Consider the following 111,713-nt stretch of genomic DNA (forward strand, 5'->3'; position numbering starts at 1 on the left):
CCTCTCCCCTCTCTCGCTGCGCTCGGGGGGCGAGGGACTTTCGCGAAGGCTCAGGCTGCTGGGGAAAGACGCTCACGCCCCATCATAAGGGTCTTCAGGATCGAACTCAGCACCGAAGGGATATCCTTGCGCTGGACGACCTGGTCGACCATGCCGTGCTCGACCAGGAACTCCGAGCGCTGGAAGGCCGCCGGCAGGGTCTCGCGGATGGTCTGCTCGATCACGCGGCGGCCCGAGAAGCCGATGGTGGCGTTGGGCTCGGCCAGCTGGACGTCGCCCAGCATGGCGTAGGAGGCCGTCACCCCGCCGGTCGTGGGATCGGTCATCACCACCACATAGGGCAGGCCCGCGGCCTTCACCTCGTTCACGGCCAGGGTGGTGCGCGCCATCTGCATGAGGCTGAGGGTGCCCTCCTGCATGCGGGCGCCGCCCGAGGCGGTGAACACCACCAGCGGGATCTGCCGCTTCACGGCCTCCCGCGCGGCGGCCACGAAGGTTTCGCCCGCGGCCATGCCCAGGCTGCCGCCCATGAAGGCGAAGTCCTGCACGATCACCACCGCCGGCTGGCCCTGGATGGTCCCACAGCCCGCGGCCATGGAATCACGCTCGCCGGTGGCCTCGCGCGCGGCCTTCAGGCGCTGGGGATAGGGCTTGTCATCCGGGAAGTTGAGCGGGTCCTCGACGACGACGGGCGTGGCGATGCGCTCGCACTTGCCGTCGTCGAAGGTGATCGCCAGGCGCGCCTTGGCGCCGATGCGCATGTGGTTGCCCGACGGCGTCACCCACAGGGCGGCCTCCAGGTCGGGCCGGTAGAGCATCTCGCCCGTGTCGGGGCACTTGACCCAGAGGTTCTCGGGCGTGTCCTTCTTGGTGAAGCCACGGACGCCGGGCGCGATCCGCGAGAGCCAGCCGCGGCGCTCGCGTGGCCCCGCAGGACGGCCCGGTTTGTCGTTCCGCTGTTCAGCCATAGCCATGAATTTCAGACCGCAACCCGACGCGCGAGGCGGACAGCCTTAGCAAGAGATTCGGCTTTGGAAAGAACGCGGGCGGTCACGTCTTCGTTCAATTCCCCGGCCGCCGCCACTTCATCCACAAGCGCCGAGCCGACGACCACCGCATCGGCCACCTCGGCCACGGCGGCGGCCCGTTCGGGCGTCTTGATGCCGAAGCCGACGGCCACCGGCAGGCCCGAGGCCTTGCGCACGCGTTCGACGTTGGGGGCCACGGCGGCCGCGTCGGCCTCCTTCACCCCGGTCACCCCGGCCACCGAGACGTAGTAGACAAAGCCCGAGGTGCGGCGGACCACCACCGGCAGGCGCTTGTCGTCGGTGGTGGGCGTCGCCAGGCGGATCAGGGCGATCCCGGCGGCGTCCAGGGCGTCGGCCAGGGGATCGGCCTCCTCGGGCGGGCAGTCGACGATGATCAGCCCGTCCACGCCCGCGGCGGCGGCGTCCTGGGCGAAGGCCTCGAAGCCCCAGGTCACCAGCGGGTTGAGATAGCCCATCAGGATCAGCGGGGTGTCGGCGTCGCCCTTGCGGAAGGCGGCCACCGTCTCCAGCGTCGCCTTGAGCGTCATGCCCTTGGCGAGCGCCCGCTGGGCCGCGCGCTGGATGGGCGGGCCCTCGGCCATCGGGTCCGAGAACGGGAAGCCCAGCTCGATGATGTCGGCGCCGGCCGCCGGCAGGCCCTGGAGGATCTTCAGCGCCGTGGCCTTGTCCGGGTCGCCGGCCATCACATAGGCGACGAAGCCCGCGCGCCCTTCGGCCTTCAGGGCCGCGAAGCGCCTGTCGATGCGCGAAACGGTCAAATCGTGCGTCCCAGATGCTCGGCCACGGTGGCGACGTCCTTGTCGCCGCGGCCCGACAGGTTCAGCACCACGATGCCGTCCTTGCCCGCCATATCGACGCATTCCGGCAGGCGGGCGAGCGCATGGCTGCTCTCGAGCGCCGGGATGATGCCCTCGAGTTCGGCGCAGAGCTGGAAGGCGGCCAGCGCCTCCTTGTCGGTGCAGGTGAGGTATTGCGCGCGGCCCACGTCGTGCAGCCACGAGTGCTCGGGCCCGATGCCGGGATAGTCGAGGCCGGCCGAAATGGAGTGCGCCTCCTCGATCTGCCCTTCCGGGTCCTGGATCAGGTAGGTCTTGTTGCCGTGGAGCACGCCGGGCCGGCCGCCGTTGATCGCCGCGGCGTGGCGGTGGGTGCTCATGCCGTCGCCGGACGCCTCGACGCCGACGATCTTCACGTGCTCGTCGTTCAGGAACGGATGGAACAGGCCGATGGCGTTGGAGCCGCCGCCCACGCAGGCCACGACCACGTCGGGCAGGCGCCCCTCCAGCTCCCAGAGCTGCTGGCGCGTCTCATTGCCGATCACCGCCTGGAAGTCGCGCACCATGGCCGGATAGGGGTGCGGGCCGGCGGCCGAGCCGATGATGTAGAAGGTGTCGTGGACGTTGGTGACCCAGTCGCGCAGGGCCTCGTTCATGGCGTCCTTCAGGGTCGCCGAACCGCTCGTCACCGGCCGCACCTCGGCGCCCAGCAGGTTCATGCGGAACACGTTGGGCTTCTGCCGCTCCACATCGACGGCGCCCATATAGACCACGCAGGGCAGGCCGAAGCGCGCGCAGACCGTGGCGGTGGCCACGCCGTGCTGGCCGGCGCCCGTCTCGGCGATGATCCGGGTCTTGCCCATCCGCATGGCCAGCAGGATCTGGCCCATGCAGTTGTTGATCTTGTGCGCGCCGGTGTGATTCAGCTCCTCGCGCTTCAGATAGATCTTCGCCCCGCCATAGTGCTGGGTCAGCCGCTCGGCGAAATAGAGCGGGCTGGGGCGGCCGACGTAGTGCTTGAGGTAGCCGGACAGCTCGGCCTGGAACTCCGGATCGACCTTGGCGGCGGCGTAGGCCTCGCCCAGGTCGAGCACCAGGGGCATCAGCGTCTCGGCGACATAGCGGCCGCCGTAGTCGCCGAAACGCCCGTTGGCGTCGGGATAGGCGGTGTAGTCGTTGGGGCGAGCCCCGATGGATGAGGTTGGCGCGTTCATCGTCTCAGGCGCGGCGGACAGCGTCGAGAAACGCCGTGATCAAGGCCGGGTCCTTTAGTCCGGGACCGCGCTCGACACCAGAGGAAACGTCCACCAGCGGGGCGCCGGAGGCGGCGACGGCGGCTTCCACGTTCCAGGGATCGAGCCCGCCGGCCAGCAGCCAGGGCCGCGAAAACCGGCGTCCGGCCAGCAGGGTCCAGTCGAAGGTTTTGCCCAGGCCGCCCGGACGGTCGGCGTCCTTGGCCGGCTTGGTCTCGAACATCAGGTGTTCGACGAGCGGCTCGTAGGCGCGGGCGGCGTCGACGTCGGCCGCCTCGGCGACGTGCAGCACCTTGATGACGGACCGGCCGCTGCGCTGGGCGATTTCGCGCACGCGGGCGGGGCTCTCCTGGCCGTGAAGCTGGATCAGGTCGGGCGACAGGCCGGCGGCGATGGCGTCCACCTCGGCGTCGGCGGGATCGACCGTCACGGCCACCACCTTGACGCCCTTCGCCCGGGCCGGCGGCGCCAGGCGCGCGGCCGCCTCGGGCGCGATGTTCCGCGGACTTTTCGGGAAGAACATGAAGCCCACGAAGGCCGCGCCGCCATCGACGGCGGCGCGCACGCCCTCGGGCGTGGTCAGCCCACAGATCTTCGCCTTGGCGGTCATGTCGGGGGACATAGTGCATCGCCGCGCCGATGGGGAGGGCGGCGGGAAACATCTGGCCTGTCGCTTCCTGGCAGGAAGGGCTTGCCTTTCCGAACAATTGTTCTCTCTATGTTCGCATTCAAATTTCCTTTCCCGCGGCACGCGGGAGAGGGGGACCGCCCGCCGAAGCCGGCGCCAGCCGGCTGAAGAGCGGGGGGTGGAGAGGGCAAGCGGCCGCATGGCGCCTCGAACAGCAACCCGCATCGCCACGCGAGCCCGCGCCCTGCGAAAGTCGATGACCGAGCCTGAGATCATGCTGTGGTCGCGGCTCAAGGGCCGCGGTACGGACAGGCCGGTCTTTCGCCGTCAGGTCGCGTTCGGGAGCTTCATCCTCGATTTCTACTGTCCGTCGGCGACGCTGGCCGTGGAGATCGACGGCGCGACGCACTGGGACGAAGCGGCGCAGGCGAAGGACGCCGCCCGAGACGCCTGGCTGAAGCGGCGGGGCGTCGAGGTGCTGCGGGTCGCGGCAAGCGAGGTCTACCGCGACCTCGGACGGGTGGCCGACGCAGTGCTTCTGGCCGCGCGAGCGCGGATCGGCGGCTGACACTCCGCGCCGGCGGCTCGCCCTCTCCACCATCGGCTCTACGGCCTTCGGCCTCGGCCGACGGTCCCCCTCTCCCGCGTGCCGCGGGAAAGGAAGAGGCGCCTACTTCGCCTGGGCCTTGATGGCGTCGCGGATTTCCATGAGCAGCGCCTCCTGCGGCGGCGGGGCGGGCGGCGGCGCATCGGCGGCCGGCGGCTGGCGGCGCATGGCGTTCACGGCCTTGACGATCAGGAACACCACCCAGGCCACGATCAGGAACTTCACGCCCGCGTTGATCAGCGCGCCGTACTTGATCGCCACCAGTTCGCTGGCCTCGGTCAGCGGATCGTCGGGCTTCAGGACCCATTCCAGCTTCGAGAAATCGACCCCGGAGGTCAGCAGGCCGATCGGCGGCATCACCACCTGGTCGACCAGCACCTTGACGATGTCGTTGAACGCCGCGCCGATGATCACGCCGACCGCCAGGTCGACCACGTTGCCGCGCGCGATGAACTCGCGGAATTCCGAGAACATGCCCATGAAGCGCTCCCTCCCAACCTCGGGCCGCGGCGCGACGGGCGTGCGGCCTCGCAGGCCTCAGAAGGAGCCGCGTTCGTCCGGGGCGTCAACCACGGGAAAGGCCTTCGGCGGGACCCTAGTCCTCGTCGTCGGCGTTCAGGCGCTCTCGCAGTTCCTTGCCGCTCTTGAAGAAGGGGACATGCTTGGCCCGCACGTCGACCGGCTCGCCGGTGCGCGGGTTACGGCCGGCGCGGGCGTCGCGCGAGCGCACCGACAGGGCGCCGAAGCCGCGCAGCTCGACGCGGCCGCCCTCCTCCAGCGCCTGGATCATCCGCTCCAGGATCACGCCGACGACGCGTTCGACGTCGCGCTGCGTGAGGTGCGGGTTCTCCTCCGCGAGTTTCGCGATGAGCTCTGACTTGATCATTATCCCCTCGAACCGGCGCGACCATGGGATAACCGGACACGCGGATCAAGGCGCAAAAGCGGGTTAGCCGGACCCTGCCGACCAACTTTCCGCAGACGGCGTCACAACCCAGGCGCGCGTGTTACGAAACGCGGCGCCTGGCACACGAAAAACGGCCGAACAGCCGCCGATCCAGCCCCATCGCCGAGGGCGGCATGGGGGGAATCGCAAAGGGGGCCCCGCCGGTCACGGCGGAGCCCCCTCCACGAATTGCGCAACGCTCCCCTGGAAGGGGAACCCTGCTATTCCTTCTGGGCCTTCTCGCGCAGCGCGGCGCCCAGGATATCGCCAAGCGAGGCGCCGGAGTCCGACGAGCCGAACTGCTCGATGGCTTCCTTCTCCTCGGCCATTTCCAGCGACTTGATCGACAGGGACACCCGGCGGGCGGCCTTGTCGACGTTGGTGACCTGGGCGTCCACGCGGTCGCCGACGGCGAAGCGCTCGGGGCGCTGGTCGGCGCGATCGCGGCTGAGGTCCGACTTGCGGATGAAGGCCGTCATCGGGGCTTCCTCGTCGCCGAACTTCACCTCGATGCCGCCCGAGGTGACCTCGGTGACGGTCGTGGTGACGGTCTGGCCCTTGCGGAAGGTGTCGCCTTGCAGCGGGTCGCCGGCCAGTTGCTTGATGCCGAGCGAGATGCGCTCCTTCTCGACATCGACGTCCAGGACGCGCGCCTTGACGGTCTCGCCCTTCTGGTACTTGGCGATGGCTTCCTCACCCGGCGCCGACCAGTCGAGGTCGGACAGGTGGACCATGCCGTCGATGTCGTTCTCCAGGCCGATGAACAGGCCGAACTCGGTGGCGTTCTTGACCTCGCCCTCGACGACCGTGCCGATCGGGTGATCCGCGACGAACTTCTCCCAGGGGTTGGCCAGGGCCTGCTTGAGGCCCAGCGAGACGCGGCGCTTGGACGGATCGACGTCCAGCACCACCACGTCGACTTCCTGCGAGGTCGACACGATCTTGCCGGGGTGGACGTTCTTCTTGGTCCACGACATCTCCGACACGTGCACCAGGCCTTCCACGCCCGCTTCCAGCTCCACGAAGGCGCCGTAGTCGGTGATGTTGGTGATGCGGCCGGTGAACTTGGCGCCCACCGGGTACTTGGCTTCCACGCCGTCCCACGGGTCGGACTGGAGCTGCTTCATGCCGAGCGAGATGCGCTGGGTGTCGGGGTTGATCTTGACGATCTGCACCTTGACGGTGTCGCCCACGGCCAGGACCTGGCTCGGGTGGTTGACGCGCTTCCAGCTCATGTCGGTGACGTGCAGCAGGCCGTCGATGCCGCCCAGGTCCACGAACGCGCCGTAGTCGGTGATGTTCTTGACCACGCCCTCGCGGACTTCGCCTTCCTGCAGCTGGCTGACCAGCTCGGTGCGCTGTTCGGCGCGGGCTTCTTCCAGGATGGCGCGGCGCGACACGACGATGTTGCCGCGCGGGCGGTCCATCTTGAGGATCGCGAACGGCTGCTCGCGGCCCATCAGCGGGCCGACGTCGCGCACCGGACGGATGTCGACCTGCGAACCGGGCAGGAACGCCGAGGCGCCGCCCAGGTCGACGGTGAAGCCGCCCTTCACGCGGCCGACGATGACGCCCATCACCGGCTCGTTCTTCTCGTAGACGCCTTCAAGGCGCGTCCAGGCCTCCTCGCGGCGGGCCTTCTCGCGGCTGATCACCGCCTCGCCCATCGCGTTCTCGACGCGCTCCAGGAACACCTCGACGGTGTCGCCGGTCTTCAGCGGGGGCTTGCCTTCGTCCATGCCGAATTCCTTCAGCGGAACGCGGCCTTCGGTCTTCAGACCGACGTCGACGATGGCGAAGTCCTTCTCGATGGCCACGACCTTGCCGTGGACCACCTGGCCTTCCATGAAGTCGCGCCCGCCGAGGGATTCGTCGAGCAGCGCGGCAAAGTCGTCGCGCGTCGGAGTGAGGCTCATATCGTTAGCCATAGGGGTCTTTCGTTCTTCAAATGGCCGTGGGCTCCGCACACCATGGGTGTTCGGACGGAGTCCCGCTGACCGGGGCTAGAGGTTGAACCGATCACGCGGGAGACACCCCGCGCAGGTGAGATTTGCCCGCGGCGATCGAGGGAAAGGCGCGATGGGATTTAGCCCCGGGATCTCTCCCAACGGGCGCGCGCCGCCTCGACGATGCGGCGGGCCGCATCGGCGGCCTGCTCTATAGTCATTTCGGTGGTGTCCAGCAAGGTCGCGTCCGGCGCCTGGGTCATGGGCGCGGCGTCGCGGCCGCCGTCGCGGGCGTCCCGGCGGCGGATGTCGGCCAGGACGTCGTCGTAGGCCACGGCCTCGCCCTGCCCCGAGAGCTGCTTCCAGCGCCGCTCGGCCCGGACCTCCGGCGTCGCGGTGACGTAGAGCTTGGCCGGGGCGTCGGGACAGATGACCGTGCCGATGTCGCGGCCGTCCAGGACGGCCCCGCCCGGCCGGGCGGCGAAAGCGCGCTGGAAGTCGAGCAGGGCGGCGCGCACCGCCGGGTGAACGGCCACGCGGCTGGCCAGTTCGCCGGCGCCGCGCGTCCGCAGGGCCGGATCCTCCAGTTCGGCCGGGTCGAGCCGGGCGGCGACGGCGGCGGTCGCGCCCTCGTCGTCGAGGCCCACGCCCGCCCGCTCGGTCAGCACGCCCACGGCGCGGTAGAGCAGGCCGGTGTCCAGCACCGGCAGGCCCAGCTCGCGGCCCAGGCGCTGGGCGATCGTGCCCTTGCCCGAGGCCGCGGGACCGTCGACGGCGATCACGAAGCCAGCGGTCATCCTCTATCGCTGCGCTCGGGGGGAGAGGAGGTCGCGATCTCGGCGCCCAGGCCCTGCATCAGACCGACGAAGCCGGGGAAGCTGGTGGCGATCATGCCGGGCTCGTCCACGCTGACCGGGGCGTCCGACGCCAGGCCCAGCACGAGGTGGCTCATGGCGATGCGGTGGTCGCCGTGGGTGATCACGCCCGCGCCGCCGGCCACGGGATGGTTGCCCCGCTGGGCGCCGACCACCGTCAGGGTCTCGGGCTCTTCCTCGACGCCCACGCCGCAGGCGGCGAGCCCGGCGGCCATGAGGGCGATCCGGTCGCTCTCCTTCACCCGCATCTCGCCGATGCCGCGCATCACCGTCCTGCCCGCGGCGAAGGCGGCCGCCACGGCCAGGATCGGATACTCATCAATCATCGCAGGCGCGCGCGCGGGGGGCACCTCGACGCCCGTCAGTTCGGAGTGGCGCGCGGTGACGTCGCCCACCAGCTCGCCGCCCTCCTCGCGGACATTGGCCACCGTCAGGTCGGCGCCCATCTCGCCCAGCGTGTCCAGGAGGCCGATGCGCAGCGAGTTCAGGAGCATGCCCTCGACCGTCACCTCCGAGCCCGGCGTCACCAGGGCCGCCACCAGCGGGAACGCCGCCGACGACGGATCGCCGGGCACGCGGATGCGGGTGGCGGCGAGGCGCTGGCCGCCCGGCAGCACGATGTGGCGGCCAAGGCCTTCCTCGCGCACCTCCACCTCGGCGCCGAAACCGCGCAGCATGCGCTCGGTGTGGTCGCGGGTGGCCTCGGGCTCGATCACCTCGGCCCCGCCGTCGGCGTGCAGGCCGGCCAGCAGCACCGCCGACTTAACCTGCGCCGAGGGTTCGGGCAGGCGATAGGCGACATGCCGCAGCCCGCCGCCCTTCAGCGTCAGCGGCAGCCGGCCGCCAGCGCGGCAGATCCACGCAGCCCCCATCTCGCCCAGGGGCTTCAGCACCCGGTTCATGGGCCGGCCGCGCAGCGAGGCGTCGCCGGTGAAAGTGGCCGAAAGCTCGAAGCCGGCGGCCGCGCCCATGATCAGCCGCACGCCGGTGCCGGCGTTGCCGCAGTCGACCACGTCGGCCGGCTCGGAGAAGCCGCCGCGGCCCTCGATCCGCCACCGCCCCTCGCCCGTCCGCTCCACGCCCGCGCCGAACGCCGCCATGGCCGCGGCGGTGCGCTTGACGTCGTCGCCTTCGAGCAGGCCCTCGACCTGCGTCGTCCCGTGCGCCAGCGCGCCCAGGATGAGCGCACGGTGGCTGATGGATTTGTCCCCGGGCGCGCGCACGACCCCTCGCAGGGGCCCCGCGCGCCTGGCGGTCAGTCGCGCCGCCGTCATGTGCTGAAAACGCAGCTCCTCAACCGGGAAAAACTCATGCGGGGATTGCTTTGACAGCCGCCCCCGCGCGTGGCAAGGGACGCCGCCTTTCGCGAAACCGCTGTCATCTCTAGAGGGCGCCTTTGGCCAATCCCGAACTCGGCACCAAACAAGTCTGCCCGAATTGCCAGGCAAAGTTCTACGACCTCAACAAGCGCCCGGCCCGTTGTCCGAAGTGCCAGACGGAGTTCGATCCCGACGAAGCCGTCCGCAACCGGCGTGTCCGCGCCCGCGCCGTCGCGCCTGAAGCCGACACCGAGGACGATGAGCGCGAGGATCAGGTCAAGGCCGGCGCCAAGAGCGACGAGGACGAGGAGGAGGACGAGGACGCCTCGACCCCCGAACTCGACGAAGCCGCCGACGACACGCCGCTGAGCAGCGACGACGACGACGATGACGACAGCGACGCCAAGGAGCGCAACTCGGGCGTCTCCGAGGACCTCGGCGAATTCAGCGACGACGACGACGACAGCGAGGACGGCGACGACGACGTTCCGTTCCTCGAGGACGACGAGGACGACGACTTCGACGAGTCGGAAATCGAAGGCCTTCCGGAGGACGGCGACGACGACTGATCGACGCGTCCGGGCCTGCGGCGAAAAAAGCCGAAAATGCCCGCTTGATCGCGGAATGCGGTTTGACTAGGTTCCGCGCCTTCCTGGGGCCCAGGCTTCCGGGAAGGCCCGAACTTTCGGGGCTATAGCTCAGTTGGTAGAGCGCTTGAATGGCATTCAAGAGGTCAGGAGTTCGACTCTCCTTAGCTCCACCATGAAGCCCTCCAGCAGACCGCTGGAGGGCTTCATCAGTTTCAGGGCCCCGCTTCGTTCCGGCGGGTCATGACTCGCAAGCGCGACGCGGCCCTCGACGGAGGGGCGTCAGGCGCCTAGGCGCCGAGACCGTAGCGAGGGGCCGGCTTTCCATCGAACATCGCCTGGAGGAGCGTCCCGGCCATGGCCTCGTAGTCGCGCAGGCCCGAAGCGTCCTGCAGGGATGGGGCGGTGACGCGTTCGCCCTGGTCCAGTCCGGCAAGCGCGGCGTCCACGCAGTCCTCGGTCGTCATGACGATGCTGTCGGGCAGCGGGTCCAGCTCCGCCCCGCCCGCGACATCCCAACCTTCGGAGATCACCGCGCCCGGCAGGACGAGCTGAATGCGAACGGCCGTCGCCTCCGCCTCGCTCTGGAGGCTCTGCGTGAACAGGTACACATAAGCCTTGGTGGCGCCGTAGACGGGAATGCCTGGATAGGGCGCGAAGCCCGCCCCTGAACCGATGTTGATCAGGACGCCCGCGCCCCGCGCCTTGAAGGCGACCAGGGCCGCCTTGGAAAGCGCCGTCAGCGCGGTGACGTTCAGGGCGATCATCCGAACGATCACCTCGTCGGGGGTCTCGGTCAGCGGCTTCAAGGCCGAGAAGCCCGCGTTGTTCACCAGCAGCGTCACTGAAGGGTCGCCGGAGATGCGGTCGGCCACGGCGGACACGCCGCCAGGCTCGGAAAGATCAGCCACGAGCGCCTCGGCGCGGACCTGAAACCGATCGCGCAGATCGGCTGCGATCCGCTGGAGGCGGTCCTCGCGGCGCGCCACGAGAACAAGGTCATAGCCCCGCCGCGCAAGGCGCTCGGCATAGACCGCGCCAATCCCGGATGAGGCGCCGGTCACGATCGCAACGCCGAGCTTGCTTGAAGCAGAGTGGGCCAACGCAGTCTCCTGAGGACGAGCCGCCAACTTGGCGACGCTGGCGTTGGAAGTATAATTCCTATACCTAGTGTCAATTAGGCACCTAGGATAGCCCAGGTATACTTCAGGAAACCACATGCCTTACACGGAAGAGCAGGTCGTCGAGACGATCCCGGTCGTTCGCCCCGTGCTCGAGCAGATCGCTCACCGGTGGTCCATCCTGGTGCTGACCTTTCTGTGTGAGGAACCGAAGCGGTTCAACGCGTTGAAGCGTCGCCTCGACGGCATCACCCAAAAGGCGCTGACGGAAACCCTGCGGCGGCTCGAGAGGAACGGCCTGATCGCGCGCAACGTCACCACGACCTCGCCCATCGCGGTCGTCTACTCGGTCACCCCGCTTGGGCGCACGCTGCAGGAGCCGTTCCTCTCGCTTTACGATTGGGCCCTGGATCACCAGGGCGACCTGCGCGAAGCCCAGGCCCGCTTCGACCGGCGCGCCGCCGAGTAAGGAGCGCACGGGCAAGGCCGACGGCCGGGCGGCGCGCGCCTTCGGATCTTCGGGGCGTCCAGGCCGCGCGGTCGGCGGCGGCGCCTCTAGGGCTGGGGGGTCACGACTGCGACGACCGCAGGCCGGCGCGGTATTGGCTCGGCGAGGCGCCCAGCCAATCCTGGCAGCTACGCCACAGGCTTCGCCGATCGGACCATCCCAGTTCCGCGGCGATGTCGTCGAGCCGTCCGTCCGTCGAGAGCAGGGAGACCAGCTTGCGCCGACGGATCTCCTTCGAAAGCTCGCGGAAGCTGGTGCCCGCGCGGCTCAGACGCCGCTGAAGCGTGGCGGGGCTCATGCCCAACGCCTTGGCCGCATCGGGCCGTGACAGCTCGCCATTGCCCAGCAGGTGCGCAAGCTTCTCCACGGTCGGCGAGGTCGGGGGCGAGGCGCAGGAGAGGGTGCGCTCCATCAACCCCTCGAACGCGGCAAGGTCGTGCGCCCCCCACCGGGTGTATTTGCGCCGCCCCAGGGGCGTGGCCATGTCCGCCTTGTCATAGACGATGGTCAGCCCGAACCCCGATCGCGTCTGGCTGGCCGCAAGGCCCGAGACCATGCTTCCGTCCTTGTCGCTGAGTCGCGTCGACAGGCGGACGCGCACGGGACGCAGGTCCTCAGCCGTCACCCACAGCAGCATGCAGTGGAACACCATGGCGATGAGTTCGAGGTAACGCTCGCGCCGTTCGGCCATCACCTCGGATTCGGCTGGGAAGTCGAAGTTGAGGCGGACCCCGTCGGCCCCGTAGCCGACGTTGGCGGTTATCCCCGCGCGCAGCACCGGGATCAGCTCGGCGTAGCGCTGCAGCCCCTCCAGGAGGGTGTCCATCTGATTGACCGCGGCGAAGATGACGCTGAAGCTGGACTTGGGTAGGCGGTCGGGCGCGCAGCCGTGGCTTTCATCATCCGTCAGGTTGATGTTGGTGAGCAGCAGGCGCCAGAAGTCGAGCTTGGCGATCGTCGCCGGGAGAGGCCCCGCTTCCTTGACGATGCCCGCCCCGGTCAGGAGTGTCCGAGCGCGATCTTCGCCGAAGAAATACGACACGTAGTACGACGACAACGACTTGTCGTCAGGGCGCTCGCCGGCGGCGGCGGCGGCGTTCGCCGCCGGGACCGCGCGATCCGCGGAGCGCCGCCCCCTCGCCGGCCGTTGCTGGCGCGGTGCGTCCGCTTGCGCGCCGGCGCGTCTCGATGCGTGATCGGCGAACTCAGGTTCGTAGGCCATCGAACGCGGCTTTCGCTTGCTCCGGAGTGAAGACGCCTGCGTCGAGCAACCGCTGGATCGCCTCCGGCGAGCCCTCCGCGGTCGGAGAGTCACCAACGTTGATACCCAACAACAATCCTTCATCTTCGCCAAGCCCGGCTTCCACGCACTCGAACCGGCGCAGGACGCCTGCGGGACAGGCGATGACGTCCATCGGTCCGAGCACGACGCCTTCAACCCCGCTGTCGAGCCGCCATTCCACCTTCCACCGCCCCTTGATCGCGATGAAGGTCTCGACCGTGTCGTGGGTGTGCATGGTCACGCCCTTGCCCGGCCGGGCGCTGATGTAGGCCACGACGATTCCAGCCTTGAGATGCGAGATCGCCGCGGGGGCATGATCGTCGAACGGCGAATCCTGATTGCCGATGACATTGCGCAGGGCCCGCCGCCCTTCCGGCAGCAGCATGTCGGGAAAGCCCTTCTCCTGCCGCTCGAGGTCGTCGAACCGCGCGAGACACTTTTCCATCTCGGCCCGAGTGGGCTTCACGACGGGAATAGCCATGATCATCTCCGTACGGCGATGGCATCCGGATCGGGCGTCTTCAGAGGTCGCCGATCAAGCCAGTGGTGAGTTGGGGAGTTCGAATGTGACGTCCCGCGCAGAGCTCAGTGCGAGGTCCGCGCGAAGTAGGCGATGTCGTTCGCCGTGCTTTCGCTGACGTTCGGCGCGCAGGCCGGGAAGACCTCGGTGGCGTGGACCGTTCCCATCACCTGGCGACACCTGGCCTGTACGCCACTACGCAGGAGCAGCCGGTAGAAGCTGATCCCCTCGTCGCGGAGCGGGTCACATTCGTTGACGCTGATGACGACGGGGGGCAGCGCCTTCACGTCCTCCTCCGTGGCGAACAGCGGCCAAGCGAGGGGATCGCGCGCCTCGAACGCCTCGATGCCATAGCCGTGGGTGAACTGGTTGTTGTGGAGATCCAGGAAGATCCCGTTGTTCTCAAAGGACGACGGGTGCTCCTCCGAGGGCCAGGAGCCTGCGATGAACGGGCACAGCGCGTAGACGCCGCTGTAGAGGTTTCCGTCCCCCTCGCGCGTCAGCTTCATGGCCGTGGCCAGCGCCAGGTTTCCGCCCCCGCTGTCGCCGCAGATCACGATCCGGTTCGCATCGATGCCGAGCTTGCCCGCATTGTCGCGCACCCACCTCAGGCCCGCCGCGCAGTCGTTCAGCCCCGCCGGATAGGGCGCGACTTCCGGCGCGCTCGAAGGGATAAGGGCGTTCCGGAAGTCGACCATCGCGACCGCGACGCCCTGGGCGGCGATGATCTTGCCCCAGGCGCTGTAGTGATCCATATAGGCCGAGTGAACGAGCATACCGCCGCCGTGTATATAGTACACGCAGGGCAACAATCCCTCGATGTTCGGTCTTATATACTGTATTTTTACTTGGTTTCCATCCGGGGCGGAGATGAACGTCTCCGTCGTCACGACGAGATCGGCCCAGGAAGCATGATCTTCAGGGGCGGTGCTCCGGTAGAAGGCGACCTCTTCGTCAAACGCGGCCGCCACCGCGGGGTCTGCGAAGAGCGCCAGAAGTTCCTCGCGGCTGGCCACGTTCGGGCCGGCTTGCCGGTTCAGGCGCCGGAACCTCTCCTTGATCCGCGGGTCGATACGAGGATCGTCAAGCAGTTTGGATGACATTGACTTGCCCTTCCATGGGGGAAGCGGACCTAAACTTGCGGATGCTCAGTATTTGTAGCCGATCGTGACGCCGATCTGCCGGCCCGGTTCAAGGACCGCCATGGCGGGCGACCCCAGCACGGCCGAGTAGACGATGACGTTCGACTTGATGCTGACGTCGGTCACGTTCGTGGCGAACAGGTTGACGTACCAGGGTCGCTCCGAGTCCTCGTACCGCAGTGACAGGTTGAGCTTGCCGATGGCGCCCTGGGACGACACCGGGATGTTGAACTCGGAGAAGTAGATCCTCGATTTCCAGTCGTAACGCGCCCCGAGCGTCACGACCCCCGTCGAGACCGGCACGTCGAGGTAGGCTCCGGCGCTGGCGTTGAACTTCGGAGCCATCGGCAACTGGTTGCCCGCAAGGCTCAGCAGTCCGAGCGAAGGCCGCGAGGAGTCCTGCGTCATGAACTCGTCGAACCTGGCGTCGAGCCAGGCTCCGGACAGGTCCAGGCGAAGATGCTCCGCGGGCCGGAGCACGGTCTCGATCTCGACACCGTCGATCGTCGCGCGCGCCGCGTTCGTGACCTGGCTGCCCAGGCCCACGATCTGGTTCACCTGCAGGTCCTTGTACTTCATGTGGAAGGCGGACAGGTTGGCCTGCAGGCGGCCGTCCAGCCACGCGCCCTTCAGGCCCGCTTCGAGGTTCGTGTTCGTCTCCGGCGCGAACGCCGGGGCGAGGCTGCCGACGGCGAAGCCGCCGCCCTTGTAGCCCTTGGCGTACTTCACGAAGCCCGTGACCGTGCTGCTGAGGTCGTAGCTGGAGCCGACTTCGTAGGTCAGGCGGCTCCAGGACCGGGCCTGCGAGAGGGTGAGAAGGGGATGGTAGACGCCGTACTCGTCGGTCGACTTCCGGTCCTTCGTGTATCGCGCCCCTGCGAAGACCTTGAATCCGTCGAAGACCTCGTAGGTGGCCTGTCCGAACACGGCATGGGACCGGGTGCGCAGCACCCCGCCCTGGGCGACCGCCATGGGAAAGGTGCTGATCGGAACGCGGATGTACTGGAAGCTGTGCTCCGTATAGTAGTTGGCGCCCAGCACATAGGTCAGGGGTCGGTTGGCCGGCGAGGTGAACAGGGCCTCCGCGAAATACTGCTGCGCGTTGTGGCCGAACTGCGGATCGTAGAAATTCGCCGGCGTGCCGTCGGCTATGTCGGTGTAGACGCGGTTCCGGTTGTAGGAGAGCAGCGCCCGAAGGTTGCTCGCGCCCAAGGCCACGTCCGTAACCAGGTTCGTCGTGAACGAGCTGAGCTCCCGCACGCCCTGGGTGGCGTAGGTCGTGCGATCGTCGACGCTTCCGGTCGGCTGCCCCTGGAGCGGGCCGGGAAGCGGGATGCTGGGATCCGGCGTTCCGGTGAAATACTGCGCCTGACCGGCGTCGTCCTGCTTGTGATACTCGACGAGGAGCCGGCTCTTGATCGTCGAGTTCGGCCGCCACTGAAGCTGAGCGCGCGCGCCGTAGGTCTTCGTGCCGTCCAGGCCGTGCGGACCGCCCGGCAGGAGGTTCTTCGAATAGCCCTTGTTGTAGTTCTGGTGGGCGGCAAGCCGGCCCTGAAGCCGCCCGTCCGCGGTCAGCGGACCGCTCACGAAACCGGCGCTGCGGATCAGGGTGGGGTCGCCGCCGAACGTCAGGTCGCCGCCGTAACGCAGGTCGGAGGTGGGCGTGTTGGGCAGCACGTTGATGGCCCCGCCGGTGGCGTTGCGGCCGAAGAGCGTGCCCTGCGGCCCGCGCAGGATCTCGACCCGGTTCACGTCCAGGAAGCTGCTGATGACGAGGCCGCTCTGCCCGAGATAGACGCCGTCCGCGTTCACCGCGACACCGGGATCGGATCCCGAGGCGCTCAACTGCGTGTTGCCGATCCCACGGATCGTGACGTTCGCCGCATTCGCGAACGTGCCGATCTGGATGTTCGGGCTGATCGCCGTCAGATCGGTCAGGGACGCGACCTGAGCCTGCTCCAGCTTCGCACCCGAGTACGCCGACACCGCGGTGGGGGTCTTGCGGATGCTCACCTCACGCCGCGAGGCGGTGACGATCACCTCGCCCAACTGGACTTCGGGCGCTGAGGCCTCGACGTCGGAGGACGGCGCGGAGGCGGACGCCAGGGGCGCCGCTTCTGGTCCAGTCGCGTCCGCCGCGAAGGCGGGATGCGCGTGCAGAAACGTCAGCGCGCAGCTGATCGAACTCGTCACGAATAGAGATTTCATCGGTCCTCCCCCTCGCCTCTTGTGGGCCAGTGCTTGGGAGGGTTAGAGGCGACCGCAGGTGCGAAGTCGATGACGCGGGCGATCAATCGAAAGGTCGCAAATTAGCTCACGCCAGCACAAAATCCGCTCGGGGGGATGGGCGATCACGGACGCCCGCCGCGAGGGTCCGATGGGTCACGCGAGGCGGGCTTCGATCATGCTCCGGGCGCCATCGATGATGGACTCGGCGGCCGGCCGCGCGCGCCAGGCGAGCAAGCGCTTCGCCTTCTCGGCGCTGCATTCCCGTCGCTTGCCCAGGTTCGAGGCGATTTCCCGAAGCGAAGGGTCGAACCGGGCCGCAAACCGGACCATCAGATCGGGCGCCCTGCGGACGGGCACCTTGGCGGCGTCCGCGCCAAAGCGGTCGCGAAGGAGCTGGGCGATCTCGGACATCCAGAGAAAGTCGCTCGCCGCGATGAAGCGCTGTCCCTTCGCGGCGGGACTGGTGAGGGCGCTTAGATGAAGATCCACGAGATCCCGGATGTCGACGATGGAGAACCCCACCTGTGGAAGGGCCGAGACTTCGCCCTTCAGCAGACGCGCCACCAATTCGAGCGAGCCGGATACATCCTTCGAGAACACCGGGCCTTGAATGAAGGCGGGCAGCACGGTGACGAGCTCCATCGGCCCGCCCAGGGAGCGCGCATAGGCCCAGGCGTCCTGTTCGGCGAGCGTCTTCGAGCGCGTATAGTTGCTCACCTTCCTGTCCGACAGGTCCGTCCAGGTCTCCTCGTCGGCGACGGCGCTTGAGGAGCCGGCGCGCGGCATGGCCGCATTCAGCGAAGAGGTCATGACCACGCGATCGACGCCGGCGCCGGAGGCGGCCTTCAGGACGCGCAGCACGCCTTCCCTCGCCGGCCGGACGAGGTCCTGACGCGCATACTCCCGCACCGGCATGGGCGAGGCGACGTGCAGGACGTGGCGGCAGCCTGCGGCGGCGCGCTCCCACCCTTCATCCTTCAGGAGGTCGGCTTCGAAGAACGAAAGGCGGTCCCCCGGATCGACATGCGCGGCGATCGCCGCCCTCACCTCGCCTTCCCGGGCCAGGCTGCGGACCGTCGTGCGGACACGTGAGCCCTGCCTGAGCAAGGCGGCGATGATCCAGCCCGCAAGATAGCCCGAGCCGCCTGTGACAAGCACCTCATCGCCGTTCGTCCTGGTCATCGATCAGCCCCCTTCATTCGGCCCGCGACTTGGTATCCATTGGATACCGAGCCATATGCTGAGGGCGGATCGACCGTTCAAGAAGGCACTTTGATGAGACTAGGTAACCTCAACCTCGCCGCCCATGAATGCCGGTCGCTGGGCGAAGTGCTCGCGCGAATAGGCGACAAATGGTCTGTCCTGATCATTGTGATGCTCGCCGACGGGGGCATGCGTTTCAGCGAGCTGCGGCGGGAGATCGGCACAATCTCGCAAAAGATGCTGACGGCGACGCTCCGAGGCCTTGAACGAGACGGCTACCTCACACGGACCGTCACGCCGACCATCCCGCCCCGTGTCGACTACGCTTTGACGGAGCTCGGCCGCGACGTGCTTGTTCCGGTGCACGCCCTGGCGACCTGGGCCGCGGAGCGCCGCCCGGTCATCGAGGCCGCGCGCGAGGCCTACGATCGAAAGGCCGCCATGCCCTGAACCCGCGGCCCGGACTTGGCCGCACGGTCCAGGGTGACGGTGGAAAGCTGGTTGTTCGGTCCGGTGTGCGGATCCTGAGCTGACCGGCCTGTCAGCGCACGCGAGGAGGGCGTGGCGCGTCAATGGACGCGACGGCCGGCCTTCCAGACGGAATGAAGGGCTTCGGACGCCTCGAACAGGAGACTGAGGTCGGCCAGCGGGTCGCCGTCGATCACGAGGAGGTCGGCGAAGGCGCCCGGGGCCACGGTCCCGAGCTGGCCGGCCATGCCGAGGATCTCGGCGTTGACGGCGGTGGCCGAGTTCAGGACCTGGAACGGGGTCTCCACCTGTCCGCGCAGTCGGAACTCGTCACGTTGATGGCGGTGCATCGGGCCAAGGAGATCGGTGCCGAAGCCGAGCTTGACGCCCGCCTCGCGGCAGATGCGGACCGCGTCCAGGCCCTGGCCATACACCTCGTCCAGCTTGGCCATCAGGTGGGGCGGCGCGCCATCCTCGCGGCCACTGCGACGGAAGGCTTCATAGGTCGCGAGCGTCGGCACCACATAGGCGCCCGCGGCGGCCACGACCTGCGCGGCCTCGCGATCGATCAGGTTCCCGTGCTCGATCGTCCGCACGCCCAGTCGCACCGCGCGCGAGATCGTCTCGGCGGTGTAGGCGTGGGCGGCGACATAGACGCGCCGGCGGCGCGCCTCCTCCACGACGGCGAGGATCTCGTCCTCGGCGAACTGCACCATCCAGATGGGATCGCTCGGCGAGGCGATGCCGCCCGAGACGAAGATCTTCAGGTGATGCGCGCCCTTGCGCAGCGACTCGCGCGCGGCGCGCCGGATCGCGTCGACCCCGTCCACGCGCTCGGCGATCAGGCCATGGCCGGCGCAGCCGCACACATGCTCGTCCTCGTGCGGCGGGCGCGGATCGCCATGGCCGCCCGTCTGGCTGAACGCCCGCCCGCAATAGAAGAGGCGCGGGCCCTGGATCAGGCCCTCTTCAAGCGCGCGCCACATGCCGTAGTCGGCCCCGCCCACGTCGCGAAGCGTCGTGAAGCCCCGGGCCAGGGCGCCTTCGAGGATGGGCCGGGCGGTCTGGGCCACGTAGGTCGGAGGCATCCGCTCCAGCGCCACGAGGTCGGCGCTCGACGCATAGGCATGGAAGTGGGCGTCGATCAGTCCCGGCATGACCGTACGGCCTTCGAGATCGATCACCGTGTCCGCCGCCGGAACGTCGTCCTCCGCCACCAGCGCGGCGATGCGGTCGCCGTCGATCAGCAGGCCCCGGGGCGCGCTGAGACGATCGTTGACGCCGTCGAATATGCGGGCGTTGCGCAACAGGGTCCTCGTCATCTGCGGGGCTCCGGCTAGTAGTTGATCCACACGGTCTGGCGTCGCAGGTAGCTCTTGAGGCCCTCGACCCCGCCTTCGACCCCGAGGCCCGAGGCCGCGACGGGCTCCGACGAGAACCCGTGGCCGGGCCCCTCGCCGGCGGGCGGCGCGGCGTTCAGCACGACGGAGGAACGGATCCCGTCCGCCAGCCGCATGCCGGTGACCAGGTCCTTGCTCCAGACGTAGGCCAGCAATCCATAGGCCGTGCTGTTGGCGAGGCCGATCGCCTCGTCGATGTCGTCGAACGTCATCACGCTCAGCACCGGCCCGAACACCTCCTCGCGCCAGATGACGTCGGCCGTGGAGCGGGGGAAGACGATCACGGGGCGCACGAAGGCGCCGCCCGGCGTCGGCGGGCCGCCCTCGATCACCCGCGCGCCGCTCTCCCGTGCGCCGTCGATGAAGGCTGCGACCCGATCGCGTTGGGTCGCCGAGCATAGGGGCCCGAATGTGGTGCCGGGGTCGCATGGGTCGCCAGGGACCAGCGCCTCGAAATGGACGAGGATCTCGTCGACCAGGCGTTCGGCCGCCGACGCCTGCACGATCAGCCGCGAGCCGACGCTGCAGATCTGACCCTGGTTGGTGACCAGGGCGCCGGCGATCCGGGCGGCGACCGCGGCGAGGTCGACGCCGTCGTCCACCACCACATGCGGGGACTTGCCGCCGCACTCGGCGACCACCGGCCGCAGATTGGATTGCGCGGCGGAGGTCAGGACCAGCCGGCCGACCTCCGTGGACCCGGTGAAGGCGGTCATGGCGACATCCGGGTGGCGGCTCAGCGCCTGGCCGACCACCTCGCCGTCCCCCTGCACCACGTTGAACACGCCGGGCGGAACTCCGGCGTCCAACGCCAGCGCGGCGAGGGTCTGCGCCGAGCGCGGAGACAGTTCCGACGGCTTGAGCACCACCGTGTTCCCGGCCGCGAGGGCCGGCGCGACCTTCAGCGCGACGTTGAACACCGGGAAGTTCCACGGCGTGATGGCCGCCACCACGCCTCGCGGCGTCCAGCGTTGCAGGACCAGGCTGAGGTCGGCGCTGGGCAGGGTCTCGCCGAACACCTTGTCGATCGCCTCGGCGTTGAAGCGGATCAGGTCGGCCGCGGACCGCGCCGAGTAGGCCCCCACGGAGACCGGCTTGCCCATGTCGGCGGCGTCCAGCAGGTCCAGCTCCGCGGCATGCTGCTGGACGGCGTCGGCCCAGCGGAGCAGGCAGGCCTTGCGCCAAGACGGCGGGCGGCGCGACCAGCGCCCGTCCTCGAACGCCGCCAGGGCCGAGGCGACCGCGGCGTCCACGTCCCGCGGATCGCCCGCGGGCAGGTCGCAAACGGTGCGCCCGTCGTAGGCGCTGACCACCGTGCGGCGGCCACCCCCGGCGGACGGCGTGGCGCGCCCCTCGATCAGGTTGTCCAGGACGGCGACCGGAAGCGGACGCGACGGCGTGTGGGCGTTCACAGGTCGAACTCCAGAACGGGTTGGCCGCCCTAAGGGGCGGAAGGGGCGTGGGCGGAGATGAAGTGGTCGGTCGCCTCGCGCACGACCGCGAGCGGGACCGAACCCAGGGCCAGGACCATGTCGTGGAAGCCGCGAATATCGAACCGCGACCCCAGCGCGACCTCCGCGCGATGGCGACAGTCGCGGATGCAGGCCTCGCCGAGATAGTACGACAGCGCCTGCCCCGGCCAGGAGATGTAGCGGTCGACCTCGGAGACGATCTCGTGACGCGGCAGGGTGGTGTTGTCCGCGAGGTAGGCGATCGCCTCGTCGCGGCCCCAGCCCAGCCAGTGGACCCCCGTGTCCACCACCAGCCGGGCCGCGCGCCAGACCTGGTAGGCGAGCATTCCAAACCGTTCGTAGGGCGTGGCGTAGAGCCCCATCTCCAGGCCAAGGTGTTCGCAATACAGCGCCCAGCCTTCCGCATAGGCCGGCAGGTAGGTCTGCCGCCGGAAGGCCGGCAGGGCCTCGTCCTCCATGGCCAAGGCGATCTGAAACGCGTGCCCCGGCGCGGATTCGTGCAGGGTCAGCGCCGGGAGACTGTAGAGCGGCCGCGTCTCGGGGCGGTAGGTGTTGAGCAGATAGACGCCCGGCCCGCCCCGACCGGCCGTGTAGTAGGGCGCGATCTCCGCCGGCACCGGGCGGATCGCGAACCGGGCGCGCGGCAGCTTGCCGAAGTAGCCGGCGGCCACCGCGTCGAACGACTTCGCGATCCAGGCGGCCCGCATCAGCAGCTCCTCGCCGCTCCGCGCATAGAATTGCGGGTCGGCGCGCAGAAACGCGGCGAAGGCCGCGAGCGAGCCGGGGCGCCCGGTCTCGGCCATCGCGTCGGACATCTGCGTCCTCAGCCGGGCGACCTCGGACCGTCCAAAGGCGTGGATGTCCTCGGGCGAGCGATCCTCGGTGGTGTGCTCGCGGACCTTGGACAGATAGTAGGCGCGGCCTTCCGGCAGGTCGGCGGCGGCGAGGGTCTCGCGGCAGCCGGGGCGGTATTCCTCTTCGAAGAACCTCAGCAGTTCGCGGTGGGCCGGCGCGACCGCCTTGGCGATCACCGACAGGGCCTCCCCGCGAAGCGCGTCGGTGACCGGGGCGGCGCGAAAGGGGGTGAAGTAGACCGAGGCCTCGGGCGGCGCCTCGGCCACCGCGCGGATCGCGCTCTCGCGCCCGTCCAGGGTCACGCGCGGCGGCGTGAAGCCGCGACGCAGGCCGGCCCGCATCTGTTCGGTCATCTCGCCGAAGTAGCGCGGCAGGTCGCGCATCTGGGCGATCCAGCGCTCGTGGTCCCCCGCCTGGCGCATGGGACGCCGCGCAATGGCCGCGGTCTCGCTCCAGAAGGCGCTGTCGGCGTTCAGCGGCGCCTCGAAGTCCCGCCAGACCTGGCGCTCCAGGAGGGCGGCGATCTGGTCGCGATAGACCCGATAGTCGAGCCGGTCGCGCCCGCTCAGTTCGTCGGGATCAATGTGGTCGAGATCGTCCGCGACCCGCCGCCAATAGGCCAGGCGCGCGGCCTGGGCCGCGGAACTGGCGTCGGGCAGCTTCGCATAGAGCGGCCGGTCCGGATCGACGCCCACGTCCAGGCCCGTGACGTCCGCGAACTGGTCGAGCCGCCAGGCCCATTCCGCCTCGTAGAGCGTACGCAGGCGCGCCCCGGCCGACGCCATCGCGCTCATGCCGCCACGGCGTTGGCCGCCGATCCGGCCAGGGCGCGCCCGAGCTTGAGGCCGATCATCATGCAGGCCGCATTGGTGTTGCCGCTGATCAGGTCCGGGAAGATCGAGGCATCCGCGACCCAGACGTTCCGGGCGCCGTTGAGCTTCAGGTCCGGCGCGACCACGGCGTCCGGGTCGCTGCCCATCCGGCACGTGCCGGCGATGTGGTAGGCGATCTCCGTGTGATGGCGCACGTACTCGGCGAGGTCCGCATCCGACGCGATCTCCGGCCCGGGCGCCACTTCGCGCTTCACCAGTTCCTTGATGGGCGGCGTCTCCATGATGCGTCGCGCGATGCGAATGGCGGAGACCAGGGCCTCGATGTCCGCCTGGCCGCCGCCGAGCAGGTTCGGGAACAGGCGGGGCGGGGCTGTCGGATCGCTTGAGGCCAACTCCAGCCGCCCTTTGCCCTGGGGATGGCTGAGGTTGGCGTAGAGCGTCACCGACGGAACCTTGAGCACGGCGTCCGCGTGGAGCGTCGGGTCGAGGATTCCCAGCGGCAGGAAGTGGTACTGGATGTCGGGATGGGCCAGCCGCTCGTCGCTCTTCACGAACCCGGCCGCCTCGAACACGCTGGCCAGCATGCCTTCCCGGCGCAGGGCGAAATCGGCGGCTTCGCCGAGCTGCTGGAGCGGGCCGCCGGTGAGGTTGCGGGACCGGACATTGGTCTCGAACACCAGCCGCACCAGCGGATGCTCGCGCATGTTCCGCCCCACCTGCGGCGCCTCGATCGCGAGCGGGATGCCCAGGTCGGCCAGGGCGGATGGATCCCCCACCCCCGACAGCATGAGCAGCTTCGGCGTGCCGACGGCGCCGGCGCTGACGACGAACCGGTCGGCCGTGACCGCCACCTCGCGCCCATGGCGGCGGCAAAGGGCTTCGCGGGCGACGCCGCCCTCGAACACGAGCCGGTCGACGTCGCAATCCGACCAGATGGTGAGGTTGGGACGGGCGCGGATCTGGCTCACGAACGCGTCGGCGGCGCTACAGCGCAGGCCGCGCCGCTGGGAGAGCTGCGCGAGGCCAAAGCCGGCCTGGCTCGGCCCGTTGTAGTCGAGGTTCGCCGGAAAGCCCGCCGCGGCGCTGGCGTCCAGGAAGGCCTGGGTCAGGCGGTGCGGCCGGCCGACCGTCCGGACCGACAGCGGCCCGGAGTGACCCCGCGCCGGGCCCGGCCGATCACTGGACTCGAGCTCGCGGAACAGGGGCGCAACCTCGGCCCAGCTCCAGCCCGCGTTCTGCAGGCTCGCCCAGCGGTCGTAGTCCGCCGGGGCCCCTCGCACGAACATCATGCCGTTGACGCTGCTGGAGCCACCCAGGATTCGCCCGCGCGCCCACGATTCCCGGCGCGCCGCGCGGCTGGCGTCCGGCTCCGAGACGTAGCCCCAGTCGAACCGCCCCACCGCGGCGCGAACCAGCGCCGGCAACCGCGTCTCGACGGTGCGCCTGTCGGGCCCCGCTTCGACCAGGAGGACGCGCCGGGCGGTGCGCGTCGCCAGGCCGTAGGCGGCGGCGCAACCAGCCGACCCGCCGCCGATGATCACATCGTCGAAGTGGACCGTTCCGCTCATTCCGCCCCCCGCTCGATCGCCGGCGCGCCGCGAGGCGTCGACGAGTGGGTGTACGCGAAGCGCAGGCGTCCCCCGGCCCGTTCGCAGAGGATGGAGAAGCGTGAGGTCAACGGTTCTCCCACGGGGCTTCGCAGGGTGGTCGTGCCGTCCGCCAGCACATGGCCGGGCGACAGCACCCGGAACATGTGGATCGCAAAGCCGATGCCCGCGTAGCCGGCCGCGATCAACTGGTCGATCGAGGCGAGATACCCGGCGCGATCCACGAACTCGCCATCGACCACCGCGGTGAAGTCGGCGGCATAGTGTTGCGCCATGCGGTCGGACCGTCGAGCGTTGAAGTCGTCCGCGAACGCCGCGAGGTAGGCGCGCAGTTCGTCAGGGCCGAGGTGCTCGGGTTGCGCGGTCACGCGACAGGGCTCCGTCCGCGGGAAGAAGCGGGCGCCGGACCGAAGGGGGAGGATCGTCGGTCAGGCGCCCCGCGGCGACGGACGCGGTTTGCCCGCCACCGATCGCACCCTGCCCCCTCGCGCCCCTCGGATGCGCGCCCCGCCGTCCCTGGGTTTTGTCCGGCCGTTCTCACCCGGTGTCCGATATTCAGGCCGCCGCGGGAATCTCGCCCGCGCCCCCGCCGCGGCGGAACGCCGACATCGCGTAGACGATCCCCAGGGCGGGCAGCTGGCAGACGAGGCTCATCCAGAGCAGGTTCGACAGATCGCCGTGCGCACCGCCGGCCAGGTCGATCACGGCGCCGCCGAGGGTGGGCCCCAGAGCGAAGGACGCCATGGCCAGGGTGAAGAAATAGCCGTTGGCCCGACCGCTGCGATCCAGCTCCGACAGGAAGCCCATGAACAGGGGATAGAACACGCCCCAGCAGAACATGAAGCCGACGCAGGCGGCCATGAAGACCGCCTGCGTCCCGCCGCCGCCCTGCAGCAGGCCCAATGACGCCATGGCGCCGAGGATGGCGCCGCCGACGCCGAACGACTTCGGGATGCGATGGCCCAGGACCATCACGCCGGTCGATCCGACCACCGCGGCCAGGTACGCGAGCGCCGCCGCGGCGGACGCGGCCGGATAGGCCAGTCCGGACTGCATTCCAAACTCCGTCGCGTAGGGCCAGAAGCTCCCGACGCTCAGATAGAAGAAGAACGCCGCGCCCAGGCTCAGGGCCACCAATCCGGGGCGGGCGATCCGAGCGGCCGCCGCCGTTCGCGCCGGCGCCGCGGCCCCTGCCCCCGGGATCCATCGCAGCATGGCCAACGGCAGGGCCATGAGCCCCGCCATGCTCGCGAAGAGCGGCCAGGCGCCGACCGCGCCCTGCGCCGCCGGGACGGCGAACATCAGGCCCATGCCCGCGAGGGCCACCGTCACCGAGACCAGCGCGCTCACGCGCTCGGCGCTGACGAACCCCGCGATCACCGCCGCGCAGACGGCCTGGGCGGCGCCGTGCCCGACCCCGGCGACGGCGCGCGCCGCGGCGATCTCGTAGGGCGTATGCGCCAGCATCGAAAGCAGGTTGCCGAGGACGATCAGAAAGGCGGCGACGAACAGGGTGCGGCGTCGGCCGAGACGGTGCAGCAGGCTGACGACGGTCACGATGGCGAGGGCCGTCGCGGTGGCCTCGGCGCCCACAATGTAGCCCGCCCCGGAGCGGCCCACGCCCAGGAACGTCACATAGGTGCTGATCAGCAGCGGCTTCAGGGTCACGTTCGCGTGGCTGGCGACCGACAGCGCCATCACGGCCAGGGCGCCCAGCACGAACGCCGGCGAGGCGGGGCCCGGAGGCTTCACTGGGGCGGCGGGGGCCGTCATCGCGCCGCGCGCCGCGACGCCATCGCCGCGAAGGCGTCAGCGAGGCCCTGCAGCCAGGCGAGCGGCGTCGCCTCCAGGCGCGGCGCATACGCCGCCACGAGATCGCGGTGATAGGCCGCCAGCCAGGCCGCCTCGTCAGCCTCCAGCAGGCCTTCGCCGATCAGCGCCGGGTCGATGGGGAGTTTCGAGATCGTCTCGAATTCCAGGAAGCCCGGATGGCGGGACCGGATCGTGAGCAGGTGGCTCTCGACCCGCACGCCGAAGTCGCCCGGCGCGTAGTAGCCCGGCTCGTTCGACACGATCATCCCCTCCGCCATGGGCGCGACCAGGGGATGGTGGATCTCCTTTCGAATGTACGGCCCCTCGTGGATGTTCATGAGGTTCCCGACGCCGTGGCCCGTGCCGTGGCCGAAATCCATCCCGCGGCTCCACAGGAACTGGCGCGCGAAGGTGTCGATCTGGGTCGAATGGATCCCATCCGGGAAGGTCGCCCGGGCCATCGCCATCCACCCCTTCACCACCAGGGTGTGGGCCTCGACATGGCGCGCGTCCGGGGCGCCCATGGCGAAGCAGACCGTGTTGTCCGTGGAGCAGCCGAGATACTGGCCGCCCGTGTCCATCCAGAAGATCGGATGGTCGTTGATCAGCCGGTTGGAGGCTTGCGTCGCCACATAATGCGGGAGCGCCCCGCTCGGCCCGCTGGCCGAATGGTTGCTCATCGAGAGGCCCAGGTAGCGCGGGTCCTGTTCCCGAAGTACGGTCACCCGCTCATCGGCCTCGAGCTCCGACACCGGGCGCCCCGCGGCCACCTCCGCCACCAGCCACGCCAGGAAGCGGATCACCGCGGCGCCGTCGACCAGATGGCCTTCGCGCGCCACAGCGATCTCGCGAGGGGTCTTGATCCATCGGGAGCGGGCGACGGCCGTGTCGTCGACCAGTTCGCCAGCCTCCCGGACGAGCGCCGCGTCGCGGTGCGAGGTCTTCCGAAGGTTGGCGGCGACGCGCCGGCCGGCCGCGGCGTCGCGCAAGGCCGCCGCGAACGCGTCGGGCCGACGAACATCCACGACGCCCGCCAGCTTGTCGGCGAGGCCCTCTTCAAACCGCTCCGGCTCGGTGAACCAGAGGACGGGTCCCTGGCGCGGGACCAGCGCTCGCGAGCGGGGAATGGGCACGACGTGACGGCGCGCGGGCTGGGCGTCCACGCTGTCGCGGGTGCGCACGTTGAGCAGCCAGGCGACGTCCTCGGGATCCGAGACCAGCGTCAGGTCCTGGCCGAGGTCGGCCATCCGGACACGAAGCTCCTCGAGCTTCGCCTCGCGCGTGCGTCCCGCATAGGCGACGTCGTACTGGAAGATCGTGGATCGGCTGGCGGCCGGACGATCGGCTCGCCACACCTCGTCCACAAGATTGCGCGGGTCGAGCACGGTCGCGAAGCCGGCGCGGGCGAGGCCTTGCAGCAAGCCGCGCAGTTCCAGGTCGCTGTGCAGGCGCGGATCGATGGCGATCCGCGCGCCCGGCGGCAGGTTGGCCCGCAGCCACTCGAGCCGCGCGGCGTCGGTGAGCGGCCGGACATCGACGCGCTCCAGGTCGACCTGCCGGGCCGCCTGCTCGGTGTAGCGTCCGTCCACGAAGAGCGCGGCCCGCGTCGGCGTCACCGCCACCGCCCCCGTGGAGCCGGTGAACCCCGTCGCCCACGCGAGCCGGCGGTCGTGCGGCGGGCTGTACTCGCTGAGGTATTCGTCGGACGACGGGACGAGAACCGCGTCGCAGCCCGACGCCGCCAGATGCGCCTGCAGGGTTTCCAGGTTCGACATGGTCCTGTCCGCCGGTTCGCGGCCCGGCGCGAGCGCCGGGCGCGCGCGCTCAGAAGGTGTGATCGATGGAGAGGCCGACGGTCACCGGCTGGATCGGGATGAACAGCGGCCGGGTGCGATCGGTCAGGAAGGTCAGGCCGGTGTAGGCGCGCTCGTTGAAGAGGTTCTTCACGTAGAGCCGAGCCTGGGTGCGGCCGAAATCGAGGCCCGCGTAGGCGTCGACGACGCTCTGCGAGGCGATCGGGAACGGTTGGCCGGTTCCCCGGAACTGGCTGACCACGCCGTCCTTGTAGTGGTAGCCCGCCCCCGCGAGCAGGGTGATCGCGCCGCTGAGTTCGCGGCTATAGTCCGCCGTCAGGGCCGCGGCCCACTTGGACGAGAACGGAAGCCGGTCGCCGTCGCGGCCGCCGACGCCGGTCGCGTCGGCCGTCAACTTGGCGTCCGTGTAGGTGACGTAGCCGCCGATCCTCAGGCCGTTGTCGAGCGCATAGGCCGCGCTGGCCTCGATCCCCTTGCTGACGGCGGTCTCGCCGTTGCCGGGATAGCTGAACCCGTTGGCGTTGGTGACCCGCAGCTGGATGTCGTCCCAGGCGATGTAGAAGGCCGCGACGTCGAACTGCAGGCGGCGATCGAGAAGCAGCCCCTTCACGCCGAGCTCGTAGTTGGTCAGCCGGTCGGGCTTGTAGGTCGCCGGCACGCCCAGGAGGGGATTGCCGCAGGTGTCGCAACCGCCGCCCGGCCGATAGCCCGTCGCAACGCGGGCATAGATCATCGAGTCCGGCATGAAGCGGTAGCGGGCGTTGACCATCCAGGTGGTGACCCCGTCCCACGGCCGCTGCTGGCACTGGTAGAGGCCGCCGTTGCCGTAGATGCCGATGAAGCCCGGGTCGCATCCCTTGGACCGGTTTTCGCCGTACCGGATCCCCGCGCTGAAATCCAAGCGCTCGGTCAGCTTGTAGGTCCCGTTCGCGAAGAGGGCCCACTCGGTGTACTTGTTCTGCGACCCGGGCGTGACGCCCAGCAGCAGGATGTCGTTGGGCGGCGCCAGGGGCGCGCCGGCGGCCGTGTAGGCCCGGAAGTCGTCGAACTCGCTGGGATCCTCGGTCGTGTAGAAGGCGCCCACCATCCAGTCGACCTTCCCGCCGCTCGGCGACGTCAGGCGGACTTCCTGGGTGAATTTCTCCAGGTCGGTGCGGAAGGTGTAGGGGATGTGCGCGGTGGGGACGGACGGCACATAGGCGATGCCGGACAGGTCCAGGGTCAGGGTGTTGCTGGCCTCCGCATAGCCGGTCGAACTGGTCAGCGTCGCGAAATCCAGGTCCCAGTTGACCTTCAGCATGAAGGTCTGGGCGTCCTGCTTGTAGGCCTCGGCGTAGTTGGTCGAGCGCGTGTAGCGTCCGTACACGGGCTCATTGTTGCTCGCGAAGAGATTGACGGCGGTGTTGTCGTCGGTCCGGATGGACTGGATCAGCGCGGTCGCCTCGATGTCCAGCTTGTCGGTCGGCGCGAACAGCAGGCTGACCCGGCCGCCATAGGTCTTCGAGGCGTTGGCGTCCTTCTTCCCGATCCCGATGTTGTCGATGTAGCCGGCCGTCTCCTTGCGGTAGAGGCTCGCCCTCAGGGCCAGCTTGTCCTGGAGGATGGGGACGTTGGCGCTGGCGCGCAGGCCCCAATCGCCGCCACCGCTCGCCTTCACCTTGGCCAGGTCACCGCCGACGCGAAACTCGGTGTCGGTCAGGCTCGGTCGCTTCAGGGTGTACTTCAGGATCCCGCCCATGGCGGCTGCGCCATAGAGCGTCCCCTGCGGGCCGCGGAGGACTTCGATCTCGCCCACGTCGTATGGCATGAGGTCGAGCGAATAGGTCCCCCCGCGGGCCCCGCCGAAGCCGCCGGCGGACGCCCCCGTCGGGACGTCGTCGATGTAGGTCACCACCAGCGGCGCGTTGAACGAGTTGTTGTAGCTGGTCGCCAGGCCGCGGATGACGATGCCGTTGATGCCGGGGGCGCCGTTGTTCGACACCGACAGGCCCGGCACATAGGCCGCGAAATCGGTCAGCGACGTGGCGCCTTTGTTGGCGAGGGCCTCTCCTTGGACCACCGAGACCGACAGCGGCACCTCGGTGACCTTCTCCGAACGCTTTTGGGCTGTGACGACAACTTCCTGCAGCGCCTCGGATTGCGCCGCCGCGACGCCGGGCAGGACCGCCAGGGCCCCGGCAAGCGCCGACGCCAGCCATACCGCGCGCCGCCCGCGGCCTCCGGTTCCGAATGTCATGACAACCCCTCCTTGTTCGTTCTCGAGGGGCCGCTCCAAAGCTGCGTGACGCGCCGCCCCCGGCTGTACGTTAGGGATGCGACGGTCAGATGCTTGGCTGAACGTTCGGGCAAAACCAGCCGGGGGTACTTTACGACGGGCTGCGACCGATCTCCGGCTGTTCGTCCGCCCGTGCGCGGCTATGGTCGACCGTGACATCCACGCTCGCCGGTCCGTGAGGCCGCGGCGAACCGCCAAGGCGCCTCAATGCAGGTCACCGACTATCGCACCCTGATCGACCCCACGAAGACCTACGGCGGGCTGGCCTCCACCGATGGCGTCTATGCGGCGGGCGACGGCGTGCAGTACCGTTCGTCAGAACACGACGGGCTGTTCTTCCATGAGGCGGTGCGGCTGTCGGACGAGGCCTATCTGCTGGCCACCGAGGTCGCTCCCACGGAGGACAGCCGCCACATCCAGGTCGTGGACGGCGACGACTGGCTGCACCTGCAGTTCCGCTTCAAAGGCGGCGGCTTCGAACGGGTCGGGGCCGAGCATACGGTCGAGACCCCTGAACGATCCTGCATCATCTCGCGCTATCCCGAGGGCTCGATGATTTCCCGGGAGATCCGGCGCGCCGACACCTGGAAGTACGCCTGCCTCTATCTGCAGCCGACCGCCTTCACCGGCCTGCTCGACATGCCGGAGGACGCGCTGCCCGAGGGCGCGAGTTGGCTGGGCGCGGCCCGCCATGAGGGATTTCGCTCGGACACCTTGCCCCTCACCCCCGCGATGATGGCGCCTCTGAGCGACATCTTCTCCTGCGCCTACCGCGGACCGGTGCGTCGGGCCTATATGCGCGCCAAGAGCCTGGAGATTCTCTCGACGCTCGTCCACGCCCTGGACAGGCCCGCCAGTGCGGAAGGGCGTGGCGGGGTCAAGCTCAGCGCCTCGGATCTCGCGAAGCTGGCGCAGGCGCGCGAGGTAATGCTGGAGGATCTCGAAAACGGGATGTCGCTGGCGACCCTGGCGCGCCGCGTGGGCCTCAATCGCACCAAGCTGGCCCTCGGATTCAAGGCGATCTACGGCGACTCGGTGCAGGCCTTCTGGCGTGACGCCCGCCTGATCCGCGCGCGCGAATTGCTGCAGTCGGGCGAGGTCGGCGTGACCGAGGCGGCCTTTACGGTGGGCTACGCCGAAATCTCTTCCTTCACCCGCGCCTTCACCCGCAAGTTCGGCGTGCTGCCGAAAGCCTACAAGCCGAAGGCCGCGGCCCACCCGCGGCCGGCGGGCTAGAGACGACCTGCTCCTAGCCGTGGTTGAACCAGACGGTCTGGCGCCGCGTGTAGGACTCAAGGCCGGCCACGCCCCCTTCCACGCCCCGCCCTGACAGGCCGGCAGGTTCGCCCGAGTAGCCGAAGCCCGCGCCCAGCGTGCCCTGGGCTTGGCCATTCACCACAGTGATCGCCGTCTGCAGAGCCTTTGAGACCTGGAAGCCCACATCCATCCGGCTCGTCCAGACATAGGCCGCCAGGCCATAGGGCGTGTCCTTCGCCAGGCGGATCGCCTCGTCCGCATCCTTGAACGACAGCACCGCAAGGACGGGGCCGAAGATCTCTTCGCGGGCGATCCGGCTGTCCGGCGGCACGTTCACGAAGACGGCCGGCTGCACGAAGTAGCCGCCGGCGTCCTCCAGAATGCGTTCGCCGCCATGGACCAGATCGGCGCCATCCTGGTCCGCCGCGTCGAGGTAGCGCATCACCCTGTCCAGCTGCGCCTGGGATGCGAGCGGTCCATAGGTGGTCTCGGGATCCAAGGGGTCGCCGGGGCGGATCGCCTGCAAGCAGGCGACGATCTTGTGGGTAAGGACCTCCTCGATGGTGTCCTGCACCAGCAGCCGCGAGCCGACGCTGCAGATCTGTCCCGTGTTGGCGCTGAGGGTGGCGGCGATGTTGGCCGCGACGAGATCCAGGTCCAGCCCGTCGTCGAAGACGATGTGCGGCGATTTCCCCCCACACTCGGTCAGGACGGCCTTCATGTTCGACGCGCCGGCGGCCTGCAGCATCAGCTTGCCGACCTTGGAGGATCCGGTGAACGTGACCATGTCCACGTCCATGTGCTCCGCCAGCGCGCGGCCCACCGTCTCGCCCCGGCCCGGCACGACATTGAAGGCGCCCGGCGGCAGACCCGCCTCCAATGCCAGCTTCGCCAGGCGAAACGCCGACTCGCTCGCCAGTTCCGACGGCTTGAGGACCACGCAGTTGCCGGCCGCCAGCGCCGGGGCGACCTTCAACACCGCGTTGTAGGTCGGGAAGTTCCACGGCGTGATGGCCGCCACGACGCCGCGAGGCATCCGCATCTGCACCACCGTCGAGGGATGGTCGCTCGGCAGGACCGCGCCGAAGCATTTGTCGACCGCCTCGGCGTTGAACCGGACCAATCCCGCCGCGGCTCTGGCGTTGAACGCGGCCAGCCGCACCGGCTTGCCCATCTCCACCGCGTCCGCCGCGTCGAGCGCGGCGCTGTCACCGGCGATGAGCTGGGCCCAGCGGTCCAGCACCGCCTTGCGTTCGCCCGGCGCGGCGCGGCTCCAGGCGCCCCCGTCCACGGTCCGGCGGGCCGAGGCCACGGCCAGGTCCGCATCGGCCGCCACCCCGGCGGGGACGGTCCGCAGGGCCGCTCCAGTCGATGGATTGACAGGTCGCAGCACGAGTTCGCCCGACGATGGGACGGCCTGTCCGTCGACAAAGGGCCGGACGGGCGACAGCCACGCCGCCTGCCTTTTCGCGCCCGCATCGCCCGCCTTCATGGCCGCTCGTCCCACCACGCCAATCAGCCGCAGACAGCGGCCCCGTGAGAACCTTAGCGACTGCGCCGACGCGGAATTCGACCGGCCGTCACCGCAACTTGACCGTGAGTTCCTTTCTCGACGGACAGGCGTCGGCGCGTTCGCAGGCGCCGATCGCGCCCCGCGCCTCGGCCTTGGCGTCCGGGGGGTCGACGCCGCCGCGCAAGCCATGCCGCAGGTCGCCAGCGCAATCATGGGCTTCCTTCGCCTTTTCCGGGCCGGCTTGACCGCGGCGGAGCGCGCGGTGAGATGCCGCCCCATGCTTTCGCGCCTCGCCCTCGCCGCCGTGCTTCCCGCCCTGGCGCTCTGCGCCTGCGACCAGCCCAAGCCGCGCCATGTGGCCCCGGCCCCGCCGGCGGCCACTTCCGAGGGCGTTCCGCCGCCCGCGGCGTGGGCCGCCCCGCTCATCGGCCGCGGCCGCGCCGAACTGTTCCCCGGCGAGCTGAAGCCGTGCCTCGGCAACACCGACGTGATCACCCGCCGCTATGCGGGCGAGCCCGCCGGCGTGATGGTCGTGGGCTGGGGCTGGGAACCGGCGGCCAAGGCGCCGCCGCCCCGCGTCATCCTCGTGGACATCGACAACCGGATCGCCGGCGGGGGCGAGAGCGGACTGCCGCGTCCCGACGTGCCGGCGGCCATCGCGGAGGTGACCTCGCCCGACACCGGCTGGTCGGCCAATGTGGCCCGCGCGAAGGGCCCGCTGGACGCGTTCGGGATCGTCGACGGCGGCCAGGCGCTCTGCCGGCTGGGCCATATCGAATTCTGACGCTCGCCTCTGCTGCATTGCGGAACGGCCAAGGCGATCCCACATTGGGTATGTCCGGCCGAACCGCGCCAATGTCGGGCGGCGAGACCGGAGAGTCGCTTCTATCGAGGGCTCTTGGGATGAACCGTAGTCTGATCTTCGACAGCCCCTTCCTGCTGGGCTTCGAGAACACCCGCCGCCTCGCCGAACAGGCCGCAAAGGCGGCCGCCGAAGGCTATCCGCCGTACAATGTGGAAGACCGCGGCGACGGGGCGCTCCGGATCACGCTGGCCGTGGCCGGGTTCTCGCCCGACCAGCTGCAGGTGACGGTCGAGGATCGCCAGCTTGTCATCACCGGCAAGCGGAACGGCGGCGGCAAGCCCGAAGAGACCTACCTCCATCGCGGCATCGCCGCGCGAGGCTTCATCCGAAGCTTCGTGCTCGCGGACGGCATGGTGGTGGACGCCGCGACCCTGGAGCACGGCCTGCTCCACATCGACCTGGCCAGGCCAGAGCCGGAAAGCCGGATGCAAACCATCCCGATCCGGACCGCGGGCTGAGACCGGGCCGAAATATCGGCCGGGGGATCGCCGGATGAGCCGGGGTCCTCGTCAAACGAAGGGCGAGCTGAACCGTCAGCCCTTCGAAGCGTTGAGTTGAATGGAGGTGGTCATGATGACACCTGTTCTTTCGATGGAAGCCTTCGCGGCGCTGGGCGCCCCCAACCTGGTCTATGTCCGCCCGATCAAGGCGGCCGAGATCATCGCCAGCGTGCCCGCCGCCCAGATCCAGGGCTTCGAACTGGATCCCGAGCAGACCCTCTACGCGGTCCACCGGGCCGACGGCGAGCGCCTCGCCATCCTCACCGACCGGGATTCGGCCATGGCCGCGGCGGTGGCGCACGAGCTCGCGCCCGTGTCGGTGCACTAAGCCCCTCGAATCGGTGATCCGGCGCCTCAGGCCGCCGAGGGCCTGAGCGCCGCGCCGCCCTCCTGCACCAGCAGGGCGTGAACCGCGTCGGCGGTGCGCGCCGTCCTGAGCTGCTCGCGCAGGTCGCCCTGCCGCAGCAGGCGCGAGACGCGCGCGAGCGCGCGCAGGTGATCGGCGCCGGCGTGGCGCGGCGCGAACAGGGCGAACAGCAGGTCGACCGGCTGGTCGTCCACCGCGGCGAACTCCACCGGCTGCTCCAGACGCACGAACACGCCGCGCATGCGGCTCAGGCCCTCGAGGCGCGCATGCGGCACCGCCACGCCGTGGCCGACGCCGGTCGAGCCGGCGGCCTCGCGCTCCAACAGCGCATCCAGCACTTCTCCCGCCTCAAGATCGAAGTGGCGCGCCGCGATCTCGGCGATCACGGCCAGAACCTTCTTCTTGTCGGTCGCGCTCACGCGCAAGGAGATCGCCGAGCGATCCAGCAGGTCACCGATGCTCATGGTCTCGCAGACGTAATCCCATTCCCGCAGACCCGCGGGGCGCGGACCCACGAGCCACCTTGCAACTAGTGGGCCGATGCGGCCCCCGCCCCCTCGGACTCCATACGGACCTTGGTCCGTTCCGGATCAATCCACCCGATATTCCCGTCGGGCCGGCGATATACCACCGAAAGTCCGCCGTGGGCGGCGTTTCGGAACACGATTGTTTGAGCTTCGGTCAAGTCCAATTCCATGACCGCCATAGAAACGGTCATCGAACGCAGGGGCTTCTCGGTCTCGGCGATGATGATGGGCTCGCCGAACTCGGCGCCGGCGCCGTCCGCGTCGTCGTCGGACTCCTCGGTCTCAGGCGCGGCGATGACGAAATAGGCGGCGCTTTCGGCCTGCTTGGCCAGCGCCTGCGAGTGGTGGCTCTTCAGCCGGTTCTTGTAGCGGCGGATGCGCTTGGACATCTTCTCCAGCGCCGCATCGAAGGCCAGGTGGGCGTCGCCGCCCACGCCCTGGGTGGTGAGCTGCTGACCCGAGGCCAGGGTCACGGCGCAGTCGACCCTGAAGGCGGCGCCCTCGCGACTGACGACCACGTCGGCGCCGCCGCCGCGATCGAAATACTTGGCCGTGATGGTGGAAAGTTCGTCGGTGACTCGCGATCGCAGAGCCTCCCCGACATCGACATGCTTGCCGGTGACTTGCACTTGCATGGGAAGATCAACGCGCCAGCGCCGGGATCGTGTCAAGCGTGCGACAGCACGGTCCAGACCTGCTGCAGGGCTCTGACGACAATGTGAGCCGCCAGCACCAGGACGGTGGCGCTCGCCGCGGTCACGGCATAGCCCACGAGCGCGATCAGGCCGTCGCGCTGGATCAGCGAAAAGCTCAGCACCGAGACCGCCAGGGCCGGCAGCATGTTGCCCAGCGGGATGGGCAGGATCAGCACCAGGGCGAGCGCCGTGCAGACGACGCCGATCACCCGCTCGCCCACCGGACCGAACAGGATGGATAGGCGCGGCCGGGAGACCGCCTCGATCCGCCGCAACCAGCCGATCGCGCGGCCCAGGCCCGTGGCGAGGTCTGCGGTGGCGACGGTCTGCTCCTTCACCCGCCGGGGCAGCCATGGCGCCGAGGCGCCGATGACGAGCTGCGGCGCCAGCAGGAGCAGGGGCGCGCCGAAGATTGTCGTCGCCCCGGGCGGCAGCGGCAGGAAGCAGGCGAGGCCGAAGACGAAGATCAGCGCCCCGATGGCGCGGCCGCCGAACTTCTGGGTGAGCTCGGCCACCGAGATGCGCGGGGCGTCATGAGCCGCGATCTCCGCGAGGACGGCGGACAGGGGTTGCGGCGAAGACTCGGACATCAGGCTCCATCTGGCGCGTCGTCCGGCCCGCGCCAACCCCCGATCGGGCGATCCCGGTCAGCGCCACGCGCTCAGGCGGGTTCCTTCAGCATCCGGCGGCGCTCCACCGACGAGGGGATTCGCATCGCCTCGCGGTACTTGGCCACGGTGCGCCGGGCGATGTCGACACCGGCTTCCTTGAGGATCTCCACGATCCGGTCGTCGGAGTGGACGTCGGCCTCGCTGGCCTCCGCGTCGATCAGCTGGCGGATCTTGTGGCGCACGCTTTCGGCGGAGTGGGCCTCGCCGCCCTCGGTGGCGGCGATGGCCGAGGTGAAGAAGAACTTCATCTCGAACAGGCCGCGCGGCGTGGCCATGTACTTGTTGGAGGTCACCCGGCTGACGGTGGATTCGTGCATGCCGATGGCGTCGGCGACGGTCTTCAGGTTCAGCGGCCTCAGGTGCTCGACGCCATAGGCCAGGAAGGCGTCCTGCTGGCGAACGATCTCGGAGGAGACCTTGAGGATCGTCCGCGCGCGCTGGTCGAGGCTCTTCATCAGCCAGTTGGCCTGGGCCAGGCAGTCCGAGACGAAGGTCTTCTCCTGGTCGCTCCTGGCCTGGCCCGAGACGCGGGCGTGGTAGCGCTGGTCGACCAGCAGGCGCGGCAGGGTGTCGGAGTTGAGCTCCACGTGCCACAGGCCGCCGGCCCCCTCGCGAACGAACACGTCGGGTTCGACCGGAGTCGCCGCCTCGCCGCCGAAGGCCGCGCCGGGCCGGGGCGTGAGCGCGCGGATCTCGGCGATCATGTCGCGAAGGTCCTCGTCGTCGACCTCGCAGACCTTCTTGAGCGCCGCCAGGTCGCGGCGGGCGAGCAGCGGCAGGTTGTCGAGCAGCGCCGCGATCGCCGGATCGTAGCGGTTCTTGTCCTTCAGCTGGATCATCAGGCATTCGCGCACGTCGCGGGCGGCCACGCCCACCGGCTCGAACCCCTGGATGGTCGCCAGCACCTTCTCGACCAGCGCCTCGGAACAGCCCAGGCGCTCGGCGGCTTCGGCGGTCTCGAGGCGCAGGTAGCCGCCCTCGTCGACCGCATCGATCAGCACGTGGGCGATCGCGGACTCGGCCGGCGTCAGGCCGGCGGCCGTGAGCTGCTCGTGCAGGTATTCGCAGAGGGTGACCTCGCGGGCCAGCGCGCCCTCCAGGCCCTCCCGGTCGCCATCGAAGCCGCCACCCTTGCCGGCCTTGGACCAGTCGACCGAACCGCCGGCGTCAGCGGCGCCCGCATCGCCCGTGGCGTGCTCGCCCGGCGAGGCTTCGTCATGCGGCGCGTCCAGTTCGGCGCGGGCCTCGGCGTCGGCGATAGGTCCGTCGAGGGCCGGCGAGTCGTCGCCCGGCGCTTCGGCCGGCGCCTGGTCGTCCTCGTCGCGCTGCAGGAGCGGGTTGCGCTCCAGCTCGGCCTCGACGAAGGCCTCCAGTTCCAGATTCGACATCTGCAGCAGCTTGATCGCCTGCTGCAGCTGAGGGGTGATGACGAGCCCCTGCCCCTGCCGTATCTCCAAGCGTGCGCTGAGCGCCAACGAACCGTCCCCTGGCCTGCTTCTTGCTTCAAGCTAGGGAGGGTTCCCAACCGTGAGGTTAACGGCGCGGATTTCCTCCGCGACGTGACGCCGCGCGCCCCTGGACGCGCGGGCCGTCAGGCCGCCACGGGGGCCCGCGCCGGCGCCGGCAAGTCCCAGGCGAAATCCGGATAGAACCGCGCCATCAGGCGGTCGACGTAGGCGACCAGCGTGCCGAAGCCCTCGGTCCGGCGCTTCAGCTCGCCCTCGAAGAACGGCGTCAGGATCGCCGACAGCATGGCGAAGACCGTGGCGTCCGCCCCGCACGGCCGATCGCCGAACAGATAGGGCTTGTCGCCCAAGAGCGCGGCGATGGCGGCCAGCGAGCGCACGCCCAGCGCCACGGCCTCCAGGTCGGTGTGCCGCCCCACGCCCACGGCGTGGACGTTGCGCCTCACCTGGTCCAGCACCATCTCGCGCAGCCCCGGCGGCCCGCCGTCGAAGAAGTGCGCCGGCCCCTTGGCGAAGTTCTCCGGCCGCAGCCAGCGCTCGGCCACCATCACCCAGCCCAGCTGGTTCTCGACCATCCGCTCGACGGCCCAGGCCGTGGCGCGCTGCTCGGGCGACAGGCCCTCGTCGAAGTCGACGCCGTAGGTCCGTTCCAGATAGCCGCGGATGAAGGTGGAATCGGCGATCCGCACGCCGCCCGCGTCGATGAACGGAATCTGCCCCTTGGGGCTCTCCTCGCGGCTGCCCCGGCGCTTCTCGTACGCCAGGCCCGCCATCTTCAGCTGCACCTCGGTCTTGGCGACATAGGGGCTGATCTCGGGGAGACCGAAACCCTCGCCCGCGCCGTAGAGAATGATCATCGGTCCCGTCCCTTCGCTTGACATGACGACCGTATCGACCCCTTGCTGACAGCCTTCTGTCAGCAGCCTGTCACGAGAACAAATGCGGCGCGCGGACCGGCTCTTCCAGATCATCCAGATCCTGCGCCGCACGCGCCGGCCGGTGACGGCCGAGGCCATCGCCGAGGAGCTGGAGACCTCCAAGCGCACCGTCTACCGCGACATCGCCGACCTGATCGGCCAGCGCGCGCCGATCCGCGGCGAGGCGGGCGTGGGCTACATCCTGGAGGACGGCTTCGACCTGCCGCCGCTGATGCTGACGCCGGAGGAGGTGGAGGCCGCCGTGGTGGGCGCCCAGATGATCGCCGCCCGCGGCGACCCGGCGCTGCGCCGCGCCGCCCAGGACCTCGTCGCCAAGATCGGCGCGGTGATCCCGGAGAACCTGCGTCCGCTGGTGATGGAGCCGGCCACCCACGCCGTCCCGAACTGGCGCTCGACGCCCGACAACGTCGACATGGCCGAGCTGCGCCAGGCCATCCGCGCCGGCCGCAAGATCGAGTTCAGCTACCAGGACGAGCAGGGCCGCGTCTCGCGCCGCACCGTGTGGCCCTTCGCCATCGGCTATTTCGAGACCACGCGGCTGGTCATCACCTGGTGCGAGCTGCGCGAGGCCTTCCGCAGCTTCCGGACCGACCGCATCTCGGCGGCGAAGTTCACCGAGGAGCGCTATCCCGAACGCCCGGCCACGCTGCGCGCCCGCTGGCGGCGCCAGCGCGAGGAACACGCCGCCGCCATGCGCGAAGCAGGCTGAGCGCCCGGATTTCGGCCGCGCAATCCGCCGCCCGCGCGGGTGTTATAGCGAGGTTGCGCGCGCCGGAACGCGCGGCTGACGCTACGTCCGTCTCGCCTCGCGCCGCGCCTTCGGGTTAGGAGGTGCGCAACAGCCGGCCAAGAGCAGACGCCGGCGATAAAGGGAGCCGCCATGCACTACGCCGAACTCGACAAGGCCTGGGCCGAACTCACCGGGCCCGGCGCGCCGTTCGAGATCGTCGAGGTCGAGGTGCGAGGCGTCCCGATCAAGACCTTCAAGAACGCGCCGCCCAACGTGCGGGCCCTGTGGCTCTCCACCGCCCAGTTCGCCGACCGCGACTACCTGGTCTACGAGGACGAGCGGCTGACCTACGCCCAGAGCCACGAGAAGGTGGCCGCGCTCGCCGCCTGGATGTTGAGCCAGGGCGTGAAGCCGGGCGACCGCGTGGCCGTGGCCATGCGCAACTACCCCGAATGGATGCTGATCTACTGGGCCTGCGCCTGCATCGGCGTGGCCTGCGTCGGCATGAATGCGTGGTGGACCGCGCCCGAGATGGCCTACGGCCTGAAGGACTCCGCGCCCAAGATCCTGTTCGCCGACGCCGAACGTCTGGCCCGCATCGCCGAACAGCCCGACATGCTGGGCGACATCCTGCTGGTCGCCGTGCGCGCCGATCCGCCGCCCGGCGCGGTCGCCTGGGCCGAGACGGTGGCCACGCCATCCCCGCTGCCCGACGTGGCCGTCGACCCCGACGACGACCTCTGCATCTTCTACACCTCGGGCACCACGGGCTTCCCGAAGGGCGCGCAGCTCACGCACCGCTCCAGCGTGAGCAACCTGATGAACATGATGTTCTCGGGCCAGGCGCACGGCCTCGCCACCCAGCGCGCCACGGGCGTCGCCCCGCCGGCCGCGCCGCCGATCCCGGTGACCCTGGTGACCACGCCGCTGTTCCACGTCACCGCCAACAACTGCGGCGCCTACGCGACGACGGCGGCGGGCGGCAAGATGGTGCTGATGTACCGCTGGGACGCCGGCCACGCGCTGAAGCTGATCGAGCGCGAACGCTGCACCTCGGCCGGCGGCGTGCCGGTGATGGCCCGCGAACTGATCACCCACCCCGACTTCGACAAGCACGACACCTCGAGCCTGCTCACCGTCGGCGGCGGCGGCGCCCAGCTGCAGCCCGACCTGGTGGCCAAGATCGACCAGGCCGTCGCCACGGCGCGCCCCAACACCGGCTACGGCATGACCGAGACCTCGGGGATCATCACCTCGATCTCGGGCGACTTCTTCGTGGACAAGCCCGCGAGCTGCGGCCGCGCCATGCCCACCTTCGACGTCAGGATCGTGGGCGACGACGGTCAGGCGCTGCCGCCCGGCCAGCCGGGCGAGCTGTGGGTGAAGGGCGCCTCGGTCATCAAGGGCTACATCAACCGCCCCGAGGCCACGGCGGAGTCCATCACCGACGGCTGGCTGCACACCGGCGACGTGGCCTGGCTGGACGAGGAGGGCTTCATCTACCTCGTCGACCGCAAGAAGGACATGGTGCTGCGCGGCGGCGAGAACATCTACTGCGCCGAGGTGGAGAGCGCCCTGCACCAGCACCCCGCGGTGGCCGAATGCTCGGTGTTCGGGGTGCCCGATCAGCGCCTCGGCGAGGAGGTGGGCGCCGCCGTCTTCGTGCGCCCCGGCGAGCAGGTCGACGCCGCGGCGCTGCGGGCCCACATCGGCGCGCTGATCGCCCGCCACAAGATCCCCCGCTACATCTGGCTCGTGGACCAGCCGCTGCCGCGCAACGCCAACGGCAAGTTCCTGAAGCGCGAGCTGCGCGAGACCCTGAAGGTGGAAGAAGCCGCCTGATCCGGCGGCGGCCGGATTTCCCCCAGCGGCGCGCTGCCCCTATACAGGCCCGCGACCACCGGCCCGGATCCGCCGGCGCCCGTGGACGTGAGGCGTAGCGTGGGCGTTCATACCTTCGAGGACTTCTGGGCCCTGGTGGTCGACGTCTGGCGGCACGGCTACATGGGCGTCGCCGTCAGCCAGATCGCGATGGCGCTGCTGATCCTGGGCGTCGCGGTGCTGGTGCGCCGGGTCTTCAGCTTCGCGATCCTGGGCTACCTGCGCGCGCTCGCGTCGCGCTCCAAGACCGACCTGGACGACGCCATGGTCGAGGCGCTCACTCCGCCGGCCCGCTTCGTCCCCATCGTCATCGCGGCCTTCGTCATCACCCAGTTCGTCACGCCGCCGCCGGCGGTCAAGACGGTGCTGCTCCAGGTCGACCGCTCGCTGGTGGCGCTGACCCTCTTCTGGGCGATCTACCAGGTCGTCCAGCCGCTCTCGTCCCTGCTCAACGGGCGCTCGGCGGCCTTCAACCCGGCGATGGTGGGCTGGACGGTGCGCGTCGGCCGCATCCTGGTGGCCGCCCTGGGCGGCGCGGCGATCCTGGAGATCTGGGGCATCAAGGTGGGGCCCATGCTGGCGGGTCTCGGCCTGTTCGGCGTAGCCGTGGCCCTGGGCGCGCAGGACCTGTTCAAGAACCTGATCGGGGGCATCTTCGTCATCGCCGAACGGCGGTTCCAGAACGGCGACTGGATCCTGGCCGAAGGCGTGGTGGAGGGCACGGTGGAGACCATCGGCCTGCGGACCACCAAGGTCCGCCGCTTCGACATGGCGCCGGTGTTCGTGCCCAACGCGAAGCTGGCCGACAACGCGATCACCAACTTCTCGCAGATGACCTACCGGCGCATCTCCTGGATGATCACGCTGGAGTACCGCACCACCACCGACCAGCTGCGCCAGATCCGCGACGCCATCGAGGCGCACATCCTGAACGACAAGGCCTTCGTGCAGCCGCCCAAGGCGCCGGCCTTCGTGCGCGTCGACAAGTTCAGCGATTCGTCGATCGACATCATGGTCTACTGCTTCACCCGCACGATCGTCTGGGGCGAGTGGCTGAAGGTGAAGGAAACCCTGGCCTACGCGATCAAGGGCATCGTGGAGGAGGCCGGCGCGGGCTTCGCCTTCCCCAGCCGCTCGATCTATGTCGAGACCGTGCCGCCGGGCGCGGAGATCCTGCCCCCGCCCGACGGCTCGGCGCCGGCGGAGCCGCCGGCCGGAGACGGCGAGACCTGAGGCTCAGGCGGCCATGGCGGCCTGGAGCTCGGGCCACTGGCGGAACAGGGTGGCCAGGTCGAAATACTCCCGCCAGACGGTGATCAGCCCGTCGCGCACCTCGAAGACGCCGGTCACCGGAAGCTCGGCCCAGCGGTCCGGGCCCAGCTGGTGGCGGTCCAGCCTCTCGATCACCACGAGGTCGCCGTCGACCACCTGCCGCAGCACGACGAACTGGTTGCTCAGCGTCGGCGCGAAGAACGGCTCCAGCGTCGCGCGCACGCCCTCCGGGCCCTGCGCGGTCCCCATCGGGAGATTGGTGTATTCGCAGTCCGGCGCGATGAGCTTGCAGCCGGCGTCGTAGTCCATGGCCTCCATCGCCTTCAGGAAGGCGGTGACGACGTCGAGGGGCTTGGTCTGGCTCATGAGGGTCCTCCGTGGATGACCCAATGTTCCCCAGGCCGGGAACCGGCGCGATTACCCGGCGGGTAATCGCCGGCGCGCGGCGTCAGTCCCTGGCCGGCCGCCAGAGCGGGCCGACCGCGACGAGCAGGACGATCACGTTGAAGACGACGTTCGACGGGTTGCCCGAGGCCACCGAGCCGGCGCTGTCGAGGACGAACCAGGCCAGCAGACCCGTCACCACGCTGCGACGAACGGCTTCAGGCGCCTGATCGTAGGCCCACCGCGCCAAGCACCAGATCGTGACGCCCCACCCGAACAGGAAGCCGCCGGTCAGCGCCGACAGGAACCGGGTGTCGGGCGACTGGTAGGTGGTCGCCCCGTCCACCGGCCAGCTCAGGATGTCCAGGCTGAGGCGGGCCGGTTCGAGCGTGGCGCTCATGGTTCCCAGGAAGAAGACCGGCCCGAAAGCGCCCACGAAGACGGCGGCGAATTTCAGCCAGGCCTTATGCTGTGCGCGCGTCATCGGTTCCCCCCTTGCCGCGAGGGAGCATCATCCGGCATCCGCGGCGAGAGGAAACTACCTCTGAGGTAAAGGCGGCGCGCCGTGAGCCGGCCGCGCCCTAGTTAAACCGGTCGCCCAGGTAGACGCGACGCACTTCGGGATCGTCGACGATCTCGTCGGGGCTGCCTTCGAAGAGCAGTTCGCCCGCGTGGATGATCGAGGCGCGGTCGATGATGTCGAGCGTCTCGCGCACGTTGTGGTCGGTGATCAGGATGCCGATGCCGCGCTGCTTGAGGTAGCTGATCACCTCGCGGATGTCGGCGATGGCCAGCGGGTCGATGCCGGCGAACGGCTCGTCCAGCAGCATGAAGCTGGGCTCGCTGGCCAGGGCGCGGGCGATCTCGACGCGGCGGCGCTCGCCGCCCGAGAGCGACACGGCCGGGGCGTTCTTCAGGTGCTCGATGTGCAGCTCTTCGAGGAGCTGGGTGACCGTGGCGCGGGCCTGGCGCTTGTCGCGCTGGCGCAGCTCGACGATCGACATGACGTTTTCCCACACGCTCATGCCGCGGAAGATCGAGGTCTCCTGCGGCAGGTAGCCCACGCCCATGCGGGCGCGCTGGTACATGGGCTGGGCGGTGATGTTCTCGCCGTCGAGGTAGATGGCGCCGTAGTCGGCCGGGATCAGGCCCGTGATCATGTAGAAGCAGGTGGTCTTGCCGGCGCCGTTGGGGCCCAGGAGGCCGGCGACTTCGCCACGCGCCAGGCGCAGGCTGACGCCCTTGACCACCGGCCGGCCGCGGAACGACTTGCCGATGTTGTCGACCACCAGGCCGTCGCTGGGGATCGCGCCCTTGGCCTGGGGCTTCAGCGGCTGCGGGGCGTTCATTTCGCCGCGTCGTCCTGCTTCTTCGAGGGATAGAATACGCCGCGCGGACGCCCGGCGGCGTTCTTGCCCGTCGCGGTGCCCACCATGCGCCCTTCGCCGGTCTGGGTGTTGAAGACCATGCGCGAGCCGCGCAGCACGTTCTGCCCCTGGAGCGCGACCACGTCGCCGGTGACCGTCACGGTCTCGCTGCCGGCCTCGTAGACGGCGTTGTCGCCGTGGACCCGCTGGTCCTTGGTGGTGACGTAGTAGACTGAGCCCTGGGCCTCGATGCGGATCAGGTCGCCGCAGGCGCCGGTCGACGCCGCGCCCGAACCGCCCTTGGTCTCGAACACCGCCTTCAGCACGTCGGCGCGCACCCGGGCGTCGCCTTGCAGGGCCTCGGCGCGGCCGCGCCAGATCGAGATGCAGGCCTTGTTCTGCACCTCCAGCTCGTCGGCGGTGATGTCGATCGGCCCGTCGGCGTTGGGGCCGAGCTGCTGGGCGCGCGCGGCGCCGGCGGCGGCGAGGAGGGCGGCCAGCGCCATGGGGGCGACGTTGGATTTCATCACGGGCCTTCCGAGCCTTCCTCTACTTCTTCTTCGTCTCGATGCGCGTGCGCACACCGCCCTTGAAGACCATGCGTTCGCCCTTGCCGTAGATCGCATAGGACTCCGCGTTGATTTCTCCAAGGCCTCCCGCGCCCTTAATGGGGCCTGAACCGATGATCTCGCCGGTCTTGGTGTCGAACAGCGAGGCGGCCGTGTCGAAGACGTTCTTGGTGTCGGACAACTGCACGCCGCCCGACAGCTCCAGCTTGCCGCTCTGCTCGTGGAAAATCCCGTCCGCGCCGTGGATGCGCAGCTCGTCGGGCCCGCCCTCGTCCAGCACGAGCGCGGGCTTCTTCAGGATCACGCGCTGGTAGTCGAGCCGGTCGCGGGTGGCGCTGTCGGCAGTGAGCACGAAGGCGCGGCCCTTGTCGTCGCGGCCGACGAAGCGGGGCGTGACCAGCCGGATCGGCTCGTCCGCGCCCTGGGCCTGGCGGGGCTGGGAGTTGAAGGTCGACCACACCACGCTGCCGATCAGGCCGACGAAGATCAGCCCGATCAGGCCGGGCAGCGACCAGCGCAGGGTGCGGATCAGCCGCGACCGCTTGCGCCAGCGCTCGAAATCGGCGCGGCGGGGCGGATCGGACGTGGGCGCGTCGGCGGCCGTCATCGCTTCTATCTAGGCGTGGGCGAAGATGTCTGCATCCTCCCAGCCGGCGTCGTCCAGCAACGCACGGTGGGGGAGGAATTCGAAACAGGCCCGCGCCAGGTGGTCGCGACCTTCGCGGACCAGCATCTCGTCGAGCCGCGCGCGCAGCGCGTGCAGGTGCAGCACGTCGGAGGCCGCATAGGCCACCTGCTCGTCGGTGAGCTTGGCCTGGCCCCAGTCGGACGACTGCTGGGCCTTGGACATGTCGACCCCCAGGAGCTCGCGGCTGACGTCCTTCAGGCCGTGACGGTCGGTGTAGGTGCGCGCCAGCTTCGAGGCGATCTTGGTGCAGTAGACGGGCGCGGTCACCACGCCCAGATGCCGCCAGAACATGGCGATATCGAAGCGGCCGAAGTGGAAGATCTTGACCACCGCCGGATCGGTCAGGATCCGCTTGAGGTTGGGCGCGTCATAGGTGGAGCGGTCCAGCTTGACCACGTGGGCGTCGCCGTCGCCGGCCGACAGCTGCACCACGCACAGCGGGTCGCGCCCAAGGCGCAGCCCCATGGTCTCGGAATCGACGGCCACCGCGCTGGCGCCGGCGAGGGCGTCGGCCGGCAGGTCTCCGTCATGCAGGAAGGTGGTCAATTCGCCTGAAACTCCGGCCGTGGTGGTCCGGCGCGGACCGCGGGCATGGTGAATGTCGTCGGGCCGGTTCTAGATGATCCTCGCGCGCGGGAACAGAGGGGCGCTCAGAGCTCCACCATGTCGAAGTCGGCCTTGGGCGTGCCGCAGAGCGGACAGACCCAATCGGCGGGGATGTCGGCCCAGCGCGTGCCGGGGGCGAGGCCTTCGTCGGGCGCGCCCTCGGCCTCGTCGTAGATGTAGCCGCAGGTGCGGCATTGCCAGGTCTGGTAAGGCGCCTCGCTCATGGGCGCGTCTCCTGCGTGACGACGCCGGGCGCGGCCAGGGCCAGGCGCAGGGTGCGCAGGCTGGTCCGGCGGATGGCGTCGATGTCGGTGTCCGGGTCCACCAGCCACTGGATGCTGACGCCCAGCAGCAGCGAGCCCACCATCAGGGCCGCGGCGTCGGGGTCGACCTCGCGCCGCACCTGGCCGGCCGCCCGGCCGCGCGCGACCAGCCGCGACAGGCGATCCTTGACCCGGTCGTGCGACCCGCCGAAGGCCGCGCGCAGCTCCGAGGCGTCGGCGACGGCGCCGGCCAGCAGCTTGAAGTAGGCCCGCGTCGCCTGCCCCTCGGCCAGGTGGCTGAGGTAGAGGTCGACATATTCCAGGAGGGCGTCCAGGCCCGGCATGTCGTCGATGTGATGGGCCGCGAGCGCGTCGTCCTGCTTCTCGTGCAGGTCGGCGATCAGGGCTTCGATCAACCCCTGCTTCGAGCCGAACTTCTGGGTCGCCAGGCCCCGGGAATAGCCGGCGCTGCGCCCGATCGCCTCGAAGGTGGCCGCCGAGACGCCGTCCTCGGCGACGACCTGGGCTGTGGCGTCCAGCAGCCGCCGCTCGGACTCGTCGCGGCGCTCGGCCTGAGTCCTGCGTATCGGCGTCCCGCGCATCGCTCGCGTCATGCCGTGGGTCATGCGCCGAGTCGTAGTTACTTGTTGTACGTATAGCAAGTTCGACCTAGCTTCGTCGGCAAGGGGAAGCGCCCGGCCCGTCGAGGCCGCGAACGGAAGGACCACAGCGGCCATGATCGATCACGAGATCGCCCAGACCATCATCGACCCCAAGGCCTACGCCGACGGGAAACGGGTGGACGAGGCCTTCGCCACGCTGCGGCGCGAGGCGCCCCTGGATCAGGCCCACCCCGAGGGCTTCGACCCGTTCTGGGTCGTGACCCGGCAGGACGACATCCGCGAGGTCGAGCTGAAGAACGACCTGTTCCACAACGGCGACCGCTCGACCGTGCTCACCACCATCGAGGCCGACCAGAAGGTGCGCCAGATGATGGGCGGCTCGCCGCACCTGGTGCGCTCGCTGGTCCAGATGGACAACCCGGACCACCGCAACTACCGCCACCTGACCCAGAACGCCTTCGCCCCGCAGAACCTGCGCCGGCTGGAAGAGCGGATCCGCGAGATCGCCCGGGGCTTCGTCGAGCGCATGGCGGCGCACGGCGACCGCTGCGACTTCGCCAAGGACGTGGCCTTCCTCTATCCCCTGCATGTGGTGATGGAGGTGATCGGCGTACCCGAGGCCGACGAGCCTCGGATGCTGAAGCTGACCCAGGAGCTGTTCGGCAGCGCCGACCCCGAGCTGAACCGTTCGGGCGGGATGGCCGCCGACACCGACGCGGCGCTGGCCAGCCTGCAGGCCACGGTCGCCGACTTCATCGTCTACTTCAACGAGATGACCGAGGACCGGCGGCGCAACCCGCGCGAGGACCTCGCCAGCATCATCGCCAACGGCAAGATCGAGGGCCAGCCGCTCGGCTACCTGGAGGCCATGAGCTACTACATCATCGCCGCCACCGCGGGCCACGACACCACCTCCAGCACCACGGCGGGCGCGCTCTGGGCGCTGGCGGAGCGGCCAAAGCAGTTCCGGGCGGTGAAGGACGACCCGTCGCTCATCAAGGGGCTGATCGAGGAATCGATCCGGTGGGAGACGCCGGTGAAGCACTTCATGCGCACCGCGACCGAGGACACCGAGCTGGCCGGCAGGAAGATCGCCAAGGGCGACTGGCTGTTCCTCAGCTATCCGTCAGGCAACCGCGACGAGGCGGTGTTCGACGACCCGTTCGAGTTCGACGTGGCCCGCACGCCCAACAAGCACGTGGCCTTCGGCTACGGCGCGCACGTGTGCCTGGGCCAGCACCTGGCGCGGATGGAGATGCGCATCCTCTGGGAGGAACTGCTGCCGCGGCTGGAATCGGTGGAGTTGGACGGCCAGCCGAAGCGGATGGAGGCGAGCTTCGTCTGCGGCCCCAAGTCGGTGCCGATCCGCTTCAAGATGCACTGAGGAGGTTCGTCGGCGCCGATCGTGAGGCTGGTGCAGGCCGGCGATCCGCCGCATTGCTGGACCAACGCGCCGGCGGACAAGGACAGCGCCTGGACCGCCACGCTGGACGACGGCTCGACCCTGCGCGTGACGCCCGTCCCCTGACCGTCAGGGGCGAACGGCGATCAATTCATGGCGCTGAAGAGTATCCGGAAGAATATCCGGCTCGCCACACTCGCCTCCGATGAAGACAAGTGGTGCCCAGGAGAGGACTCGAACCTCCACGGCCGTTAAGCCACTGGCACCTGAAGCCAGCGCGTCTACCAATTCCGCCACCTGGGCCCCGTCCGTAGGATCGGGAGGCGGCTACATATGGCGCCGCCCATCCGGGGTCAACGGCGGCTTTGCGAGAAGGGGTCATGTCGCATTGCGGCGCGCGGCCGCATCGTCTAATCGCTGGCTCTTCTCAAGGGGCTGAAGGGACCGGCGGCGCCGTCATGCAGAACCTCGTCACCGTCTTTGGCGGATCCGGCTTCGTCGGCGTCCAGGCCGTGCGCTTCCTGGCCAAGGCCGGCTGGCGCGTCCGCGTGGCCGTGCGCAACCCCAACCTCGCCTACCGCATGCGGCTGATGGGCGACGTGGGCCAGATCGACGTGGTCCAGGCCAATGTCCGCAACAAGGATTCGCTGCAGCGGGCGCTGGAAGGCGCGACCGCGTCGCTGAACCTGGTGGGCATCCTCTACGAGAGCGGCCGCCAGGGCTTCCAGGCCGTCCAGACCATGGGCGCGAAGAACGTCGCCGAGGCCGCCAAGGCCCAGGGCGTCGAGCGGGCGATCCAGATGTCGGCCATCGGCGCCGATCCCGAGTCGGCGTCGAAGTACGCCCGCACCAAGGGCGAGGGCGAGGCGGCCGTGCGCGAGGTGTTCCCCGACGCGGCGATCGTGCGGCCCTCGATCGTCTTCGGGCCGGGCGACGGCTTCTTCGAGAAGTTCGCGAAGTTGGCGCAGCTGAGCCCGGTCCTGCCGCTGGTGGGCGGCGGCCACACCCGCTTTCAGCCCGCGTTCGTGGGCGACGTCGGCAAGGCGCTGGCCAAGATCGTCACCGATCCGGCCTCCGCCGGTCAGACGTTCGAGCTGGGCGGCCCGGGGGTCTACAGCTTCCGCGAGCTGATGGAGCTGATGATGGCCGAGACCGGCCAGCGCCGGCTGCTCCTGCCGCTGCCGTTCCCGGCGGCCGCCATGCTGGGAAGCCTGGCCGACCTCGCCGCGTTCCTGATCCCGCCGCCGATCACGGCCGATCAGGTGGCCCTGCTCAAGTCGGACAACGTGACCAGCGGCCAATTCCCCGGCTTCGCCGAGCTCGGGATCACGCCGGCGACGCTGGAGGCGGTGCTGCCGACCTACCTCTATACCTACCGCAAGGGCGGCCAGTACGCTGACCAGGAGGCCCGCGCGCTCGCGCAATCCTGATCGTTGCATCCGGGCGCGGAAACCGCCGGTATATGGAGGTCCAAGGAGACCTTAACCATGCCGGACGCCGTGCTCGACCTGCCGCGCAAGACGCGCGAGCTGATGAACCACCACATGCACTCCACGTACTGGAACGACTTCAAGTTCCGGGACGATGACGTGATCGTCGGCACCTATGCGAAGTCGGGCACCACCTGGACCCAGCAGATCGTCGCCCAGATCATCTTCCAGGCCGACCCGGACGTCTCGGTCGCCGAGATTTCGCCCTGGTGGGACATGACCATCATCCCGCCCGAGGTGCGCCAGATGGTGGAGGCCCAGACCCACCGGCGGATCATCAAGACCCACCTGCCCGCCGACGCCCTGGTGATGTCGCCGAAGGCCAAGTACGTCTACGTCGCCCGCGACGGCCGCGACGTGGTGTGGAGCATGTACAACCACCACACGGGCTTCAAGGACGAGACCTACGAGATGTTCAACGGGCGCGACGACCTCGTCGGCCCGCCGATGCCGCGGCCCGATCCCGACATCCGCAGCTACTACCGCACCTGGCTGGAGAAGGACGGCTGGCCGTTCTGGTCGTTCTGGGAGAACACCGCCAGCTGGTGGGCGCTGCGCGACCAGCCGAACGTCAAGCTGATCCACTTCGCCAACCTGAAGGCCGACCTCGAGGGCGAGATGCGCAAGATCGCCGCCTTCCTGGGTGTCGAGCTCGCCGAGAACGTCTGGCCCAAGGCCGTCGAGCACTGCACCTTCGACTACATGAAGGCCCACGCCGCCCAGTTCGCCCCGCTGGGCGGCATGCCCTGGGAGGGCGGCGCCGACACCTTCATCAACAAGGGCGTCAACGGCCGCTGGCGCGACGTGCTCTCGGCCGGGGAGAGCGCCGCCTACGAGACGATGGCGGTCGAGAAGCTGGGCGCCGACTGCGCCCGCTGGCTAGCAACCGGCGAGGGACTCTAAGCGCGGGCCTCCAGGTCAGGGCGACGGATTCGACAACGTCCGCTCATCCCGGCGAAAGCCGGGATCCAGATCTCGAGACGCAGACGCGGATTGGACGGCCTCGGAGCTGCCAGAGCCCGCCTCAAAGACCTTCCATCTGGGTCCCGGCTTTCGCCGGGACGAGCGGGATTGAGCGCAAACGCTAGGCCCGGGCGTCGGAGGCGACGAGGCAGCCCTCGTAGCCCCTGGTGGCGACCTCCTCGCACTTCTCGCGATAGACCGGGAAGCCGCCGATGTAGGGCATGAAGACCCGCGGCTTCCCGGGCACGTTGGCGCCCATGTACCAGGAGTTGGCCTTCGGGAAGAGCGTGCCGTCCGCCACCTCGTTGACGTGGGCGACCCACTCGTCCTGGGCCGTTTCCGTCGCCTCGATCCGGCCCATCTGGCGCTCGCCCATCCAGGCGATGCAGTCGGAAATCCACTCCACGTGCTGCTCGATGGCGACGGCCATGTTGCAGAGCACCGACGGACTGCCGGGCCCGGTGACGATGAACATGTTGGGGAAGCCCGCGATCATCAGGCCGAGATAGGTGCGCGGCCCGGCCGCCCATCGCTCGTGCAGGCTCGCGCCGCCGCGGCCGCGGATGTCGATCTTCGACAGCGCCCCGGTCATGGCGTCGAAGCCGATGGCGTAGACGATGGCGTCCACCTCGTAGGTCTGTTTCGAGGTGCGGATTCCCGTGGGCTCGATCGCCTCGATGGGTTCGTCCCTGAGGTCGACGAGGCTGACGTTCGGCCGGTTGAAGGTGGCGTAGTAGTCGGTGTCGACGCACACCCGCTTCGCCCCGATCGGGAAGCTGCGCGGCGAGAGCTTCTCGGCCGTCTCCGGGTCGTTCACGATCTCGCGGATCTTGCCGCGCACGAATTCGGCGGCGATCTCGTTGGCTTCCTCGCTGGCCAGGGTGTCGCCGTAGGCGCCCAGCAGGGCGAAGCCGCCGATCTTCCAGCGGCGCTCGAACTCGGCCTGGCGCGCCTGGGGATCGTCGGCGAAGGTCTCGGTCTCGCGCGGTTCGACCATGCGGATGCCGAAGCCGGTCTCGCGCGCCTCGGCGCGGCGCTGGGCGCGGTTGGCGGCCCAGTCGGCGGCGACCGCCGGATCGACCGGCCCGTTGTGCGCCGGCACGCTGAAGTTGGGCGTGCGCTGGAAGACGGTGACGTGGTCCGCCTGCCCGGCGATCACCGGGATCGACTGGATCGCGGACGAGCCCGTGCCGATCACGCCCACCTTCTGGCCCGTGAAGTCGACGCCGCCCTCGGGCCAGGACTGGGTGTGCCAGCTCGCCCCCTCGAACGACTCCGCGCCCGGGAAGGCGACCTCGTTGGCGACCGAAAGGCAGCCGGTGGCCATGACGCACCAGCGCGCGGTGACCGCCTCGCCCCGGTCGGTCGAAATCTTCCAGCGGTTCGTCGCCTCGTCGAACACCGCCGCCGTCACCCGGGTGTCGAGCTGGATGTCGGGACGCAGGTCGAACCGGTCGGCCACGTGGTTGAGGTAGGACAGCAGCTCGGGCTGGGTGGCGTAGCGCTCGCTCCACACCCATTCGGCGTCGAGCTCCGGCGAGAACGAGTAGGAATATTCCTGGCTCTCGATGTCGACCCGGGCGCCGGGATAGCGGTTCCAGTACCAGGTGCCGCCGACGCTGCTCCCGGCCTCGTAGACCCGCACCGACAGGCCCTGGGCCCGCAGCCGGTGCAGCATATAGAGGCCCGAGAAGCCCGCGCCCACGATCACGGCGTCATAGGCCGCTTCCGTCATGGCGTTCCTCCACCCTTGTTTTGCGGCACGATACCCGAGTTGACGCGACGTGGGGCGCGGCATTTCGAAGACGCGGCGGCGGGCCTCGCTCGCGTCTCGGGAGACGCCCCTCGCGGTCGCGGGCCGTTTGGATCAATCTGTTCGGCAAAGGGCCAGGGGGCTGGACATGGCGAATCGCGCGCGAAGGGCGATGGCCGCGATGCAGCGGCTGGCGGCGCTGGGCCTGCCCGATCGCCTGGCCTTTCCCGAGTTCGTGAGCGCCCTGGGCGACGTGGCGCCGTTCGAGTCCGCCGCCATGCTCTGGCTGGGGCCGGACGGCCAGCCGGTCGACACCTACATCACCATCGACAGCGGGCCCGAACTGATCAGCCGCTATGCGACGCGCTGGTTCGACGCCGAGGAGGCCCGCTACTACCCGCGCCAGCGGGAGATGCAGCTGAGCCCGGCGCTCAGCGTGATCCGGGTGAGCGACTACACGCCCAACTTCGGCGAGACCGAGATCTACGACGAGGTCTACAGGGAGGCCCGCCACCACTGGATCGCGGGCCTGGCCCTGCGCGACGGCGCCCGCGCGATCGGCAATCTCGGCATCGGCCGGCCGCCGCAGGCGCGAGACTTCAGCGACCACGAGATGCGCATGCTGCGCATGCTGCGGCCCTACATCGTCCAGGCCGTCGGCCGCGCGCCGAACCTGACCGACTGGCCCGAGAACGATCTGGAGGACGACGCCGCGATCCTGGTGACCGACCTGGAGGGCCGCGTGCTGCACGCCAGCTCGGGAGCCTGGCGGCTGCTTCATGGCGCGGCGGGCGTGCCGGCGGATCTCGCGGTGCTTCGGGACCGGATCTACGAATGGGCGCGCCCGATGCTGAGCGACCTGGCCGGCCGGGTCGGCCGGGCGCTGGCCGGCGGCGGCGGCGCGCCGGCGCGCATGGACGCCGTGACGCCCTACGGCCGCTTCGTGATCCGCGCCTACGCGCTGGATCCCAACGAGGGCGATGCGGCCAGCACGGTCGCCGTGCAGATCGAAAGGCGGCTGCCCGTCGGCCTGAAGATGCTGCGCTCGCCGATCTTCCGCAGCCTGACGCCGCGCGAGCAGGACGTGGCGCGCATGCTGCCCAGCGGCCTGTCCTACCCCCAGATCGGCGACCGGCTCGGCGTGGGCGCCTCGACCGTGGTCACCCACGTGCGCAGCCTGGGCCAGAAGCTGGGCGTGGGGAGCCGCGAAGAAATCGTCAGCGCCCTCTGCGCCTGACGCGAATTCCCCTCGTAGGGGGATGAAACGCGCGCGCGCGCCCGCGAACATCGCCAGCGATGTCGGAACCGTTCAGCGCCAAGTTCGCCCTCGCCTTGAAAGTCCTGTCCCTGAGCCGCGGTCGGCTGGCGTCCGACCTGTGCGTGGACAAGTCGGTCGTCGGCCGCTGGGCGACCGGGGCCGTGCGCCCTTCGGAACACAACCTCTCGCGGCTGACCCTGCTGATCGCCGAGCGCGTGCCCGGCTTCACGGTGCTGGACTGGGATCGCAGCCTGGCCGATCTGGCGGTCCTGCTCGGGGCCGATCCCGCCGCTGTCGCCGCCGCCAACCCCCTGCCCGGCCTGCCCCTGGCCATCCTCGAGCAGATTCGCGCGACGACCGCCCTGCGCGGCGCTGCCTACGAAGGCTTCTTCCGCTCGACGCGGCCCTATGTGCTCAGCCCCGGCCGCTTCCTGCACGACTACGGGATGATCCGGCTCGACGCCAACGGCCTGCTGGAGTTGCGCATGGGCACGGGCGGCACGCGCGTCGAGGGCTGGATGCTCCCGGTGCACAACCAGCTCATCTGCATCGCCGCCGACGTGGTCAGCGGGGCCATGGTGTTCGGGATCTTCAACGGCGTCGCCATGGCGAGGGCCGACGTGCTCGACGGCCTGGCGCTGGGCTCGGCGCTCGACTCGGCCCGGACGCCCACGGCCTTCGTGATGATGTTCGAGCGGATCGGCGACCTGAGCGGCGACCGCGACGCCGACGACGCCCGTTTCGAGGCCCTGGCCGATCGCGACCCGCTTGCGCCGGAGGACTCCGTCCGGCCGGAGATCCGGGCGCACCTCGTGCGCGACATCGGCCCGGCGGCGCTCGCCGGGGGCGTCGGCGAGCTGCTGCTCCAGGCGCCGCTGTTCCGCTCGCTGTCGCGCGGCCCGGCCTATGGGGAGTGCGCGCGGGCCGGCGACTGAGCCCGGCCCCGCCGCGCGCGGCGGCGTCAGGCCGCGCGATCCGACCGCCGCTGCGCCGTCGCGGTGGAGAACTGGAAGCTGTTCATCGTCTTGGCCAGGTCGTTCACCTGAGCATCCAGCGCGTGGGTGGCGGCGGTGGTTTCCTCGACCATCGCCGCATTCTGCTGGGTGAGCTGATCCATCTGGCCGACCGCGACATTGACCTCGCCCAGGCCGCGGGACTGCTCCTGGGCCGAGGCGGCCACATCGGCCACCAGCTGGTCGATCGTCGCCACGCGCCCGGAAATGGCCGCAAGCGACTCGCCGGTCTGCCCGACGAGGTCCACGCCGGCCTTCACCTGGCGGGTCGAGGCGGCGATCAGCGCCTCGATTTCCTTGGCCGCCTCGGCCGAGCGCTGGGCGAGGGCCCGGACTTCGGAGGCGACGACGGCGAAGCCCTTGCCGGCTTCACCGGCCCGCGCCGCTTCCACGCCCGCGTTCAGGGCCAGCAGGTTGGTCTGGAAGGCGATCTCGTCGATCACGCCCACGATCTGGGAAATCTTGCCGGACGAGGCGCTGATCTCGTCCATGGCGGCGATGGCGCGCCGGACGACCTCGCCCGACCGCTCGGCGTCGCCCTTCGCCACGCCGACCGATTCGTGGGCCGAGGTGGCGCCCTCGGCGCTCTTGCGCACCGCCGAGGTGATCTCCTCCAGGGCGGCGGCGGCCTCTTCCAGGTTGGCCGCCTGCTGTTCCGTACGGCGCGACAGGTCGTCGGCGGCCGAACTGATCTGGGCCACGCCGCCGGCGACGATTCCGGCGGCCGAGGAGGCCGAGGCGACGGCCGCCTCCATCGCCGAAAGGGCGGTGTTGAAATCGGACTTGAGGCCCTCGAACTGCGGCGCGACATCGACATCGATGCGGGCGCGCAGATCACCGGCCGAAACCCGCGACAGCGCCTGCCCGAGGGCCGAGACGACGGTGGTCTGCTCGGCCTCGCTGCGCTGGCGCTCGGCCTCCAGGCGCTGCCGTTCGGCTTCGAGCGTGTCGAGGTAGATCGACACTGCGAAATCCATGTCGATCATCACCGCGCGGACCAGCGCGCCCATCGCCGCGCCCACCGCCTCGGGGCCTTTGCCGCGGACGAGCGGACCGGTCGGCCAGTGCGCCTTCAGGAGACGCTGGAGGAGCCCGTCCAGGATCAGGGCGTAGCCGGCGATGTACCACCGGGGATCCAGGCCGATCCGCGCATGGGTCTCGCCGATGGCGCGCACGCCGCGCACATAGTCTTCGTCGAAGCGACCTTCGGCGATGATGGCCCAGTGGCCGCCCTGGCGGTTCTGAGCCCCGGTGATCTGGGCCTCGTCGCGGAAGAAGCGCTTCACATCCGGCGTCTGGCGGACGCGGGCGTAGAACGTCTCGAGGGCCGGGCCGATATTGGCGGCGACGAACGGCTTGAGGTCGCGCAGCGTGGCGCGCGCCTTGTCGTCTAAGCCGATGAAATCAAGTCGCTCTTTGACGTGGTATTGGTCGCTCATGGCCCACTTCTCCGCTCCCGAGCGAGAGGCCAATATCGCGGTTAACCACGCATTTCGACGGCCGCGCCAGATCGCGCCTGCGGCAATTGACCGCAATCGTGGACTTACTAAATTTCAAATACCCGCGTTAGTTGTCTACCGGCAGTTTCTCGGTGTCGACCGACGCTTGGAGCTGGGGCGAATAGCGCGAGCCAGCCACCGTCCGGCCGTTCACCGTCTCGTCCACCTCGGCGACGAGCTCGGGGGAGAGGACGACATCGGCGGCCGCCGCGTTCTCACGCATGTGGTCGGGGTTCGTGGTCCCGGGAATGGAGACCAGCGCGGGGTCCTTGGCCATCAGCCAGGCGAGGCAGAGCTGGGCCGGCGTGCATCCCGCCTTCGCCGCCAGGGCCTCGAAGCGCGCCAGCAGGCGCAGGTTGGCCTCGAAGGCTTCGCCCTGGAACCGCGGCATGGCGACCCGCATGTCGCCTTCGGCGAATTCCGCCCGCCGCACGCCGCCGGCCAGGAAGCCGCGGCCCACGGGCGAGAAGGCCACGAAGGTGACGCCCAGCTCGTGGCAGGCGTCCAGCACCGCGATCTCGGGATTGCGGGTCCACGGGGAGTATTCGGTCTGCAGGGCGGCGATCGGATGGACCGCGTGCGCCCGGCGCAGCGTCGGCGCCGAGACCTCCGACAGGCCGATCGCCCGGATCTTGCCGGCCGCGACCAGATCCGCCAGCGCGCCCACGCTCTCCTCGATCGGCACCTGCCTGTCCCAGCGGTGGAGGTAGTAGAGGTCGATCACGTCGGTCTTCAGCCGGCGCAGGCTGACGTCGCACAGCGCCTTGATCGTCTCGGGCCGGCCGTCGAGGCCGCGCTGGGTTCCGGTCGCATCGGTGATCCCGCACTTCGAGGCCAGAACGATCCTGTCGCGATGGGGGCCCAGCACTTCGCCGACCAGCGTCTCGTTGTGGCCCAGGCCGTAGACCGCGGCGGTGTCGAAGAAGGTGTAGCCGGCGTCGAGCGCGCCCAGCAGCACCGCCTCGGCGCGCGGGCGGTCCGCGGCCGGCCCGTAGCCGGACGACAGGCTCATGCAGCCCAGGCCGATGGCCGAAACTTCCAGCGGTCCGATCTTGCGGGTCTGCATGCGCCCCTCCCCTTACACGTGCGGCCCCGCGAAGAACCGCAGCGGGACGGGCGCCGTCAACCCAGGCGGGCGAGCTTCTCCGCCAGCTCGGCCTCGTCGGCCACGAACCAGACGTGGCGGCCGCGGTTGGATTCGCGGACGAAATCGCGCAGCGCGTCGCTCGCCCCGACCGCTTCCGAAACGTCGCCCACGAAGGCCACTTTCAGCCCGTAGTTCACGAACTTCTGGATCGCCTCGCCGGCGATCCGCGTGCGCAGCGCCAGGAACCCCGGCGCGAGCCGGCCGACCGGGACGACCAGCAGCTCGGCGCGGGCGCCCAGGGCCTCGCCGATCAGATCGGTCGCCGCCCGCTCGCCGTCCAGCAGCGGACCGTCGGGCGCAAGGACATAGACCGCCGTTCCGCCGATAGTCCGGGCCTCGCCGCTCATGGCCTCAGCACGCTCGTCAGGAACGCGTCGATCCGCGCGGCGTGGCCCACCAGCATGTGGCCGGCGTCCGCCAGCCAGACCACCTCGGCCTTCGGGACCAACGCCTCCAGCCGCGCCTTGGTGGTCGGCGAGTCGATGAACACGTCGCGCCCGCCCAGGATCGCCAGCACGGGCATGCCCAGCCGCCGCAGCGCGTCGTCCGAAAACTGCGGCAGCCGCTCGGTGCGCGGCCGGAAGCTGGCGTTGATCATGGCCATGAACGCGCCGAACGCCTTCACCGCCGGCGGCAGGTCCTTGGGCTCGGGCCCGCCGCGGATCCGCTCGCCGATCTTCCGCCGCCCCCAGGGCCCCAGCAGCATCAGCGGCAGGACCCAGAGCAGCACGTTCCTGTGCCTGCCCACGCCCCCCGGGCAGAGGAGCGCCAGCGCGCTCACCCGCCCGGGCCGGTTCGTGGCGTATTCCAGCGCCAGCCAGCCGCCGAGCGAGAGGCCCACCAGCGCGGCCGTCTCGATGCCGAGGGCCGCGAACACTTCGTCCAGCCAGGGCGCATAGGCGCCGGACGCGAGCGGCGGCCGCGACGGCGCGCTGAAGCCCGGCTCGCCGATCATGTCGACCGCATAGACCCGGAAGCGCCGCGCCCAGGTCGCCACGTCGCCCAGCCAGCTCGCCGAATTGGCCATCGAGCCGTGCAGCAGGACCAGCGGCGGAGCGTCGTTCGGCCCGCAGGCGACCACGAAGGTCTCGCCCTGGGCGGTCGGGATGCGCAGGTGCTCGTTCGGGACCGGCCAGTGGGCGAGGAACTCGGCATAGCGGGCGCGCACGGCCTCGCCGGCCGCGGCGGTGCGATAGACGGCGTTCATGCTCAGGCCTCCGTCAGCACCTGGATCATCTTCAGCATCGCGGCGGTGTCGGCGGGCGAGCCGGCGATGACGACCTTCAGGACCTTGCGGACCGTGTCGTAGGCCACATCGAGGCTCATCGCGTCCGCATGGGCCTCATGGCCCATCCGCATGCTGGGCAGGGTGCGCGCGATCCGTTCGGCCAGCGCCGGAGCGACATCGGGCATGTCGACGATGCTGGTCACCCGCGCGGTGGTGGGACGCGCGCCCGGGACGACGCCGGTCATCGCCTCCATGTCGCTGCGCAGGATGCGGTACGACTTGCCAACCTTGACGGCGCGCAGGCGGCCTTCGCGGATGAAGCGGCGCACCGTCTTGGGATGCAGCTTCAGCCGTTCGGCGAACTGCTCCACCGTGTAGACTTCCTCGGACATCGGACCACTCGTCGTTGCTGAATGTTCCCTATCATTCCCAATTGGAGAGTCAATGATTCCCTATAAGGCCCTATTGGGACTCGTTGTCGCCCTGGCGTCCGGCGGCGCGGCCAACGCCGGCGGCTATCTGCTGGAGCCGGATGCGGTCTGGACCGAGGGTTCGCCGCCGCATGCCGGCTGGGTCGTGCGCATCGACGGCGCGAAGGTGACGGCGGTCGGGCCGAAGGCGGACGTGGCCGCGGACGGCGCTGAGGTCGTGGCCCTGCCGGGAACGACCCTGGTCCCGGGCCTGATCGAGCTGCACTCGCATCTGCTGCTGCACCCGTACAACGAGACGCTCTGGGACGATCAGGTGCTGAAGGAGGCGCCCTTCTACCGGACCCTCCGAGCCGGGCGGGACGCCACGCGCACCCTGATGGCCGGCTTCACCGCCGAGCGCGACCTGGGCACCGAAGGGGCCGGCGACGCCGACGTGTCGCTGAAGAAGGCCATCGCGGACGGGATCGTCGCCGGGCCGCGCCTCTTCGTGGTCACCCGCGCCATCGTGGCCAGGGGCGCCTACGGCCCGCGCCAGGGCTTCCGCACCGACATGGACCTGCCCCAGGGCGCCCAGGAGGCCAGCGGCGTGGACGAGGTGGTCGCCGCCGTTCGCGAGCAGGCCGCCGCCGGGGCCGACTGGATCAAGGTCTACGCCGACTACCGGATCGGTCCGAACGGCGAGACCCGGCCCGCCTTCAGCAAGGCCGAGCTCGACGCCCTGGTGCGCACGGCCCACGACCTCGGCCGCCCGGTCGCCGCCCACGCCTCGGGCGACGAGGGCATCCGCCGCGCCGTGCTGGCCGGCGTCGACACCATCGAGCACGGCTACAGCGCTTCGGAGGCGACGCTGAAGCTCATGAAAGAGAAGGGAACGGCGCTCGTCCCGACCCTGGAGGCCGTGGCGGCCACGTCGGAGTACTTCCGCGGCTACAAGCCCGGCGGGCCGCCCACCAGCGGCATGGCCCAGGCGGCCGAGACCTTCCGGCTGGCGCTGAAGCTGGGCGTCACGATCGGCATGGGCGGCGATGTCGGCGTCTTCCCGCACGGCGAGAACTGGCGCGAGATGGACTGGATGGCGAAGGACGGCATGACCCCGCTCCAGGCCCTGACCGCGGCGACGGCCACCAACGCCGCGATCCTGGGACAGACCGGCAAGCTGGGTTGCGTCGCCGCCGGCTGCGCGGCCGACCTCGTGGCGGTGGCGGGCGACCCGACCACCGACGTGGCGGCGGTGAAGAACGTGCGCTTCGTGATGAAGGACGGAACGATCTACCGGCGGCCGTAGCCGGTCGCCCCCCTCCGTCTCGTCGCTGCGCGCCGATCCACCTCCCCCGTTCGCACGGGGGAGGAGCGCCGGAGGGGGCTAGGCCGCCTTCGCCCGCGCCGCCTCGAACCACGGGACCAGCCGGCGGATCGCCTCCTCGATCTCCGGCGTGGAGACGGCGAAGCTCATGCGGATGAAGCGCCGGCCCTCGACCGGGTCGAAGTCGATCCCCGGCGCCGTGGCCACGCCGGTGTCGGTGAGGAGCTGCTTGCAGAAGGCCAGGCTGTCGTCGGTCAGCCGGCCCACGTCGGCCCAGATGTAGAAGGCGCCGTCCGGCGGGGCGATCCGCTCCAGGCCCAGGCGCGGCAGGGCGTCGAGCAGCAGTTCGCGGTTGCGCCGGTAGGTGGCGAGGTGGCCTTCCAGCTCGTCCTTGCAGTCCATGGCGACCAGGGCGGCGTGCTGGGCCAGCGAGGGGGCGGTGAGGAACAGGGCGCCCATGTAGGCCACCGCGCGCGAGGCCTCCTCCCGCGGCACGATCAGCCAGCCCAGCCGCCAGCCGGCCATGCTGAAATACTTGGAAAAGCTGCTCACCACGATGGTGGTCGGCTCGAACTCCAGCATCGAGCGCGTCGGCTCGCCGAACGTCAGGCCGTGATAGATCTCGTCGGAGACGATGCGGATGCCGCGGGCGCGGCAGACCTCGGCGATGGCGGCCAGTTCGTCACCGGGGATGATGGTGCCGGTAGGGTTCGCCGGGCTGGCGATGATCACGCCGGCCGGCGCCGGATCGAGCGCCGCCAGCGTCGCCGCCGTGAGCTGGAAGCGCGTCTCCGGCCCGCAGGGAATCTCCAGCGCCGTCATGTTCAGCGCCTTCACCGTGTTGCGGTAGGCCACGTAGCCCGGCCGGGCCATGGCGATGACGTCGCCCGGCTTGAAGGTGGCCGAGAGCGCCAGGACGAGCCCGGGCGAGGCGCCGCAGGTGAGCGTGATCTGGCGGGGCTCCACCGTCACGCCATAGGTCTCGGCGTAGTGGCGGCAGATGCGCGCCTTCAGCGGCGCGCTTTCCCAGTAGCCCATGCCGTCGGTGTCGAGCACCTCGTGCGCCCGCGCGATGGCGGCCTTGGGCGCGCCGGTCGACGGCTGGCCGAACTCCATGTGGATGATCGAACGGCCCTCGGCCTTCAGCTTCTGGGCCAAGCCGCTGATGGAGATGGCGTAGAAGGGATCGACGTCTGCGCTCATGTCTTCGCCCTAGCCCCAATCGGCGAGGAACGCCATGCGGCTTGACCTTCGCGGCCTCGGACGCGAAGCCGGACGCAACGAGGGGGAAACGAGCTTGTCCGTCACCGAATCCGGCGCCTCCACCCGGCGTGTCCTAGCCGCGAGCCTCGTGGGCACGGCGGTGGAGACCTACGACTTCTACATCTACGGCACGGCGGCCTCGCTGGTGTTCGGGCCGCTGTTCTTCCCCGACATCTCGCCGTCGGCCCAGCTGCTTTCGGCCTACGCCACCTTCGCCGTCGCGTTCTTCGCCCGGCCGCTGGGCGCGGCGTTCTTCGGCCATTTCGGCGACCGGATCGGGCGCAAGTCGACCCTGGTGGCCTCGCTGCTGCTGATGGGCGGCTCGACGGTGCTGATCGGCTTCCTGCCGGGCTACGCCGCGATCGGCTGGCTGGCGCCGCTGGCGCTATGCCTGATGCGGTTCGGGCAGGGCTTCGGCCTGGGCGGCGAATGGGGCGGCGCCGTGCTGCTGGCGGTGGAGAACGCCCCGCCGGGCCAGCGGGGGCGGTTCGGCGGGGTGCCGTTGCTGGGCGCGCCGACGGGCTTCCTGCTCGCCAACGGCCTGTTCCTGATCCTGGGCCTGTTCCTCGACGCCGAGCAGTTCAAGGCCTGGGGCTGGCGGCTGCCGTTCCTGGCCAGCGTGGTGCTGGTGGGCGTGGGCCTCTGGATCCGGCTGCGGATCGGCGAGACGCCGACGTTCAAGAAGGCGATGGCCGAGGCCGAGGCCAGCCACGTGCCGGCCGCCGAGGTGTTCAAGCGCCATCCCGGCGCGCTGGCGGGCGCGACCCTGGCGGTGATCGCCTGCTTCGCGATCTTCTACATCTCGACCACCTTCGCCCTGGGCTGGAGCGTGGGGAAGCTGGGCTACGACCGCGAGTCGTTCCTGGGCGCCCAGCTCATCGCCATGCTGTTCATGGCCGCGGGCATCGTGGCGGCCGGCTACGCCGCCGACCGGACCAGCCCGCGCGCGGTGCTGATCGTCGGATGCGCCGGGACTGTGATCGTCGGCGCGCTGATGGGGCTGATGGTGCGGGCCGACGCGCTCGGCCTGGTGTGGGCCTGGATGTCGGCGGCGCTGCTGGTGATGGGGCTGGTCTACGGCCCGCTGGGCGCTTTCATGCCCAGCCTGTTCCCGCCCCGCGTCCGCTACACCGGCATCTCGATCGCCTTCAATGTGGGCGGCATCCTGGGCGGCGGGCTGGCGCCCTTCGTGGCCCAGCGCCTGGCCGAGACCGGCGGCGTCGCCTGGGTGGGCTTCTACCTGGCGGCGGCAGGCCTGCTCAGCTTCGTGGGCCTGATGGGTTTGAAGGCGAAGTACGCGGACTGATTTCACACCGTCATGGCCGGGCTTGTCCCGGCCACCCAGAGACGCGGACTCCGCCGGAATGCGCTCTGCGCGGGCCGCAGCGAAATCGTCGGTTCGGTCGGCGCTTCTGGGTGGCCGGGACAAGCCCGGCCATGACGGTGGGTTCACATGTGCCGCTCGGGTGGTTGCAGGTGCGAGAGCGGCCCTTCGGCCACGAAGAAGGCTGGGTAGAGATCGGCCCACTTGGGGTTCTCCCGCTCGATCAGGTTCACCTTCCACTCGCGCTTGTATTTCTTGAGGGACTTCTCCCGTTGGATCGCGGTGAGGATGCTGTCGTGGAGTTCGAACCAGACGAGGCGCTTCACGCCGTAGCGCTTGGTGAAGCCCTCGATCAGGCCTTCACGGTGCTCGTGCGCACGGCGGACGAGGTCATTGGTCACGCCGATGTAGAGCGTCCCGTGCTGCCCGCTCGCCATCATGTAGACGGCGTTCACGGGTGCATCACACCGGAACCTCGCCGGCCACCGTCGTGCGGTGCATCACGCGCAGGTGGCCGTCATAGCCGCCCTCGGCGAAGTGCATGGTGCAGCGGTTGTCCCACATCAGCACCATCCCGGGTCGCCACTTGTGGCGATAGCGGTACTTGTCCTGCAGCAGGTGCTTGTAGAGGAAGCCCAGCACCGCGTCGGCCTCGGCGGCGGTCAGGCCCTCGACGCCCACCGTGTAGGTCGGGCTGACGAACAGCGCCTTGCGGCCCGTGACCGGATGGGTGCGGACCAGCGGGTGCGGGTGGGTCTTGTCGGCCTCAGCGGACGACAGGATGGTCATGGTCCGCTTCTCGGTCTCGCGGGCGAAGAGGCCGTTGGCGCCATAGGGCCGGCCCGCCGAGTGGATGGCCCTGAGCGGCGCCAGCATCGCCTTCATGGTCTCCGAAAGGTCGTCGTAGGCGCGGGCCGAGTCGACGAACAGGGTGTCGCCGCCCACCGGCGGGACCACCTCCGAGCGCAGGATCGTGGCCGCGGGCGGCGCGTCCTGGAAGCTCCAGTCGGAATGCCAGCCGCCGCCGAAGTTCGGCGCCTTCTCGTCGGGCTCGCGCCGCAGCTCCAGCACATTGGGCCGGCCCGGCATCGGCGCGATGAACGGGTCGTCGCCGAACGGCCCCATCTGGAGGGTGAAGGCCTCCAGTTCGTCGAGGCTGAGCGGCTGGTCCGGGAACGCCAGCACCGCGTGCCGCGCCCAGGCCGCGCGGACCTGCTCCATCGCCTCCGCCGGCAGGGGCCGCGACAGGTCGAGGCCCGTCACCTCGGCCCCGAAACCCGATTCCTGCGGCCGCACCTGGATCCCGCCGCCGTGACCGCCGTCCGCCATCTCAGCCTCCCAGCGCCCGGGTGTAGGTCGCCAGGTCGAAGTAGTCGCGCCACACCCTGATCTTGCCGTCCCGCATCTCGAACACCCCGCAGCACGGCAGGTCGACGCGCTTGTCGCCCACCCGCGTGCGGTCGAGCCGTTCGGCGATCACCACGTCGCCCTGCTCGACGATGTTGAGGATGTCCCACTCGGTCGCCGACCAGTCCTTGGCGAAGCCGGCGATGAAGGCCTTCACGGCCTCGCGGCCGGCCACCGGCCGGGCGGGCATGTTGTGGTAGACGCCGTCCTCGGCGAAGAAGTCCGCCAGTTCGGCGGCGTCCAGCCGCGACCACGCGGCGATGAAGTCCCTGACAATGCGTTCGTTCTGGCCCATGTCGCCTCCCGCCCGTGGCGGCCGGCTTCGGGCCGGCTCGCATTTTCTGACAAAACACCTGTTTGCGTCCGCAACGGCAAGCCTGTAATCCGAGGCCGCCATGGCCGCTTTCGACACCACTGAAGACAAGCTGATCGCGCTCACGCCGGACCGGGAGGTCGGCACGCGCGAGACCTTCGGCGTGGACTTCGACATGAAGGTGCCGGCCTTCTCGGAGCGGGACCCGCACGTCCCCGACATCGACGAGGCCTACAAGTTCGACCCCGAGACGACGCGGGCGATCTGCGCCGGCTTCGCCTACGACCGCCGGGTGATGGTCCAGGGCTATCACGGCACCGGCAAGTCGACCCACATCGAGCAGGTGGCCGCGCGGCTGAACTGGCCGATGATCCGGGTGAACCTCGACAGCCACATCAGCCGGATCGACCTGGTCGGCAAGGACGCCATCGTCCTGAAGGAAGGCAAGCAGGTCACCGAATTCCGCGAGGGCATGCTGCCCTGGGCGCTGCAGCGGCCGATCGCCCTGGTGTTCGACGAGTACGACGCCGGTCGGCCGGACGTGATGTTCGTGATCCAGCGGGTGCTGGAAGCCTCGGGCAAGCTGACCCTGCTCGACCAGAACCGCGTGATCCGGGCCAACCCGAACTTCCGGCTGTTCTCGACCACGAACACCATCGGCCTGGGCGACACCACCGGCCTCTATCACGGCACCCAGCAGATCAATCAGGCACAGATGGACCGCTGGTCGATCGTGACCACGCTGAACTACCTGAGCCACGACGTGGAAGCCGAGATCGTGCTGGCCAAGGCCCCCGGCTACAACACCGCCGAGGGCAAGCGGACCATCAACGCCATGGTGCGGGTGGCCGACATGACGCGGAACGCCTTCATGAACGGCGACATCTCCACCGTCATGAGCCCGCGGACCGTGATCACCTGGGCCCAGAACGCCGAGATCTTCGGCGGCGACATCGGCCTGGCCTTCCGCATGACGTTCCTGAACAAGTGCGACGAGCTGGAGCGCGGCACCGTGGCCGAGTTCTTCCAGCGCGCCTTCGGCCAGGACCTGCCGGAAAGCACGGCCCGGGTGCGGGTGGCCTAAGCGGCCGACGGGCCGGCCTGGACGCCGGGCCGGAAGATGGCTAGCTCGGCCCCGTGACGCCCGCCGCACGCCTGCAAGCCGCGCTCGAACTGATCGAAGAGGTCGAAGCCGACGCGCGCCCGGCCGATGCGGTGGTTTCGGCCTGGTTCCGGAGCCGGCGCGACCTGAACGACCGGGATCACGGCGAGCTGTCCGACCTGCTGTACGCGGTGCTGCGCGGCCACGCCCGGCTGAACTGGCATCTGGCGAAGCAGCGCCGCGAGCCCACGGCCCGCAACCGCCTGCTCGCCTGGCTGGCGCTTGGCGAGGGCAAGACGCGCGATCAGATCCAGCGCCTGTTCACCGGCGGGCGGTTCGCGCCGGCGGCCCTCACCGACGGCGAGGGCGTCCTTCTGGCGCGCCTGCAGGGCGGGACCCTGGAGCACCCGGAGATGCCGGACGGGGTGCTGGGCGAATGTCCCGACTGGGCGCTGGGACCCATGCAGAGCCGCTTCGGCGAGGCGTTCACGCGCGAGATGGCGGCGATGCTGCGGCCCCCGCCGCTGGACCTGCGCGTCAATCCGCTGAAGGGGACCCGCGAGTCGGTGCTGGAAGCCCTGCGCCGTATCGGCTTCGAGGCCCAGGCGTGTCGCATGGCGCCCCATGGAATCCGCCTGCCCCGGCGGCTGTCGCTGGCCCGCCTGCCCATGCTGAAGACCGGCGCGGTCGAGATCCAGGACGAGGGCTCGCAGCTGGTCGCGCTCCTGGTCGGCGCCAGGCCCGGCGAGCGCGTGGTCGACTTCTGCGCCGGCGCGGGCGGCAAGACGCTGGCGATGGCCTGCGACATGGCGAACAAGGGCGCGGTCATCGCCTGCGACATCTCGGAGGCGCGGCTGAAGCGGGCGGCCGGGCGGTTCCGCGGCGCGGGGCTGCACAACATCCAGACCCGGGTGCTGACCAGCGAACGGGACAAGTGGGTCAAGCGCCACAAGGGCGGGTTCGACCGCGTGCTGGTCGATGCGCCGTGCAGCGGCACGGGCACGTGGCGGCGCAATCCCGACGCGCGCTGGCGGGCGCAGGACGCCGGGCTGGAGGCCCTGGCGGCGCTACAGCGGGAAATCCTGGACAGCGCCGCGCGGCTGGTGAAGCCGGGCGGGCGGCTGGTCTACGCCACCTGTTCCCTGCTGGCCGAGGAGAACGAGGCGCAGGTCGAAGCCTTCCTCGCCGCGCACCCGGAGTTCCGCCTCGTCCCGCTCGGCGAGGCCGCGCCGCAGATCACGGGCTCGGCGCACCCCGACTATCTCTCGCTGACCCCGGCCCGCCACGGAACCGACGGGTTCTTCGCGGCCGCGATGACACGGGACGCGCCCGTCACCGCCTGATCGGCACGCCCTTGGTGGTGAACTTGGTTCCGGGATGGCGCGCGGGCCGGCGGGCCGGCGGGCCCCTGCCGCCGCCCGGCTGGTGGGCCGGGACAAGCTGGTCCGGCCGCGGGCCGATCAGGTCGGCGCGGCCCATAGCCTTCAGCGCCTCGCGCAGGACCGGCCAGTTCTCGGGGTCGTGGTAGCGCAGGAAAGCCTTGTGCAGGCGCCGCTGGCGCAGGCCCTTCACCGTCTCGACCGGCTCGCTCGCCCCGTGGCGCACGCCGCGCAGCGGATTGACCCCGGAGTGGTACATGGCCGTGGCGGTGGCCATCGGCGAGGGCAGGAAGGTCTGCACCTGGTCGGCCCGGAAGTTGTTCGCCTTCAGCCACAGCGCGAGGTTCATCATGTCCTCGTCGGTGGTGCCCGGATGCGCGGCGATGAAGTACGGGATCAGGTGGTACTTCTTCCCGGCCTTCTTGGCGGCGGCGTCGAACATCGCCTTGAAGCGGTCGTAGGTCCCGATCCCCGGCTTCATCATCTTGTCGAGCGGCCCGTCCTCGGTGTGCTCGGGCGCGATCTTCAGGAGGCCGCCCACGTGGTGGGTGACCAGCTCCTCGACGTATTCGGGACTCTCGACAGCCAGGTCGTAGCGGACGCCCGAGGCCACCAGCACCTTCTTGACGCCCTTCACCTCGCGCACCTTGCGATAGAGGCGGATGAGGTCGTCGTGGCTGGTGTTCAGGTTGGGGCAGATGCCGGGGAACACGCAGGACGGCCGCCGGCAGGCCGCCTCGACCTTGGGGTCCTTGCAGGCCATCCGATACATGTTGGCGGTCGGCCCGCCGATGTCGGAGATGACGCCCGTGAAGCCCGGCGTCCTGTCGCGGATGCGCTCGATCTCCTGCAGGATCGAGCCTTCGGAGCGGCTCTGGATGATGCGGCCCTCATGCTCGGTGATGGAGCAGAAGGTGCAGCCGCCGAAACAGCCGCGCATGATCGTCACCGAGAAGCGGATCATCTCCCAGGCGGGGATCTTGGCCTCGCCGTAGGCGGGGTGCGGAGCCCGCGCGTAGGGCAGGTCGTAGACCGCGTCCATCTCCTCGGTGGTGAGCGGGATCGGCGGCGGATTCAGCCAGATGTCGCGGTCGCCATGGCGCTGGACCAGCGGACGGGCGTTGCCGGGGTTGCTCTCCCGATGCAGCACCCGTGAAGCGCGGGCGTAGGCTTCGGAATCCGCCTGAACCTGCTCGCAGGACGGCAGGCGGATGACCACGTCGCCGGGGCGGCGCGCGGCGCCCTCGTCGGCGGAATCGAGATCGTCGGCGTGCAGTTCCGTGAAATGTTCCGGGACCTTGCGGAACAGGGCCACGCCGCGGATGTCGTCGAGGTCGCGCGGCGCCTCGCCCGCCGCCAGCCGGTTCGCCACCTCGACGACCGCGCGCTCGGCGTTGCCGTAGAGCAGCAGGTCGGCCTTGGCGTCGGCCAGCACCGAACGGCGCACCTTTTCCGACCAGTAGTCGAAGTGGGCGATGCGGCGCAGCGAGGCCTCAATGCCGCCCAGCACGATCGGCACGTCCTTGAACGCCTCGCGGCAGCGCTGGGCGTAGACCAGGGTGCAGCGGTCGGGCCGCCGCCCGCCCTCCCCGCCCGGCGTATAGGCGTCGTCGTGGCGCAGCCGGCGGTCGGCCGTGTAGCGGTTGACCATCGAGTCCATGTTGCCGCCGGTGACGCCGAAGAAGACGCGGGGGCGGCCCAGCGCCTTGAACGGCTCGGCCGACTGCCAGTCGGGCTGGGCGATGATGCCGACCCGGAAGCCCTGGGCCTCCAGCAGCCGCCCGATGATCGCCATGCCGAAGCTGGGATGGTCGACATAGGCGTCGCCGGTCACCAGGACGATGTCGCAGGCGTCCCAGCCCAGCGCGTCCATCTCGGCCCGGCTCATCGGCAGGAACGGCGCGGCGGCGCCCTTCCGGCGGGAAGGCCCCGAAAACAGGGGCGTCACGGCGCGGGCGGCGGTGTCCATGCCCACGGATAGAGCCCGGCCGACAAAAGGGGAACCCGGCATTTTGGAACCACGGATTGCACGGATCACACGGATGGGCGCCAGGGCAATCCGCGCCATCGGTGAAATCCGTGGTTGTTCAAAGGCGGCGCCGCTTCGCGGCGGCGACGCCCCCTCCACCGCGTTCCGCGGTCCCCCTCCCCCGCTTCGCGAGGGAGGAGCGCTCCTCCCCTGCGAAGCGGGGGAGGTGTCGCCCCGGACCTGTCCGGGGTGACGGAGGGGGTCAGGGTCAGGTCCAGCCCCTCACGAATACCGCACCTCCGCCCCGGCCGGCGCAGCCTTGCCCCTCACCTCGCCCAGGGCCCAGGCGAGGTCGGCGAGGTAGACGTCGGTCACCGTGGCGTGGAACGGCGAGAGCATCAGGTGCAGGCTCTTGGGCTCGGTGGTCAGGCTGGTGAACCAGCCGCGCTCGTGCAGCTTGGTCCAGAGCGCCACGGCGTCGGCCTCCGGGTGGGCGAAGGCGGTGATGCCGAGCTGCGGGCGGCCCAGGACCTCGAAGCCCAGCTTGCGGACGCCGGCCTCGATGGCCTCGCGCGCGGCGACGACCTGGCCCTGCTTCTCGCGGTAGCCGGCCACGCCCAGCACGTTCATCACCGCCCAGGCCGCCGAGATCGCCCCGCCGGGCCGGGTGCCGGCCAGGGTGGGCGTGATCATCCGCCCGCCCGGCCAGTCGCGGAAATCGAAGGTCATCAGCTTCATGAGTTCGGCCGAGCGGAAGAACACCGTCGAGGCGCCCTTGGCGGCGTAGCCGTACTTGTGCAGGTCGGCCGACATCGAGCGCACGCCGGGCAGCTCGAAGTCGAAGGGCGGGATGTCGGCGCCGTTCATCCGCACGAACGGGGCGATATAGCCGCCGACGCAGGCGTCGACGTGCAGCCACAGGTCGCGCGCCAGCGCCAGGTCGGACAGGGCGCCGATGGGGTCGATGAGGCCGTACGGGAAGCTGGGCGCCGAGCCCACGATCATCACGGTGTGATCGTCGGCGGCCGCGGCCATGGCGGCCGGGTCGGCGAGGTAGCCGGCGAGCGGGATGCGGCGGACCTCGATCTCCATCAAGGCCGCGGCCTTGTCGAAGGCCAGGTGCGCCGAGCGGGGCAGCACCATGTTGAGCGGGCCGGCGACGCCGCGGACCTTGCGGGCGTGGTCGCGGGCGGCCTTCACCGCCATGGTGATGGAATCGGTGCCGCCGGAGGTGGTGACGCCGCAGGCCTCCTCGGGCCCGTGCAGCAGCGACAGGCCGAAGCCGACGACCTCCTCCTCCATGCGTTTGAGGCTGGGGAAGGCGGCCGGACCCAGGCCGTTCTCGGACTGGAAGAGGGCGTAGGCCTCCTTCTGCACCCGCTCGATCTCGGGGCCGGCGTTGAAGACGTAGACGGCGGTCTTGCCCTCGCGCCAGCGCGCGTCGCCGGTGGCGTAGTCGGCCATCACGGACTTCAGCTCGGTCCAGTCGGCGCCGGTCTGCGGCAGCGGTTTCCTCATGGCGGGCTCCTTACGTCCTTCGAGGGAGCCTAGGTTGGTAGCTGAAATACGCCACCCCTCTCCGTCATCGCCCGGCTTGTCCGGGCGACCCAGACGCGCCGACGCTTCGGGACAAGTGGCGGAACGGCCGCATCGAACCTCCCACGCCCCGCGTTTCTGGGTGGCCCGGACAAGCCGGGCCATGACGGGAAGGTGGGGTCAATGGCTTCGTCGTGTGCCACGCATCCTCCCCACGCCCCAGGCGGCCAGGGCGGCGAACGCCAGGAAGACCAGGCCGCCGGGCGCGGGGAACAGCGGCCAGTCGCCGGGGCCGGACGGCAGGACCGCGCCGCCGCTCATCAGCCCGGCCAGCAGCAGGTTGGGCGCGGCGTGGCCGGCGGCGGCGGCCAGCCACGTCCCGGCCCGCTCGACCAGCCGGGTCAGCAGCTCGCGATAGGCGAGGCAGCTCGCCACGAAGGCGGCCAGCATGGCGGGCGGGGCGGTTTCCAGTTCGGGGAACAGGCCGATGCGCAGGAACGCCGGGACGAGGTGCCAGGCGGCCCAGACCAGACCCAGGACCACGACGCCCCAACGCCGGCCCAGCGCCTTCACCGCCAGGGCGAGGCCGGCGCCGGCCCAACCCAGTTCCTCCAGCACGCTGGTGAGCAGGGTGGCGGCGACGGGCGCGGCCTGCGGCGCGTGGTGGCCGAGCCGGGCCGCGCCGAGGGCCAGCGCGACAGCCAGCGCGCCGCCGGCCACGGCCAGGGTGACCGCGGCGGCCACGCCGACCTGGCCCCAGCGCCGCGCGCCCCAGCGACCGAGGCCCGGGTTCAAGGCCAGTCCGGCCACGGCCGGGCTGAGGATCAGGACCAGCTTGCCCAGGTCGACCATGCGCGGGCCGCCCAGGGCCATCACCGCGCCCGGCGCGATCAGCACGATCGCGCAGAACAGGGCGAACCTCGGGCCCGCGCCCACCGCCTGCGCCTACTTCAGGGCGTAGGCGATGACGTAGTCGCCGCGCTCGCGGCTCAGCATCGAGCCGCCGGCCGTGACCACCACGTACTGCTTGCCGCTGACCGGCGAGACATAGGTCATCGGCGTGCTGGCCGAGGCGACCGGCAGGCGCGCCTTCCAGAGTTCCTTGCCGGTGGCGTTGTCGTAGGCGCGCAGATAGGGGTCGGTCGTGGCCGAGCGGAAGGTCACGCCGCCCGCCGTGGTCACCGGCCCGCCCAGGCCGAAGGTGCCGATCGGGATCGGCAGGCCCGACTTCAGGCCCAGCGGGGCCTCCGCCTCGGCCGTGCCCGCGGGCACCGACCAGACGATCTCGCGGGTCTTCACGTCGATGGCCGTCAGCATGCCGTGCGGCGGCTGGAGGCACGGCGCGAAGATCGGGCTCAGCATGAAGAAGTTGTGGGTCTTGTAGGCCACGGCCTTCAGGCTGGGCGGCGGGCGATCCTTGATCTGGGCCAGCCGCGGATCGGGTTTGTCCGCCGGCAGCAGCGCCACCGTCTGGGGCATGCGCACGTCGCTGACGATCAGCAGGCCGCGGCGGGCGTCATAGGCGCCCGAGCCCCAGTTCATGCCGCCGGCGTTGCCGGGGAACTGCAGCGACGGCCGGCTTTTGTCGCCCGGCGGGGTGAAGTCGCCGTCGTAGCGGGCCTTGCGGAACTGGATGCGGCAGGCGAGCTGATCCAGCGGGGTGGCGCCCCACATCATCTCCTCGCTCAGCGGCTCGACGCCCACGGTGGGCATCTCCACCGAATAGGGTTGGGTGCCATAGACCCATTCGCCCAGCTGAGCGCCGCCCGGCACGCGCACCTCCACCACCCGGGTGAGCGGCTTGCCGGTGCGCCGGTCGAGCACGAAGATCTGGCCGCGCTTGGTGAGCTGGACCAGGGCCGGCGCCGTTCCGCCGTCGACCGGGAAGTTGATCAGCATCGGCTGGGACGGGACGTCGTAGTCCCAGAGGTCGTGGTGGACGGTCTGGAACGACCAGCGTTCGCGGCCCGTCTCGGCGTCCAGCGCCACGATCGACGAGGAATAGGCCTCGGACGCGCGGGTGCGGTGCGAGCCCCAGTAGTCGGGCGTGGCGTTGCCGGTGGGCAGGTAGACCAGGCCCAGCTCGGGATCGAAGGCCGGCGTCGACCAGACGTTGGGTGTGCCGCGGGTGTAGCTCTCGCCCTCGGGCGGCAGCTTGGTGGTCCCGGGCGCGCCGATGTCCCAGGCCCAGGCGAGCTCGCCGGTCTTGACGTCGAAGGCGCGGACCACGCCGGACGGCTCGGCCAGTTCGCGGTTGTCCATGACCCAGCCGCCGATGATGACGCGGTCGCCCACGACGGTCGGGATCGAGGTCTGGAAGTAGTAGTTGGACTTCACCTCGCCCATGCCGACCTTGAGGTCGACCATGCCGTCCTTGCCGAAGCCGGGGCACGGCCGGCCGGTGTCGGCGTCCAGCGCGAAGAGCTGGGCGTTGATGGTCGAGGAGAGGATCCGGCGCTGGCAGGCGGGCGGCGCCTCGGCGGGCTTTGCGGCCTCGGCCGCCGGGGCAGGGGCCGGCTTGGCCGCCGCCGCCTTCGCGGCCGGGGCGGGCTTGGCGTCGCCGGCGTCCCAGTAGCCGACGCCGCGGCACCGGTTCCAGAACGACGGCTTCACGTGCGGATCGTGCCGCCACTTCTCCTTGCCGGTGTCGGCGTTGAGCGCGATCACCACATTGGTCGGCGTGCAGACGTAGACCATGTCGCCGACCTGGAGCGGGGTGTCCTGGTCCTGGCTGCCGAGGTTGGGCTTCTCGCCCGTGCGGAACGTCCAGGCGACCTTCAGCCCGTCGACGTTCTCGCGGTTGATCTGGTCGACGGGGGCGTAGCGCGTGCCGCCCGGGTCGCGGCCGTAGTAGCGCCAGTCCGACCGCGCCGCCGCCGGCGCGGCGCCGCTGCGCACGGCCGCGGGGCTTTCGGCCTGGCCCCAGGTGAAGGTGGCCGGCAGCGCCGAGCCCAGCACCGCCAGGCAGACAAGCGACAGGACGGCCACGGCAAGGCCGGCCTGGTTGCGCATGCGCCCCTTGGGAGCCGTCGGGATCACCAGCAGCACGAAGACGCCGAGCACGGCCGGCGCGAACAGCCGCGGCAGCAGCGGCCAGAAGACGACGCCCGCCTCCCACAGCGCCCAGCCCAGGGTCGCGCCGAGGGTGGCCGCGTAGACAAAACCCGCCGCGGGATGGCGGCGCACCAGCAGCACGCCGGTCACGGCCACGGCCGCGCCGGCCAGCAGGTAGTAGGGCGAGCCCTGCAGGGCCACCAGCCAGCCGCCGCCGGCGGTCAAGGCCAGGCCCACCAGCGCCACCAGGCCCCCGCCGATCGCGGCCCAGATGCGGACCGGCCAGCCCGCCTCCTTGTCAGACGCCATGCGCGTTTCCCCCGAGTCGAGGGACAGACCTTAGCGAGCCGCGAACGCGGCGTCATGGACAGGCTGGACCCCGCGTGGCGGTCGCGCGATGATCATACGCAGCTTTCGAAAAACAGAACGCGTTGGAGGGGAGACGCCATGTTCGTACGGCCGCTTGTGATGTTTGCGGTTTCCACCGCCCTGGCCCTGGCCGGCGGAACGGCGTCGGCCCAGACCGCCCTTCCGAAGAACGACTACGCCAGGCCCGAGACCTGGCTGTGCCGGCCCGACAAGACGGCCGACGCCTGCGCGGTCGACCTGACCACGACGGTGGTCCGGGCCGACGGGACCGAGACGGTCGAGGCCTTCAAGGCCGACCCGAAGGCCCCGATCGACTGCTTCTACGTCTATCCCACCGTGTCCATGGACCCCGGCGTGGTCTCCGACATGACCGCCGGGCCTGAGGAGCTCAACGTGGTGAAGCAGCAGCTCGCCCGCTTCGGCGCGAAGTGCCGCATCTACGCCCCGCTCTATCGCCAGTTCACCCTGACCGGGCTGCGCGCGATGATCCTGGGCCAGCCCCTCCCCGGCTCGAACGATCCGGCCGTGCGGCAGGTGGGCTACAACGACGTGGTCGACGCCTGGACCTATTACATCGCCCACGAGAACAAGGGCCGCGGCGTGGTGCTCATCGGCCATTCCCAGGGCTCGGGCGTGCTGACCCGGCTGATCGCCGCCGAGATCGACGGCAAGCCGGCCCAGAAGCTGTTGGTTTCGGCCCTGCTGCTCGGCACCCGCCTGCCCGTGACGGAGGGCAAGGACACCGGGCTCTTCAAGTCGATCCCCACCTGCCATTCGGCGTCGCAGACCGGCTGCGCGATCGCCTACGCCACCTTCCGCGACACCGTGCCGCCGCCGGCCAACAGCCGGTTCGGGCGGGTCGAGGGCATGCCCGGCATGGAGGCGGCCTGCGTGAACCCGGCGAACCTGTCGGGCGGCTCGGGCGAGTTGAAGGCCTATCTCTCCAACGGCTCGGAGATCGCGGCGTCCTCAGGCCCCCGGCCGCCGTGGGTGCAAGGCAAGCCCGACCCGAAGACGCCCTTTGTCTCCGTGCCGGGCCTGCTGACGGCGCAATGCGTGTCGAAGAACGGCTTCAACTATCTGGAAGCGCACGTGAACGCCGACCCCGCCGACCCGCGCACCGACGACATCGCCGGCGATGTGGTCACGGGCGGCAAGGTCAGCGCCGACTGGGGCCTGCACCTGATCGACGCCAACATCGCCATGGGCAACCTCGTCGACGTGGTGGGCGAGGAGGCCAAGGCCTGGCTGGCGAAGCGGTGACGCGAGCCGGCGGTGTCGGACGCCGCCGCTAGTCTCCCATGATCTTCCGGCCGGCGAAGACCCCGATGGCCAGGAAGATCAGGAAGCCGACCACGGCGACGAAGAACAGCAGCTTGGCGATCCCGGCCGCGGCGCCGGCGATGCCGCCGAATCCGAGGAGGCCGGCGACGACGGCGACGATCGCGAAGATCAGGGCCCATTTCAGCATGGAGAACTCCTTGAGTGCGAAACCTGAGCCGTTTCAACGCCGAGGCCCTTCGCCCGTTCCGCCGCACACGATTCCTTGTTTCGCGGGGCCCCGGCCCTGATCTATTGACCGAGTGATGGCCAAGAACCCCGAAAGCCCGTTGGAGCCGTTCAAGCGCGCGCTGGCGCACGCCGCCCGTTCGCTCGCCGAAACGCCGGACCTCGAGATCGTCTATTCGGGCGAGGGGCCGCAGCTTTCGGGCAACCGCGCGGTGCTGCCGCACCCGCCGCGCGACCTGACGCCGGCCGACGCCGCGCGCATCCGCGGCCTCGCCGACCAGATGGCGCTGCGCATCGCCCACCACGACCCGGCCGCCCACGCCAAGACCCGCCCGGCCTCGGGCGGCGGCCAGCCGATCTACGACGCCCTGGAGCAGGCGCGCATCGAGGCCATCGGGGCCAACGCCATGGGCGGCGTGCGCGAGAACCTGAAGACGGTGATGGACCACGCCTGGTCGCGGCGCGTGTTCAACGAGGCCGAGGCCATCGCCAATCCGCCGCTGGCCGAGATCGTCAGCCTGATGGCCCGCGAGCGGCTGACCGGCGAGCCGCCGCCGCCGATGGCGCGGGCGCTGGTCGACATGTTCCGCGGCGAGGTGGAATCCAAGGCCGGCGCCGACCTCGACCGGCTGAGCGGGTCGCTCGACGACCAGAAGGCCTTCGCGCGGATCGCCCGCGCCATCATCCGCGACCTGCAGATGGGCGACGACCTGTCGGACGCCCCCGAGCAGTCCGACGACGACCAGGACGGCGGGGAGGAAGGCGAGCCCGAGGCCTCCGACGAGCAGGACGACGGCGACGGCGAGGGCCAGTCCCCGCAGCAGAGCGCCATGGACGAGGACGAGTCCACGCACCGCGAGAGCGAGGACGCCGACAGCCAGATGATGCAGTCGGAGGAGGACCCCGACGCCGACGACGCCGACGAGCCGCCCGAGATGGGCGAGGGCGACCAGCCCATGCGGCCCGACCCGTCGGGCGACAACCGCGCGGTCACCTACAAGGTCTTCACCTCGGCCCACGATGAGATCGTGGCCGCCGAGGAGCTCTGCGATCCCGAGGAGCTGACGCGCCTGCGCGCCTATCTCGATCAGCAGCTCGCGTCGGTCTCCAACGTCGTCTCGCGGCTGGCCAACCGGCTGCAGCGCAAGCTGCTGGCCCAGCAGAACCGCTCGTGGACCTTCGACCTGGAGGAAGGCCTGCTGGACGTGGCGCGGCTGACGCGCGTGATCGTCGACCCGACCGCCTCGCTCGCCTTCAAGGAAGAAGACGACACCGAGTTCCGCGACACGGTCGTCACCATCCTCATCGACAATTCGGGCTCGATGCGCGGGCGGCCGATCATGGTGGCCGCGGTCTGCGCCGACATCCTGGCGCGCACGCTGGAACGCTGCGGGGTCAAGACCGAGATCCTGGGCTTCACCACCCGGGCCTGGAAGGGCGGCAGTTCGCGCGAGGACTGGCTGAAGGCCGGCAAGCCCGCCCAGCCGGGGCGGCTGAACGACCTGCGCCACATCATCTACAAGGCCGCCGACGCTCCCTGGCGGCGCGCCCGGCGCAACCTCGGCCTGATGATGCGTGAGGGCCTGCTGAAGGAGAACATCGACGGCGAGGCGCTGATCTGGGCGCACCACCGGCTGATCGGCCGGCCCGAACAGCGGCGCATCCTGCTGGTCATCTCCGACGGTGCGCCGGTGGACGACTCCACCCTGTCGGTGAACTCGGGCCACTACCTGGAGCGCCACCTGCGCGAGGTGATCGCCGAGATCGAGACCAAGAGCCCGGTGCAGCTCATCGCCATCGGCATCGGCCACGACGTGACCCGCTACTACAAGAACGCCGTGACCATCGTGGACGTGGAACAGCTGGCCGGCGCCATGGTGGAGCAGCTCGCCGACCTGTTCGACGAGGAGCCGCGCCTGCTCACCCGCCGCAGCGCGGGCCTGCTGCAGCCGCCGCCCAACACCCAGGGGCCCCAGGGCGGCGCCGGGCGGAGATCCACCTTCAAGGAAGTCCGGAGGGTCTCGGCGTGAGGCGGGTCGCGCTGGCCGCGGCGCTGCTGCTCGCCGCCTGCGCGCCGACCGCCAGCCTTCCCGACGCGCCCGTGGCCGCGGGCGCGTCGATCCGCGTCGAGGCGAAGCCCGTGCCGGAATTCCCGCCCGATGCGCCGCGACCGGCCGGCGACGACTTCGCCTTCGTCGGCGGCCTGGAGCTGACGTCTCCGGACACCTCGCGCTTCCACGGCCTGTCCGACCTGGAGGTGCTGCCCGACGGCCGGTTCATCGCCGTCAGCGACGAGGGCGATCTGGTGAGGGGCCGCCTGGTGTTCGACGCCAAGGGCGCGCCGAGCGGCATGGCCGACGTCACCCTGAAGCCGCTCACCAACCTCGACGGCCAGCCGCTCAGCGGCAGCAAGGCCGACTCCGATTCCGAGGGCCTGGCGCTGTGGCCCAACGGCGACCTGATGATCAGCTTCGAGCGCAATCATCGGATCTGGCTCTATCCGGCGAACGGCGGGCCGCCGCGCGCGGTCCCCTCGCCCGACGCGCCGTTCCCCGACAATTCGGGCATGGAGGCCCTGGCGCTGGACCCCAGCGCCGGCCGCGACGCCTACATCACCGGCCGCGAGGACACGCGCGAGACCTGGGTCTGCCGGCTGTCGGGCGGCTGCATCCCCGGCCCCAGGGCCGCGCCGGACGCGGGCGCGGGGTCGCTGGTGGCCGCCCGTCCCCTGCCCGGCGGCCGCTGGGCCTATCTGCTGCGCGATTTCAGCCCCGCCACCGGCGCGGTGATCCAGATCGTCGTGGCCGACGGGAACGGCCGCGCCCTCGACACCCATGTGATCCGCCGTCCCGCCAACGTGGACAATTTCGAAGGCCTCGCCGCCCTGCCGCGGCCGGACGGGACGGTGCGGTTCCACCTGATCGTCGACGACAATTTCTCAAGCGCCGAGCGGACGCTGTTCTTCACGTTCGACTGGACGCCGCCGAAAGGGAGATAGCGCCATGCGCCAGGACGTCTCGATCCCCACGCCGGAGGGGGATGCGCGAGCGTTCGCCTTCACGCCCGACGCGGGCCAGGGCCCCTGGCCGGCGGCGATCATCTTCATGGACGCGCCCGCGATCCGGCCCGCCCTGTTCGAGATGGGCCAGCGGCTGGCCGACGCCGGCTACTACGTCCTGCTGCCCGACCTGTTCTGGCGCGCCGGGCCCTATCCGCCGCTGGACATCGTCAAGGCCCGCGCGGGCGACCCGGAGATGGTGGCGCTGTTCCAGAAACTGCGCGGCTCCACCGGCGTGGAGAAGCAGATGGCCGACGCCGAAGCCTGCCTCGATTGGCTGGCGACGCAGCCCCAGGCCCGGGCCGGCAAGGTCGGCGTCACCGGCTACTGCATGGGCGGAAGCATCGCGCTGCGCGCCGCCGGGACCTTCCCCGACCGGATCGCCGCGGCCGCCAGCTTCCACGGCGGCAACATGGCCACCGACGACGAGAAGAGCCCGCACAGGCTGGCCGACCGAATCACGGCCAAGGTGCTGGTGGCCGGCGCCGAACAGGACGGCAGCTACGACGAGGCCCAGGACGAGCGCCTGCGCGGGGCGCTGAAGGACGCCGGCGTCGACGCTCAGGTCTCGATCTGGCCGGGCTGCCGCCACGGCTGGGTCCCGTCCGACATGCCGGTCCACAACCCCGAGGGCGCCGAACGGCACTGGCGCGAACTGGTGGGACTGTTCGACGGGGCGCTGAAGTAGCGTCGAGGTCTGAGCGGCTGGGTCCCGGATCTGCGCGCTCTGCGAGCGCTACGTCCGGGATGACGTGGGAATCTGTGAACCGTCATCCCGGCCGGAGGTCCGCGCCAGCGGGCCGCAGAGCCGGGACCCAGCCGCTCAAATCTCGACGCCACCTACCGCTCGTTCGCCCACGACAGCGGGCCTTCAGGCGCCTCGAACCAGGGATCGGACAGGTCGCGCCACTCGGGATTGATCTCCTCGATGAGCGCGAGCTTCCACGCGCGGCGCCACCGCTTGATCAGCTTCTCGCGCCGGATAGCCTCCGGCATCGTCGCGTGGCTCTCGTACCAAACCAGCGTCTTGCAGCCGTAGGTCTTGGAGAAGCCCTCGAAAATTCCGAGCTTGTGCTGCTGGATGCGCGTCTGCAGCTCGCTGGTCACGCCCACGTAGAGCGTACCGTTGCGAGCGCTGGCCATGATGTAGACCGCGATCGTGGCGTCCCGTCCGACCATCGCCCGAGCCTAGCGGATGCAGATTTGCGGCGTCGAGGTCTGAGCGGCTGGGTCCCGGATCTTCGCGCTCTGCGAGCGCTTCGTCCGGGATGACGTGGGAATCTGTGAACCGTCATCCCGGCCGCAGGCCTGCGCGAGCGGGCCGGAGAGCCGGGACCCAGCCGCTCAGAACGCGACCTCACGCCTACGTCCGCGTCGCGAACTCCGCGTCGCCGCTCACCGCCACCTGCTGGTCGTCGAAGCTGGCGTGGGCCGAGGTGTAGAGGCGGTGGTAGAGGCCGCCGGCGCGCATGAGCTGGGCATGCGAGCCCTGCTCAAGGATGCGGCCCTGCTGCAGCACGACGATGCGGTCGGCGTCGCGGATCGTCGCCAGCCGATGGGCGATGACCATGCAGGTGCGGCCCGCGAACAGCACCTTCAGCGCCTTCTGGATCGCCTGCTCGGTGAAGGAGTCGATGTTGGCCGTGGCCTCGTCGAGGATCAGGATCTTGGGGTCGGCCACCAGGGCGCGGGCGAAGGAGATGAGCTGGCGCTGGCCCACCGAGAGGTTGCGGCCCCGCTGGCCCAGGCGCGTCTGGTAGCCCTCGGGCAGGCGCGAGATGAAGTCGTGGGCCGCCACCGCCTTGGCCGCCGCCACGATGTCGTCCAGCGTGGCGTGGGCGGTGTTGTAGCGGATGTTCTCCTCGATGGTGCCGGTGAACAGGAACGGCTCCTGCAGCACCATGCCGATCGAGCGGCCCAGGCTGTCGAGGGTCACGTCGCGCACGTCGCGGCCGCCCACCAGCACCTGGCCCTGGTCGACCTCGTAGAAGCGGTGGGCCAGGGCGATGATCGAGGTCTTGCCCGAGCCGGTGGGCCCCACCAGCGCCACCACCTCGCGCGGGCGCACCGTCAGTGAGATGTCGTGCAGCACGGGCCGGGCGGGATCGTAACCGAAGGTCACGTTCCGGAACTCGACCGTGGGCTCGAAGTCGGCGAGCGGCCGGGCGTCCGGCTTGTCGGCGATGGTCACCGGCACGTCCAGCACCTCGAAGATGCGGTGCGCCGCGGCCATGGCGCGCTGCATGATCGTGTACTGCATCGACAGCATCCGCACCGGCTCGAAGAACCGCTGCACATAGAGGACGAAGGCCACCATCACGCCCACGTCCATGCGGCCCGAGACCACCTCGCCGCCGCCTACCCAGACCACGATGGCCAGCGCCACGCCGGTGAGCACGTCGACGGTGGGGACCATGATCTGGCTCATCCACGAGGCGCCGACCTGGGCCCGGAAGTTCTCGAACGCCTTCTCCTTGTAGAGGTCGAAGTTCAGAGCCTCGCGGCGGGTCTCCTGCACGGTGCGCACGCCGTTGATGTTCTCGGCCAGCGCCGAGTTGGCGGCCGAAGAAGCCTCGCGGGCGACCCGGAAGCTGGTCTTCGAATGCGGCAGCCAGACCGCGCGCACCGCGATCAGCGCCGGCAGGACGGCCAGGGCGAAGAGGCCCAGCTTCACGTCCATGTAGAGCAGCATCACCGAGATGCCGATCAGGGTGGCGAGGTCGCCCACCGCTCCCGTCGTGCTCTCCAGGAACTCCTGCAGCGCGTTCACGTCGCCCTGGAGGCGGGCCATGATCCGACCCACGTGGGTCTTGTCCATGAAGGACAGCGAGATGTCCTGGAAGTGGGCGAACATCGCCCGGCGGATGTCGAAGATCACCTGCTGGGCCAGGCGGGCCGAGGTCCACTCGCTGGCGAAGAAGGCCGTGATGAAGACCCCCGCGCCGACCGCGAACATCGCCATGGTGGATCGCAGCATGGCCAGGTCGTGCGCCGCCGCGCTCGTCACCACCCGCCCGATCAGCCACGGCAGGACCACCGAGGCCGCCGCCGAGCAGAGCACCGCCGCCTGGGTGAGGATCACCGTGCGCCGGTGGGGTCCGAGATAGCCCAGGAACCGCCGCGCCACGGCGGGATCGAACACGCCGAAGACGTCGTCGCCCTCGGGCGAGCCCAGGGAGGCCCTGGGCGCGCGGCGCGGCGGGCTGGGGGGATCGGTCTCGCTCACGCCGGCGCCTCCTCGTCCAGCACGGCCTCGGCGTCGGACCGGGTCTGCAGCTCGTAGAGGTCGGCGTAGACGCCGCCGCGCGCCACCAGCTCGGGGTGCGTCCCGCGCTCGACGATCCGGCCCTCGTCCAGCACCAGGATCTCGTCGGCGTGCATCAGCGACGACAGCCGGTGGGCGATGATGATCGTGGCTTTGGTCTCCGTCGCCCGCGCCAGCCCCTCGCGGACCTTGCGCTCGGTCACCGCGTCGATGGCGGCGGTGGAGTCGTCGAAGATCATGATCCCCGGCCCCGGCACGACGCCGCGGGCGATGCTCATGCGCTGGCGCTGACCGCCGGAGAGCGCCACCCCGCGCTCGCCCACGCGGGTCTCGTAGGCCTCGGGCAGGGCGGCGATATGCTCGTGGATCTGCGCCGTGCGCGCCGCGCCGACGATGCGCTCGTCCTCGGCCCACGGGTCGGCGTAGGCGACGTTGTGGCCCACCGAGGCGTCGAACAGGAACGCCTCCTGTTGCACCAGCCCGACATAGGCGCGCAGCGACTCCAGCGTGACGTCGCGGATGTCGGTCGCGTCGATGGTGATGCGGCCCGAGGTGACGTCGTAGAAGCGCGGGACGAGGTTGGCGACGGTGGATTTGCCAGACCCCGGCGGCCCGACGATCCCCAGGGTGCGCCCCGGCCGCAGCTCGAAGTCCAGGCCGGAGAGGATCTCGCGCCCCGCCGGGTCGTAGCGGAAGCCGACGCCCTCGAAGCGCAGGACGCCGCGCGGCGCGGCCAGCGGCCGGGCGCCCGGCCGGTCGGCGATCTCCGGCTCCAGGTCCATCACCTCGAACAGCCGCGCCCCGGAAGAGGTCGCCCGCGCCAGCGCGTTGAAGATCATCGCCACCTGCCGGATCGGCGCCTGCAGGAGCGTCATGTAGGCCGTGAACTCGGTGAGCCGGCCCGCCGTCATGGTCCCGGCCGCCACCTTGCCGCCGCCCACCCAGAGCAGCACGCCGAGCGAGGCGTAGAAGCTGACCTGCATCGCCGAGACGCCCCGGAAGCGCAGGGTGATCCGCTTGAACGCCTCGGCCAGGGCCGCCCCGCCGGCGCGGTCGAACTTGTCCATCTCCAGGTCGCGGCCGGCGAAGGCGCGGACCACCCGGATGCCCTGGAGGTTCTCCTCCATGGTCAGCGTCAGGACCGACATCAGCTGCTGCACCCGCATCCAGGTGATCCGCAGCAGGAAGCCCATGCGCGCCAGGGCGAAGCCGGCCACCGGCACGAAGGCCAGGCCGATCAGCGCCAGCGTCGGATCGGCGGAGATCATCATGTAGGCCGCGAACCCGATCAGCAGGGCTAGCGAGAGCGCCTGGGCCATCCCCGCCTGGATCACCACCCGCGCCCCTTCCAGGTCGAGCATCCCGCGCGTGATGAGGTCGCCGGAGTGGATGCGGTCGTGGAAGCCGAACGAGAGCCGTTGGAGCTGCTGGAAGAAGGCGAGCCGCAGGTCGTAGGCCACGCGCTGGCTCACATATTCGGCCTGGTAGCCCGACAAGGCCGTCAGCAGGCCGCGCGTGGTGGTGGCCGCCACGATCAGCACCGCCGAGAGCAGCAGCGCATGCCGCGCCGCCTCGGCCTGGCCGGCCTGGGCGGCGATGCGCAGCGCGTCGTCCACCGAGCGGCCCAGCAGCCGGGGCAGCGTCAGGCTCGCCGCCGCCGCCAGCAGCGAGGCGGCCGACGTCAGCGCCAGCCGGCCGCGATAGCGCAGGGCCAGGCGCGCGATCCGCGCCAGCACCTGCGGCATGGCCGAGACGTCGACGGTCGGCGCGCCGTCGCGCGCGCCGCCGCGCCCGGTGACGGGCGTGCTGCTCATCCGAAGCTTCCGTGTGTGTGATTCGATTGTGAGCCGGACGTGTGCAGGACGCCAGCATCCTGCGTCTTCGATTCGTCATCGACGCACAAAAAAAGAGGCCGCCCCGAAGGACGGCCTCTTCAAAACCGGATTGGCGGGCGCTTAGGCCGCGGCCTGCTCGGCGAGCTTGGCCTTCACCTGACGCTTGATCTTCAGCGCCTTGGGCGAGAGCACCTCGTCGCGCGCCTTCAGCAGCACGGCGTCCAGGCCGCCCTTGGCGTCGACGGTGCGCAGCGCGGCGTTGGTCATCCGCAGGGTGAAGCTCTGGCCCAGGGCGTCCGAGGCCAGGGTGGCGGCCGTCAGGTTCGGCATGAACCGGCGCTTGGTCTTGATGTTCGAGTGGCTCACGTTGTGGCCGACCATCGGCCCGACACCCGTGAGTTCGCAGCGGCGCGACATGGCGAGATAACCTTCGCATGGAAAACAGATGCGCCGGACGGACCGCCCGCGCAGGGAGCGCGCGATATAGAGGAAGGCTGCCCGCGGCGTCAAGGCGGCGACGCGATCTGTCGCCGGGACCGGGCCGCCGGGCGCGACCGCGTTGTGTCGCGGCGCGAGTCGGATACTATATTTCGTAGGGAACGAAAGCTGAATCGCTGGGAGTCAGTGATTCGGTCGCGATTCGTTTCGCGCCTGTTCCCGCCTGCCGAGCCCGTGCGTAAATCCCCGCGAAGCGGCGGATCTAGTCGCCCATCTCCACGGTCTCGACCTTGGCGACCAGCACGCGCTCGGCGTCGAAGTGCGCGCCGCGCCGATCGATCAGCTCCAGGTGCACATGGTCGGTCATGCCGGCCGGATACTTCCGCTGGAGCGAATGGGCCACGCCGATCGGCCGCCCCATCAGCACGGCCGCGCCCTCCTCCACCTTGGGGTCCACGTAGAAGACCCGCGCGGCGACCTTGAGCGCCGGATTGGTGATCTCGACGAACTTCAGGGTCGTGTCGCCCGGATAGGCGAAGCCGATCTTGGTGACGAAGCCCGAGATGGGCGCGCGGACGAGCTGGCCGGCGCGCGCGGCGTAGTCGACGCCCTCATGGCGGCGCGCGCCGCCGTCGCGGGAGGCTCCGAACTCGCCGTCGCCGTAGGCGTCGTGGCCGCGGGGCGCATGGCCCGTCGGATTGGCGAAGTCGGCGACGCCGTCGCCGTCGAGGTCGGCGCCTTCCCAGACCAGCTTGGTGATCGTGGGCTCGCTCGCTGCGGGCCCCGCGGCCCCGCGGGCCAATGACGCCTTCAGGATCGGCGCGCCGGCGAGCGGGGCCGCCGCGGCCGCGGTCGCGCCGATGACGGCGGCCACGACAAGGACCTGGAGCGGTCGTTCGACCACCAGTTCATGGAGACGCGCACGGACGCCCGACTTCATCCGGAACCCTTACTCGATACGTCGTCCCGCCCGATCTGGCGCCGGGCATGGGGAGCGATTTTCCTGGAGCGCCGCGCTGGGCCGCGGCGGGCGAAAAGGGTCCTGCAGGCGGACCGCGGCGGAAAATTGGCGCCTGCGCCGGAAATTAACGATGCGACGCGTCGCCCTGCGACAATGCGCGCCGCCTTGTCGCGATCACCGGCCCATGCTAATAACCGACTGGTCAGTTATTAAGGTGAAGCCATGGATCCCGGCGCGCCCAAGTTCCGGCGGCGGAAGGCCGAGCGGCCCGGCGAGATCGTGGCCGCCGCCCTGGCGGTGTTCGCCGAGAAGGGATTCGCCGCCGCGCGCCTGGACGAGATCGCCGCGCGCGCCGGCGTGTCGAAGGGCGCGCTCTACCTCTACTTCGAGACCAAGGAAGACCTGTTCCGCGCCGTCGTCGGCCAGGCCATCGCGCCGAACATCGCCGCCGTCAGGGCGATGGCCGAGGCCCATCCCGGCCCCTTCGAGGACCTCCTGCGCGGCGTGGCGACGCAGCTCGCCCACATCGTCGGCGTCACCCGCATCGGCAGCGTGGCCAAGATGGTCATCGGCGAGGCCCGCAACTTCCCCGAGGTCGCCCGCGTCTGGCACGACGAACTGGTCGCCCACGCCCTGGCCGCCATGTCGGGCGCGATCGCCGCCGCCCAGGCCCGCGGCGAGGTGAAGCCCGGCGACCCGCGCGTCTACGCCCTGCAGCTGATCTCGCCGATGCTGCTCGCGGTGATCTGGCGCGAGACGTTCGTGCCGGTGGGCGCGGAGCCCTTCGACCTCAACACCCTCGTCAGCCAGCACGTGGAGACGATCCTGCGCGGCATGCTCGCCGAAGGAGCCTCGACATGAACCGCCAGCGCGTCCTCGTCGCCGGCCTCGTCCTGACCGCCGCGGCGATCGTCACGGCCCTGGTCGCCATCCCGCGCCTCGGCGAGCGCCACACGCTCACCGGCTATGTGGAAGGCGAGGCGCTCTACATGGCCGCGCCGGTCTCGGGCGCGGTGCGCTCGGTCAGCGTGGTCCGCGGCCAGGACGTGGCGGCCGGACAGCCGCTGTTCGTGGTCGATCCCGCCCAGGTGCGCGCCCAGTACGACCAGGCCAGCGCCGAGACCGCGGCGGCGGAAGCCCAGGCGCAGGACGTGCGCAAGGGTCAGCGCCCCGTCGAACTGGCGGTCTACGAGGCGAACATCGCCGCCGCCGAGGCGGCCGCCCGCGACGCCCGGGCCACGCTGCGCCGGGTCGAGCCGCTGGTGAAGGCCGGCTGGTACGCCCCGTCCCGGCTGGACGACGCCAAGGCCGCGGCCGAGGCCGCCGACGCCCAGGTGCGGGCCGCGCGGCGCCAGCGCGACGCCGCCGCCCTCGGCGCCCGCGAGGACCAGATCCGCGCCGCCGACGCGCGCGTGGCCCAGGCCGCCGCCGCCGCGGCCGGCGCCTCGGCCCGGCTGCAGGACGTCGCCCCCAGCGCCCCGGCGAAGGCGCGGGTGGAGGACGTGTTCTTCCACGCCGGCGAATGGGCCCCGGCCAATCAGCCGATCCTCAGCCTGCTGCCGGACGATCGGATCAAGGTGCGGTTCTTCGTGCCGGAGAAGGATCTGTCGGCCTATCGCGTCGGCCGCGCCGTGCGCTTCTCGTGCGACGGCTGCGCGGGAGGCCTGACGGCGAAGATCGACTACGTGAGCCCGCGCCCCGAGTTCACGCCGCCGGTCATCTACAGCCGCGAGGCCCGCGACCGGCTCGTCTACATGATCGAGGCCCGCCCCAGCACCCGGCTCAACCCCGGCCAGCCGGTGGACGTGGAGCCTCTGGCGTGAGCCGGCGTCCGCATCGCCTCTCCCTCTCCGTTCGCTGCGCTCACGGGGGGAGAGGACGATGACCCTCGCCATCGACGTCCACGGCCTGAACAAGAGCTTCGGCGACAAGCACGTGGTGCAGGACGTCAGCATCCAGGTGGCCCAGGGGCGCATCTGCGGCTTCCTGGGCCCCAACGGCTCGGGCAAGACCACCACGCTGCGGATGCTCTGCGGTCTGCTCACCCCCGACTCCGGCTCGGGGCAGGCGCTGGGCTACGACATCATCGCCCAGGCCGAGCAGGTGAAGCTGCGCACCGGCTACATGACCCAGAAGTTCTCGCTCTACGAGGACCTCACCATCGCCGAGAACCTGCAGTTCACGGCCCGCGTCTATGGCCTCGACCGCCGCCGCGAGCGGGTCGAAAAGGCGCTGGAGCGGCTGGGCCTGACCTCGCGGCGCGGCCAGCTCGCCGGCACGCTGTCGGGCGGCTGGAAGCAGCGCCTGGCGCTGGCCACCGCCACCCTGCACGAGCCGCGCCTGCTGTTGCTGGACGAGCCCACCGCCGGCGTCGACCCCAAGGCGCGGCGCACCTTCTGGGACGAGATCCACACGCTCTCCGCCGAGGGCCTGACCGTGCTGGTCTCGACCCACTACATGGACGAGGCCGAGCGCTGCCACGAGATCGCCTACATCAGCTACGGCCGGCTGATCGCCCGCGGCACGGCCGAGGAGGTGATCGCCAACTCGGGGCTGGTGACCTTCCACGGCGAGGGCCCCAACGCCGACCGGCTGGCGCACGAACTGGCCAAGGCGCCGGGCGTGGAGACCGCGGCCGCCTTCGGCGCCTCGATCCACGTCAGCGGCGAGGACCGCGCGGCCCTGGAGGCGGCGATCGCGCCCTATCGCGGCCAGGGCTACGCCTGGACCGAGGCGGCGCCCACGCTGGAGGACGTGTTCATCCAGCTCATGGACCGCAGCCGGGACAACATCCAATGACCGGCCTGTCGTGGACCCGCGTGCTGGCGGTGCTGATCAAGGAGTTCAAGCAGCTCACCCGCGACCGGCTGACCTACGCCATGATGCTGGCGATCCCGGTCGTGCAGCTCACCCTGTTCGGCTATGCGATCAACACCGAGCCGCGCCACCTGCCGACCGCGGTGCTGTCACAGGAGGACAGCCGCTATGCGCGCGCGATCACCGCGGCGCTGAAGAACTCGCTCTACTTCGATTTCGTGGGCGAGGTGCGCAGCCCCGCCGACCTCGACCTGATGATCCGGCGCGGCGACGCGCAGTTCGCCGTGACCATCCCGGGCGACTTCAGCCGCCGGGTGGCGCTGGGCGACAAGCCGCAGGTGCTGGTCGAGGCCGACGCCACCGACCCTTCGGCCACCGGCGGCGCCGTGGCCGCCCTGGCCGCCCTGCCCGACCAGGCGCTGGCCCACGACCTGAAGGGCGCGCTCGCCGCCCGTGGCCAGGCCAGCGCCCCGTTCGACGTGGTGGTCCACCGCCGCTACAACCCCGAGGCCATCACCTCGTACAACATCGTCCCCGGCCTGCTGGGCATCATCCTGTCGCTGACCCTGGTGATGATGACCGCGCTCAGCGTCACCCGCGAGACCGAGCGCGGCACCATGGAAACCCTGCTGTCGACGCCGCTGGAGCCGATCGAGGTGATGGTCGGCAAGCTCGCGCCCTATGTGATGGTCGGCCTGATCCAGACGGCGATCATCCTGGTGATGGCCGCCGTCCTGTTCCACGTGCCCATGGCGGGCGGCTGGCTGGGCATGACGGTCGGCGTGGGCCTTTTCATCACCGGCTCCCTGGCGCTGGGCTTCCTGATCTCCACCGTCGCGCGTTCGCAGCTCCAGGCGATGCAGATGAGCTTCTTCTACATCCTGCCGTCGATCCTGCTGTCGGGCTTCATGTTCCCGTTCCGCGGCATGCCGGCCTGGGCCCAGTGGATCGGCGAAGCGATCCCGGTGACCCACTTCCTGCGGGTCGTGCGCGGCAGCCTGCTGAAGGGCCAGGGTCCGGGCGACCAGTGGCGCGAGCTCCTGGCCCTGCTCGCCTTCGTCTGCGCGGTGACCGCGCTGGCCATGGCCCGCTACCGGCGCACGCTGGACTAGGCGCTTCCGTCACGCTGCTCGTCGCGGCGAGGGATGGGTGCGCGGCTGGAAGCTCCTCCCTCTCCCCCACGCGAAGCGAGAGGGGAGAGGTCAGGTGAGGGGCGGCGCGGTGCGGCCCGCCACCGCTCCCGCTTCAGCCAGAACCCCGGAGGCGCCGACGGTAGCGGCTCGTGGCACAGCGCGGCTGGCCATGGTTGGACCGGTTGGCAAGCGTAGATCCCGAGCCGCCCCTCTCCCTACCCTCTCCCCTCTCGCTGCGCGGGGGGAGAGGGCCTCACCGCCTCAAAAAAGCTCGCGTTACGAGCTTTCTGGAGAACTATGGCCGGGCTTGGCCGTTAACGATCCGGGGGGATACTGGAGGTCGAGTTGACCGACGTACCCGTTTCCACGCCGCACGAAACCGAAACGCGGCGCGATTTCATCCATATCGCCGCCGGCGCCGCGGCGCTGGGCGCGGTGGGCGGCCTGGCCTGGCCGCTCATCGACCAGATGAACCCGGCCGCCGACTCCCTGGCCATGGCGTCGATCGAGACCGACTACGACAAGGTGGAGCTGGGCCAGCAGATCGTCGTGAAATGGCGCGGCAAGCCCGTCTTCATCCGCCACCGCACGCCGAAGGAGATCGAGGAAGCCGTGCGGGACGACACGGCCGACCTGCGCGACCCCGCCACCGACGAGAGCCGCCACAAGCCCGGCATGGCCGAATGGCTCATCGTGATCGGGGTCTGCACCCATCTGGGCTGCGTGCCAAACTTCGGCCAGGGTGACTACGGCGGCTGGTTCTGCCCCTGCCACGGCTCGGTCTACGACACCTCGGGCCGCATCCGGAAAGGGCCCGCGCCGAAGAACCTATTTCTGCCCGACTATCAGTTCTTGGGTGGCGGAAAGGTACGGATCGGCTAACGCTCGGTTCCAGCCTGTTACGCGGCATCGGGCTGGCTCCTAAGCTTCGCCTCGTGTCGAACCTTCCAGGACGCGTACCCCCTATGACCTCCATCACTCCCGCCGGCGTGGCCGTCGAGTTGAGACGCCTTCTCGCCAATAGCCACGCCCCCTATTCCGGCGTGCACGTCGCCGCCGCCGTCGAGACTGCCGACGGCGGCGTCTACTATGGCGTCAACGTCGAGAACGCCGCCTACCCCGAAGGCCTCTGCGCCGAGGCCAGCGCGATCTCGGCCGCCGTCACCCAGGGCAAGACCTCGATCCGGCGGATCTGGGTCGCCTCGTCGCTGCCCGGCTTCATCTGGCCATGCGGGGGCTGCCGGCAGAAGATCCTCGAGTTCGCCGCCCCCGGCTGCGAGGTGGTGAGCGTGGGCGCCGGCGGCGAGTCGGAGAGCCACGCCATCGAGGCCCTCCTCCCGCTCGGCTTCCGCCTGATCTCCCGCGCCAAGAGCGCCTAGAGCCTTCAAAGGCTCAGGGCCCGTCCGTCCGGGCGAACCGGGCCCGCTTCGCCCGGAAGGCCTCTAGCCCTTGGCCGCGATGTAGCGGTCGATCACCGTGGCCAGCACCGTGAGCGGAGCCCCGCCGGTGGTCACCACGGCGTCGTTGTAGTCGCGGATGTCGAACGCCGGGCCCAGCGCCGCCTTCGCCTTCTCGCGGAGCCGCACGATCTCGGTGTGGCCGACCTTATAGCCGCAGGCCTGGCCCGGGCTGGCGCAATAGCGGTCGACCTCGCTGGTGATCGCCGCCGTCGAACGGCCGGTGACGCCGGTCATCCATTCGATCGCGTGGTCGCGGGTCCAGCGCTTGTCGTGCAGGCCGGTGTCGACCACCAGGCGCGCGGCCCGGAAGCGAAGCGCCTGCCAGTAGCCCAGCCGGCCGAACGGGTCGTCCTTGTAGAGCCCCACCTCGTCGGCGAGCTGTTCGGCGTAGAGCGCCCAGCCCTCGATGAAGGCGTTGAAGTAGACCAGCGACGAGATGGTGTGGATGTCGTCGTGGCGTTCCGCCAGGTACGCCCCCTGCCAGGCGTGGCCGGGCAGCGCCTCGTGCATGGTCAGGCTCGAAAGCGTGTACCTGGGCCAGTTCGCCATATCGCGGAGGTTCACGTAGTAGATCGCCGGCCGCGAGCCATCGAGGGCGGCGAAGTTCATGTAGCCGAGCCCGGCGCCGGCCTCGATCTCCTTGGGCACGGGGCGCACCTCCACCGGGGCCTTGAGCCCCAGCTTCGACAGCTTGGGCAGGAACGGCCGGATCGCGGCGATGCGGCCGTTCAGGTAGGCGATGAGGTCGGCCTTCCCCTGGTCGGTCGCGGGATAGAGGAACTTCGGGTCCTTGGTGAGCGCGCCCATGCGCTCGCCGACCGAGCCCTGGGTGTAGCCCTGGGCGCGCAGGATCTGGTCCATGTCGGCGTCGATGGCCGCGCCCTGGTCGAGGCCCATCTGGTGGATGTCGGCGGCGGTGCGTTCCGTCGTGGTGCCGACCTTGAGCGCCCAGCGGTAGTAGTCGGCCCCGTCCGGGAACTTCCAGACGCCTGCGTCCGAAGTGGCCTTGGCCTGCAGGGCCTTGACCGCGGCGAGCTGGCGGTCGAGCGCCGGAAACACCTTGTCGGCGACGATGGCCGTGGCGCGCGGCCCATAGTCGCCCAGACCCTTGGCCTTGGCCCGTTCGGCCACGGACGTCACCAGCCGCGTGTCGCCGGCGGCCTGGCCGCGCAGGGCGGCGATCTGGTCGACGGCGGTCGACAGCAGGAAGTCGGGCGGGATCACCCCGCGCCCGGCCCCGTCGGCCATCCGCGCCGTCTCCTGGTCGAGGCCGGCGGCGTAGCCTTCCAGGCGGGCGAGATAGGCCTCGGCGTCGGCCTTGGTCTCGATCAGGTGCTGGGCGTTCAGGAATTCGCCGCCATTGACCACCAGGCCATCCTGCTGGGTGACGATGTAGGGGTTGGCGCTGTCGCGGCCGTAGGCGAAGCGGCCGCCCTCCGCGCCCATGTCCTGGGCGTAGAGCACGGTGTCGTAGGTCGTCAGGTCGCGGCCGGAGAGCCCGTCGCGCGGGATCGCCCGCAGCCGCTTGGCCCGGTCGGCGTAGGCGGCGATCTGGCTGGCCCGGCCCGCGGCGGAGCGGTCGGTCATGCGGCTCTTGAGCGCGGCGCGGGGCCCCTTGTCGAGACCGATGCTGGTGGCGGTCTCCGGGTCCTGCGCCAGCATCTCCTCGACGAAGGCGTCGAGCAGGGCGGACAGGCGCGGATCGTCCACCGGCTTGGCCATGGCGGCGAAGGGCGCGGCGGCTGCGAGCCCGAGGGCGGCCCCGCCCAGGAGGACGTGGCGACGGTTGGCGTACATCTTCGGGTGTCCCCAATGACTTCAAATTGGGCGTGACCCTAGCGGCCGGCCCGCGCCGCGCAATTCCTATGCGGCGAACGGCGTTTGGGCAGGGCCGACGGACCGCGGCGCTTGCCCGACTCCCCGCGGCGTCCCACCTTCAGGTCATGAGCGACCGCCCTACGGGCGCGGCGCCGCCCCGGCTGGTGGCGGTGCTGGGGCCCACCAACACCGGCAAGACCCACCTGGCGGTGGAGCGCATGCTGGGGCACGCCTCCGGCATGATCGGCCTGCCGCTGCGGCTGCTGGCGCGCGAGATCTACGACCGGATCGTCAAGGCGCGGGGTCCGCGCTGCGTCGCACTGATCACCGGCGAGGAGAAGATCGTCCCGCCCCGGCCGCAGTACTTCGTCTGCACCGTCGAGGCGATGCCGCTCAGCGTCGAGGTCGAGTTCCTGGCGGTGGACGAGATCCAGCTCTGCGCCGACCCCGAGCGCGGCCACGTCTTCACCCACCGCCTGCTGCACGCCCGCGGCAAGAGCGAGACCATGCTGATGGGCGCGGCCACCATGGCGCCGCTGGTCCGCCGCCTGCTGCCCCACGCCGAGATCCAGTCGCGCGACCGCTTCTCGCAGCTCACCTATGCGGGCCCCAAGAAGGTCACCCGCCTGCCCCGGCGCTCGGCCGTCGTCGCCTTCTCGGCCGACCAGGTCTACGCCATCGCCGAGCTGATCCGCCGCCAGCGCGGCGGCGCCGCCGTGGTGATGGGCTCGCTCAGCCCGCGCACCCGCAACGCCCAGGTGGGGCTCTACCAGTCGGGCGAGGTGGACTTCCTGGTGGCCACCGACGCCATCGGCATGGGCCTGAACATGGACGTCGACCACGTGGCCTTCGCGGGCCTGCGCAAGTTCGACGGCAAGCGCACGCGCTACCTCCACCCGCAGGAGATCGGCCAGATCGCCGGGCGCGCCGGCCGCTACCAGACCAACGGGACCTTCGGCGTCACCGGCGAGGCGGAAGACCTCGATCCCGACCTCGTCGAGGCCGTGGAGAACCATGAGTTCGAGCCCGTGGCCGGGGCCGAGTGGCGCAACGCCAAGCTCGACTTCTCGAGCCTGCCGGCCCTGATGTGGAGCCTGGCGCGGCCGCCCGACCGCGAGGGCCTCAGGCAGGCGGCCGAAGCGCTGGACGAGACGACGCTGAAGGCCCTGGCCGAGGACGAGGTCGTCGCCGCCCGCGTCCGCGACCGCACCAACCTCATGCGCCTGTGGGACGTCTGCCAGACGCCCGACTTCCGCAAGCAGGCCGCCGACGAGCACATCGGCCTGGCCAAGGCCTTCTTCCTCCAGCTCACCGAGCGGCGCCGGCGGATCGGCGACGACTGGATATCGCGCCAGTACGAGCACCTGAACCGCACCGACGGCGAGATCGACACCCTCGCCACGCGGCTCGCCAGCGTGCGCACCCTGGCCTACGTCGCCAACCGCCCCGACTGGCTGGCCGACCCCCAGGCCTGGCAGGCCCAGACGCGGGCGCTGGAAGACCGGCTCTCCGACACCCTGCACGAGAAGCTGATGGCCCGGTTCGTCGACCGGCGGACCAGCGCGCTGATGCGCGGCCTGCGCGTGCGCGAGGAGATGCTGGCCGGCGTCGCCGACGACGGCGCCGTGACGGTGGAGGGCCACTACGTCGGCCGGCTTTCGGGCGTGGCCTTCGAGGCCGCCCAGGGGGCCTCGGTGCTGGAGGAGAAGGCCCTGCGCGCGGCCGCCCAGCGGGCGGTGGCGCCGGAGATCGTGCGCCGCCTCGGCCGGCTCGCCGCCGAGCCCGACGAGGCCTTCGCGCTGTCGCCGGACGGAACCATCGCCTGGCGCGGCGACGTCGCCGGGACGATCGTCGGCGGGTCGCTGTTCGCGCCCCGGGTGCGGCTGCTGGGCGAGATCGGCCACGAGGCCGCCCGGGAACGGGCCGCCCGGCGCCTGGAGGCCTTCGCCGCCGCCGAGGCCGGCCGCCGCCTCGCCCCGCTGCGCCGGCTGGAGGCCGCCGTGGCCGACGGCAAGGTCCGCGGCCTGCCGCGCGGCCTGGCCTACCGGCTGCTGGAGGCCGGCGGCGTGGTCGACCGCGCCGAGGTCCAGGCCGAGACCCGCGCGCTGAGCCAGGTCGAGCGGCGGGCGCTGCGCGCCCTCGGCGTGCGGATCGGCGCCTTCTCGCTGTTCCTGCCCGGCGTGCTGCGGCCCGAGGCGATGGCGCTGGCCCAGGCCGTGATCCGCCGCGAGGCCGGCGGCTGGCGCCCGCCCGCCGGGGCGGTGAGCGCCCTGCCCCATCCCGCCCCCGCCCCGCGGGTCCTGGCCGCCCATGGCCTGCGCGCGGTGGGCCGCCACGCCGCGCCCGTGCTCCAGCTCGAACGCCTGGACGAGCTGCTCCGGGCCGGCCCGATCCAGGGCGGCGGCGTGCTCTTGACCGACCAGGCGCTGGAAGAGCTGGGCTGGAGCGCCCACGACGCCCAGGCGATCCTGCGGGGGCTGGGCTTCACGCCCGCGCGCAAGCCGGCCAAGGGCGAGCCGACCCCCTGGCGCCGCCGGGCCGAGCGCGCGGCCAAGCCCGCCGCCGCGCCCGCGCCGCACTCGCCCTTCGCCGCCCTGGCCGCACTCAAGGACCGGCCCGCGCCCGCGCGGCGCCGTCGCCGGCGGCCGCCCAAGGCGCGCCAGGCGTGAGCGAGGCGGCCTCCTGCCGCGCCGACGTCTGGCTCTGGCGCGCCCGCTTCTTCAAGACTCGCACCCTGGCGGCGAAATTCGTCGACGAAGGCCGCGTACGCCTGACCCGCGCCGGCCAGGAGAGCCGCCTGGACAAATCGGCCCGGCCCGTGAAGCCCGGCGACCAGCTCGTCTTCGCCGTCGGCGGCCGGCTGATCGCGGTCACCGTCGAGGGGCTCGGCGAACGCCGCGGCCCGCCCGCCGAGGCCCGGACGCTCTACTCGACGCTGGGGGAAAGCTGAGCCGCCTGGCGGCGTCTATCCGGGCTTGGAGAAATCCTGACGGCGCGTCGCATTGACAAGATGCTGCGCCGCCGCGAAAAACCCGCGCCTTCCATGAGGCTGCCGGAGTTCTGCGCCTGCCATGACCTACATCGTGATGGATCCCTGCATCAAATGTAAGTTCATGGATTGCGTGGAGGTCTGCCCCGTCGACTGCTTCTACGAGGGCGAGAACTTCCTGGCGATCAGCCCGGACGAGTGCATCGACTGCGGCGTCTGCGAACCCGAGTGCCCGGTCGACGCGATCAAGCCCGACACCGAGGACGACCCCGACGGCAAGTGGCTCAAGGTCAACGCCGAATACTCGAAGGTCTGGCCCAACATCACGGTGAAGGGCGAACCGCCCGCCGACGCCGAAGCTTTCGAGCGCGAGACCGGGAAGTTCGAGAAGTACTTTTCCGAGAAGCCGGGCCGCGGGTCCTAGGGGCTTCATCCCCCCGGCCCTCTGCGCGGGGCCAACCCTTTCTTTCAGCTTGTTTTTGTGTTAATGTCGTCAGCGACACGACACGAATGGCTTCGCCCGCGTCGGTCTGTGAAACGAGAACAGCCGACCGGTGGCATGCCGGAGCGGGCGAAGGGTGTCTTAAGAGGTCAGTTCCCGAGCAGAGAGACGTTTCCGCCGCGGCCCCTTTCGCGGAACGGATCGCCTTTCGCCTTTTTCGGGAGCCTGCGCAGGAGTGCCGCGGCGACGCGGACGGATTGAAAGGTGTTTCGATGAGCAAGAGCGGTACGGAGTTCCAGGTCGGCGATCACGTCGTCTACCCGGCCCACGGCGTGGGTCAGGTGCAAGGGATCGAAACCCAGGAAGTCGCCGGTCTGAAGCTTGAGGTCTACGTCATCACCTTCGACCACGAGAAGATGACGCTGCGCGTGCCCACCGCCAAGGCCAAGACCGCCGGCCTGCGTTCGCTGGCCGAGACCGGCGTCGTCACCAAGGCGCTCACCACGCTCAAGGGCCGCGCCCGCGTGAAGCGCACCATGTGGTCGCGCCGCGCCCAGGAATACGAAGCCAAGATCAACTCGGGCGACCTGATCTCGATCGCCGAAGTGGTGCGCGACCTGCACCGCGCCGAGAACCAGCCCGAGCAGTCCTATTCCGAGCGCCAGCTCTACGAATCGGCCCTGGACCGCATGGCCCGCGAAGTCGCCGCGATCGAGCAGATCGACCGCGACGCCGCCATCGCCATGCTCAACAAGTCGCTGCTGGTGAAGGCCGCCGCGGCCGCCTGAGCCGTTCGGCTTTCCGACCCGAACCGCCCGGCGCCCCGTCGACGACGGGGGCCGGGCGTTTTCGTTTGAGCGGGCAGGCGCCGATGCGCTACCACCCGCCGGCGCGGGCCCGGTAGCTCAGCCGGATAGAGCAGGGCTTTCCTAAAGCCAAGGTCGGGGGTTCGAGTCCCTCCCGGGCCGCCAGCGCGTCAGGCGAAATCGTCTCCGCACGGAGACTGTGGCCTGAACCCCCGACAGTCCGGCGCCTCCGCCGCCCCATCCGTCAGTCCTTCGAGCTGGTCATGGTCGACGGCGCGCGCCTTGACCATATTTGCGAACCGGAATTACGGTTCGTTCGAGTCTTGCGAGGTGAAGGGATGGGGATGCTGCGGCCTGACGAAGGGGCGACCGAGGACGATGCGGCCCTCAAGCTGGTCGGGGTGGGCGCGTCCCCCTACACGCGAAAGCTCCGCGCGGCGCTCCGTTACCGGCGCGTCCCCTACCACTTCGTCGTGGCCGGAAGCGTCGAGGCGAACGCGCTGCCGGATCGGCCCTTGCCGCTCGTGCCCTACCTCGTCTTGCCCGGGGCCGACGGCGCGCCGGCGACCGCGATGTCGGACACCACGCCGATCCTCGACCATCTGGAGCGGACCGTTCCCGAGCGGCGGCTTCGCCCGTCGGATCCGGCGCTGCGCCTCATCGACCTGCTGCTCGAAGACTACGGCGATGAGTGGCTGAGCAAGTGCATGTTCCACTATCGCTGGTCGTATGCGCCCGACACCAGGAAGGCGAGCGCCTACCTGCCCTATGCCCGGGCGATGCAGATGACGCGCGAGGAGGGGCGGGACGCCGAGAACGCTTTCGCGCGACGGCAGATTTCGCGGATCGGCGTCGTGGGCTCCAATCCGATCACGGCGCCGGTCATCGAGGAGAGCTGGCGTCGCTATCTGGAGATCTTCGAGGCGCATATCCAGAACCAGCCGTATCTACTCGGCCACCGGCCGGGCGCGGGCGACTTCGCCTGCTACGGCCAGATGACCATGCTGGTGATCACCGATCCCACGCCGGCGCAGATCGCCCTGGAGGTCTCCCCCCGCGCCTATGCCTGGACCGAACGGCTCGAGGACGTCAGCGGCCTGGAGGTGAGCGAAGGCGATTGGATCGACCTCGCCAGCCCCCCGTCCACCTTGCGGGATCTGCTTTGCGAGGTCGGGCGCGTCTACGCGCCGTTCATGGTCGGCAACGCCGTCGCGGTGGCGCGCGGCGCGGATCAGGTGGCGTGCGAGATCGACGGCAAGCCCTGGGTGCAGGAGCCGTTCGTGTACCAGGCCAAATGCCTGCGCTGGCTGCGCGCGGCCTATTCGGCGCTGGAGCCTTCCGATCGGAGACGGGTGGATCAGCTCCTCGAAGGCACCGGCTGCGAGCCGCTTTTCGCACAGGCCTAGGGCCGATCCTCGAGTTGAAAGCGGGCGGGCGGAGGCAGGCTCCGCCCGCAGCACGCTCCCGACCGCCCGCAGCGAAGCCGCGTCTCCCCTGTCGCGTCGGCCCTATAGCCGGCCGTGCGAACCATCAGGGGGAGACCGGTCCATGAAGACGAAATCCGGCTTGTTCGTCGTTGCGGCGGCGGCGGCGCTGATCTCGACGCACGGCTTCGCCCAGACACCGCCGATCCAGTTTCAGCCCCATCCGGACTCGCCCATCGGCGCCCGCAACCCCAAGGCGCCGGCGGAACTGAAGCAGCTCGAGTTCCTGATCGGGGACTGGCGCGTCGCCATCGTCCTGCACCAGCCCGGCGGCGACCTGGCCTATGAGGCGCGCTGGCACAACAGCTGGATCGTCAACGGATCGGCGGTCATGCAGGAGTGGCGGGGGCCGTACGCCACCGGCGCCGAACTGCGGAGCTACGATCCGGACAAAGGCCGCTGGGTGGGCCGGAACTTCTACACGGGCCCCAACAGCTGGACCGAATCCGAGGGCGCGTTCGCCGATGGCGAATTCGTCATCGACACGCCTTCGCAAGGCCCGGACGGCGCGTTCCTGAACCGCGAGCGCTACTTCGACATCCAGCCCAATTCGTTCCGCATGGTCGCCAGGCGCTCGCGGGACGGCGGCAAGACCTGGTCGGAACCGACCTACGAAATGGTCTGCACGCGGATCGCCTGACGGCCCGCGCACGGCGCGCCGCGGCCGATCCGACGGCAATGTGTTGACGGCGCCTGCTGGATATCTAATTTGTCACTCCTGACAAATTAAGATCCGGAGGACGCCCGTGGTCAGACCTAAGGTGGGCGAGGCGCGGCGGGAGGCGATCCTCGCGGCCTTCGAGGCCTGCGTCGTCCGCAAGGGTTTCGCCGAGACGACGCTTGCCGACGTGGCGGAAGCGGCCGGCCAGCCCCGTCCCCTCGTCCGCTACTTCATCGGCAACCGCGCCGACATGGTCGGCGCCCTGATCGACCGACTGCTGGAGCGCGGCGAGGCGCATCTCGACGCCCTGAAGGCCATGGACGGCGGCGGCGACCTCGAAACCACGCTCGACCTGCTGTGGGCCCGCGTCTTCGAGGACGCGACGACCAATGTGGTGACGATGGAGCTGTGGCATCTGTCGCTGCGCGACGAGGCCCTGCGCGCGCGGCTGGCCGCCATCTACCGCCGCATGATCTTCGAGATCGTCGGCCTGCTCGCCCCCGGCGGGGACCGATTGGCGGAGGTCGAGGACCGGGTCTTCGCGTCGGTGTCGATGGCCTTCGGCGCGGCCTTCTTCCGCCATCTGGGCCTGGCGCCCCCGAGCCCCGAACGCCTGCGGGCCCTCGCCCGCGAGTTGCTGACGGCCGCGCGGTCCGACGCCCCCTTCCAGTCAGGAGTGACGCCATGAGCGCCGAGCCCGCCCCGCCGGCCGGCGGCCTGCGCCTGTTCACGGGCGAGCCGCAGCACGAGGCGTTCTGCCGCCTCAAGGACCTGCTGCCGAGCGTGCGCATGGCGCGCTCGCAGGCGCCGCACCCGTTCCCTGAAGGTCCGCGGATCGACCTGCCCGCGACCTTCGAGTTCGACGGCGCCACGCGCTCGGTCGAGGACGCTCTGGCCGGGACCGACACCGCCGCCCTGCTCGTGCTCAAGGACGGCGTGGTCCGCTTCGAGCGCTACGCCCTGACCGGCGGCCGCGACGTGCAATGGATCTCGTGGTCGGTGGCCAAGAGCTTCGTCTCGACCCTGGTGGGGATCGCCGTGGACGAAGGCCTGATCGGCGGGATCGACCAGCCGATCAGCGACTATGTGCCGGTGGAGGCCGGGTCGGCCTACGACGGCGTCAGCATCCGCCACGTGCTGCAGATGTCCTCCGGCGCGCGCTGGAACGAGGACTACAACGACCCGGGCTCGGACGTGCACCGCCTCGCCGCGGCCATGACAGGAGCGACGACGCTCGACGCCTTCGTGGCGACCATGGCGCCGGAATCGCCCCCCGGCTCGGTCTGCCGCTACAATTCCGGCGACACCCAGGCCCTGGGCGCCCTGCTCGTGCGCGCCACCGGCCGGTCCCTCGCCGACTACATGCACGAGAAGCTCTGCGAGCCGCTGGGCTTCGAGGCCGACAGCTACTGGCTGACCGACGCCGCCGGCATGGAAATGGCCTTCGCCGGCCTGAACCTGACGGCCCGGGACTTCGCGCGCCTGGGCGAGCTCTACCGCAACGGCGGACGATGGGGCGGTCGGCGGATCGTCCCGGAGGCCTGGGTCCGCGCCTCGGTCCGCGCGGACGCGCCCCACCTGCAGCCGGGCCGGCCGATCCTCGCCGATCATCCGCTGGACCTCGGCTACGGCTATCAGTGGTGGCTGCCGAACGGCGACCGGGGCGCGTTCAGCGCCATCGGGGTCTACAACCAGCTGGTCTTCGTCGACCCGCCCAGCGGCGCGGTGATCGTCAAGCTGTCCGCCAGCCGGACGTACGGCACGAGCATGGAAGAGCGCACCAACCGCGACCTGGAGAACGTCGCGCTGCTCCAGGCGATCGGCGCGAGCCTCGACGACGGCTAGGCCCGGCCCGCGAGAGGCCGAACATCTCCGGACAGGAAAAGGGCCGGGCGATGACTGGAGAGAAGCCGCCCGGCCCAGGTCTGGTACGCGAAGACCGTGCCAAAAGGGCTCAGCGGCGCGGCTTCGGGAGACCTGCGTTCAAGAGTCGGGCCACCCGGCGCGGCGTCAGAGCGGGGCGTCCTGGTCGAGGCCCGGCCCGCCGGCGCTGGCGTCGACGCGCCGGACCAGGCTCTTGAGGCCCTCCAGCAGGGCCACGCCCTCCGGCGAGCCGTCGGGCAGGCCCGCCATGCGCAGCAGGGTCATGGTGTCGAGGTGCGCCGCCACGGCCGCGGAGTTCCACGCCTGGCGCTCGATATAGCAGTCGGCGAGCTCGCACAGATTGTAGGCCACCTGGCCCAGTTGGCCGAGGCCGCAGAGGCCGGCCAGGCCCGCGATCGCCGTCGCGTGGGCGTAGACGTCGGCGCGCGCTTCGGCGCCGCCGTCGACCATCGAGGCGGCCGCCACGCTCTCGCGCAGCCGCGACAGCGCCACGTCGACCTCGCCCGTGACCTGGTCGCGGATCGAATCGAGGTTCGCCTGGGCCTCGCTGACGGCGTCCGAAAGCTTGCGGCCGCCCGGCGCGGCCAGGAGCTTGCCCAGGCGGTTCGGGGGGCGCGTGTAGATGACGGCGCTCATGACACCTTCCGCGGCTGCATCAGATTGTCGATCTCGTCCTGGCTCATGTTGGGGTCGGTCGCGACGCCGATTTCGGCGGACAGGTCGTCCGCGCGACGGCCATTGCCATCCGGAGGACCAAGATTTTGGAAACGCCGCTCGGGCCCGACGTAGGCCGTGCAGCTCACGAACGGCCGGTTGGTCTGGGCGATCCAGATGATCCGGTCCAGCAGGACCGCCGGCGCCAGCGGCTTGGTCACCACGAAGTGCGCCCCGCAGTCACGCGCGCGGCCCACGTTCCGGCGGTTCGTGTGGGAGGTGATGACGATGACGGGGGCGAAGGCGTTGGGCTGGAGCTTCGAGCGGCGCAGCCAGTCCACGAAGTCGTAGCCGTCGGACTCCTCCGGCTGCAGCGTGGCCTCGCAGATGATCAGGTCGACCGGCGAGTCGGCGACCACCTTCTGCGCCTCCTCGAAGCTGCTGGCCCGCAGGAAGTGGTTGGCGCCGAAGCCCATCAGGATCTGGCTCAGCACGTCCATGCCCTGCGCCGTCGGCTCGACCAGCAGGATCGTCGCCTTCTTGAGCTGGATGCGCGAGGCGAGATTGGCGAGCGTGTCCTCGGACAGGCTCATCGAACCGAGGGGCTCCTTCCGACCCCGGACCGAGGCGACGCGCGGTTCAATCGTGCCTCCTGCATGCGGCGCCAGCGCCTGCGCCTTTGCGCGGCAGCAAACGATTTCAGTCCGAGGCCTGAACCATTGGTTTATTCTGGGAATTCGGTGCGCGACCCCCAGGGGCGCGGCGCGCGGCGCCGTCTGGCCACAGCCGGCCTGCAGAACATATATTACAATAATATCAATTGCTTAAGTCGGCGCTAGCCGGGGTAAACGCGCTCTTTACCATGCAGTGCGACCTGTGGCCGCAGCCGGGGACGCGCACGGCGAAGCGTCCGACGACGGGCGGCTCGGGGCTGGATCCCGGCGTGCGACGGCCGGGCGGATGCGCCGCCCACCCTTGCCTGCCCCCCGGTCAAGCGCGTCCAATCCCGGAAAAGCGCCGGGAGGACGGCCCATGAAGATCGACCTGCTCTCGCCCGAAAGCTTCGCCGGCGGCCAGCCTCACGACCAGTTCGCCTGGCTCCGCCAGAACCAGCCCGTGGCCTGGCACGACGAGCCCGAGGGCAAGGGCTTCTGGGCCGTCACCCGCCACGCCGACGTCTGGGCCGTCGACCGCGACTTCCAGACCTATTCGTCCGAACCCACCATCATGATCGCCGATCCGCTCAGCGAGGCGGGCGGGTTCGGGCCCTACAAGATGATGCTGATGATGGACCCGCCCGAGCACACGGCGTTCCGCAAGCTCATCCGCTCCGAGTTCACCGAGCCGGCCGCGCGCCTTCGCGCCGAACGCATCCAGGCCCTGGCGATGCAGATCGTCGACGCGGTGGCCGGAAAGGGCGAGTGCGACTTCGTCGCCGACGTGGCCGGCGAAATGCCCTCCTACGTGATCGCCGAGCTCATGGGCCTGCCGCTCGACGACGGGCGCGAACTCTACAAGCTCACCGAGATCATCCACACCGCGCCCGAAGCCCTGCCCCCCGGCGCCGGTGGCCAGGCGGTGATGAAGATGTTCGAGTACGGCTCGAAGGTGATCGCCGAGAAGCGCGCCAAGCCCGGCGACGACCTGGCCTCCAAGCTGCTGGCCTGCGAGGTCGACGGCCGCAAGCTGGAGGACCCGGAGTTCCTGCTGTTCTTCCTGCTGCTGATCGACGCCGGCGGCGACACCACCCGCAACCTGCTGTCGGGCGGCCTGCTGGCGCTCATGGAGCATCCCGAACAGTACGCCTGGCTCATGGCCGACCTGGAGGGCCGCCTCCCCACCGCCCGCGAAGAGCTGCTGCGCTGGACCAGCCCGGTGATCTACATGCGCCGCACCGCCAAGCACGACGCCGACCTGGCCGGTCAGCCGATCAAGGCCGGCGACAAGGTGGTGATGTACTTCGGCTCGGCCAACCGCGACCCGGCGGCGTTCGACCGCCCCGACGTGCTGGATCTCTCGCGCGGCGAGAACGCCCACATCGCCTTCGGCACCGGCCCCCACGGCTGCCTCGGCCAGCACCTCGCCCGCATCGAGATCGACGCCATGCTGCGCGAGGTGCTCGGCCGCATGAAGGATTTCGAACTCGCCGCCCCGGTCGAATGGCTGCCGTCCAACTTCATCTCCGGCCCCAAGGCGATGCCCGTGCGGTTCAAGGCGGCCTGATTTCCCTTCCCGCCTGCGGGAAGGGGGGACCGCCCGCCGAAGAGCGGGCGGTGGGAAGGGCAAGCCTCGACCACCGCGTGGCCGCTTTCCCTCTCCACCCGTCGCTCTTCGCTTCGCTCGGCGACCGGTCCCCCTCTCCCGCCGAGGCTGGAGAGGAAGCTCACACCTCCAGCCTCCACACATCCCCGTCGGCCACGACGCATCCCGCGCAGGGCGCTGCGAAGTGGGTGCCGATGACAAGCGTCTTGGTCCCCGCCAGCGCGCCGAACACGCGTCGCCGCGTCGCCGTGGACGCGGCCTTGTCGTAGTCGACCTCGGCGGCCCATTCCGGCCGCGCCATTTGCACCGGGTGATGGGCGAAGTCGCCGGTGATCAGCGCGTCCTGCCCCTTCGAGCGGATGCGGATCGAGACGTGCCCGGGCGTGTGCCCGTGGGTCGGCTCCAGGCTTACCTCGTCGCAGACCCTGTGGCCGGCCTCCACGAGGTCGACCAGCCCTGCGTCCCACACCGGCTTCACGCTGTCGTGGAAGTACGAGGTGGAGACGTCCTTCACGCCCGCCTCCTCGTCGCGCCAGTATTCATATTCCCGCCGCCCGATCAGGTAGCGCGCCTTGGGGAAGGTCGGGATCCATTCCCCGTCGACCAGCATGGTGTTCCAGCCCACGTGGTCCACGTGCAGGTGGGTGCAGAGCACGGTGTCGATGCTGTCGCGGGCGAAGCCGGCGGCCTCCAGGTCCTTCAGGAAGGTGGTCTGCAGGTTGGACCACGGCGCCATCTCGCGGCGCTTGTCGTTGCCGATACAGGTGTCGACGATGATCCGCCGCCCGGACGCCTCCACGACCAGCGCGTGGATGCTCATCTTCAGCTTGCCCGATTCCTCGGCGAAGTGCGGGACCAGCCACGGGATCTCGCGCACCTCCTCGTAGGTGGCCTGGGGCAGCAGGAAGCGCGTCCCGCCGGTGGTCTCCATCTCGACGATGCGGGTGACCTTCACGTCCCCGATCTGCCACGTGAGCATCCGTTCCTCCCGGTGTTTTCCCGGACCCTATCCGCCAACGGCGCGGCGGCGAAGCCGGGAGGAGTCGAACGACGTCGCGCCTGCGCAGCCGCGAGCCTACCGCCGCGCGGCCAGGGCCTTGGCGACGACCGGGGCCAGACGCCCGGCGATGATCGCCGCGCCCTTGGCGTTGGGATGGATGCCGTCGGCCTGGTTCAGCGCCGGGTTCCGCGCCACCCCCGCGATCAGGTTGGGATAGAGCGTCACGCCCCGCGCCTTGGCCACGGCCGGGAAGACGGCGTTGAAGTCGCGCGCATAGCCGCCGCCGATCTCGGTGGGCGCGGCGATGCCGGCCAGGATCACGCCGATGCCGCGGGCCTGCAGCCGCTTCACGATGGCCTCCAGATTGGCCCGCGTGCGCTTGGGGTCCTGGCCCTGCATCAGGTCGTTGGCGCCCAGGGCCACGATCGCCAGGTCGGTGTCCTTCTGGACGCTGAAGTCCACCCGCGCCAGGCCGCCCGACGTGGTGTCGCCGCTGACGCCGGCCCCGCGCACCACATTGGCCACGCCCAGCTTCTTGAGCGCCAGATGAAGCTGGTTGGGCAGCGCCGCCTGCGCCGGCAGGCCGTAGCCGGCGGTGATGGAGTCGCCCAGCATGGTCACCACCCGGGGCCCGGCCGCCCAGGCCGGCGCGGCCGCCCAGGCCGGCGCGGCCGCGAGGGCCATCGGCCATGCCAGAAATGCACGGCGTGTATGTCTTGGCGTCGCCATGAACGTCCTATGTAAGTGAACGGCCAGACCGCTCAACCGCCGGGGAGCCCCTTGGACGACATACCGCCGCTGGTGATGCAGGACGTGAGCCTGACATTGCCGTCCGCCGCAGGCCCGGTGGAGATCCTGCGCAACCTCTCCCTGACCCTGGACCATGGCGAGCGCGTGGCGCTGGTCGGCCCCTCGGGCTCGGGCAAGTCGTCGCTGATCGCCGTGGCGGCGGGGCTGGAACGGCCCAGCGCCGGGCGCGTCCAGCTCTTCGGCCAGGATCTGTCGCGCATGGACGAGGACGGCCGCGCCCGCCTGCGCCGCGGCAAGGTCAGCCTCGTGTTCCAGTCGTTCCACCTGCTGTCCAACATGACGGCCGAGGAGAACGTCGCCGCGCCGCTGGAGATCGCCGGTCGGCCGGGCGCCATCGCCGAGGCCCGCGCCTGGCTCGACCGCGTGGGCCTGTCGGCCCGCCTGCGCCACTATCCGCACCAGCTCTCGGGCGGCGAGCAACAGCGCGTGGCCCTGGCCCGCGCGCTCGCCCCCAGCCCGGCCCTGCTGTTCGCCGACGAACCCACCGGCAACCTCGATTCCGCCAACGCCCGCCACGTCGCCGACCTGCTGTTCGAACTGACCGAACAGTCGGGCGCGGCCATGCTGCTGGTCACCCACGATCCCGAGCTGGCCGCCCGCGCCCAGCGGGTCGTCACCCTGCGCGACGGCGCGCCGGTACTCACCGCGTGATGCCGCTCTGGCTGCGCTTCGCGGGGCGCGAGCTGCGGAGCGGCGTGAAAGGCTTCCGCATCTTCCTGGCCTGCCTGGCGCTGGGCGTCATGGCCATCGCCGCGGCCGGCTCGACCGCCGAGGCCTTCCGGCACGGCCTCGCCAGCCAGGCCCGCGAGATCCTGGGCGGCGACCTGGTGATGGGCGTGAACCAGCGCCGGCTCCAGCCCGCCGAGCGCCAGGCCCTGGAGCGCCTGGGCCGGGTCGCCTACGCCGCCGCCTCCCAGGCCATGGCCGAAGCCCCGAACGGCGAGCGCCGGCTGATCGAGCTGCGCGGCGTCGACGCGGCCTATCCCCTGACCGGGACCGTCGAGCTCCGGGGCGCCCCGTCCCTGGCCGCGGCGCTGACCCACGAGGACGGCGTCTGGGGCGCGGCGGTCGAGCAGGCGTTGCTCGACCGGCTGGGCCTGAAGCTGGGCGACCGCTTCCTGGCCGGCAACGTGCCGATGCGCGCCACCGCCGTTCTGCTGGACGAGCCCGACCAGCTTTCCCGCGGCTTCTCCCTGGGCCCGCGCGTGCTGACCCGCGTGGGCGCCCTGGAGCAGGGCGGCTTCCTGCAGCCCGGCCTGCCCTTCGGCGAGGCCGCGCGCATCGCGCTCTATCCGCACTACGACCTGGAGAGCGCCAAGGCCCAGGCCCGGCGCGACATGAAGGGCCCGTTCCGCCTGCGCGACCGCAATGACGCCGCCCCCGGCGTCAGCCGCCTGATCGACCGGCTGGAGTACTTCCTGGGCTTCATCGGCCTGGCCTCGCTGGTCGCCGGGGGCCTTGGGGTCTACGGCGCGGTCAGCGCCTATGTGGACGGCCGCCGGCCCGCCATCGCCACGCTCAAGGCCTTGGGCGCCGAGAGCGGCCTGGTCCGGGGAACCTACCTCGCCCAGATCGGCGTCCTGGCGGCCGTCGGCGTCGCCCTTGGCCTCGTGGCGGGCGCCGCCGCGCCGCTGGCCCTGGGGGCGATGATCAAGGACGAGCTGCCGGTCCCGGCCCTGTTCGCCGTCTACCCCTGGCCCCTGGCCAAGGCCGCCGCGTTCGGTCTGTTGTCGGCGGCGGCCTTCTCGCTGGCGCCGCTGGCGCGCGCGCGCGCGACCCCGCCGGCCAGCCTGTTCCGCAGCGACCTCGCCGGCCGGCTCAGCCTGGGGCCGGAGACCATCGCCGCGGCGCTGGCCGCCGCGGGCCTCGCCGGCCTGGCGGTCTGGACCGCGCCCACGCCGGTGATGGCCGCCGTCATGATCGCCGGGGTGGCCGTCGCCTTCGCCCTGCTCTGGGCCTTCGGATGGGGCGCGGCCTGGCTGGCCGGGCGCTTCCGCGGCGCGACGCGCGGGCCCCTGCGCATCGCGCTCGCCAACCTTGCCGGCCCCCGCTCGGCCGCGCGCACCGCCGCCCCCGCCATCGGCCTGGGCGTGGCCCTGCTGGCGGCGGTGGTGCTGATCCAGTCCAGCCTGCTGCGCCAGATCGCCGTCACCGCCCCCCAGACCGCGCCGGCCATGGTGTTCACCGAGATCCCGGCCGACCGGACCGCGGCCTTCGACGCCGAGATCGCTCGCGTGCTCGGTTATGCGCCTAGCCCCGACCGCTACCTGCGCGCGCCGCTCCTGACCGGCCGCATCGTGGCCGTGCGCGGCCAGAAGGTGGACCGTGACCGCCTGGGCGCTGAGGGCCGCTGGGCCTACGACAACGACATCAGCTTCTCCGCCATCGGCCCGGAGCCCCCCAACGCCGGGATCGTGGCCGGCCGCTGGTGGCCCGCGGACTATGCCGGCCCCCCGCTCGTCGCGTTCAGCGAAGACCCCGCCAAGGCCGCCCACGTGAAGCTGGGCGACACCCTCACCATCTCGCTCCTGGGCCGCGAGATCACCGCGCGCGTGGCGGTGATCCGCCGGGTGGATTTCGGCGGCTTCGGCGCGAGCTTCCCGGTGGTGCTGACCCCCTCGGCGATCGAGGGCGCCAATCCCCGCCACGTCGCCATCGCCAAGGCGAGCCGCGCCGAGGAACAGGCGATCACCCGCGCGCTGGGCCGCGACTTCCCGGAGGTCAATGTGATCTCGGTGCGCGAGCAGCTCGAAGCCGCCAGCGAACTCTTCGACCGGGTCGCCCTGGCCGTGCGCGGCGCGGCGGCCGTGGCCCTGCTGGCCGCGCTGCTGGTGCTGGCCGGCGCCATTGCCGCCCGCGCCCAGGAACGCACCCGCGAGGCCGCGACGCTCAAGGTGCTGGGCGCCTCGCGCGCGCAGGTGCTGGCCGCCTATGTCATCGAGTACGGCCTGGTCGGCGCGATCGCCGGCGCGGCCGGCGTGGGCCTGGGCTGCGCGGCCGCCTGGCCCGTGGTGGTGAAGGTGTTCGAGGCGCACTGGAGCATCGACTGGGGCGGCGTGGCCCTGCTGCTCGGCGGCGCCGCTGGCCTGGCGGCGGTCGGCGGTCTCGCCGCCTCGTTCCACGCCCTGTCGCGCCGCCCGGCGCCGGCGCTGCGGGCCGACTAGGGCTGGAGTGCGCAACAGTGTCGCATCGCGCATTTGATAAGCTTTTGGCATTCGAGCGCCGCGAGAATTCGGACGTAGATCACCCGACCGCAGGAAGAATCCGCATGAACTACGAGCTGACCGGCAAGGACCTGGCCGACTGGGGCACCGCGGCCCTGGTGTTCCTCTCCGGCGCCATGACGGGCCACTACGCCGCCATCGGCATGGACCCGGTGCAGTGGGCCGGCGCGGCGGCGGCGGTCCTGGGATCGGTGACGGCGGCCGTGGCCGTGCGCGTCTGGCCGGCGCCCGAGAAGGCCGAGGTCTCCTCGCGGAACTGAAACCTTCGGCGACGCGGCGCCGCCGAAGGCCAGCAGGGGTTCGGGACGAGGATCGACGCCGATCCGAAGCCTGGGGGTGACACGGATCCTCCATCCCCCGGGCCGGCGCCGAGTTGAGCGGATTCCCCGTCCCGATCACTCCGCTCGAAAGGCCTAGGCGCCAAAGGCGGGCCCCACGGGTCAGGCCGCGCGCAATTTTTTCGCGAGGTATTTTTCCCCTGAGCGGGGCGGCCGCTTGCCAGCCCTGGCGGGCCTCCGCACTATCGCGCCATGCTGGAGCGTTCGGCGAGCGACGAGGTTCGCGCCCTGCTCGGGGCGTGGCGGGCCGGCGACCAGGCGGCGCGCGACCGGCTGTTCGAAATGCTCTACGCCGAGTTGCGGCAGGCCGCGGCGGGCATGCTGCGCGGCGAGCGGGACGTCTCCCTCGCGGTCGGCGACCTCGTGCACGAGACGATCCTCAAGCTCATCGCCCTGAACCAGATCGACTGGCAGGACCGGGCGCACTTCATGGCGCTGACCTCGGTGATGATGCGCCGCGCCCTCGTCGAGCACGTGCGCGCCAAGCGCCGCGACAAGCGCCGGCACCTGAAGGTCGAGCTGACGACCAACCTGCCCGACGTGGGCAACGCCGACCTCGACGAGATCAACGACGCCCTGGAGCGGCTCGCGCGCATCGACCGCGAGCGGGCCGAGGTGGTGGAGATGCGCTACTTCGGCGGCATGGAGATCGCCGACATCGCCGCGGTGCTGGACGTCTCCGAGTCGACGATCAAGCGCCGGTGGCAGGCGGCGCGCCTGTGGCTCTACGAGGCGCTGCAGCCGCAAAATGCCTGACGCGGCCGGGCCCTCGGCCGACGCGCTCGCCCTCGACCTGCTGGAGCAGGCGATCGATCTTCCGTCCAGTGACCGCGAGGCCTGGCTCGCCGGAGCCGACGTCGCTCCGGACGTGCGGGATCGCGCCCTGGCCCTGCTGCGCGGCGGCGCGGGGGCCCGCATCGCCTTTCCGACCGGCGGGGCGGCGCGTCGGGCGGAGGGCGGCCCGCCGCCCGAACGGATCGGCGCCTACCGCATCACGGGCCTGATCGGCCAGGGCGGCATGGGCGCGGTCTATCGCGGCGAGCGCGACGCCGGCGACTTCGACCACGTCGTGGCGATCAAGGTGATCCGTCCCGGCGCCCTTTCCGAGCAGCTGATCGAGCGCTTCCGCCGCGAGCGCCAGACCCTGGCGCGCCTGGCCCACCCCAACATCGCCCGGCTGTTCGACGGCGGCGAGACGGCGGCCGGCGAACCCTACATCGTCATGGAATATGTCGAGGGCCGCCCCCTTGGCGCCTGGATCGAGGCCGAGAAGCCGCCGCCGGACGCGCGCATCGACCTGTTCCTATCGGTGGCCTCGGCCGTCGCCTTCGCTCACCAGAATCTCATCGTGCACGGCGACGTGACGCCCGGGAACGTGCTGGTCGACGCCGACGGCCGCGCCCGGCTGATCGACTTCGGCATCTCCCGGCCGGCGGTCGTCGACGCGCCGGAGGCCTCGCCATCCCCGGCCGGCGGCGCACATACGGCCACGCCCGGCTACGCCGCGCCCGAGCGCGTCGCCGGCGCGCCCGCCACCACCCTATCCGACGTCTACTCCCTGGGCCGGGTGCTGCGCGCGCTCACCGCCGGCGACGGTCCGGACTCCGAGCGCGAGGCCGTCATCGCGCGCGCCACCGCCGCGGACCCGGCCGAACGCTATTCCACCGTGGAAGCCCTGCGCGACGACGTCGTCGCCTGGCGTCGCGGCTTCCCCGTCGCGGCCGTCGCAGGGGGGCGTGGCTATGTGTTTCGCAAGTTCGTCGGGCGGCACCGCCTGGCCGTCGGGGGCGCGGCGACGGCGGCCGCGCTCCTCATCGCCGCCTTCGCCGTGACCCTGGTCGCCAACCAGCGGGAACAGGCGGCCCGCGCCGAGGCCGAGGCGCGCTACCAGGACGTCCGCTCGCTGGCCAAGGTGATGATGTTCGACGTCTACGACGCGGTCAGCAAGGTGCC

General features: G+C 70.4%; 107 protein-coding genes and 3 tRNA genes (1 of these 110 running past the window's edge). 47 read left to right on the forward strand and 63 right to left on the reverse strand.

Annotation, left to right across the window (positions count from 1 at the left end):
- Positions 1-50 precede the first annotated feature (50 nt).
- The 4 genes from accD to GC203_RS14220 are packed head-to-tail and all read right to left on the reverse strand — an operon-like array spanning position 51 to position 3,688.
- Positions 51-974, reverse strand: coding sequence for an acetyl-CoA carboxylase, carboxyltransferase subunit beta (accD, locus tag GC203_RS14205; RefSeq protein WP_293455600.1), 924 nt, complete (start codon positions 972-974; stop codon positions 51-53).
- A gap of 5 nt (positions 975-979) precedes the next feature.
- On the reverse strand, positions 980-1,807 hold the full coding sequence (gene trpA / locus GC203_RS14210; protein ID WP_293455603.1) for a tryptophan synthase subunit alpha: 828 nt from the start codon (positions 1,805-1,807) through the stop codon (positions 980-982).
- Positions 1,804-3,039 (reverse strand): tryptophan synthase subunit beta, encoded by a 1,236-nt coding sequence (gene trpB, locus GC203_RS14215; RefSeq protein WP_293455606.1) that lies wholly within the window; start codon positions 3,037-3,039, stop codon positions 1,804-1,806. Before trpB ends, trpA begins: the two co-directional genes overlap by 4 nt.
- Positions 3,040-3,043: 4 nt before the next feature.
- Positions 3,044-3,688 (reverse strand): phosphoribosylanthranilate isomerase, encoded by a 645-nt coding sequence (locus GC203_RS14220; protein WP_293455609.1) that lies wholly within the window; start codon positions 3,686-3,688, stop codon positions 3,044-3,046.
- Positions 3,689-3,905: 217 nt separating this feature from the next.
- Between GC203_RS14220 and GC203_RS14225 the strand changes: the two genes are divergently transcribed.
- Positions 3,906-4,274: a DUF559 domain-containing protein gene (locus tag GC203_RS14225; RefSeq protein ID WP_293455612.1), complete on the forward strand. Its 369-nt coding sequence runs from the start codon at positions 3,906-3,908 to the stop codon at positions 4,272-4,274.
- A 102-nt stretch (positions 4,275-4,376) separates the two neighbouring features.
- On the opposite strand, the gene mscL is transcribed toward GC203_RS14225, so the two are convergent.
- From mscL to aroA, 5 genes are all read right to left on the reverse strand, one after another.
- Complete coding sequence (gene mscL / locus GC203_RS14230; protein ID WP_293455613.1) at positions 4,377-4,793, reverse strand: large-conductance mechanosensitive channel protein MscL; 417 nt, start codon at positions 4,791-4,793, stop codon at positions 4,377-4,379.
- A gap of 115 nt (positions 4,794-4,908) precedes the next feature.
- Positions 4,909-5,199, reverse strand: a complete 291-nt coding sequence (locus GC203_RS14235; protein WP_293455634.1) for an integration host factor subunit beta — start codon at positions 5,197-5,199, stop codon at positions 4,909-4,911.
- Between the two features lie 281 nt (positions 5,200-5,480).
- Positions 5,481-7,187, reverse strand: a complete 1,707-nt coding sequence (gene rpsA / locus GC203_RS14240; RefSeq protein ID WP_293455637.1) for a 30S ribosomal protein S1 — start codon at positions 7,185-7,187, stop codon at positions 5,481-5,483.
- Between the two features lie 158 nt (positions 7,188-7,345).
- Positions 7,346-8,002, reverse strand: a complete 657-nt coding sequence (gene cmk, locus GC203_RS14245; protein WP_293455640.1) for a (d)CMP kinase — start codon at positions 8,000-8,002, stop codon at positions 7,346-7,348.
- Positions 7,999-9,354 carry a 3-phosphoshikimate 1-carboxyvinyltransferase gene (aroA, locus tag GC203_RS14250; protein WP_293455642.1) on the reverse strand — a complete coding sequence of 452 codons (1,356 nt, stop codon included), beginning with the start codon at positions 9,352-9,354 and terminating at the stop codon, positions 7,999-8,001. Before aroA ends, cmk begins: the two co-directional genes overlap by 4 nt.
- 122 nt (positions 9,355-9,476) lie before the next feature.
- Here aroA and GC203_RS14255 point away from each other — a divergent pair, with 122 nt between their 5' ends.
- Together GC203_RS14255 and GC203_RS14260 are read left to right on the forward strand one after the other, a co-directional pair.
- Positions 9,477-9,968 (forward strand): TIGR02300 family protein, encoded by a 492-nt coding sequence (locus GC203_RS14255; RefSeq protein WP_293455645.1) that lies wholly within the window; start codon positions 9,477-9,479, stop codon positions 9,966-9,968.
- Between the two features lie 118 nt (positions 9,969-10,086).
- Positions 10,087-10,162: transfer RNA gene (locus tag GC203_RS14260), tRNA-Ala, on the forward strand.
- Positions 10,163-10,276: 114 nt separating this feature from the next.
- Here GC203_RS14260 and GC203_RS14265 read toward each other — a convergent pair.
- Complete coding sequence (locus GC203_RS14265) at positions 10,277-11,206, reverse strand: SDR family oxidoreductase (protein ID WP_293455647.1); 930 nt, start codon at positions 11,204-11,206, stop codon at positions 10,277-10,279.
- On the opposite strand from GC203_RS14265, the gene GC203_RS14270 reads away from it, so the two are divergent.
- On the forward strand, positions 11,205-11,576 hold the full coding sequence (locus tag GC203_RS14270) for a helix-turn-helix domain-containing protein (RefSeq protein WP_293455649.1): 372 nt from the start codon (positions 11,205-11,207) through the stop codon (positions 11,574-11,576). The two genes, GC203_RS14265 and GC203_RS14270, sit on opposite strands and share 2 nt — an antisense overlap.
- Positions 11,577-11,676: 100 nt before the next feature.
- Here the strand turns inward: GC203_RS14270 and GC203_RS14275 are convergent, their stop codons facing one another.
- From GC203_RS14275 to GC203_RS14295, 5 genes are all read right to left on the reverse strand, one after another.
- Complete coding sequence (locus GC203_RS14275; protein ID WP_293455652.1) at positions 11,677-12,672, reverse strand: AraC family transcriptional regulator; 996 nt, start codon at positions 12,670-12,672, stop codon at positions 11,677-11,679.
- A gap of 148 nt (positions 12,673-12,820) precedes the next feature.
- Positions 12,821-13,378, reverse strand: coding sequence for a hypothetical protein (locus GC203_RS14280; RefSeq protein ID WP_293455654.1), 558 nt, complete (start codon positions 13,376-13,378; stop codon positions 12,821-12,823).
- Between the two features lie 104 nt (positions 13,379-13,482).
- The gene (locus GC203_RS14285; RefSeq protein WP_293455656.1) at positions 13,483-14,520 is read right to left on the reverse strand and encodes an alpha/beta hydrolase; all 1,038 of its coding nucleotides are present in this window, start codon (positions 14,518-14,520) and stop codon (positions 13,483-13,485) included.
- 45 nt (positions 14,521-14,565) lie between these two features.
- Complete coding sequence (locus tag GC203_RS14290) at positions 14,566-16,767, reverse strand: TonB-dependent receptor (RefSeq protein WP_293455658.1); 2,202 nt, start codon at positions 16,765-16,767, stop codon at positions 14,566-14,568.
- A 174-nt stretch (positions 16,768-16,941) separates the two neighbouring features.
- Positions 16,942-17,970, reverse strand: coding sequence for an aldehyde reductase (locus tag GC203_RS14295; protein ID WP_293455660.1), 1,029 nt, complete (start codon positions 17,968-17,970; stop codon positions 16,942-16,944).
- Positions 17,971-18,063: 93 nt separating this feature from the next.
- Between GC203_RS14295 and GC203_RS14300 the strand changes: the two genes are divergently transcribed.
- The gene (locus GC203_RS14300; protein WP_293455663.1) at positions 18,064-18,441 is read left to right on the forward strand and encodes a helix-turn-helix domain-containing protein; all 378 of its coding nucleotides are present in this window, start codon (positions 18,064-18,066) and stop codon (positions 18,439-18,441) included.
- Positions 18,442-18,560: 119 nt separating this feature from the next.
- On the opposite strand, the gene GC203_RS14305 is transcribed toward GC203_RS14300, so the two are convergent.
- From GC203_RS14305 to GC203_RS14340, 8 genes are all read right to left on the reverse strand, one after another.
- Complete coding sequence (locus GC203_RS14305) at positions 18,561-19,781, reverse strand: amidohydrolase family protein (protein WP_293455666.1); 1,221 nt, start codon at positions 19,779-19,781, stop codon at positions 18,561-18,563.
- A gap of 14 nt (positions 19,782-19,795) precedes the next feature.
- A complete protein-coding gene (locus tag GC203_RS14310; protein ID WP_293455668.1) occupies positions 19,796-21,271 on the reverse strand; it encodes an aldehyde dehydrogenase family protein in 1,476 nt (491 codons plus the stop codon).
- 29 nt (positions 21,272-21,300) lie between these two features.
- A complete protein-coding gene (locus GC203_RS14315; protein ID WP_293455670.1) occupies positions 21,301-22,980 on the reverse strand; it encodes a DUF885 family protein in 1,680 nt (559 codons plus the stop codon).
- Complete coding sequence (locus tag GC203_RS14320) at positions 22,977-24,587, reverse strand: GMC family oxidoreductase N-terminal domain-containing protein (RefSeq protein WP_293455672.1); 1,611 nt, start codon at positions 24,585-24,587, stop codon at positions 22,977-22,979. Before GC203_RS14320 ends, GC203_RS14315 begins: the two co-directional genes overlap by 4 nt.
- The gene (locus tag GC203_RS14325) at positions 24,584-24,994 is read right to left on the reverse strand and encodes a hypothetical protein (RefSeq protein ID WP_293455673.1); all 411 of its coding nucleotides are present in this window, start codon (positions 24,992-24,994) and stop codon (positions 24,584-24,586) included. Before GC203_RS14325 ends, GC203_RS14320 begins: the two co-directional genes overlap by 4 nt.
- Positions 24,995-25,181: 187 nt before the next feature.
- Positions 25,182-26,399: an MFS transporter gene (locus GC203_RS14330; protein WP_293455675.1), complete on the reverse strand. Its 1,218-nt coding sequence runs from the start codon at positions 26,397-26,399 to the stop codon at positions 25,182-25,184.
- Positions 26,396-28,213 carry a M24 family metallopeptidase gene (locus GC203_RS14335; RefSeq protein ID WP_293455677.1) on the reverse strand — a complete coding sequence of 606 codons (1,818 nt, stop codon included), beginning with the start codon at positions 28,211-28,213 and terminating at the stop codon, positions 26,396-26,398. Before GC203_RS14335 ends, GC203_RS14330 begins: the two co-directional genes overlap by 4 nt.
- 49 nt (positions 28,214-28,262) lie before the next feature.
- Complete coding sequence (locus GC203_RS14340) at positions 28,263-30,488, reverse strand: TonB-dependent receptor (RefSeq protein ID WP_293455680.1); 2,226 nt, start codon at positions 30,486-30,488, stop codon at positions 28,263-28,265.
- A 246-nt stretch (positions 30,489-30,734) separates the two neighbouring features.
- Here GC203_RS14340 and GC203_RS14345 point away from each other — a divergent pair, with 246 nt between their 5' ends.
- Positions 30,735-31,763 carry an AraC family transcriptional regulator gene (locus GC203_RS14345; RefSeq protein ID WP_293455683.1) on the forward strand — a complete coding sequence of 343 codons (1,029 nt, stop codon included), beginning with the start codon at positions 30,735-30,737 and terminating at the stop codon, positions 31,761-31,763.
- 13 nt (positions 31,764-31,776) lie between these two features.
- Here the strand turns inward: GC203_RS14345 and GC203_RS14350 are convergent, their stop codons facing one another.
- On the reverse strand, positions 31,777-33,177 hold the full coding sequence (locus tag GC203_RS14350; protein WP_293455686.1) for an aldehyde dehydrogenase family protein: 1,401 nt from the start codon (positions 33,175-33,177) through the stop codon (positions 31,777-31,779).
- Positions 33,178-33,574: 397 nt separating this feature from the next.
- On the opposite strand from GC203_RS14350, the gene GC203_RS14355 reads away from it, so the two are divergent.
- From GC203_RS14355 to GC203_RS14365, 3 genes are all read left to right on the forward strand, one after another.
- On the forward strand, positions 33,575-34,081 hold the full coding sequence (locus tag GC203_RS14355; protein ID WP_293455689.1) for a hypothetical protein: 507 nt from the start codon (positions 33,575-33,577) through the stop codon (positions 34,079-34,081).
- 119 nt (positions 34,082-34,200) lie between these two features.
- On the forward strand, positions 34,201-34,620 hold the full coding sequence (locus GC203_RS14360) for an Hsp20 family protein (protein ID WP_293455692.1): 420 nt from the start codon (positions 34,201-34,203) through the stop codon (positions 34,618-34,620).
- A 115-nt stretch (positions 34,621-34,735) separates the two neighbouring features.
- Complete coding sequence (locus tag GC203_RS14365) at positions 34,736-34,990, forward strand: DUF1150 domain-containing protein (RefSeq protein ID WP_293455870.1); 255 nt, start codon at positions 34,736-34,738, stop codon at positions 34,988-34,990.
- Positions 34,991-35,016: 26 nt separating this feature from the next.
- On the opposite strand, the gene ptsN is transcribed toward GC203_RS14365, so the two are convergent.
- The 5 genes from ptsN to GC203_RS14390 all read right to left on the reverse strand — a co-directional run bounded on the left by ptsN (position 35,017) and on the right by GC203_RS14390 (position 39,245).
- Positions 35,017-35,493 (reverse strand): PTS IIA-like nitrogen regulatory protein PtsN, encoded by a 477-nt coding sequence (gene ptsN / locus GC203_RS14370; protein ID WP_293455694.1) that lies wholly within the window; start codon positions 35,491-35,493, stop codon positions 35,017-35,019.
- Positions 35,494-35,558: 65 nt separating this feature from the next.
- Complete coding sequence (gene raiA, locus GC203_RS14375; RefSeq protein ID WP_293455697.1) at positions 35,559-36,191, reverse strand: ribosome-associated translation inhibitor RaiA; 633 nt, start codon at positions 36,189-36,191, stop codon at positions 35,559-35,561.
- A gap of 32 nt (positions 36,192-36,223) precedes the next feature.
- Positions 36,224-36,841, reverse strand: a complete 618-nt coding sequence (locus GC203_RS14380; protein ID WP_293455699.1) for an exopolysaccharide biosynthesis protein — start codon at positions 36,839-36,841, stop codon at positions 36,224-36,226.
- Between the two features lie 71 nt (positions 36,842-36,912).
- Positions 36,913-38,397 (reverse strand): RNA polymerase factor sigma-54, encoded by a 1,485-nt coding sequence (gene rpoN, locus GC203_RS14385; protein ID WP_293455702.1) that lies wholly within the window; start codon positions 38,395-38,397, stop codon positions 36,913-36,915.
- 116 nt (positions 38,398-38,513) lie between these two features.
- The gene (locus tag GC203_RS14390) at positions 38,514-39,245 is read right to left on the reverse strand and encodes a glutathione S-transferase family protein (protein WP_293455704.1); all 732 of its coding nucleotides are present in this window, start codon (positions 39,243-39,245) and stop codon (positions 38,514-38,516) included.
- An 82-nt stretch (positions 39,246-39,327) separates the two neighbouring features.
- Between GC203_RS14390 and GC203_RS14395 the strand changes: the two genes are divergently transcribed.
- The 3 genes from GC203_RS14395 to GC203_RS14405 all read left to right on the forward strand — a co-directional run bounded on the left by GC203_RS14395 (position 39,328) and on the right by GC203_RS14405 (position 43,170).
- Positions 39,328-40,035, forward strand: coding sequence for a YafY family protein (locus GC203_RS14395; RefSeq protein ID WP_293455705.1), 708 nt, complete (start codon positions 39,328-39,330; stop codon positions 40,033-40,035).
- 171 nt (positions 40,036-40,206) lie between these two features.
- Entirely contained in the window at positions 40,207-41,898 is a 1,692-nt protein-coding gene (locus GC203_RS14400; RefSeq protein ID WP_293455707.1) for a class I adenylate-forming enzyme family protein, read from the forward strand.
- A 99-nt stretch (positions 41,899-41,997) separates the two neighbouring features.
- Positions 41,998-43,170 carry a mechanosensitive ion channel family protein gene (locus tag GC203_RS14405; protein ID WP_293455708.1) on the forward strand — a complete coding sequence of 391 codons (1,173 nt, stop codon included), beginning with the start codon at positions 41,998-42,000 and terminating at the stop codon, positions 43,168-43,170.
- Between the two features lie 3 nt (positions 43,171-43,173).
- On the opposite strand, the gene GC203_RS14410 is transcribed toward GC203_RS14405, so the two are convergent.
- The 8 genes from GC203_RS14410 to GC203_RS14445 all read right to left on the reverse strand — a co-directional run bounded on the left by GC203_RS14410 (position 43,174) and on the right by GC203_RS14445 (position 47,712).
- Entirely contained in the window at positions 43,174-43,575 is a 402-nt protein-coding gene (locus tag GC203_RS14410) for a limonene-1,2-epoxide hydrolase family protein (RefSeq protein WP_293455710.1), read from the reverse strand.
- Positions 43,576-43,657: 82 nt separating this feature from the next.
- Positions 43,658-44,077, reverse strand: coding sequence for a hypothetical protein (locus GC203_RS14415; protein WP_293455713.1), 420 nt, complete (start codon positions 44,075-44,077; stop codon positions 43,658-43,660).
- 97 nt (positions 44,078-44,174) lie between these two features.
- Complete coding sequence (lptB, locus tag GC203_RS14420) at positions 44,175-44,942, reverse strand: LPS export ABC transporter ATP-binding protein (protein WP_293455716.1); 768 nt, start codon at positions 44,940-44,942, stop codon at positions 44,175-44,177.
- On the reverse strand, positions 44,939-45,487 hold the full coding sequence (locus tag GC203_RS14425; RefSeq protein ID WP_293455719.1) for an LptA/OstA family protein: 549 nt from the start codon (positions 45,485-45,487) through the stop codon (positions 44,939-44,941). The genes lptB and GC203_RS14425 overlap by 4 nt, the downstream gene beginning before the upstream one ends.
- 22 nt (positions 45,488-45,509) lie before the next feature.
- Positions 45,510-46,136: an LPS export ABC transporter periplasmic protein LptC gene (gene lptC, locus GC203_RS14430; protein ID WP_293455721.1), complete on the reverse strand. Its 627-nt coding sequence runs from the start codon at positions 46,134-46,136 to the stop codon at positions 45,510-45,512.
- Positions 46,137-46,145: 9 nt separating this feature from the next.
- Positions 46,146-46,763 carry a ribonuclease D gene (locus tag GC203_RS14435; protein ID WP_293455723.1) on the reverse strand — a complete coding sequence of 206 codons (618 nt, stop codon included), beginning with the start codon at positions 46,761-46,763 and terminating at the stop codon, positions 46,146-46,148.
- A gap of 104 nt (positions 46,764-46,867) precedes the next feature.
- Positions 46,868-47,047: a rubredoxin gene (locus tag GC203_RS14440; RefSeq protein ID WP_293455725.1), complete on the reverse strand. Its 180-nt coding sequence runs from the start codon at positions 47,045-47,047 to the stop codon at positions 46,868-46,870.
- Positions 47,044-47,712, reverse strand: a complete 669-nt coding sequence (locus GC203_RS14445) for a TetR/AcrR family transcriptional regulator (RefSeq protein ID WP_293455728.1) — start codon at positions 47,710-47,712, stop codon at positions 47,044-47,046. Before GC203_RS14445 ends, GC203_RS14440 begins: the two co-directional genes overlap by 4 nt.
- A gap of 109 nt (positions 47,713-47,821) precedes the next feature.
- On the opposite strand from GC203_RS14445, the gene GC203_RS14450 reads away from it, so the two are divergent.
- Both GC203_RS14450 and GC203_RS14455 read left to right on the forward strand, forming a co-directional pair.
- On the forward strand, positions 47,822-49,093 hold the full coding sequence (locus tag GC203_RS14450; protein ID WP_293455731.1) for a cytochrome P450: 1,272 nt from the start codon (positions 47,822-47,824) through the stop codon (positions 49,091-49,093).
- A 21-nt stretch (positions 49,094-49,114) separates the two neighbouring features.
- On the forward strand, positions 49,115-49,237 hold the full coding sequence (locus tag GC203_RS14455; RefSeq protein WP_293455734.1) for a hypothetical protein: 123 nt from the start codon (positions 49,115-49,117) through the stop codon (positions 49,235-49,237).
- 90 nt (positions 49,238-49,327) lie between these two features.
- On the opposite strand, the gene GC203_RS14460 is transcribed toward GC203_RS14455, so the two are convergent.
- Positions 49,328-49,414: transfer RNA gene (locus GC203_RS14460), tRNA-Leu, on the reverse strand.
- Between the two features lie 155 nt (positions 49,415-49,569).
- Between GC203_RS14460 and GC203_RS14465 the strand changes: the two genes are divergently transcribed.
- A complete protein-coding gene (locus tag GC203_RS14465) occupies positions 49,570-50,541 on the forward strand; it encodes a complex I NDUFA9 subunit family protein (RefSeq protein ID WP_293455736.1) in 972 nt (323 codons plus the stop codon).
- 57 nt (positions 50,542-50,598) lie between these two features.
- A complete protein-coding gene (locus GC203_RS14470; protein ID WP_293455739.1) occupies positions 50,599-51,504 on the forward strand; it encodes a sulfotransferase domain-containing protein in 906 nt (301 codons plus the stop codon).
- A gap of 181 nt (positions 51,505-51,685) precedes the next feature.
- Here the strand turns inward: GC203_RS14470 and GC203_RS14475 are convergent, their stop codons facing one another.
- Positions 51,686-53,299 (reverse strand): NAD(P)/FAD-dependent oxidoreductase, encoded by a 1,614-nt coding sequence (locus tag GC203_RS14475; RefSeq protein ID WP_293455741.1) that lies wholly within the window; start codon positions 53,297-53,299, stop codon positions 51,686-51,688.
- A 166-nt stretch (positions 53,300-53,465) separates the two neighbouring features.
- Here GC203_RS14475 and GC203_RS14480 point away from each other — a divergent pair, with 166 nt between their 5' ends.
- A complete protein-coding gene (locus tag GC203_RS14480) occupies positions 53,466-54,554 on the forward strand; it encodes a helix-turn-helix transcriptional regulator (protein ID WP_293455743.1) in 1,089 nt (362 codons plus the stop codon).
- Positions 54,555-54,613: 59 nt separating this feature from the next.
- A complete protein-coding gene (locus GC203_RS14485) occupies positions 54,614-55,510 on the forward strand; it encodes a hypothetical protein (RefSeq protein ID WP_293455745.1) in 897 nt (298 codons plus the stop codon).
- 26 nt (positions 55,511-55,536) lie between these two features.
- Here GC203_RS14485 and GC203_RS14490 read toward each other — a convergent pair whose 3' ends face one another.
- From GC203_RS14490 to GC203_RS14510, 5 genes are all read right to left on the reverse strand, one after another.
- Positions 55,537-57,027: a globin-coupled sensor protein gene (locus GC203_RS14490; protein WP_293455747.1), complete on the reverse strand. Its 1,491-nt coding sequence runs from the start codon at positions 57,025-57,027 to the stop codon at positions 55,537-55,539.
- Between the two features lie 127 nt (positions 57,028-57,154).
- Positions 57,155-58,153 (reverse strand): aldo/keto reductase, encoded by a 999-nt coding sequence (locus GC203_RS14495; RefSeq protein ID WP_293455749.1) that lies wholly within the window; start codon positions 58,151-58,153, stop codon positions 57,155-57,157.
- A gap of 56 nt (positions 58,154-58,209) precedes the next feature.
- Positions 58,210-58,581, reverse strand: coding sequence for a DUF4180 domain-containing protein (locus GC203_RS14500; RefSeq protein ID WP_293455752.1), 372 nt, complete (start codon positions 58,579-58,581; stop codon positions 58,210-58,212).
- Positions 58,578-59,441, reverse strand: coding sequence for an alpha/beta fold hydrolase (locus tag GC203_RS14505; RefSeq protein ID WP_293455755.1), 864 nt, complete (start codon positions 59,439-59,441; stop codon positions 58,578-58,580). Before GC203_RS14505 ends, GC203_RS14500 begins: the two co-directional genes overlap by 4 nt.
- A 2-nt stretch (positions 59,442-59,443) precedes the next feature.
- Positions 59,444-59,854 (reverse strand): helix-turn-helix domain-containing protein, encoded by a 411-nt coding sequence (locus GC203_RS14510; protein ID WP_293455758.1) that lies wholly within the window; start codon positions 59,852-59,854, stop codon positions 59,444-59,446.
- Between the two features lie 73 nt (positions 59,855-59,927).
- On the opposite strand from GC203_RS14510, the gene GC203_RS14515 reads away from it, so the two are divergent.
- Positions 59,928-61,178: an amidohydrolase family protein gene (locus tag GC203_RS14515; protein WP_293455760.1), complete on the forward strand. Its 1,251-nt coding sequence runs from the start codon at positions 59,928-59,930 to the stop codon at positions 61,176-61,178.
- Positions 61,179-61,256: 78 nt separating this feature from the next.
- Here GC203_RS14515 and GC203_RS14520 read toward each other — a convergent pair whose 3' ends face one another.
- Complete coding sequence (locus GC203_RS14520) at positions 61,257-62,399, reverse strand: aminotransferase class I/II-fold pyridoxal phosphate-dependent enzyme (protein WP_293455761.1); 1,143 nt, start codon at positions 62,397-62,399, stop codon at positions 61,257-61,259.
- A 94-nt stretch (positions 62,400-62,493) separates the two neighbouring features.
- Here GC203_RS14520 and GC203_RS14525 point away from each other — a divergent pair, with 94 nt between their 5' ends.
- Complete coding sequence (locus GC203_RS14525; protein ID WP_293455763.1) at positions 62,494-63,765, forward strand: MFS transporter; 1,272 nt, start codon at positions 62,494-62,496, stop codon at positions 63,763-63,765.
- A gap of 143 nt (positions 63,766-63,908) precedes the next feature.
- Here GC203_RS14525 and GC203_RS14530 read toward each other — a convergent pair whose 3' ends face one another.
- The 3 genes from GC203_RS14530 to GC203_RS14540 are packed head-to-tail and all read right to left on the reverse strand — an operon-like array spanning position 63,909 to position 65,485.
- The gene (locus GC203_RS14530) at positions 63,909-64,238 is read right to left on the reverse strand and encodes a GIY-YIG nuclease family protein (RefSeq protein ID WP_366501861.1); all 330 of its coding nucleotides are present in this window, start codon (positions 64,236-64,238) and stop codon (positions 63,909-63,911) included.
- 7 nt (positions 64,239-64,245) lie between these two features.
- Positions 64,246-65,112, reverse strand: a complete 867-nt coding sequence (locus tag GC203_RS14535; protein ID WP_293455766.1) for a TauD/TfdA family dioxygenase — start codon at positions 65,110-65,112, stop codon at positions 64,246-64,248.
- 1 nt (position 65,113) lies between these two features.
- On the reverse strand, positions 65,114-65,485 hold the full coding sequence (locus tag GC203_RS14540) for a limonene-1,2-epoxide hydrolase family protein (protein WP_293455768.1): 372 nt from the start codon (positions 65,483-65,485) through the stop codon (positions 65,114-65,116).
- Positions 65,486-65,585: 100 nt separating this feature from the next.
- On the opposite strand from GC203_RS14540, the gene cobS reads away from it, so the two are divergent.
- Positions 65,586-66,587 carry a cobaltochelatase subunit CobS gene (cobS, locus tag GC203_RS14545; RefSeq protein WP_293455769.1) on the forward strand — a complete coding sequence of 334 codons (1,002 nt, stop codon included), beginning with the start codon at positions 65,586-65,588 and terminating at the stop codon, positions 66,585-66,587.
- Between the two features lie 53 nt (positions 66,588-66,640).
- A complete protein-coding gene (locus GC203_RS14550) occupies positions 66,641-67,948 on the forward strand; it encodes an RsmB/NOP family class I SAM-dependent RNA methyltransferase (protein WP_293455772.1) in 1,308 nt (435 codons plus the stop codon).
- Here the strand turns inward: GC203_RS14550 and GC203_RS14555 are convergent.
- From GC203_RS14555 to GC203_RS14570, 4 genes are all read right to left on the reverse strand, one after another.
- The gene (locus tag GC203_RS14555) at positions 67,938-69,953 is read right to left on the reverse strand and encodes a YgiQ family radical SAM protein (RefSeq protein ID WP_293455775.1); all 2,016 of its coding nucleotides are present in this window, start codon (positions 69,951-69,953) and stop codon (positions 67,938-67,940) included. The two genes, GC203_RS14550 and GC203_RS14555, sit on opposite strands and share 11 nt — an antisense overlap.
- A 282-nt stretch (positions 69,954-70,235) precedes the next feature.
- Entirely contained in the window at positions 70,236-71,471 is a 1,236-nt protein-coding gene (locus GC203_RS14560) for a pyridoxal-dependent decarboxylase (protein ID WP_293455777.1), read from the reverse strand.
- A 198-nt stretch (positions 71,472-71,669) separates the two neighbouring features.
- Positions 71,670-72,425, reverse strand: a complete 756-nt coding sequence (locus tag GC203_RS14565) for a CPBP family glutamic-type intramembrane protease (RefSeq protein ID WP_293455779.1) — start codon at positions 72,423-72,425, stop codon at positions 71,670-71,672.
- A gap of 9 nt (positions 72,426-72,434) precedes the next feature.
- Entirely contained in the window at positions 72,435-74,852 is a 2,418-nt protein-coding gene (locus tag GC203_RS14570; protein WP_293455781.1) for a membrane-bound PQQ-dependent dehydrogenase, glucose/quinate/shikimate family, read from the reverse strand.
- Between the two features lie 159 nt (positions 74,853-75,011).
- Between GC203_RS14570 and GC203_RS14575 the strand changes: the two genes are divergently transcribed.
- Positions 75,012-76,175: a DUF3089 domain-containing protein gene (locus GC203_RS14575; protein WP_293455783.1), complete on the forward strand. Its 1,164-nt coding sequence runs from the start codon at positions 75,012-75,014 to the stop codon at positions 76,173-76,175.
- 28 nt (positions 76,176-76,203) lie between these two features.
- On the opposite strand, the gene GC203_RS14580 is transcribed toward GC203_RS14575, so the two are convergent.
- A complete protein-coding gene (locus tag GC203_RS14580) occupies positions 76,204-76,383 on the reverse strand; it encodes a DUF1328 family protein (protein WP_293455786.1) in 180 nt (59 codons plus the stop codon).
- Positions 76,384-76,498: 115 nt separating this feature from the next.
- Between GC203_RS14580 and cobT the strand changes: the two genes are divergently transcribed.
- The 3 genes from cobT to GC203_RS14595 are packed head-to-tail and all read left to right on the forward strand — an operon-like array spanning position 76,499 to position 80,167.
- The gene (gene cobT / locus GC203_RS14585; RefSeq protein WP_293455789.1) at positions 76,499-78,451 is read left to right on the forward strand and encodes a cobaltochelatase subunit CobT; all 1,953 of its coding nucleotides are present in this window, start codon (positions 76,499-76,501) and stop codon (positions 78,449-78,451) included.
- Complete coding sequence (locus tag GC203_RS14590) at positions 78,448-79,419, forward strand: esterase-like activity of phytase family protein (protein ID WP_293455791.1); 972 nt, start codon at positions 78,448-78,450, stop codon at positions 79,417-79,419. The genes cobT and GC203_RS14590 overlap by 4 nt, the downstream gene beginning before the upstream one ends.
- Positions 79,420-79,423: 4 nt before the next feature.
- Complete coding sequence (locus GC203_RS14595; protein WP_293455793.1) at positions 79,424-80,167, forward strand: dienelactone hydrolase family protein; 744 nt, start codon at positions 79,424-79,426, stop codon at positions 80,165-80,167.
- 152 nt (positions 80,168-80,319) lie between these two features.
- On the opposite strand, the gene GC203_RS14600 is transcribed toward GC203_RS14595, so the two are convergent.
- The 5 genes from GC203_RS14600 to GC203_RS14620 all read right to left on the reverse strand — a co-directional run bounded on the left by GC203_RS14600 (position 80,320) and on the right by GC203_RS14620 (position 85,957).
- On the reverse strand, positions 80,320-80,658 hold the full coding sequence (locus tag GC203_RS14600) for a GIY-YIG nuclease family protein (RefSeq protein ID WP_293455794.1): 339 nt from the start codon (positions 80,656-80,658) through the stop codon (positions 80,320-80,322).
- A 184-nt stretch (positions 80,659-80,842) separates the two neighbouring features.
- Positions 80,843-82,705 (reverse strand): ABC transporter ATP-binding protein, encoded by a 1,863-nt coding sequence (locus GC203_RS14605; RefSeq protein ID WP_293455796.1) that lies wholly within the window; start codon positions 82,703-82,705, stop codon positions 80,843-80,845.
- Positions 82,702-84,558, reverse strand: a complete 1,857-nt coding sequence (locus GC203_RS14610) for an ABC transporter ATP-binding protein (RefSeq protein WP_293455798.1) — start codon at positions 84,556-84,558, stop codon at positions 82,702-82,704. The genes GC203_RS14605 and GC203_RS14610 overlap by 4 nt, the downstream gene beginning before the upstream one ends.
- Positions 84,559-84,699: 141 nt before the next feature.
- On the reverse strand, positions 84,700-84,996 hold the full coding sequence (rpmB, locus tag GC203_RS14615; RefSeq protein ID WP_293455800.1) for a 50S ribosomal protein L28: 297 nt from the start codon (positions 84,994-84,996) through the stop codon (positions 84,700-84,702).
- Positions 84,997-85,279: 283 nt separating this feature from the next.
- Positions 85,280-85,957, reverse strand: a complete 678-nt coding sequence (locus tag GC203_RS14620; protein ID WP_293455802.1) for a peptidoglycan DD-metalloendopeptidase family protein — start codon at positions 85,955-85,957, stop codon at positions 85,280-85,282.
- A gap of 243 nt (positions 85,958-86,200) precedes the next feature.
- Here GC203_RS14620 and GC203_RS14625 point away from each other — a divergent pair, with 243 nt between their 5' ends.
- The 6 genes from GC203_RS14625 (at position 86,201) to cdd (ending at position 91,307) form a co-directional block, all read left to right on the forward strand.
- A complete protein-coding gene (locus GC203_RS14625; RefSeq protein ID WP_293455805.1) occupies positions 86,201-86,839 on the forward strand; it encodes a TetR/AcrR family transcriptional regulator in 639 nt (212 codons plus the stop codon).
- On the forward strand, positions 86,836-87,801 hold the full coding sequence (locus tag GC203_RS14630) for an HlyD family secretion protein (protein WP_293455808.1): 966 nt from the start codon (positions 86,836-86,838) through the stop codon (positions 87,799-87,801). Before GC203_RS14625 ends, GC203_RS14630 begins: the two co-directional genes overlap by 4 nt.
- Positions 87,802-87,859: 58 nt before the next feature.
- The gene (locus GC203_RS14635; RefSeq protein ID WP_293455811.1) at positions 87,860-88,777 is read left to right on the forward strand and encodes an ABC transporter ATP-binding protein; all 918 of its coding nucleotides are present in this window, start codon (positions 87,860-87,862) and stop codon (positions 88,775-88,777) included.
- A complete protein-coding gene (locus GC203_RS14640) occupies positions 88,774-89,907 on the forward strand; it encodes an ABC transporter permease (RefSeq protein WP_293455814.1) in 1,134 nt (377 codons plus the stop codon). The genes GC203_RS14635 and GC203_RS14640 overlap by 4 nt, the downstream gene beginning before the upstream one ends.
- Positions 89,908-90,273: 366 nt before the next feature.
- Complete coding sequence (petA, locus tag GC203_RS14645) at positions 90,274-90,810, forward strand: ubiquinol-cytochrome c reductase iron-sulfur subunit (RefSeq protein WP_293455816.1); 537 nt, start codon at positions 90,274-90,276, stop codon at positions 90,808-90,810.
- Between the two features lie 83 nt (positions 90,811-90,893).
- A complete protein-coding gene (gene cdd, locus GC203_RS14650) occupies positions 90,894-91,307 on the forward strand; it encodes a cytidine deaminase (protein WP_293455818.1) in 414 nt (137 codons plus the stop codon).
- Positions 91,308-91,370: 63 nt separating this feature from the next.
- Here the strand turns inward: cdd and GC203_RS14655 are convergent, their stop codons facing one another.
- On the reverse strand, positions 91,371-93,185 hold the full coding sequence (locus GC203_RS14655; RefSeq protein ID WP_293455820.1) for a DUF885 family protein: 1,815 nt from the start codon (positions 93,183-93,185) through the stop codon (positions 91,371-91,373).
- A 146-nt stretch (positions 93,186-93,331) separates the two neighbouring features.
- On the opposite strand from GC203_RS14655, the gene GC203_RS14660 reads away from it, so the two are divergent.
- The 9 genes from GC203_RS14660 to GC203_RS14700 all read left to right on the forward strand — a co-directional run bounded on the left by GC203_RS14660 (position 93,332) and on the right by GC203_RS14700 (position 101,433).
- Positions 93,332-95,875 carry a helicase-related protein gene (locus tag GC203_RS14660; protein ID WP_293455823.1) on the forward strand — a complete coding sequence of 848 codons (2,544 nt, stop codon included), beginning with the start codon at positions 93,332-93,334 and terminating at the stop codon, positions 95,873-95,875.
- Entirely contained in the window at positions 95,872-96,156 is a 285-nt protein-coding gene (locus GC203_RS14665; RefSeq protein ID WP_293455826.1) for an RNA-binding S4 domain-containing protein, read from the forward strand. Before GC203_RS14660 ends, GC203_RS14665 begins: the two co-directional genes overlap by 4 nt.
- A gap of 121 nt (positions 96,157-96,277) precedes the next feature.
- Positions 96,278-96,619 (forward strand): ferredoxin FdxA, encoded by a 342-nt coding sequence (fdxA, locus tag GC203_RS14670; protein ID WP_293455829.1) that lies wholly within the window; start codon positions 96,278-96,280, stop codon positions 96,617-96,619.
- Positions 96,620-96,909: 290 nt separating this feature from the next.
- Complete coding sequence (locus tag GC203_RS14675) at positions 96,910-97,425, forward strand: CarD family transcriptional regulator (protein WP_293455831.1); 516 nt, start codon at positions 96,910-96,912, stop codon at positions 97,423-97,425.
- Between the two features lie 106 nt (positions 97,426-97,531).
- A tRNA-Arg gene (locus tag GC203_RS14680) sits at positions 97,532-97,608 on the forward strand.
- A gap of 98 nt (positions 97,609-97,706) precedes the next feature.
- Complete coding sequence (locus tag GC203_RS14685) at positions 97,707-98,849, forward strand: glutathione S-transferase family protein (RefSeq protein WP_293455834.1); 1,143 nt, start codon at positions 97,707-97,709, stop codon at positions 98,847-98,849.
- A 142-nt stretch (positions 98,850-98,991) separates the two neighbouring features.
- Positions 98,992-99,567 carry a hypothetical protein gene (locus GC203_RS14690; protein WP_293455837.1) on the forward strand — a complete coding sequence of 192 codons (576 nt, stop codon included), beginning with the start codon at positions 98,992-98,994 and terminating at the stop codon, positions 99,565-99,567.
- Positions 99,568-99,673: 106 nt separating this feature from the next.
- Entirely contained in the window at positions 99,674-100,276 is a 603-nt protein-coding gene (locus tag GC203_RS14695) for a TetR/AcrR family transcriptional regulator (RefSeq protein ID WP_293455840.1), read from the forward strand.
- Positions 100,273-101,433: a serine hydrolase domain-containing protein gene (locus GC203_RS14700; protein WP_293455842.1), complete on the forward strand. Its 1,161-nt coding sequence runs from the start codon at positions 100,273-100,275 to the stop codon at positions 101,431-101,433. The genes GC203_RS14695 and GC203_RS14700 overlap by 4 nt, the downstream gene beginning before the upstream one ends.
- 165 nt (positions 101,434-101,598) lie before the next feature.
- Here GC203_RS14700 and GC203_RS14705 read toward each other — a convergent pair whose 3' ends face one another.
- Positions 101,599-102,108: a hypothetical protein gene (locus GC203_RS14705; protein ID WP_293455844.1), complete on the reverse strand. Its 510-nt coding sequence runs from the start codon at positions 102,106-102,108 to the stop codon at positions 101,599-101,601.
- Positions 102,105-102,719, reverse strand: a complete 615-nt coding sequence (locus GC203_RS14710; protein ID WP_293455846.1) for a response regulator — start codon at positions 102,717-102,719, stop codon at positions 102,105-102,107. Before GC203_RS14710 ends, GC203_RS14705 begins: the two co-directional genes overlap by 4 nt.
- Positions 102,720-103,158: 439 nt before the next feature.
- Between GC203_RS14710 and GC203_RS14715 the strand changes: the two genes are divergently transcribed.
- Positions 103,159-104,349: a cytochrome P450 gene (locus tag GC203_RS14715; protein WP_293455848.1), complete on the forward strand. Its 1,191-nt coding sequence runs from the start codon at positions 103,159-103,161 to the stop codon at positions 104,347-104,349.
- 160 nt (positions 104,350-104,509) lie between these two features.
- On the opposite strand, the gene GC203_RS14720 is transcribed toward GC203_RS14715, so the two are convergent.
- Positions 104,510-105,367 (reverse strand): MBL fold metallo-hydrolase, encoded by an 858-nt coding sequence (locus GC203_RS14720; RefSeq protein ID WP_293455851.1) that lies wholly within the window; start codon positions 105,365-105,367, stop codon positions 104,510-104,512.
- Between the two features lie 96 nt (positions 105,368-105,463).
- Positions 105,464-106,072 carry an arylesterase gene (locus tag GC203_RS14725; RefSeq protein ID WP_293455853.1) on the reverse strand — a complete coding sequence of 203 codons (609 nt, stop codon included), beginning with the start codon at positions 106,070-106,072 and terminating at the stop codon, positions 105,464-105,466.
- 120 nt (positions 106,073-106,192) lie between these two features.
- Between GC203_RS14725 and GC203_RS14730 the strand changes: the two genes are divergently transcribed.
- The 5 genes from GC203_RS14730 to GC203_RS14750 all read left to right on the forward strand — a co-directional run.
- The gene (locus GC203_RS14730; RefSeq protein WP_293455876.1) at positions 106,193-106,849 is read left to right on the forward strand and encodes an ABC transporter ATP-binding protein; all 657 of its coding nucleotides are present in this window, start codon (positions 106,193-106,195) and stop codon (positions 106,847-106,849) included.
- Entirely contained in the window at positions 106,849-109,362 is a 2,514-nt protein-coding gene (locus GC203_RS14735) for an FtsX-like permease family protein (protein WP_293455855.1), read from the forward strand. The genes GC203_RS14730 and GC203_RS14735 overlap by 1 nt, the downstream gene beginning before the upstream one ends.
- A gap of 104 nt (positions 109,363-109,466) precedes the next feature.
- Positions 109,467-109,682, forward strand: coding sequence for a hypothetical protein (locus GC203_RS14740; protein ID WP_293455857.1), 216 nt, complete (start codon positions 109,467-109,469; stop codon positions 109,680-109,682).
- Between the two features lie 270 nt (positions 109,683-109,952).
- Positions 109,953-110,516, forward strand: a complete 564-nt coding sequence (locus GC203_RS14745) for an ECF-type sigma factor (protein WP_293455859.1) — start codon at positions 109,953-109,955, stop codon at positions 110,514-110,516.
- On the forward strand, positions 110,509-111,713 hold the 5' portion of the coding sequence (locus tag GC203_RS14750) for a serine/threonine-protein kinase (RefSeq protein WP_293455861.1). The gene runs 1,159 nt beyond the window's last position; the window shows 1,205 of its 2,364 coding nt (coding positions 1-1,205); its start codon is at positions 110,509-110,511; the stop codon falls past the right edge of the window. The genes GC203_RS14745 and GC203_RS14750 overlap by 8 nt, the downstream gene beginning before the upstream one ends.

Source organism: Phenylobacterium sp. (assembly GCF_016124325.1).
GTDB lineage: Bacteria > Pseudomonadota > Alphaproteobacteria > Caulobacterales > Caulobacteraceae > Phenylobacterium.

Coding starts and splice junctions, on each gene's coding strand:
- accD (WP_293455600.1), bottom strand. CDS start 974: ATGGCTATGGCTGAACAGCGGAACGACAAACCGGGCCGTCCTGCGGGG.
- trpB (WP_293455606.1), bottom strand. CDS start 3,039: ATGAACGCGCCAACCTCATCCATCGGGGCTCGCCCCAACGACTACACC.
- GC203_RS14220 (WP_293455609.1), bottom strand. CDS start 3,688: ATGACCGCCAAGGCGAAGATCTGTGGGCTGACCACGCCCGAGGGCGTG.
- GC203_RS14225 (WP_293455612.1), top strand. CDS start 3,906: ATGGCGCCTCGAACAGCAACCCGCATCGCCACGCGAGCCCGCGCCCTG.
- mscL (WP_293455613.1), bottom strand. CDS start 4,793: ATGGGCATGTTCTCGGAATTCCGCGAGTTCATCGCGCGCGGCAACGTG.
- GC203_RS14235 (WP_293455634.1), bottom strand. CDS start 5,199: ATGATCAAGTCAGAGCTCATCGCGAAACTCGCGGAGGAGAACCCGCAC.
- rpsA (WP_293455637.1), bottom strand. CDS start 7,187: ATGGCTAACGATATGAGCCTCACTCCGACGCGCGACGACTTTGCCGCG.
- cmk (WP_293455640.1), bottom strand. CDS start 8,002: ATGACCGCTGGCTTCGTGATCGCCGTCGACGGTCCCGCGGCCTCGGGC.
- aroA (WP_293455642.1), bottom strand. CDS start 9,354: ATGACGGCGGCGCGACTGACCGCCAGGCGCGCGGGGCCCCTGCGAGGG.
- GC203_RS14270 (WP_293455649.1), top strand. CDS start 11,205: ATGCCTTACACGGAAGAGCAGGTCGTCGAGACGATCCCGGTCGTTCGC.
- GC203_RS14265 (WP_293455647.1), bottom strand. CDS start 11,206: ATGTGGTTTCCTGAAGTATACCTGGGCTATCCTAGGTGCCTAATTGAC.
- GC203_RS14280 (WP_293455654.1), bottom strand. CDS start 13,378: ATGGCTATTCCCGTCGTGAAGCCCACTCGGGCCGAGATGGAAAAGTGT.
- GC203_RS14285 (WP_293455656.1), bottom strand. CDS start 14,520: ATGTCATCCAAACTGCTTGACGATCCTCGTATCGACCCGCGGATCAAG.
- GC203_RS14290 (WP_293455658.1), bottom strand. CDS start 16,767: ATGAAATCTCTATTCGTGACGAGTTCGATCAGCTGCGCGCTGACGTTT.
- GC203_RS14295 (WP_293455660.1), bottom strand. CDS start 17,970: ATGACCAGGACGAACGGCGATGAGGTGCTTGTCACAGGCGGCTCGGGC.
- GC203_RS14300 (WP_293455663.1), top strand. CDS start 18,064: ATGAGACTAGGTAACCTCAACCTCGCCGCCCATGAATGCCGGTCGCTG.
- GC203_RS14305 (WP_293455666.1), bottom strand. CDS start 19,781: ATGACGAGGACCCTGTTGCGCAACGCCCGCATATTCGACGGCGTCAAC.
- GC203_RS14315 (WP_293455670.1), bottom strand. CDS start 22,980: ATGAGCGCGATGGCGTCGGCCGGGGCGCGCCTGCGTACGCTCTACGAG.
- GC203_RS14320 (WP_293455672.1), bottom strand. CDS start 24,587: ATGAGCGGAACGGTCCACTTCGACGATGTGATCATCGGCGGCGGGTCG.
- GC203_RS14330 (WP_293455675.1), bottom strand. CDS start 26,399: ATGACGGCCCCCGCCGCCCCAGTGAAGCCTCCGGGCCCCGCCTCGCCG.
- GC203_RS14335 (WP_293455677.1), bottom strand. CDS start 28,213: ATGTCGAACCTGGAAACCCTGCAGGCGCATCTGGCGGCGTCGGGCTGC.
- GC203_RS14340 (WP_293455680.1), bottom strand. CDS start 30,488: ATGACATTCGGAACCGGAGGCCGCGGGCGGCGCGCGGTATGGCTGGCG.
- GC203_RS14345 (WP_293455683.1), top strand. CDS start 30,735: ATGCAGGTCACCGACTATCGCACCCTGATCGACCCCACGAAGACCTAC.
- GC203_RS14355 (WP_293455689.1), top strand. CDS start 33,575: ATGCTTTCGCGCCTCGCCCTCGCCGCCGTGCTTCCCGCCCTGGCGCTC.
- GC203_RS14360 (WP_293455692.1), top strand. CDS start 34,201: ATGAACCGTAGTCTGATCTTCGACAGCCCCTTCCTGCTGGGCTTCGAG.
- GC203_RS14365 (WP_293455870.1), top strand. CDS start 34,736: ATGACACCTGTTCTTTCGATGGAAGCCTTCGCGGCGCTGGGCGCCCCC.
- ptsN (WP_293455694.1), bottom strand. CDS start 35,493: ATGAGCATCGGTGACCTGCTGGATCGCTCGGCGATCTCCTTGCGCGTG.
- raiA (WP_293455697.1), bottom strand. CDS start 36,191: ATGCAAGTGCAAGTCACCGGCAAGCATGTCGATGTCGGGGAGGCTCTG.
- GC203_RS14380 (WP_293455699.1), bottom strand. CDS start 36,841: ATGTCCGAGTCTTCGCCGCAACCCCTGTCCGCCGTCCTCGCGGAGATC.
- GC203_RS14390 (WP_293455704.1), bottom strand. CDS start 39,245: ATGATCATTCTCTACGGCGCGGGCGAGGGTTTCGGTCTCCCCGAGATC.
- GC203_RS14395 (WP_293455705.1), top strand. CDS start 39,328: ATGCGGCGCGCGGACCGGCTCTTCCAGATCATCCAGATCCTGCGCCGC.
- GC203_RS14400 (WP_293455707.1), top strand. CDS start 40,207: ATGCACTACGCCGAACTCGACAAGGCCTGGGCCGAACTCACCGGGCCC.
- GC203_RS14410 (WP_293455710.1), bottom strand. CDS start 43,575: ATGAGCCAGACCAAGCCCCTCGACGTCGTCACCGCCTTCCTGAAGGCG.
- GC203_RS14415 (WP_293455713.1), bottom strand. CDS start 44,077: ATGACGCGCGCACAGCATAAGGCCTGGCTGAAATTCGCCGCCGTCTTC.
- lptB (WP_293455716.1), bottom strand. CDS start 44,942: ATGAACGCCCCGCAGCCGCTGAAGCCCCAGGCCAAGGGCGCGATCCCC.
- GC203_RS14425 (WP_293455719.1), bottom strand. CDS start 45,487: ATGAAATCCAACGTCGCCCCCATGGCGCTGGCCGCCCTCCTCGCCGCC.
- lptC (WP_293455721.1), bottom strand. CDS start 46,136: ATGACGGCCGCCGACGCGCCCACGTCCGATCCGCCCCGCCGCGCCGAT.
- GC203_RS14440 (WP_293455725.1), bottom strand. CDS start 47,047: ATGAGCGAGGCGCCTTACCAGACCTGGCAATGCCGCACCTGCGGCTAC.
- GC203_RS14445 (WP_293455728.1), bottom strand. CDS start 47,712: ATGACCCACGGCATGACGCGAGCGATGCGCGGGACGCCGATACGCAGG.
- GC203_RS14450 (WP_293455731.1), top strand. CDS start 47,822: ATGATCGATCACGAGATCGCCCAGACCATCATCGACCCCAAGGCCTAC.
- GC203_RS14465 (WP_293455736.1), top strand. CDS start 49,570: ATGCAGAACCTCGTCACCGTCTTTGGCGGATCCGGCTTCGTCGGCGTC.
- GC203_RS14470 (WP_293455739.1), top strand. CDS start 50,599: ATGCCGGACGCCGTGCTCGACCTGCCGCGCAAGACGCGCGAGCTGATG.
- GC203_RS14475 (WP_293455741.1), bottom strand. CDS start 53,299: ATGACGGAAGCGGCCTATGACGCCGTGATCGTGGGCGCGGGCTTCTCG.
- GC203_RS14480 (WP_293455743.1), top strand. CDS start 53,466: ATGGCGAATCGCGCGCGAAGGGCGATGGCCGCGATGCAGCGGCTGGCG.
- GC203_RS14485 (WP_293455745.1), top strand. CDS start 54,614: ATGTCGGAACCGTTCAGCGCCAAGTTCGCCCTCGCCTTGAAAGTCCTG.
- GC203_RS14490 (WP_293455747.1), bottom strand. CDS start 57,027: ATGAGCGACCAATACCACGTCAAAGAGCGACTTGATTTCATCGGCTTA.
- GC203_RS14495 (WP_293455749.1), bottom strand. CDS start 58,153: ATGCAGACCCGCAAGATCGGACCGCTGGAAGTTTCGGCCATCGGCCTG.
- GC203_RS14500 (WP_293455752.1), bottom strand. CDS start 58,581: ATGAGCGGCGAGGCCCGGACTATCGGCGGAACGGCGGTCTATGTCCTT.
- GC203_RS14505 (WP_293455755.1), bottom strand. CDS start 59,441: ATGAACGCCGTCTATCGCACCGCCGCGGCCGGCGAGGCCGTGCGCGCC.
- GC203_RS14510 (WP_293455758.1), bottom strand. CDS start 59,854: ATGTCCGAGGAAGTCTACACGGTGGAGCAGTTCGCCGAACGGCTGAAG.
- GC203_RS14520 (WP_293455761.1), bottom strand. CDS start 62,399: ATGAGCGCAGACGTCGATCCCTTCTACGCCATCTCCATCAGCGGCTTG.
- GC203_RS14535 (WP_293455766.1), bottom strand. CDS start 65,112: ATGGCGGACGGCGGTCACGGCGGCGGGATCCAGGTGCGGCCGCAGGAA.
- GC203_RS14540 (WP_293455768.1), bottom strand. CDS start 65,485: ATGGGCCAGAACGAACGCATTGTCAGGGACTTCATCGCCGCGTGGTCG.
- cobS (WP_293455769.1), top strand. CDS start 65,586: ATGGCCGCTTTCGACACCACTGAAGACAAGCTGATCGCGCTCACGCCG.
- GC203_RS14555 (WP_293455775.1), bottom strand. CDS start 69,953: ATGGACACCGCCGCCCGCGCCGTGACGCCCCTGTTTTCGGGGCCTTCC.
- GC203_RS14560 (WP_293455777.1), bottom strand. CDS start 71,471: ATGAGGAAACCGCTGCCGCAGACCGGCGCCGACTGGACCGAGCTGAAG.
- GC203_RS14570 (WP_293455781.1), bottom strand. CDS start 74,852: ATGGCGTCTGACAAGGAGGCGGGCTGGCCGGTCCGCATCTGGGCCGCG.
- GC203_RS14575 (WP_293455783.1), top strand. CDS start 75,012: ATGTTTGCGGTTTCCACCGCCCTGGCCCTGGCCGGCGGAACGGCGTCG.
- GC203_RS14580 (WP_293455786.1), bottom strand. CDS start 76,383: ATGCTGAAATGGGCCCTGATCTTCGCGATCGTCGCCGTCGTCGCCGGC.
- cobT (WP_293455789.1), top strand. CDS start 76,499: ATGGCCAAGAACCCCGAAAGCCCGTTGGAGCCGTTCAAGCGCGCGCTG.
- GC203_RS14595 (WP_293455793.1), top strand. CDS start 79,424: ATGCGCCAGGACGTCTCGATCCCCACGCCGGAGGGGGATGCGCGAGCG.
- GC203_RS14600 (WP_293455794.1), bottom strand. CDS start 80,658: ATGGTCGGACGGGACGCCACGATCGCGGTCTACATCATGGCCAGCGCT.
- GC203_RS14610 (WP_293455798.1), bottom strand. CDS start 84,558: ATGAGCAGCACGCCCGTCACCGGGCGCGGCGGCGCGCGCGACGGCGCG.
- rpmB (WP_293455800.1), bottom strand. CDS start 84,996: ATGTCGCGCCGCTGCGAACTCACGGGTGTCGGGCCGATGGTCGGCCAC.
- GC203_RS14620 (WP_293455802.1), bottom strand. CDS start 85,957: ATGAAGTCGGGCGTCCGTGCGCGTCTCCATGAACTGGTGGTCGAACGA.
- GC203_RS14625 (WP_293455805.1), top strand. CDS start 86,201: ATGGATCCCGGCGCGCCCAAGTTCCGGCGGCGGAAGGCCGAGCGGCCC.
- GC203_RS14630 (WP_293455808.1), top strand. CDS start 86,836: ATGAACCGCCAGCGCGTCCTCGTCGCCGGCCTCGTCCTGACCGCCGCG.
- GC203_RS14635 (WP_293455811.1), top strand. CDS start 87,860: ATGACCCTCGCCATCGACGTCCACGGCCTGAACAAGAGCTTCGGCGAC.
- GC203_RS14640 (WP_293455814.1), top strand. CDS start 88,774: ATGACCGGCCTGTCGTGGACCCGCGTGCTGGCGGTGCTGATCAAGGAG.
- cdd (WP_293455818.1), top strand. CDS start 90,894: ATGACCTCCATCACTCCCGCCGGCGTGGCCGTCGAGTTGAGACGCCTT.
- GC203_RS14655 (WP_293455820.1), bottom strand. CDS start 93,185: ATGTACGCCAACCGTCGCCACGTCCTCCTGGGCGGGGCCGCCCTCGGG.
- GC203_RS14660 (WP_293455823.1), top strand. CDS start 93,332: ATGAGCGACCGCCCTACGGGCGCGGCGCCGCCCCGGCTGGTGGCGGTG.
- fdxA (WP_293455829.1), top strand. CDS start 96,278: ATGACCTACATCGTGATGGATCCCTGCATCAAATGTAAGTTCATGGAT.
- GC203_RS14675 (WP_293455831.1), top strand. CDS start 96,910: ATGAGCAAGAGCGGTACGGAGTTCCAGGTCGGCGATCACGTCGTCTAC.
- GC203_RS14685 (WP_293455834.1), top strand. CDS start 97,707: ATGGTCGACGGCGCGCGCCTTGACCATATTTGCGAACCGGAATTACGG.
- GC203_RS14690 (WP_293455837.1), top strand. CDS start 98,992: ATGAAGACGAAATCCGGCTTGTTCGTCGTTGCGGCGGCGGCGGCGCTG.
- GC203_RS14700 (WP_293455842.1), top strand. CDS start 100,273: ATGAGCGCCGAGCCCGCCCCGCCGGCCGGCGGCCTGCGCCTGTTCACG.
- GC203_RS14705 (WP_293455844.1), bottom strand. CDS start 102,108: ATGAGCGCCGTCATCTACACGCGCCCCCCGAACCGCCTGGGCAAGCTC.
- GC203_RS14710 (WP_293455846.1), bottom strand. CDS start 102,719: ATGAGCCTGTCCGAGGACACGCTCGCCAATCTCGCCTCGCGCATCCAG.
- GC203_RS14715 (WP_293455848.1), top strand. CDS start 103,159: ATGAAGATCGACCTGCTCTCGCCCGAAAGCTTCGCCGGCGGCCAGCCT.
- GC203_RS14720 (WP_293455851.1), bottom strand. CDS start 105,367: ATGCTCACGTGGCAGATCGGGGACGTGAAGGTCACCCGCATCGTCGAG.
- GC203_RS14725 (WP_293455853.1), bottom strand. CDS start 106,072: ATGGCCCTCGCGGCCGCGCCGGCCTGGGCGGCCGCGCCGGCCTGGGCG.
- GC203_RS14730 (WP_293455876.1), top strand. CDS start 106,193: ATGCAGGACGTGAGCCTGACATTGCCGTCCGCCGCAGGCCCGGTGGAG.
- GC203_RS14735 (WP_293455855.1), top strand. CDS start 106,849: ATGCCGCTCTGGCTGCGCTTCGCGGGGCGCGAGCTGCGGAGCGGCGTG.
- GC203_RS14740 (WP_293455857.1), top strand. CDS start 109,467: ATGAACTACGAGCTGACCGGCAAGGACCTGGCCGACTGGGGCACCGCG.
- GC203_RS14745 (WP_293455859.1), top strand. CDS start 109,953: ATGCTGGAGCGTTCGGCGAGCGACGAGGTTCGCGCCCTGCTCGGGGCG.